68 protein-coding genes and 1 pseudogene are annotated in these 92,619 nt (G+C 37.8%); 37 read left to right on the top strand and 32 right to left on the bottom strand.

The features are described from left to right. Nucleotides 1–60: 60 nt before the first annotated feature. The 7 genes and pseudogenes from RYK20_RS02245 (at nucleotide 61) to RYK20_RS02215 (ending at nucleotide 5,249) form a co-directional block, all read left to right on the top strand. On the top strand, nucleotides 61–597 hold the full coding sequence (locus tag RYK20_RS02245; RefSeq protein WP_314894264.1) for a DUF4303 domain-containing protein: 537 nt from the start codon (nucleotides 61–63) through the stop codon (nucleotides 595–597). Between the two features lie 27 nt (nucleotides 598–624). Then, nucleotides 625–1,191 carry a Crp/Fnr family transcriptional regulator gene (locus RYK20_RS02240; protein WP_314289536.1) on the top strand — a complete coding sequence of 189 codons (567 nt, stop codon included), beginning with the start codon at nucleotides 625–627 and terminating at the stop codon, nucleotides 1,189–1,191. A 112-nt stretch (nucleotides 1,192–1,303) separates the two neighbouring features. After that, on the top strand, nucleotides 1,304–2,317 hold the full coding sequence (locus RYK20_RS02235) for an SDR family oxidoreductase (protein ID WP_314894263.1): 1,014 nt from the start codon (nucleotides 1,304–1,306) through the stop codon (nucleotides 2,315–2,317). An 18-nt stretch (nucleotides 2,318–2,335) separates the two neighbouring features. After that, the gene (locus RYK20_RS02230; RefSeq protein ID WP_297978137.1) at nucleotides 2,336–3,106 is read left to right on the top strand and encodes a type 1 glutamine amidotransferase domain-containing protein; all 771 of its coding nucleotides are present in this window, start codon (nucleotides 2,336–2,338) and stop codon (nucleotides 3,104–3,106) included. Between the two features lie 57 nt (nucleotides 3,107–3,163). After that, nucleotides 3,164–3,454 (top strand): annotated as a pseudogene (locus RYK20_RS02225) (nuclear transport factor 2 family protein); the annotation flags it as partial. A 118-nt stretch (nucleotides 3,455–3,572) separates the two neighbouring features. Next, nucleotides 3,573–4,550, top strand: a complete 978-nt coding sequence (locus tag RYK20_RS02220; RefSeq protein WP_314894262.1) for an alpha/beta hydrolase-fold protein — start codon at nucleotides 3,573–3,575, stop codon at nucleotides 4,548–4,550. A 60-nt stretch (nucleotides 4,551–4,610) separates the two neighbouring features. Further along, on the top strand, nucleotides 4,611–5,249 hold the full coding sequence (locus tag RYK20_RS02215) for an NAD(P)H-binding protein (protein ID WP_314894261.1): 639 nt from the start codon (nucleotides 4,611–4,613) through the stop codon (nucleotides 5,247–5,249). A gap of 6 nt (nucleotides 5,250–5,255) precedes the next feature. Here RYK20_RS02215 and RYK20_RS02210 read toward each other — a convergent pair whose 3' ends face one another. Further along, nucleotides 5,256–6,188 (bottom strand): cation diffusion facilitator family transporter, encoded by a 933-nt coding sequence (locus RYK20_RS02210; RefSeq protein WP_314894260.1) that lies wholly within the window; start codon nucleotides 6,186–6,188, stop codon nucleotides 5,256–5,258. A 9-nt stretch (nucleotides 6,189–6,197) separates the two neighbouring features. Then, nucleotides 6,198–6,905: a UMP kinase gene (pyrH, locus tag RYK20_RS02205; RefSeq protein ID WP_297978141.1), complete on the bottom strand. Its 708-nt coding sequence runs from the start codon at nucleotides 6,903–6,905 to the stop codon at nucleotides 6,198–6,200. Between the two features lie 181 nt (nucleotides 6,906–7,086). Between pyrH and bioA the strand changes: the two genes are divergently transcribed. The 10 genes from bioA (at nucleotide 7,087) to RYK20_RS02155 (ending at nucleotide 15,955) form a co-directional block, all read left to right on the top strand. After that, complete coding sequence (gene bioA / locus RYK20_RS02200; protein WP_314894259.1) at nucleotides 7,087–8,376, top strand: adenosylmethionine--8-amino-7-oxononanoate transaminase; 1,290 nt, start codon at nucleotides 7,087–7,089, stop codon at nucleotides 8,374–8,376. A gap of 3 nt (nucleotides 8,377–8,379) precedes the next feature. After that, nucleotides 8,380–9,102 carry an SMUG2 DNA glycosylase family protein gene (locus tag RYK20_RS02195; RefSeq protein WP_314894258.1) on the top strand — a complete coding sequence of 241 codons (723 nt, stop codon included), beginning with the start codon at nucleotides 8,380–8,382 and terminating at the stop codon, nucleotides 9,100–9,102. Further along, the gene (locus RYK20_RS02190; RefSeq protein ID WP_314894257.1) at nucleotides 9,103–10,323 is read left to right on the top strand and encodes a DUF2157 domain-containing protein; all 1,221 of its coding nucleotides are present in this window, start codon (nucleotides 9,103–9,105) and stop codon (nucleotides 10,321–10,323) included. Continuing rightward, nucleotides 10,316–10,867: a GDYXXLXY domain-containing protein gene (locus RYK20_RS02185; protein ID WP_311456138.1), complete on the top strand. Its 552-nt coding sequence runs from the start codon at nucleotides 10,316–10,318 to the stop codon at nucleotides 10,865–10,867. The genes RYK20_RS02190 and RYK20_RS02185 overlap by 8 nt, the downstream gene beginning before the upstream one ends. Nucleotide 10,868: 1 nt before the next feature. Continuing rightward, a complete protein-coding gene (gene pyrF, locus RYK20_RS02180) occupies nucleotides 10,869–11,702 on the top strand; it encodes an orotidine-5'-phosphate decarboxylase (protein ID WP_314894256.1) in 834 nt (277 codons plus the stop codon). Between the two features lie 2 nt (nucleotides 11,703–11,704). Continuing rightward, nucleotides 11,705–12,361: a metal-dependent transcriptional regulator gene (locus RYK20_RS02175; RefSeq protein WP_297978147.1), complete on the top strand. Its 657-nt coding sequence runs from the start codon at nucleotides 11,705–11,707 to the stop codon at nucleotides 12,359–12,361. 63 nt (nucleotides 12,362–12,424) lie between these two features. Beyond that, nucleotides 12,425–13,195 carry a DUF3298 and DUF4163 domain-containing protein gene (locus tag RYK20_RS02170; RefSeq protein ID WP_297978148.1) on the top strand — a complete coding sequence of 257 codons (771 nt, stop codon included), beginning with the start codon at nucleotides 12,425–12,427 and terminating at the stop codon, nucleotides 13,193–13,195. Beyond that, nucleotides 13,192–13,548, top strand: coding sequence for an arsenate reductase family protein (locus tag RYK20_RS02165; RefSeq protein WP_297978149.1), 357 nt, complete (start codon nucleotides 13,192–13,194; stop codon nucleotides 13,546–13,548). The genes RYK20_RS02170 and RYK20_RS02165 overlap by 4 nt, the downstream gene beginning before the upstream one ends. Nucleotides 13,549–13,587: 39 nt before the next feature. Further along, nucleotides 13,588–14,907: an NAD(P)/FAD-dependent oxidoreductase gene (locus RYK20_RS02160; protein WP_314894255.1), complete on the top strand. Its 1,320-nt coding sequence runs from the start codon at nucleotides 13,588–13,590 to the stop codon at nucleotides 14,905–14,907. Between the two features lie 148 nt (nucleotides 14,908–15,055). Continuing rightward, nucleotides 15,056–15,955, top strand: coding sequence for a DUF3078 domain-containing protein (locus tag RYK20_RS02155; protein WP_314602823.1), 900 nt, complete (start codon nucleotides 15,056–15,058; stop codon nucleotides 15,953–15,955). Nucleotides 15,956–16,015: 60 nt separating this feature from the next. Here RYK20_RS02155 and RYK20_RS02150 read toward each other — a convergent pair whose 3' ends face one another. The 3 genes from RYK20_RS02150 to rsfS form a co-directional block, all read right to left on the bottom strand. Further along, on the bottom strand, nucleotides 16,016–16,528 hold the full coding sequence (locus tag RYK20_RS02150; protein WP_314894254.1) for a hypothetical protein: 513 nt from the start codon (nucleotides 16,526–16,528) through the stop codon (nucleotides 16,016–16,018). Between the two features lie 119 nt (nucleotides 16,529–16,647). Then, a complete protein-coding gene (ftsH, locus tag RYK20_RS02145; RefSeq protein ID WP_314894253.1) occupies nucleotides 16,648–18,567 on the bottom strand; it encodes an ATP-dependent zinc metalloprotease FtsH in 1,920 nt (639 codons plus the stop codon). A 2-nt stretch (nucleotides 18,568–18,569) separates the two neighbouring features. Next, the gene (rsfS, locus tag RYK20_RS02140; RefSeq protein WP_297978154.1) at nucleotides 18,570–18,929 is read right to left on the bottom strand and encodes a ribosome silencing factor; all 360 of its coding nucleotides are present in this window, start codon (nucleotides 18,927–18,929) and stop codon (nucleotides 18,570–18,572) included. Nucleotides 18,930–18,976: 47 nt separating this feature from the next. On the opposite strand from rsfS, the gene RYK20_RS02135 reads away from it, so the two are divergent. The 3 genes from RYK20_RS02135 to RYK20_RS02125 all read left to right on the top strand — a co-directional run bounded on the left by RYK20_RS02135 (nucleotide 18,977) and on the right by RYK20_RS02125 (nucleotide 22,091). Then, on the top strand, nucleotides 18,977–19,708 hold the full coding sequence (locus tag RYK20_RS02135; RefSeq protein WP_311456148.1) for a biotin--[acetyl-CoA-carboxylase] ligase: 732 nt from the start codon (nucleotides 18,977–18,979) through the stop codon (nucleotides 19,706–19,708). 10 nt (nucleotides 19,709–19,718) lie between these two features. Next, nucleotides 19,719–20,948 carry a WG repeat-containing protein gene (locus tag RYK20_RS02130; RefSeq protein ID WP_314894252.1) on the top strand — a complete coding sequence of 410 codons (1,230 nt, stop codon included), beginning with the start codon at nucleotides 19,719–19,721 and terminating at the stop codon, nucleotides 20,946–20,948. Nucleotides 20,949–21,038: 90 nt separating this feature from the next. After that, entirely contained in the window at nucleotides 21,039–22,091 is a 1,053-nt protein-coding gene (locus RYK20_RS02125; RefSeq protein ID WP_314894251.1) for an NAD(P)/FAD-dependent oxidoreductase, read from the top strand. Between the two features lie 38 nt (nucleotides 22,092–22,129). On the opposite strand, the gene hisS is transcribed toward RYK20_RS02125, so the two are convergent. From hisS to RYK20_RS02100, 5 genes are all read right to left on the bottom strand, one after another. Then, nucleotides 22,130–23,500: a histidine--tRNA ligase gene (gene hisS / locus RYK20_RS02120; RefSeq protein ID WP_314894250.1), complete on the bottom strand. Its 1,371-nt coding sequence runs from the start codon at nucleotides 23,498–23,500 to the stop codon at nucleotides 22,130–22,132. Nucleotides 23,501–23,511: 11 nt separating this feature from the next. Further along, nucleotides 23,512–25,437: a cell division protein FtsZ gene (gene ftsZ / locus RYK20_RS02115; RefSeq protein WP_314894249.1), complete on the bottom strand. Its 1,926-nt coding sequence runs from the start codon at nucleotides 25,435–25,437 to the stop codon at nucleotides 23,512–23,514. Between the two features lie 535 nt (nucleotides 25,438–25,972). After that, a complete protein-coding gene (locus RYK20_RS02110; RefSeq protein WP_314894248.1) occupies nucleotides 25,973–39,589 on the bottom strand; it encodes a T9SS type B sorting domain-containing protein in 13,617 nt (4,538 codons plus the stop codon). 456 nt (nucleotides 39,590–40,045) lie between these two features. Continuing rightward, a complete protein-coding gene (locus tag RYK20_RS02105) occupies nucleotides 40,046–41,404 on the bottom strand; it encodes a PorP/SprF family type IX secretion system membrane protein (RefSeq protein WP_314894247.1) in 1,359 nt (452 codons plus the stop codon). Between the two features lie 11 nt (nucleotides 41,405–41,415). Then, nucleotides 41,416–43,797: a gliding motility-associated C-terminal domain-containing protein gene (locus RYK20_RS02100; RefSeq protein ID WP_314894246.1), complete on the bottom strand. Its 2,382-nt coding sequence runs from the start codon at nucleotides 43,795–43,797 to the stop codon at nucleotides 41,416–41,418. A 758-nt stretch (nucleotides 43,798–44,555) separates the two neighbouring features. On the opposite strand from RYK20_RS02100, the gene pbpC reads away from it, so the two are divergent. Then, entirely contained in the window at nucleotides 44,556–46,934 is a 2,379-nt protein-coding gene (gene pbpC, locus RYK20_RS02095; protein ID WP_314894245.1) for a penicillin-binding protein 1C, read from the top strand. Between the two features lies 1 nt (nucleotide 46,935). On the opposite strand, the gene RYK20_RS02090 is transcribed toward pbpC, so the two are convergent. After that, on the bottom strand, nucleotides 46,936–47,901 hold the full coding sequence (locus tag RYK20_RS02090; protein ID WP_314894244.1) for a KpsF/GutQ family sugar-phosphate isomerase: 966 nt from the start codon (nucleotides 47,899–47,901) through the stop codon (nucleotides 46,936–46,938). An 86-nt stretch (nucleotides 47,902–47,987) separates the two neighbouring features. Here RYK20_RS02090 and recQ point away from each other — a divergent pair, with 86 nt between their 5' ends. Both recQ and murI read left to right on the top strand, forming a co-directional pair. Further along, entirely contained in the window at nucleotides 47,988–50,180 is a 2,193-nt protein-coding gene (recQ, locus tag RYK20_RS02085; protein ID WP_311456161.1) for a DNA helicase RecQ, read from the top strand. A gap of 89 nt (nucleotides 50,181–50,269) precedes the next feature. Next, nucleotides 50,270–51,049: a glutamate racemase gene (murI, locus tag RYK20_RS02080; RefSeq protein ID WP_314894243.1), complete on the top strand. Its 780-nt coding sequence runs from the start codon at nucleotides 50,270–50,272 to the stop codon at nucleotides 51,047–51,049. A gap of 59 nt (nucleotides 51,050–51,108) precedes the next feature. Here murI and RYK20_RS02075 read toward each other — a convergent pair whose 3' ends face one another. Then, a complete protein-coding gene (locus RYK20_RS02075) occupies nucleotides 51,109–52,023 on the bottom strand; it encodes an SPFH domain-containing protein (protein WP_297980648.1) in 915 nt (304 codons plus the stop codon). Between the two features lie 141 nt (nucleotides 52,024–52,164). Here RYK20_RS02075 and RYK20_RS02070 point away from each other — a divergent pair, with 141 nt between their 5' ends. Genes RYK20_RS02070 through RYK20_RS02055 form a run of 4 tightly spaced genes read left to right on the top strand, consistent with a single transcriptional unit; the run spans nucleotide 52,165 to nucleotide 55,029 of the window. Beyond that, entirely contained in the window at nucleotides 52,165–52,731 is a 567-nt protein-coding gene (locus RYK20_RS02070; protein WP_311456165.1) for a bifunctional nuclease domain-containing protein, read from the top strand. A gap of 10 nt (nucleotides 52,732–52,741) precedes the next feature. Continuing rightward, on the top strand, nucleotides 52,742–54,130 hold the full coding sequence (locus tag RYK20_RS02065; RefSeq protein ID WP_314894242.1) for a nucleoside transporter C-terminal domain-containing protein: 1,389 nt from the start codon (nucleotides 52,742–52,744) through the stop codon (nucleotides 54,128–54,130). A gap of 8 nt (nucleotides 54,131–54,138) precedes the next feature. Continuing rightward, nucleotides 54,139–54,519, top strand: a complete 381-nt coding sequence (gene crcB, locus RYK20_RS02060; protein ID WP_314894241.1) for a fluoride efflux transporter CrcB — start codon at nucleotides 54,139–54,141, stop codon at nucleotides 54,517–54,519. A 33-nt stretch (nucleotides 54,520–54,552) separates the two neighbouring features. Beyond that, entirely contained in the window at nucleotides 54,553–55,029 is a 477-nt protein-coding gene (locus RYK20_RS02055) for an S-ribosylhomocysteine lyase (RefSeq protein ID WP_314894240.1), read from the top strand. 29 nt (nucleotides 55,030–55,058) lie between these two features. Here the strand turns inward: RYK20_RS02055 and RYK20_RS02050 are convergent, their stop codons facing one another. The 14 genes from RYK20_RS02050 to RYK20_RS01985 all read right to left on the bottom strand — a co-directional run bounded on the left by RYK20_RS02050 (nucleotide 55,059) and on the right by RYK20_RS01985 (nucleotide 75,778). Continuing rightward, complete coding sequence (locus RYK20_RS02050) at nucleotides 55,059–57,701, bottom strand: WG repeat-containing protein (RefSeq protein WP_314894239.1); 2,643 nt, start codon at nucleotides 57,699–57,701, stop codon at nucleotides 55,059–55,061. A gap of 16 nt (nucleotides 57,702–57,717) precedes the next feature. After that, nucleotides 57,718–58,374 carry a phospholipase D-like domain-containing protein gene (locus RYK20_RS02045; protein ID WP_314894238.1) on the bottom strand — a complete coding sequence of 219 codons (657 nt, stop codon included), beginning with the start codon at nucleotides 58,372–58,374 and terminating at the stop codon, nucleotides 57,718–57,720. Then, nucleotides 58,308–59,153: a protein phosphatase 2C domain-containing protein gene (locus RYK20_RS02040; protein WP_314894237.1), complete on the bottom strand. Its 846-nt coding sequence runs from the start codon at nucleotides 59,151–59,153 to the stop codon at nucleotides 58,308–58,310. The genes RYK20_RS02045 and RYK20_RS02040 overlap by 67 nt, the downstream gene beginning before the upstream one ends. 26 nt (nucleotides 59,154–59,179) lie before the next feature. Next, complete coding sequence (locus tag RYK20_RS02035) at nucleotides 59,180–60,145, bottom strand: hypothetical protein (protein WP_314894236.1); 966 nt, start codon at nucleotides 60,143–60,145, stop codon at nucleotides 59,180–59,182. A gap of 233 nt (nucleotides 60,146–60,378) precedes the next feature. Continuing rightward, nucleotides 60,379–60,918 (bottom strand): hypothetical protein, encoded by a 540-nt coding sequence (locus RYK20_RS02030; RefSeq protein WP_314894235.1) that lies wholly within the window; start codon nucleotides 60,916–60,918, stop codon nucleotides 60,379–60,381. A 4-nt stretch (nucleotides 60,919–60,922) separates the two neighbouring features. Next, on the bottom strand, nucleotides 60,923–62,224 hold the full coding sequence (locus RYK20_RS02025; RefSeq protein WP_314894234.1) for an AAA family ATPase: 1,302 nt from the start codon (nucleotides 62,222–62,224) through the stop codon (nucleotides 60,923–60,925). A gap of 58 nt (nucleotides 62,225–62,282) precedes the next feature. Continuing rightward, nucleotides 62,283–64,007, bottom strand: coding sequence for a hypothetical protein (locus RYK20_RS02020; protein ID WP_314894233.1), 1,725 nt, complete (start codon nucleotides 64,005–64,007; stop codon nucleotides 62,283–62,285). Continuing rightward, nucleotides 63,976–66,435 carry a hypothetical protein gene (locus tag RYK20_RS02015; RefSeq protein ID WP_314894232.1) on the bottom strand — a complete coding sequence of 820 codons (2,460 nt, stop codon included), beginning with the start codon at nucleotides 66,433–66,435 and terminating at the stop codon, nucleotides 63,976–63,978. The genes RYK20_RS02020 and RYK20_RS02015 overlap by 32 nt, the downstream gene beginning before the upstream one ends. Before the next feature lie 18 nt (nucleotides 66,436–66,453). Next, nucleotides 66,454–67,059 carry a hypothetical protein gene (locus RYK20_RS02010; RefSeq protein ID WP_314894231.1) on the bottom strand — a complete coding sequence of 202 codons (606 nt, stop codon included), beginning with the start codon at nucleotides 67,057–67,059 and terminating at the stop codon, nucleotides 66,454–66,456. Between the two features lie 2 nt (nucleotides 67,060–67,061). Beyond that, nucleotides 67,062–70,541, bottom strand: coding sequence for a hypothetical protein (locus RYK20_RS02005; protein ID WP_314894230.1), 3,480 nt, complete (start codon nucleotides 70,539–70,541; stop codon nucleotides 67,062–67,064). Nucleotides 70,542–70,639: 98 nt separating this feature from the next. Then, entirely contained in the window at nucleotides 70,640–72,328 is a 1,689-nt protein-coding gene (locus RYK20_RS02000; RefSeq protein WP_314894229.1) for a C1 family peptidase, read from the bottom strand. A gap of 135 nt (nucleotides 72,329–72,463) precedes the next feature. Continuing rightward, nucleotides 72,464–73,210 (bottom strand): ABC transporter ATP-binding protein, encoded by a 747-nt coding sequence (locus tag RYK20_RS01995; RefSeq protein WP_311456276.1) that lies wholly within the window; start codon nucleotides 73,208–73,210, stop codon nucleotides 72,464–72,466. Between the two features lie 16 nt (nucleotides 73,211–73,226). Beyond that, on the bottom strand, nucleotides 73,227–74,450 hold the full coding sequence (locus tag RYK20_RS01990) for an efflux RND transporter periplasmic adaptor subunit (protein WP_314894228.1): 1,224 nt from the start codon (nucleotides 74,448–74,450) through the stop codon (nucleotides 73,227–73,229). Nucleotides 74,451–74,473: 23 nt separating this feature from the next. Beyond that, nucleotides 74,474–75,778, bottom strand: a complete 1,305-nt coding sequence (locus tag RYK20_RS01985; RefSeq protein ID WP_314894265.1) for a TolC family protein — start codon at nucleotides 75,776–75,778, stop codon at nucleotides 74,474–74,476. Between the two features lie 189 nt (nucleotides 75,779–75,967). Between RYK20_RS01985 and rplS the strand changes: the two genes are divergently transcribed. The 6 genes from rplS (at nucleotide 75,968) to rsmA (ending at nucleotide 80,596) form a co-directional block, all read left to right on the top strand. Then, the gene (rplS, locus tag RYK20_RS01980) at nucleotides 75,968–76,318 is read left to right on the top strand and encodes a 50S ribosomal protein L19 (protein ID WP_297977953.1); all 351 of its coding nucleotides are present in this window, start codon (nucleotides 75,968–75,970) and stop codon (nucleotides 76,316–76,318) included. Between the two features lie 80 nt (nucleotides 76,319–76,398). Further along, nucleotides 76,399–77,472 carry a beta-ketoacyl synthase chain length factor gene (locus RYK20_RS01975; protein ID WP_314894227.1) on the top strand — a complete coding sequence of 358 codons (1,074 nt, stop codon included), beginning with the start codon at nucleotides 76,399–76,401 and terminating at the stop codon, nucleotides 77,470–77,472. Nucleotides 77,473–77,536: 64 nt separating this feature from the next. Further along, nucleotides 77,537–78,142: a superoxide dismutase gene (locus tag RYK20_RS01970; RefSeq protein WP_314602850.1), complete on the top strand. Its 606-nt coding sequence runs from the start codon at nucleotides 77,537–77,539 to the stop codon at nucleotides 78,140–78,142. A 195-nt stretch (nucleotides 78,143–78,337) separates the two neighbouring features. Next, the gene (locus RYK20_RS01965) at nucleotides 78,338–79,096 is read left to right on the top strand and encodes an energy transducer TonB (RefSeq protein ID WP_314894226.1); all 759 of its coding nucleotides are present in this window, start codon (nucleotides 78,338–78,340) and stop codon (nucleotides 79,094–79,096) included. A 142-nt stretch (nucleotides 79,097–79,238) separates the two neighbouring features. Beyond that, nucleotides 79,239–79,823: an SCO family protein gene (locus tag RYK20_RS01960; RefSeq protein ID WP_311456313.1), complete on the top strand. Its 585-nt coding sequence runs from the start codon at nucleotides 79,239–79,241 to the stop codon at nucleotides 79,821–79,823. Further along, nucleotides 79,820–80,596: a 16S rRNA (adenine(1518)-N(6)/adenine(1519)-N(6))-dimethyltransferase RsmA gene (gene rsmA, locus RYK20_RS01955; protein WP_314894225.1), complete on the top strand. Its 777-nt coding sequence runs from the start codon at nucleotides 79,820–79,822 to the stop codon at nucleotides 80,594–80,596. Before RYK20_RS01960 ends, rsmA begins: the two co-directional genes overlap by 4 nt. 5 nt (nucleotides 80,597–80,601) lie before the next feature. Here rsmA and fabG read toward each other — a convergent pair whose 3' ends face one another. The 3 genes from fabG to frr all read right to left on the bottom strand — a co-directional run bounded on the left by fabG (nucleotide 80,602) and on the right by frr (nucleotide 84,522). After that, a complete protein-coding gene (fabG, locus tag RYK20_RS01950) occupies nucleotides 80,602–81,336 on the bottom strand; it encodes a 3-oxoacyl-ACP reductase FabG (protein WP_314894224.1) in 735 nt (244 codons plus the stop codon). Between the two features lie 66 nt (nucleotides 81,337–81,402). Continuing rightward, nucleotides 81,403–83,814, bottom strand: a complete 2,412-nt coding sequence (locus RYK20_RS01945) for a thiamine pyrophosphate-dependent enzyme (protein WP_314894223.1) — start codon at nucleotides 83,812–83,814, stop codon at nucleotides 81,403–81,405. Nucleotides 83,815–83,967: 153 nt separating this feature from the next. Then, the gene (gene frr, locus RYK20_RS01940; protein ID WP_297977960.1) at nucleotides 83,968–84,522 is read right to left on the bottom strand and encodes a ribosome recycling factor; all 555 of its coding nucleotides are present in this window, start codon (nucleotides 84,520–84,522) and stop codon (nucleotides 83,968–83,970) included. A 358-nt stretch (nucleotides 84,523–84,880) separates the two neighbouring features. Here frr and RYK20_RS01935 point away from each other — a divergent pair, with 358 nt between their 5' ends. The 4 genes from RYK20_RS01935 (at nucleotide 84,881) to RYK20_RS01920 (ending at nucleotide 90,324) form a co-directional block, all read left to right on the top strand. Beyond that, entirely contained in the window at nucleotides 84,881–87,091 is a 2,211-nt protein-coding gene (locus RYK20_RS01935; RefSeq protein ID WP_314894222.1) for a GH32 C-terminal domain-containing protein, read from the top strand. A gap of 65 nt (nucleotides 87,092–87,156) precedes the next feature. Then, nucleotides 87,157–88,035, top strand: coding sequence for a carbohydrate kinase (locus tag RYK20_RS01930; RefSeq protein WP_314894221.1), 879 nt, complete (start codon nucleotides 87,157–87,159; stop codon nucleotides 88,033–88,035). A gap of 202 nt (nucleotides 88,036–88,237) precedes the next feature. After that, nucleotides 88,238–88,570: a PadR family transcriptional regulator gene (locus tag RYK20_RS01925; protein ID WP_297978791.1), complete on the top strand. Its 333-nt coding sequence runs from the start codon at nucleotides 88,238–88,240 to the stop codon at nucleotides 88,568–88,570. A gap of 2 nt (nucleotides 88,571–88,572) precedes the next feature. Beyond that, nucleotides 88,573–90,324 (top strand): PspC domain-containing protein, encoded by a 1,752-nt coding sequence (locus RYK20_RS01920; RefSeq protein WP_314894220.1) that lies wholly within the window; start codon nucleotides 88,573–88,575, stop codon nucleotides 90,322–90,324. A gap of 111 nt (nucleotides 90,325–90,435) precedes the next feature. Here RYK20_RS01920 and idi read toward each other — a convergent pair whose 3' ends face one another. The 3 genes from idi to menA form a co-directional block, all read right to left on the bottom strand. Then, nucleotides 90,436–90,954 (bottom strand): isopentenyl-diphosphate Delta-isomerase, encoded by a 519-nt coding sequence (idi, locus tag RYK20_RS01915; RefSeq protein ID WP_314894219.1) that lies wholly within the window; start codon nucleotides 90,952–90,954, stop codon nucleotides 90,436–90,438. Further along, complete coding sequence (locus tag RYK20_RS01910; protein WP_314801962.1) at nucleotides 90,954–91,496, bottom strand: DUF192 domain-containing protein; 543 nt, start codon at nucleotides 91,494–91,496, stop codon at nucleotides 90,954–90,956. Before RYK20_RS01910 ends, idi begins: the two co-directional genes overlap by 1 nt. An 84-nt stretch (nucleotides 91,497–91,580) precedes the next feature. Next, nucleotides 91,581–92,480: a 1,4-dihydroxy-2-naphthoate octaprenyltransferase gene (gene menA / locus RYK20_RS01905; RefSeq protein ID WP_314894218.1), complete on the bottom strand. Its 900-nt coding sequence runs from the start codon at nucleotides 92,478–92,480 to the stop codon at nucleotides 91,581–91,583. Nucleotides 92,481–92,619 lie beyond the last annotated feature (139 nt).

The raw sequence follows: 92,619 nt of genomic DNA, 5'->3' as shown, positions 1-92,619 counted from the left end.
TTTCAAAAGTGAATTAGATGATTTAATAGAAGAAGTAGAAGATTTTTTTAACTAAACAAAATGTCCCCTGAACTACAACCATTAGGCGATGCTATTTTTGAGGCTGCCAAAAAAGCATTCTTAAAACTCTTTGAAAACGGAGAGCATTATTACTATTGTGTGTTACTCACTACGGGGGAGGCACTTCCTCCTTGTATTGCAGCGTGGTCGGTGGAAGCTTTAGAGCGATTTGTAAAGGAAGAATCTATCCCCCAAGAGGAAATGCCATACTACAAATACTCATTTGCTGATAGCCCCTATTACGCTTTTGGTTATGAGGAATATTTTCGGCAGGTAAAACAGTTGTTTGAGCAGCGCGACTCGCTTGTGGATTACAACAATGAGGCGCAATGGAACGAGGAATACGACTTACGACTTGCTGCTATGGTATATGCAATGAAAAAACTCGACGAGATAGGTATTTTTGCCCTCAACCAACCACGAGAACAAGTGTATATCAACATAGAACTAATGCCCCCCGACGATACCGATATAGAAAGAGCTTTGTCGCTTAACAATCCTGATAATATTGGGGAATGGCTTTCTATATTCAGCTGATTATCATCATTAAATATTGAACATTTTATGAATATTCATTTATTGCGTTCTCATATAGAGAAAATAGTTCCTTTAAGCGATGAAGAATTTGCGCTTGTCGCCTCTTACTTTGTAGAGCGTTCCCTGAAAAAACACCAGTTTTTGGTACAGGAGAGCGCACAGATACCTTATGAATATTGGGTAGTGAGTGGACTGCTAAAAGTCTCTCAAATAGACTCCAGTGGGAAGGAGCATATTCTGCAATTTGCTATGGAAGACTGGTGGGTAAGCGATTATCAGGCTTTTTTTCTCCACAAAGAAGCTACGCTGAATATCACTTGTTTGGAGAACTGCCAACTGCTGGCTATTTCTTATGACAACAAGGAAAAGCTATGCGATGAGCTTCCTAAAATCAATACCTTTGTACGCAAGAAAAGTCATATGGGCTATATAGCACTACAAAAGCGCATTCTCTCGCTCCTGAGCAATGATGCCCGCACCCGCTATGAACAGTTTTTAGAACTCTATCCTTCTCTTTTACAACGCCTCCCGAAAAGTCTTATAGCCTCTTATTTAGGCGTTTCGCGCGAGACCCTCAGTAGGTTGTATTCATAATCTTCTGTGACATACCTCACACCAAAAAAGTGATGTACCTCATTGGTAGCAGATGCTCACTTGCCGTACTTTTGCCCCCGAAAATAAACAATCCTAAATCATTATTAACACTATGATAAAACACGCATTTGTAACAGGTGCTACAGGGTTATTGGGTGGACAAATCGTTCGCGCTTTGGTAGCACGTAATATTGAAGTATCGGCATTGGTACGCAGTCGGGAGAAGGCTGCTAAAATGTTTGGTAACTTAAAAATTAATTTTGTAGAAGGTGATATTTTACAACCTGAAAGCTACCGTGCAGGCTTGAAGGGGTGTGATGCCTTGTTTCATACGGCGGCATTCTTCCGTGATGCTCTCAAGGGAGGTAAGCATTGGCAAACCTTATACGACACCAATGTCGTCGGCACAAAAAATCTATTACAAGTAGCTTATGAGCAAGGAGTTCGCCGAGTGGTACACACCTCGAGTATCGGTGTACTCGAAGGCAAGCGAGGGCAAGTGATAGATGAGACGATGTTGCGCAGTTCTAACACGAGCAATGATTACTATCGCAGTAAAATCCTAAGTGATGAAGCTGTTTTGTCTTTTTTGGACACACACCCCGATATGTTTGCTTGTTTCGTGCTACCAGGATGGATGTTTGCCCCTGCCGATATGGGACCTACATCTTCAGGACAATTCATTTTAGACTTCTTACAGAAAAAATTACCAGGGGTAATGAAAGCAAGTTTTAGTCCGGTAGATGCAAGAGATGTGGCAGAACATCAAATTTTAGCAATGGAAAAAGGAAGGCGAGGCGAGCGTTATTTAGCTGCAGGGCGACATATGGAAATGCGAGAGATAATGGCAGCGCTTGCCCAAGTGAGTGGCGTTCCGATGCCTACACGAAAAATTCCTAACGCCTTGCTATGGACGATTGCTTACCTAAATGAGTTCTATCACTTTCTCACTAAAAAGCCTATTTTACTGAGCCGAGCCAGTGTAAAAGGCATTGAAGATGAATACGATTGCACGCGGTTTAGTCACGAAAAAAGTGCGCGTGAATTAGGAGCGAGTTTCCGTCCTTTCGCTGAAACCTTAAAAGATACTATAGCTTGGTATCGAGAAAACAATTGGATAAAGTAAATTAAAAATAAATCATCGATGAAAAGAATCTTTTTATTGCTTGCCTTGATCTCTTGTGGGGTAGGGCTGGCGCAAACTAAAAAAACAACGAAAAAAATGAACAAAAAAGTACTCTTTGTGGTAACAAGCCACACACAATTAGGCAATACGGGGCAAAAAACAGGTTATTACTCTGGTGAGGTAACCCACCCCTTGGAAGAAATTGAAAAAGCAGGTTATACGGTAGACTTTGTCAGTCCGTTGGGTGGTGCTACAGAAGCCTATGGCATCAATATGAACGACCCTGTCGATAAAAAGTATTGGGAAAACGCTGATTTTAAAAAGAAGCTTGCTCATACCAAAAAGCCATCGGAAGTAAAAGCAAAGGATTATGTGGCTATTTTCTATGCAGGCGGACACGGCACGATGTGGGACTTTGCCGACAATAAGGCACTTGCCCAACTCGCTGCTCAGATTTACGAACAAAATGGTGTGGTAGCTGCTGTATGCCACGGGCCAGCAGGCTTGGTAAATATCAAGCTCTCTAATGACAAATACTTGGTAGAAGGCAAAAAAGTAAGTGCCTTTACCAACGAGGAAGAACAAGCAGTAAAGTTGGACAAAGTAGTGCCTTTCTCTTTGGAAGACCAACTAAAAGAACGCGGTGCCCTCATTGAAAAATCTGGTATGTGGCAGGACAAAATAAGTGTAGACAATCGTCTTATCACAGGGCAAAACCCACAATCGGCAAAGAGTGTAGGTGAAGCAATCGTCAAAGAACTAAGTACTTTGCAAGACGGTAAAAAATGAACAGTACTCGATGATTATTTTTATCTATCGGATACTGCTGGAAATAATACTGACGATTTCAACAAGTTGATAGCTTTATTTTCAGAAGATATTACTATGCTAAGCGCTGATGGCTCCCAAATAAAAGGAAAAGAGGCTGTTATCACCTTTTTCAATCAATTTTTTGACAAGAATAGGGAGACCAAACACCTTTGGGAGACCACCCAAACCGCTAAAAACATCCTTGAAACGCATTGGGCAGTAGCAGGCAGGCGAAAGGAAGGCTCTTTCTTTGCTTTTAAAGGTAAAGATACCGCCACCATAAACCCCGAAGGTAAAATCAGTTACCTAAAAGTAGAGTTTTTGTAGTTAGTATTTTAGAAATTAGTTGTTAGTAGTTAGTCGTTAGATTGCGATAACTGCTAACGACTATTTTTTTGTATCTTTGCACCAACAAATAGCAATCTAATTTAAAAAACAGTATTTTATGAAAAAGATAAATAAGTTAGGCATAGGTCTTACCCTTGCCCTTATAGGGTGCAATACTCAAAAACAACCCTCCTCCCCTACCTTACCTGAGGTAAGTCGTTGGACGGGTGAGTATGGAGGAATTGATAAGAGTTATGACGACCAACTTTTCTCTTTGCGAGAAGAAATAGCCCCTAAGTTTAAACAATTGTCTTTTACCGATACCCTTACTGGGCGAACTATGGAATATAACCTGTTTACTCCTGAGAATTACGACCCTAACAAGCAATACCCTTTAGTGCTTTTTATGGCAGATGCAAGTACCGTAGGCAAAGGAGTAATCGCTCCCCTCAAACAAGGTTATGGTGGAATTATTTGGGCTACTGATGAAACTCAAAAAGAGCACCCTTGTTTTGTATTAGTACCTTCGTACAGTGGTAAAGAAGCTGCTACCAATGATGCCTACGAGGTAAGCGATGAAGTACCTACTACTTATCATCTTCTGCAACAAATTCTTAGTACTTATGCTATTGACCGTAGTAGGGTATATACTACCGGACAATCTATGGGAGGGATGATTTCTTTCTATCTGAATGTACATTACCCCAACTTGTTTGCAGCTTCTTTGTATGCAGGTACACATTGGGATTTTCAGCAACTCAAAGAAGTTTTACCCAAGCAAAAGTTCTTCTATATAGCTTCTGAATTAGACAAAGCGGCTCCTATTATGCAACAAATGGAGACTTTCTTTACTCAGGAGAACATCCCTTATGCAACCACAAAATTTGCTGCCAATCTTCCTGAAAAGCAGAAAGAAGAAGCTATTAAGAAGTTGCTTAAGAAAGGAGCTGATAAAAATATAGTACAATTCATCAAAGGAACCATATTGCCTAACGGATTTACCAAAAGAGCGGAAGCAGGCGAACACATGTACGCTTTTGACTATGCTTTCCAACTTAAAGCTGTACGAGATTGGTTGCTAAGCCAACACAAGTAGAAAATAATTCTTTTACCAGCGCGAGCTTGTAGCTCGCGCTTCTTTTAACTCTTACTAAAAATGAAAACTCTCATTATTGGCGCTACGGGCGCCACCGGAAAAGACTTATTGTTACAACTTTTAGCTGACGACACTTATAGCGAGGTGCATTGCTTCGTGCGCAAACCTTTAGCCCTCTCCCACCCCAAGCTACACACTCACGTGGTCAATTTCGATATCCCAGAGGTGTGGGCTGATTTGCTTCAGGGTGATGTAGCTTTCTCGTGCTTGGGTACCACCTTAGCCGTGGCAGGTAGCAAAGAAGCACAATGGCGTGTGGATTACGACTATCAGTACGCCTTTGCACAGCAGTGCAAAGCCAATGGAGTACCTACCTTTGTGCTTGTCTCGGCTGCAGGAGCTAAGGCACAGTCCAAGCTATTCTATAATCGTATGAAAGGACAGTTAGAAGATGCTATCAAGGCGCTTGGTTTCGCAAGCCTGCTTATTTTCCAACCCTCTATACTCGTCCGCTCTAATAGTGATAGAGGAGGTGAGAACTTCACTGTGAAAGTGATTAATTTCCTTAACAAATTAGGACTTTTCAAGCGTTACCGCCCTATGCCTACTGAAATATTAGCCGAAAAAATGCTATCAGCTGTATACAACTCCCCTAAAGGAACTTTTACTTTCACATTAGATAAAATTTTTGACCTATAACAAGCCTTATTTATGCTGACATTGGCAAGAAGTATCATCACAGGTCACTGATAGGCAATCTATTTCCAATGTAGCGTGTTGGATTCCTTGATGAAAAAGCTCGTGTTTAAGCTCTTTTTTTATGTACATAAAAGCTTCTAAAGAAACATCTTCCTTGAGTACCAAATGAGCTGTAAGCGCATTCTCTGAACTGCTTAAAGCCCATATATGCAAATGATGAACAGAGGCTATATCAGGGTGATTTTCTAAAAGGCTCTGTATTTTTTCATTAGAAATTTGTTGTGGAACACCATCTAAGATGAGCTTTACACTTTCTTTCAAAAGAGACCAAGTAGAAAAAAGTATTACAAAAGCAATTATAAAACTAATAATTGGGTCTATTATATTCCATCCTGTGAAAGAAATAATAATTCCTGAGACAATCACCCCAAAAGATACCAAAGCATCTACCAACAAATGTAAGAAAGCCCCTTTAATATTAATATCATCCTTCTGACCTTTATAGAATAGAAAAGCTGAGAGTCCATTAATAAAAACACCTATCAGAGCCGTAATCATAATCATACTGCCGAGCATCTGTGGAGGGTTAGAGAATCTTTCTATACTCTCTATGCCTATTTTAATGACAATCAGGCATAAGATAACAGCATTGACAAATGAGGCTAATATAGAGGCTTTCTTATACCCATAGGTATATAATGAGGTAGCTCCTTTCTGGGCTAACTTCATCCCTAATAAGGAGATAATCAAAGTAGCAACATCACTCAGGTTATGACTTGCATCGGAGATAAGAGCCAAGGAATTGATACGAATTCCTACTACAAATTCTATAAGTGTATACAGAGCATTGGCTCCTATTCCTACATAAAAAGCTTGATTGATACGCTTCAGATCAGGTACGTGATGATGGTGATGACTATGGTCGTGATGATGTTCCATTGGTTTGGGTTAATCATTAACAATGGTTCCTACGGCTTCCCCAGCCACTATTTTTGCTAGATTTCCTTTTTTATTCATATCAAAGACTATAATAGGGAGGTGATTTTCTTGGCTAAGAGTAAAGGCTGTCATATCCATTACTTTAAGTCCTTTATCTATCGCTTCAGTAAAAGTAATATGCTCGTACTTAGTTGCTTGCGAATCTTTCTCTGGGTCTGCGGTATAGATACCATCTACACGGGTTCCTTTGAGAATTACATCGGCATTGATTTCTATAGCACGAAGTACTGCTGCCGAATCCGTTGTAAAATAAGGGTTCCCTGTTCCTGCCCCAAAAATAACTACACGCCCTTTCTCCAAATGGCGAACTGCTCTACGACGAATAAAAGGCTCTGCTATTGCCTCCATTGTAATGGCTGTTTGTAAGCGAGTAAGCACCCCTTCGTCTTCTAAGGCACTTTGCAAAGCCAACGAATTAATAACTGTAGCAAGCATTCCCATATAATCCCCCTGTACTCTATCCATCCCGTTGCTAGCTCCAGCCACCCCTCGGAAGATGTTCCCGCCACCAATGACTACAGCTACTTCAGCTCCTTGAGCCACTACCTGTTTTATCTCTACAGCATATTCCTTAAGTCGTGCTGGATCAATGCCGTGTTGGCGACTTCCCATAAGGGCTTCTCCGCTTAATTTGAGCAGAATTCTCTTGTATTTCATTTAGATGTTTTTTATTGTGCAAAAATAAGGATTTTTCGTGATTTTTCCATTACTTTTGAGCAAAAATATTTCAACTAAAAAATTAGTCTTGCACAAAAATAATTTGTCAAAATTATTTTTTATTACTAATAATTCCTTATCTTTGCCTAAAAATAATCTTTCTTTAAACGCAAATATATCAATGACTCTTACAGAAAAAGATCAAAAATATCTTTGGCACGCCTATACCCAGCACAAAACAAGTGATGCTCCCATTGCTATTACCAAAGGGAAAGATGCTCTCCTATGGGATGAAAAAGGAAATACCTACATAGATGCCATTGCCTCTTGGTGGGTGAATCCGTACGGACATAGTAACGAACGCTTAGCAAAAAAAGCATACGAACAACTTACCTCCTTGGAGCACGTTCTCTTTGGAGGTTTTACCCATCAGCCAGCTTGTGATTTAGCAGAAACTCTCCTAAAGATACTTCCCAAGAACCAAAGCAAGATTTTCTTCTCGGATAATGGTTCTACTGCAGTGGAAGTAGCCGTGAAAATTGCCCTCCAATATTACTACAATCAAGGAGAAAAACGTACCACTTTTATTGCTTTTGAAGAGGCTTTCCACGGAGATACTTTTGCTGCAATGGCAGTTTCTGGTATTTCTCTTTATACAACTGCTTTTCAAGGACAACTCTTGGATGTAGTGCGTATTCCCATTCCCGAAAAAGGCAAAGAAAAGGAATGTAAAGAGCGATTAGAGGAAGTACTCTCCCAATATAATTGTGCAGGTTTTATATTTGAACCTTTGGTACTAGGCGCAGCGGGAATGCGTATGTATGCTCCTGAGGTGTTGGATGAACTTATTCAGATATGTAGAAAACATAAAGTCCTTACCTTAGCCGATGAAGTAATGACAGGTTTTGGAAAAACAGGGAAAAACTTTGCCTGTGATTACCTTAAGGAAATGCCCGATATGATTTGCCTTTCCAAGGCACTCACGGGAGGAACTATTCCTCTTTCTGTTACAAGTACTACTGAGGCAATTTATGATGCTTTCTATAGTGATGACATCAGCAAAGCTCTCTTTCATGGACATACCTTTATGGCAAATCCTACAGGTTGTGCTATTGCCTTAGAAAGCCTTAAGATATTACAAGAAGCTCCAATGCAAGCCAATCTTAAGCGTATTCACGCCAAGCATCAGGCCTTTGCTTCCAAAATGGATAAGCATCCTAAGGTTGCCCGTACGCGTACTTTAGGAGTTATCTTTGCTCTAGACTTAGAAGTTCCTAATAGAGGCGAATATTATGGTTCTATTCGCAATGAACTTTATAAGTATTATATCTCTCACGGAGTCATTCTACGCCCTGTATATCATACTATCTATGTATTGCCTCCCTACATTATAACAGACGAACAATTAGATAAAGTATATCATATTATTGAAGAAAGTATAGAACACCTAACCAATAAAGGACTGTTATAATTTATGGCTCAGAGAAAAAAAACCACCTCCTCCCCTACTATCGGGGAACGCATCATTACCTTCAACAAAGAGTTACAATATACAGGTTCTCTTCCTGAAGGTTTTGCTGTACTAAATCCTTATTTGGATAACCCTGAGACTATTGGAGTGATGAGTGCTTTCTATCAAACTTTCTATGATGATCATAATCCCCGTAAGTTCATCATCGGGATTAATCCCAGTAGGCACGGGGCTGGAGTAACAGGAGTTCCTTTTACTGATACCAAGCGTTTGGAAAATGACTGTGGTATCCCGATGCACTCAGCACATACTCACGAAGTCTCTTCTGTATTTGTATATGATATGATTTCACAATATGGAGGCGTAAAGGATTTTTACAAGGATTATTATATTAACTCTCCCTTCCCCTTGGCTATTGTAAGAAAAACGGCTCAAGGCACTTGGCTTAATGCCAATTATTATGATGACAATGAACTCTTTAGAATGACCAAGGACTATATGATAGAAACCCTTAAGAAGCATATTGCCTTAGGATTGGACACCTCTGAAGTATATGTTTTGGGAAAGAAAAATGCTTCTTTCCTAGAAAAGCTCAACAAAGAAGCCTCTTTGTTCAAGAAAATGGTCGTACTAGAACACCCCCGCTATATACAACAATATAAGTCCAAAGAAAAACAATTATACATAGATAAATTCATCACTTTATTAAAACCTAAATCTCTATAAATGAAAATTTTAAAAGAATTAGACGAACTCACTGCTGCCAAGGTTATCTCTCCTGAAGTAGCCGAACGCATTCGCCTCTATGCTCAAGAACAGAAGCAGGCTTCTTCTTCCCATAGGCTCTTGACAGTTTTTGGAGCATTAGGAGCTATTCTTATTGCTTTAGGAATTATCGTTATTTTAGCCCACAACTGGGACGAACTCCCTCGTTGGACAAAAACTATTATTTCCTTTCTCCCCCTACTAGCAGGACAGGCTGGTTGTGGATATATACTTTTCAAAAAAGGACTCCAATCTTGGTGGGGAGAGGCTGTAGCAGCCTTTACTAGTCTTTCCATAGGAGCGACTATTGCGATGGTACATCAGGTATATAATCTTCCTGAGAGTTCCTTTGCCAACTTCCTCTCCTTGTGGCTACTCTTAGCTCTACCCACCCTCTACCTGATGCGTTCGAGGGCTACCGCTGTGCTCTATTATATAGGAGTAGGAGCACTTTGTATATTAGGTGAAAGAAAAGAATGGACGACTTACTATACTTCTTTGGTGGCTTTTGGCTTAATATTGCCTTTTTACATTTGGCACATTAAGTATAAGGCAAGTAGTGCTATTACCTATGCATTTCACTGGTTCACAGTACTTTTTATCGGCATTGCTTTACTTATTTTCCATATAAATATAGGAGAAGATGATTTCGGTATTTGGTTTGTCTTACTCTCTGCTATTTACCTGATGATAGGAAAGTATCTACAAACGAGTATCTATTACAATGCTTATAAGGTGTTTGCTCTTATTTGTATTCCTTTTTGCCTTTTTACAGTCCACTTTTTTTCTTGGAATAACAATGAGATGATATACATAGCTATTTTTTTAGTACTTATCTATCTTTTGTTAGTCATAAAGTATTATTATATAGATAAAAGAGAAAAAACATTGGATCTTATACTAGTTTATCCTTTGGTTTATATATTTTCAGGGTTTTTGTGGTATTATTATTTGTATGATTTGGCTATTTTATTGCTTGGAGCTTACTATATTTGGAAAGGTTTCAAGAGTGAACGTAGTTTATTAGTCAATTATGGTCTTGCTGTTATTTCTATAGAGATAGCCTTCCGATTTTTTGATTCTTCTTTCTCCTTTCTCGTTAAAGGAATCGTCTTTATCCTCTTAGGAATAGGCTTTTTTGTAACCAATTACCTCATCATTAAACAAAAGAAAAATGCGTAAGAAATACCTCATCATAGCCTTTGCCTGTACGGTATTGGTACAGTTAGCTTTTCCCTTAAAAATGATTTTTGATAGGGAACTCATCTTACTAAAGGGAGAAACTTTCCTTATGGAAATTGCTCCTCTTGACCCTTATGATGCCTTTCGGGGTCGATATGTAACCATCAGTTATGAGAATTATAGTACTCCCCTTCCAAAAAAATTCGAGTATATAAGAGACCTCAAAGAACTTTACATAACAGTGAAAAAAGACGAACAAGGAAAGCTCATCTATGACCAAGTAACCCAATATCCGCCAACTCATACCAATTCCTATATTAAGGAAGAAGCCGAGTCTTATGGATTTTCCTATACAGAAGGGGAAATATGGATAGACCTTCCCAATCGTTACTATATGAATGAAAATAAGGCTCCCTTAGCCGAAAAACTCATTGAACGCGCTCAGGCAGAGATTGTTATCTACAAAGGAAAGGCTGTCCTAAAGGGTATTCGTATAGATGGAATGCCTATAGAAACTTATATCAAGAAAACAAACTTAAAATAATATGAAGAATTTTTCCTTAGAAACACTCAAAAGAGAAATATTTGCTAAAAAATCCTTCCTTTGCGTTGGTCTGGATGTGGATTTGAGTAAAATTCCTCCTTTCCTTCTGAAAGAGGAAGACCCTATTTTTGCCTTTAACAAGGCGATTATTGATGCTACTCATCCCTATACCATTGCTTACAAGCCTAATATTGCTTTTTATGAAGCTTATGGCGAAAAAGGTTGGCAATCACTAAGGAAGACCATTAATTACCTAAACGAGCAACACCCTCATATCTTTACCATTGCTGATGCCAAGAGAGGCGATATAGGCAATACAGCGACTATGTATGCCAAAGCCTTCTTCGAGGATTTACAGTTTGATAGTGTAACCGTAGCTCCCTATATGGGGCAGGACTCTGTGGAACCTTTCCTCGCTTTTGAAAATAAAGTTACCATTCTATTGGCACTGACTTCTAACAAAGGAGCCTTTGATTTCCAAACGCTTACCACAGAAAAAATTCCCCTCTATGAGCAAGTACTCATTCGCTCCCAAAAGTGGCATAATGCACAAAACTTAATGTATGTAGTAGGAGCTACTAAGGCTGAGTATTTAGCCAATATTCGTCGTATTATACCTAATGCTTTTCTTTTGGTTCCTGGGGTAGGAGCTCAAGGAGGAGACCTTAAGGAAGTCTGCCAATATGGGCTAAATGACTCTGTAGGACTTATTATTAATGCTTCCCGAGCTGTTATCTATGCTTCTCAAGGAGAGGATTTTGCCGAAAAAGCGGGAGAAGTTGCCCAAAATTTACAAAAAGAAATGGCTACTATACTCGACACAAAATTCCAATAAATATGACTTTTTCTGAAGAAAATTACCTAAAAATTATTTATCATCTCAGTTATGAGGAAAATACAGAAGTAACCACCAATGCCATTGCTGAAGCAATGCAAACAAAGGCTTCTTCTGTAACCGATATGCTCAAAAAACTCCATGAAAAAGGCTGGGTTACTCACAAAAAATACCAGGGAGTCTCCCTTACTGATGAAGGGCGGAGAAATGCACTTCTGGTGATACGTAAGCACCGGCTCTGGGAAGTATTCCTAGTAGAAAAATTGCATTTCTCTTGGGACGAAATCCACGAAGTAGCTGAACAGCTAGAACATATTCAATCCGATAAGCTAGTAGAGGAATTAGACAAATTTCTCTTATATCCAGAAAAAGACCCTCATGGAGATCCTATCCCTGATAGAGAGGGAAATATGCCCATTATGAAGAATGAACTACTAAGCCTCCTTAAGAAAGGAGAAAGCGGACAGTGTGTAGGGGTAAAAAATACCTCCAAGGAATTTCTTCAATATTTGAATAAAATGGAGATTTCCATTGGAAAAAAAATCTCTGTAATCGACATCCAACCTTTTGACAACTCTATTGAAATTCAACTAGATAACAAAACAATTTACATATCTTCCATTGTAGCAGGTAACATTTATGTTAAAAAAAACAAATAAAACCGAAATAACTTTTTTGTTTCTCAAAAATAAACTACTTTTGCCTCTCATTTTATAAGAAAAATGGCACGAAAAAAATTATATTTTCTTATCATTGTCCTCCTCTTCTGTATTGCTGTAGGAGGATATTTTTGGGTTTCTTCTTGGGGAAAGTATGAGTTTAAGAATCAGGAAGTACTCTTAAGCGATTGTGATGGTGATGACTGCGCAGAAGTATGCATTAACTACTTGGTTTGCAAGCGTCCTGATAGCTTTGCTAAAGCTTTCAATGATTCTATTCAAAGGCAAATCATCCAAAAACTCCTAGCCAAGGATACCTTAATAAGTGTAGAGGAGGCTGGAAAGCTCTTCCTATCACAGTACAAAACAGATAAATTACAGTTTGAAGGGATTGCTCCTTATCAAATTCAAATAACTGATACCATTACTTTCCAGAATGATGACTTAGTATCTCTTCAGCGTACAGGTTCTGAGTACTTAGGAGGGGCACATTCTATAGAATGGAAATCTCTCTTGAATTTCAAGCCTAATGGTACTCCTTATACTCTGGAAGAGCTCTTTTCTGACAATGAAAAGGTGGTAGAACTAGCCGAAAAATATTTTAGAGAGACCTATAATATTGCCCAAGAACAAGGATTAAAAGAAGAAGGATTCTTGTTCGAAAATGATATTTTTACACTTCCTAAGAACATAGGATTTAGTGAGAAGTTCCTTATTCTTATATACAATCCCTATGAGATAGCTCCCTATAGTACAGGAACATTGGAAGTGAAAATTCCTCTATCTGAAGTAACTCCCTGGCTTTCTTTCAATATAAATAAACCAAAAAAATGAATCCTACTAGAAAAATATACTACCTAAGTCACTGTGATACCTGCCTGCGTATTCTGCATGAATTACGCTCGCTAGATGAATTCGTTTTCCAAGATATAAAAGAAGATCCTATTACAGAGGAAGAACTAGAAACCCTCAAGCAATCTACAGGCAAATACGAACTTCTTTTCAACAAAAGAGCCAAACTCTACAAAGAACGTAACCTAAATAAGCAATCCCTTACTGAAGAGGATTTCAAAAAACTTATTTTAGAGCATTATACCTTCCTAAAACGCCCTATTGTAGTAATTGGAGAACGTGTTATATCAGGAAATGCCACTAAAATCATCAAAGATGCACGAAAATTATTATAGTTTTTCACTATATCTCTTATTTAATCATTAGTTATTACTATGAATCCCATCTCTCAGCTAAATATTCCTACCTCAAACTTACCTCGTATTGTGATTATTGGGGCAGGTTTCGGAGGTATTAATATCGTAAAAAAACTAAATTTTTCAAAAACACAGGTAGTTCTTATCAATAAGACCAACTACCATACCTTTCAGCCCTTATTATATCAGGTAGCTACTGCTGGATTAGAACCCGATTCTATTGCTTACTCAGTGCGTTCTATTTTTAAAAAAGAGCCTAATTTTTATTTCCGAATTACTGAAGTAAAGCACATCTATCCTGATAAAAAATCTATCCTTACAGATTTAGGAGAGCTTTCCTATGATTACTTAGTTATTGCTACAGGTTCTCAAACCAATTTTTATGGTAATAGTAATATCCAAAAATATGCTATGCCTATGAAAACAGTTCCTGAAGCATTAGATATGCGTAGCTTAATTATCCAGAACCTGGAAGCAGCAATTCTTACTAATAATCTAGAGGAACGTAATAGCCTAATGAACTTTGTTATCGTAGGAGGAGGTCCCACAGGAGTAGAACTTGCAGGAGCTTTTGCTGAACTAAAAAGCCACATCCTTCCTACCGATTACCCCGACTTAGATATACGAAAAATGAATGTACACCTTATCCAAGCAGATTCACGCTTACTGGTAGGGATGTCTGAAAAATCAAGTAATAAGGCAAAGGAATATCTTGAGAAAATGGGTGTATCCATTTGGTTCAATACTTTTGTAAAGGATTATGATGGGGTTAATGTAGTTACTAATACTCATAACTTCCAGACCTATACACTTATCTGGACTGCTGGGGTAAAAGGAAGCCTTATAGAAGGACTCTCTGAAGGATCTATACAAGGAGGGCGCTATCTAGTAGATGAATATAATCAGGTAAAAGGCTATAAGGACATCTTTGCTATAGGTGATATCGCTTGTATGGCTAGCGAAAAACAGCCTAAAGGACACCCTATGGTTGCTCAACCAGCTATCCAACAAGGGAAACTACTGGCTAAAAACCTTCAAAGAATCTTCCAGAACAAGCCTCTGATTCCTTTTAGCTACTTTGACAAAGGCTCTATGGCTACTGTAGGGCGTAATAAAGCCGTTGTAGAACTTAATGGAATGCGATTCTCTGGATGGTTCGCTTGGATTCTTTGGATTACTGTTCACCTAGCTTTCCTAGTAGGATTCCGTAACAAAATGGTTACTCTATCCAATTGGATTGTTCAGTATTTCCAATATAATAAAGGGGTACGCTTGATTATTCGCCCCTTCAAAACAGCCTATACCTTAGAAGAGGAAAAAAGAAAAAAAGCAGAATAATATTAATTTATAAAAGAGCTAAATAATAGCTCTTTTTTTATTTTAACCCGTATTTTTTTATTGCTTTTTCAAAAAATATAAGTATCTTTGCCCCGCGTTTTTTTAACGCAAAAATCTTAATTACATCATTAATTTAATTGTTTTTACGATGAAGAAAATTATGCTTTCTGTATGCGCCCTTGGGTGGCTTACAGCTTTTGCTCAAGAGCAAACGAGTAATGAGGCTCCTGTAGTTGAGCAGGCTCCTCAGGTAGAGAGTCCTTGGAAAAGATCTGGTACCATCTCCCTATTATTCAACCAAGCTGCTTTCAACCACGATTGGACTGGAGGAGGAACCAATAACTATGGAGGAAACCTTAACCTTTCCTATGATGCCAACTATAAAAAAGATGTATGGGCATGGGATAATAAGCTCGTTGTGGATTATGGTCTCACCCGAGTAGATGGTGATGATTTTAGCAAAAAGACCAATGACCGATTTGTTATCAACTCTCTTCTAGGAAGACAGCTTTCTGAAACTTGGTATTTCTCTTTCTTTGCTAATTTCCAAACTCAATTGGACAAAGGATACACTTATGGAACGGATAACCAAGGAAGACAAACCCGTACAGAGACCACTCATTTCTTAGCTCCAGGGTACTTTTCTTTCGGTCCTGGTATGCTTTGGAAAAAGAGTGACAACTTAAAAGTGAATATTGCTCCTGCTACTTCAAGGCTTATTTTCACTGATAAGAAATTTACTGAAACAGCTGCTCACTTTGGGGTAGAAAAAGGGAAAACCTCTCGTTTTGAGTTCGGTGCTGCTGTAAATGGGTATGCTAAATTTGATGTTCTTCCTAACATCACTGTAGAAAACACCTTAAACTTATACAGCAACTACCTTGATAAACCTGCAAATGTAGATATTGATTATACTCTGAATCTTTTGATGAAAGTGAATAACTATATTTCTGCTAACTTTATATTCCAAGCTATCTATGATGATGATGCAGCTAAAGCTTTCCAGATCAGAGAAGCTTTTGGAGCAGGACTTACTTACAAATTTTAATTCTTTTCTTTATAAAGAAAGAGGCTTCCCTAAGGGAAGCCTCTTTGATTTTTAGTTGGTTTAGAACTGATAAGTAACTCCTAATTTTAGCCCTCCTGCAGTTCCTACGTTATTCTCAATGAAAAGCTCTCCGTTAGCCGCAAAATTATCTGTAAAGAAATATCTTGCTCCAGTCTGTACACGTACAGCAAGTCCTGAATCATACTCGGAAGTAAAGCGATATCTGTTATCAAAATCATTATCCCAGCTGTAGTATCCTAAGCTAAGCCCTGCATATACATCCAACTGAGAAGGTAATGGAAATACTTTATGAAAATGGAAATTTCCGTTGGCAAGTACTCCAAAGTTGGTATAGTTCACTCCTCCTACTTTCTCTCCACGATAGAATACTTCTCCTCCTACAGTTACTTGATCTGCTACACCAACATCTACTCCTGCATAGATAGGAATTCCCCAAGCAGTAAATCCAAAACCTCCGTTAAGCTGTACGCCTCCTTTGTCTAGAGCCGATTTCTGTGCCGAAGCACTTCCAATAGCTAGAAAAATACTAGCTAATACTAATAATTTCTTCATCTTTTTTCTTTTAAATTTAGGCAAAGGTAGTTCTTTTTTTTAGAACTACCTCTTTTTTACTTATTTTTTAACATATATATTTATCTAAAAGAAACCCTTCTTAAAGATATTATCATTTTTTAATAATTTTCTTTTTCTTCGTGAGGTCTTTTTCCAAAGATAGCTTCCAAATCTTCCTTAAAGATAACCTCTCTCTCAAGGAGCAATTCGGCTAATGTACTTAGCTTACTCTGATGAGTAGTAAGGATTTCAAGAGCCCTTTGATATTGTTTCTGAATAATTCTACTGATTTCCTCATCAATTACCTGAGCTGTTTTTTCGCTATAAGGCTTAGTAAAGCCATATTCTTCGCCTGTGGGATCATAATAGGTAAGGTTTCCTATTTTATCATTAAGCCCATAGATGGTGACCATTGCACGAGCTTGCTTAGTTACTTTTTCCAAATCACTAAGTGCCCCTGTAGAGATTTTACCAAAAGTTAGCTGCTCTGCAGCACGTCCTCCTAGGGCTGCACACATCTCATCTTCAATCTGGTCTGTACGAACAATCTGTCTTTCCTCTGGCAAATACCAAGCGGCTCCTAAGGAACGTCCTCTAGGTACAATAGTTACTTTTACCAGTGGAGCAGCGTGTTCCAAAAGCCAACTTACAGTAGCGTGTCCTGCCTCGTGATAAGCAATAGCTCTCTTCTCTTCAGGAGTAATAATTTTATTTTTCTTTTCTAATCCTCCTATAATCCTATCCACAGCATCTAAGAAGTCTTGTTTATCTACCGATGTTTTCCCTTTTCGAGCTGCTATAAGAGCAGCTTCGTTACATACATTGGCAATATCAGCTCCTGAGAACCCTGGGGTCTGCTTGGCTAAAAATTCTACATCTAAGTTTTCTGTAATCTTGATAGGTCTGAGATGTACTTTGAATATTTCTTTTCTTTCATTCAAATCTGGCAAATCTACATAAATTTGTCGGTCAAAGCGCCCTGCTCTCAGGAGAGCCTTATCTAGAACATCGGCACGGTTGGTAGCTGCCAGAACAATGACATTGGTATTGGTTCCAAAACCATCCATTTCAGTAAGGAGCTGATTAAGGGTATTTTCTCTTTCATCATTGGCATTGGTCAGGTTATTTTTCCCACGGGCACGCCCAATAGCATCTATTTCATCAATAAAAATGATAGATGGAGATTTCTCCTTTGCCTGCCTGAACAAATCACGTACGCGAGAAGCCCCTACTCCTACAAACATTTCTACAAAATCAGAACCTGAAAGGGAGAAGAAAGGCACTTTTGCTTCTCCTGCTACCGCTTTGGCAAGCAATGTTTTCCCTGTCCCAGGAGGACCTACCAAAAGAGCTCCTTTAGGAATTTTTCCTCCAAGAGAAGTATATTTTTCAGGATTCTTAAGGAATTCTACAATTTCTTGTACTTCTTCTTTGGCTCCCTCCAAACCTGCCACATCTTGGAAAGTGATTTTTTTATCCTTCTCTCCATCAAATAATCTAGCTCGAGACCTTCCTATATTGAAGAGTTGTCCGCCTCCCATACCTCCTCCTGCGCGACGCATAAGGAATATCCACAAGCCTACAAAAAGTACTACTGGTAATATCACTGTAATGAGGATATCCCCAAAGAAATTCTGTTCTGTTTTATAAATAAGTTGTGTATGAGAAAGTTCCTTTTCAGCAACTATTTTATTGAATCGGTTTTCAAAATTTTCTAGAACTCCCACTTCTAACTTATACTGAGGAATATCAGAATCCGGGGTTGATTTGAAAAGCGGGTTTTCCACTTTTACATCCTTATGACTAGGCTTTTCAAGAGCTTGAGAAGAGAGGTAGATACGTGCTTGATGCTTATTAACAACTACCACCTTGGCTATATCTCCTTCTTGTAGATATTTTTCAAACTGTGTTTGTGAAATCTCCTTAGGTTGCTTCCAGAGTCCTGTACTAGAGATGGGATTCAGTACCAAGAAAAGAATCAGGGCTAATCCTGCATAGAACCAGAAAGCAGAAAATCGAGAAGGTTTATTTTCATTCATAACTATTCATCTGTTTTAATATGGGTTATTCGGGCATCTCCCCACAAGCCCTCTATATCATAATATTCGCGTATGGGTCGCTGGAAGATATGCACTACAATATCCACATAATCAAGTAATATCCATTCTGCATTCTGCTCCCCCTCTATATGCCAAGGCTTCTGAGGAGTCTGCCTCTGTACAGCTCCAGAGATAGCTCCTACTTGTGTATTAGAGTTCCCTGTACAGATTACAAAATAGCTACATACAGCGTTTTCTATTTCTCTGAGGTCTAGGATAGTAATATCTTGACCTTTTACTTTCTGTATCCCTTCCAGAATGGAAGAAAGTATTTCCTGCGTATTATTTTTTTCGTTCGACATTCAATTTTTTTAATTACTTTTGCAAAGCGACAAAGGTATAACATTTTATGGAAATTATCAAACTTAATGCCACAAATTCTACCAACACTTATTTGAAAGAACTCATCAAGAAGGAAGAAGTCGCTGACCTCACGTGTGTGTGGGCTCTCTCACAGCCAGAAGGCAGAGGACAACAAGGAGCAAAATGGATTTCAGAACCTTATAAAAATCTCACTTTTAGTATATTAAAGAAGTTTGACGTACTTCCTTCTGAATATCATTTTTTGCTGAATATAAGCGTTTCATTGGCTATTTTTAATGCTCTAAAAAAATTATATATCCCTGACCTTGCTGTAAAATGGGCTAATGACATTCTGTCAGCTAAAAAGAAAATCTGTGGCATACTTATTGAAAATATTCTTAATAAAGAACTTATTACCAATAGTATTATTGGAATTGGACTGAATGTGAATCAACTTTTTTTTGAAGGACTTCCTAATGTATCTTCTCTCCAGAAGATTACAGGACGGACTTTTCCTTTAGAAGAAGTTTTACAAATGATTCTCAAAGAGATAGCTTTTAATTTATCTAATCTTTGTCCTGAAAATTTTGAAGCACTTTTGGAAGAGTATCATCAACATCTATTCCGCAAAGATAAACCTTCCACCTTTGAGTTTCCTAACGGAGAACGTTTTATAGGATATATCAGAGGCGTTAGCCAAAATGGGGAACTTCAAGTAGAACAAGAAGATGCTGTGATAAGCTCTTTCCGACTCAAAGAACTTAAATTACTTTACTAAAACTTATCCTATGAAATGGTTTTTCAGCAGCCTTATGCTCCTTACTCTTAGCCTTAGTGGTTGTCAATCTCACAAGTCAGCTATAGAGGCTCTCTCAGGAGATACTTTCTATGCCTATTCGCAAGGTAATAAGAAATATCAGGAAAGTCCTTTTCCTCTCCTACCAAAAGATGCTCAAGAGCATGCATACAAATACCTAAATTTCCAGCTACAACCTAAGGGCAACCGCCTGTATGTAACCTACGACAAGGTAGAGAATGGACAGCTCACTACCCATACCAAGCGTTTCCGAGGTCGTTGGCGAAAACAGGACTTTAGATATCAGTCTCGCTTTCTTATCTTTCCCTTATTTCCTATTCTCTTGGGTTGGGATATCAAACGCTCCTATCTCAAGGCTGATGAGCAACAAAATATTGTTACTGATGAGAAAGGGAGCTCTTGGTACTTCTTTATGGGCTATGGTTATGTGTATGAGCCTTATTTTGGTGGTTATCTTTTTAAAAAGATAGAAAACATAGATCAAAGTATGGTCTATTTTGATAAAGGACATTATGGCCTTAGAACAAATAAAGATACCCTAACCGCTCCTATTTATAACGAATTGGACTGGTTTAAGAATGGAGTAGCACGTGCGCGAAAAGAGCATTCTTGGGGAGTGATTGATAGCTTTGGCAAGGAGGTCATCCCTCCTATATATGATTATATTAGCTATGAAGAATCGGAAAAACTGCCTTTTTTCTTAGTTCAAAAGGACAGCCTCAAAGGAATTTTTTCTCTCAAGGGAAAGCAGATTACTCCTGTAGAATACAAATTTCTGAAATATGAATGGCCTCTTGGTCTGCTCTTAACTCAAAAAGACAGTCTATGGGGCTTTATTGGAGGAGATGGGAAGGAAAAACTGCCTATCGTCTATGATAGTATTCAGAAGAATAATTATCCTTCTGGATATATCCTCACCAAAGGAGATAAAGTAGGTTTTTTCAAATATGGAGATAGCCATGCCCGATTTGTTCCTGCTGTATATACGCGAATAGTATCATCTACTGTCTACGAGGAGTATATGGCAGTCTATCGTGGAGAAAATCTCCTTTTTGTGGATAAAAAAGAAAACGAATATGACGCACTCCCCGTTAAAATTAGGAAGATAAACGAAATCTTAGGCAATCTTGACGATGCAATAGAGGTAGAAGGGAGCTATTACAAGCCTGACCTAAAAAGCAAACGAGCTATTAGTCCGTAATGAATACAGCTTGTAGAAATCTCATTTATTACTTTTTAAAGCATTGGTCATTTGTCATTAATTTTGTAACTTTGCAAAAAATATTCCTCAATGAAAGAAACAGATATTATCATCATAGGGGCAGGGCCTACGGGACTCTTTGCCGTATTTGAAGCAGGTCTTTTGCGCCTTAAGTGTCACCTAATAGACACCCTACCACAGCCAGGGGGGCAGCTTACAGAACTTTATCCAAAGAAGCCTATCTTTGATATTCCTGGCTACCCTAGTGTAGGGGCTGGAGAACTGATAGACAACCTTATGGAGCAGATCAAACAGTTCCAACCTGAGTTTACCCTATCGGAGACAGCTGTAACTTTGGAAAAACAAGCCGATAATACCTTTATTGTCACCACCGACAAGGGTACCCAAGTGAAAGGTAAAGCGGTGGCTATCGCAGGAGGCTTAGGAACCTTCGAGCCACGCAAGCCCGAGATCAGCAATCTGGCTGATTATGAGGATAAGGGAGTAGAATATTTTGTAAAGAATCCTGAACGCTTTGCGGGTAAGCGAGTAGTGATTGCTGGAGGAGGAGATTCTGCCCTTGACTGGAGTATCTACCTATCCAACATCGCACAGTCGGTGACCTTAGTACATCGCCGCAATGAGTTCCGTGCAGCCTTGGATTCGGTAGAAAAAGTAAAAGAGCTCAAAAATCAAGGTAAAATCAATCTCGTTACCCCTTGTGAGGTTATCGACCTAAAAGGCGAAAATAACCTTACTTCTGTTATCCTACAGAAAGAAAATGGTCAAGAAGAACTTGCTACAGATTACTTTATTCCTCTATTTGGACTTACTCCTAAGCTAGGACCTATAGCAGATTGGGGATTGGAGATAGAAAGAAATGCCATCAAGGTAAATAATGCCCTTGATTACCAAACCAATATAGAAGGAGTATATGCCATAGGAGATGTGAATACCTACCCAGGAAAGCTCAAACTTATTCTTTGTGGTTTTCATGAGGCTACTCTTATGTGTCAAGGAGTTTATAACCGACTATATCCAAATAAGAAATATGTCTTAAAATACACTACTGTAGCTGGTGTAGATGGCTTTGACGGTAGCCGAAAAGAAGCTGAAAAAGCAGTTATCCAATCTATCGAATAATAAACTAGGCTCCTTCGAAGGAGCCTAGTTTATTTAATTTATAAAGAAATCATTTCTTGAACTTGCCCAATGGGATAAGTTTCCTGTACCCCTGTTTGCATATTCTTTAGAACTGCTTTTCCTTGAGAGAGTTCCTCTTCTCCTATAAGAATCACATACTTCACTTGCCTACTATCAGCATAAGCCAATTGCTTCTTAAGCTTAGTACTTTCTGGATAGAGTTCTGCTTTATAGCCTTTAGCCCGCAGTTGCTGTACCAGCTTAAAAGCCTCTAGAGCCTCCTGATTTCCAAAATTCACACAGAGAATCTCCAATCCTCCTTCAAGAAACTGAGGAAACAAATCCATCTGGCTCATCACCAAATAAATACGATCCAATCCAAAAGAGATTCCTATTCCACTCATTCCTCTAAGTCCAAATATCTCGGTAAGCTCATCATAGCGCCCTCCTCCTCCTATAGAACCTAAAGCTACTTCCTTAGGTGGAGCTACCTCAAAAATAGTTCCTGTATAATAATTCAACCCTCGAGCAAGAGTTACATCCAGTTCCAAAGTAGCTGTATGTAAGCCTAATTCCTGTACTGTCTGATAGATAAATTCCAAATCTGCGACACCTTCTAAGCCTATTGGAGAATTAGAAAGTAATTCCTTAAGTTGGATAATTTTCTCCTGAAAAGAACCCTTCAAGGCAAAGACAGGTTGTATTTTAGCTATGGCTTCTGCAGATATTCCCCGCTGGAGCATCTCCTCTTCTACTTTTTCCTTACCTATTTTATCCAGCTTATCCAGTGCTACTGTAAAATCCACCAATTTCTCAGGTGCTTCTATCATTTGAGCAAATCCTGAAAGTATTTTCCTATGGTTCATCTTAACAGTCACTCCCTTAAGAGATAGGGAAGAAAAAACGGTATCATAGAGTTGCACAAATTCCACTTCCTGCCAGAGACCATTGGCACCTACTACATCGGCATCACACTGGTAGAACTCACGATAGCGTCCCTTTTGTGGGCGGTCTGCACGCCATACAGGCTGTATTTGATAACGCTTGAAAGGAAAAGTAATCTCATTCTGATGTTGCACCACATACCGTGCAAAAGGTACTGTAAGGTCATAGCGGAGTGCCTTCCCACTAATGTAAGAAACCATCTTCTGGCTATTTTGTTCTTGGAATATCTCCTGAGGTACTTCCTTAAGAAAGTCCCCCGCATCAAGGATTCTAAAAATGAGCCTATCGCCTTCTTCTCCATATTTTCCCATAAGGGTTTCCGTTCTCTCAAAACTAGGCGTTTCAATAGGCTGAAATCCATATCGCTGGAAAGCTTCCTGTATCTTCTGAACAATATAATTTCGCTTCCTTACTTCTTCAGGGGAGAAATCACGTGTTCCTTTAGGTATGCTAGGTTTTTGCATTATTTCTATAATTAATCTACTCTATCGTGTAGATAAGCATTATTTTCTCTTATTTGAGGTGTATTATTCGAATCTAAGCTCAGTGTACTACGTGAGGGAAGCACAGCTGTAGAGGCAGTACTAATATCTACATTTTGCCTAAGATAAGCAGGTGTATTCTCTAGCTCATCAATCTTAGAGATATTCTGGCTACTGAATTGATGACTTGCTGTCTTGAATACTTTCTTTCTGTGATCAGCTCCTGCTAGGAGTGCCCCTATAAGTGGATTGGGATTTTCCTCCTGTCTGGTAGGAGCAGAAGGTTGTGTAGGCAATTGTTTCAGTTGCATTTCTGTAGCAAAAGGATCCTCTTCTACCTGAGAAGCCTGTGCTTGAATAAGGTGTTGCTCTACCTCAGCATAATCTTCTAGGTTATAGACAATTTTATCCTCATGCTGTACGCCTTTCAGAGGAGCCATTTCAGCGACAGCTCCTGCGAGAACAGGCTCTTGTACAGTCACCAATTCCCTTACAGGCTCTTGCCGCTTAGGTTGCTGAGCAATGGGAGCCGTTTTTTTTTCTTGATAGATGATAAACTCTTCCTGCTGAGGAAGCGCTATTCTTTCAACAATCTCAAAATGGACTGGCATCTTATACACTTCCTTATCAAAGGCATATTTTACAGCCTTTGTTTCTTTTTTATCTACTGGTGAATGCAAAGTAATCCCCATATGGCTCTTAGAAGTCTCCGTTTCCATCTCTAAAGTTGCCTTTGGTGATCTCTCAATAGCCTCTTCTACTATAAAAGTAGTGTTTTTCCCTTTTAACTTCATTGAATTCTCAAAAGAAGTATTGGTAAAAGTAGAAGTAGTATCCAATTCCTTGACAAATTGAGCATCATCATCTAGAGAATGAATAATTTTTTGAGGTTCCATATCCATAATCTCATGCTGTTGCTCAGTGGAAAACCCTGTAGCAATTACCGTAACCATTACTTTATCACCTAGAGCTTCCTCCTGTCCTACTCCCATAATGATATTGGTCTTGAAATCCTCAGCTGTAGTTCTTCCATTGTTGGCTTCTCTCTGGATATACTCATTAATCTGAGCTACTTCGTCCATTGTGATTTCATCTTTTCCATAACGAATAGAAAGAAGAACATTCTTAGCCCCAATAATTTTATTATCATTAAGCAAAGGCGAATATAGAGCCCCTTGAACAGCTTCCAATGCACGGTTCTCACCCTCTCCCGTTCCAGTTCCCATAATAGCTGTTCCACTATTAGAGAGTACCGTACGTGCATCGCGTAAGTCGATATTCATTTCGAATTCCTTAGTAATCACCTCTGCAATCCCTTTGGCAGCAATGGTGAGTACTTCATCAGCTTTAGCGAAACTTGTCTTAACTCCTAAATTTCCATACACATCACGTAAGTTGTTATTATTGATAACAATAAGTGAATCCAAGTGCTTACGTAAGTTTTCTATTCCTTTTTGAGCTTGTGCTAAACGAATTTCTCCTTCAAATTTGAAAGGACTAGTAACAATGCCCACAGTAAGGATTCCCATATCGTGACATACCTTAGCAATAATAGGTGCAGCGCCTGTTCCTGTTCCTCCTCCCATTCCTGCGGTAATAAAAACCATTTCGGTATGCTCCCCTATGATAGCTTTTATTTCATCTATACTCTCCATAGCTGACTGCTCGCCTACTTCAGGATTAGAACCCGCTCCTAAGCCTCCTGTAAGGGTAGGTCCTAGGTGAATCTTATGAAGAATAGGGCTCTTATCCAACACTTGACGGTCAGTATTACAGATGATATAATCCACCCCTTCTATGTTCTGCTTATACATATAATTGGCAGCGTTTCCGCCACCTCCTCCTACTCCAATTACCTTAATAAGTCCTTCTTGTACTTTAGGAAGGTCAAATGTTTCATTATCAAAATCTATTGCCATAATTTAATTTTTTTGGTTTCTATTCATTTAATTACCTAGTAGTATTTTTTAATAAAAAAAAACATACAACTGATTTCCAAGTAGTTTCACCTTTTTCTTTATTGAGAATATTCGATAAGAAACACCTCCTTGAAAAGGGATTTATCTTTGGAGGTGTTTCGGTGCAAAGGTATATATTTTTTTTTACTTATCAACAAAAAAAGCTCTTATGTTCATAACTTTTATCCTCTAAAAAATCCTCGTTAAGATTCTACTAAAGAAAGATTTATTTTTACGAGTTTTTAATTTTTTGTAGATTTCTATTCAAGTTACTCCTCATTTTATTATTAATTTATTAAACACCTTTATCTAGAATAGAATAAATTAAAATATTCTCGCTTATTTTCTTAAAATCTAATTCCCTTACTAGTGCAATCTTAGAGTTTGTACTTAATAAAGGAGAAGCTTATAGCTCAAAGGAAATTACCTGTATTACAAATACAAATAAGGCGACCCTTAACGGTCGCCTTATTCTATTTATTTGTTATATCCCTAACTAACGATATAGGGTAAAGTGTCCTTTGAAGGTACGGTTATCATCTGGCTCATTCAGCTGGAGGATATACCAATAGTCACCTGTTGGTAGGGCTTCTCCGCCGTAAGTACCATCCCACTCTTGACGGTTATTCAAGGTAGCGATATGTCTTCCGTAACGGTCATAGATACGAGTTTCGGCGTGTGGATAACTTGCCAAGTTCATTGGCGCCCAAGTATCATACTGTCCATCTCCGTTTGGAGAGAAGAAGTTCGGAATCACAACATCTTCGAACTCTTTGTAGATAAATACCGAGTGACCACAACCTTTGGCATCTTCCACATAGATACGTACTTTTTTCTCTATGTTACCTGTAGCAGGGTTTTCTTCCTCATAATCGGTTTTCTGTACATAGTAAGTTACTTCGTCACCATCCTGTACATCAGGCTCACGTTGTACATAGTTCGCTTTGATTTCGTCCTGTGTATGGTACTGAGCTGAACCGAAGTACAAGGTATATTTCTGCTTACCTCCTGTTACTTTCACCTTGATAAGGTTCAAGTCATTAGCGATACTTTGGTTGGTAATAGTAATCGGATCGTGATATTCAATAGTAAATTCTCTTTCCGCAGTACACAATGGTTGTTCGCTCAAGGAAGGGTTATCATTTGCATAATAGTATACCCACATCTTATACGTCTTAGTTCCGTTGGTAGCATCTTCTCTGATAGGTGTGATGCTAGAGAGCTGTCCGTTAAGGGTAGTATGAGAAATACGATATAAGTTATGCGTATTATCTGTACCCTGCTTAGTTCCTTCAAACTGATGACGGTCTGCTGTAGCAGTTCCAGTGAATCCGTATCTGAGTCGGTTAGCTACACTATTAGCCGTTAGGCTTGGGTCTAGTACCAAGTAAGGTGTAGTTACTGAGACATACAAGTCATAAGTTACGGCTGCTGAAGTATCGCTTGCTCCTACTGTAAGTACTGTGTTATTTTCATTTACATTGGTATTACAGTAATAGAGTTGCTCTACAGAACCTGTAAGATCTACTCCCTCAATTATCTCAAAGTGCTTACGTTGCTCACAGTTATTAGAATCGGTTACGATGATGGTGTACTTACCTGCAAGAAGTTGCGTATAAGTAACTGTTCCACCTGAATGTACGCCTGATCCAGAAGCTGTTCTGTAAAGCATACCAGCTTCAGTAATAATCTGCCAGCTGTAAGGACCTTTACCTCCAGAGAGTCCGTAGGTAACGGCTCCATTATCCTCTCCTTTACAACCTACATGCTTAAGGTTCTGTTGATCTATCTGGATCTTCGTTTCTTCCTCTACTTGGATATTAGTACGTTCTGCAATACAGTTGTGATCCATATCACGTACAGCAGCGGTATAAGAACCTACTTCTAATCCTGCGAAGCGTGTCTCGGCTTGCCATCTGTAAGTACCATCAGCTTGCTTGATACCAAACTGATATCTTCCAGAACCTCCAGAAGCTCTTAGGGTAAAGGCTCCTGTATTACCTCCTTGACATTTCACTTTTTCTACGTTATCTAGGTCGATAGCCACTTGTGTCTGAGGTTGTACAGTAATAGGTACATCTCGCTTACATACACCGTGACCTGGTACCTTATGAAGCATACTAATCACATAGTTCTTAGCCACAGCTCCTGAAGTAGCTCTATCTACCTCAAGCTCAAAACGTGTATTATCGTGTGCCACTCCATCCAACTGATATGTTACATTCAATTGTTCGGAAGCAGGGGTTACGGACATATCCACAATATACTTAAGGACTCCATCCACACACTGATAACCTACTTCAGTTTTCACAGGCTGTACCTGAGAACCTGGTTCTATGGTTACCTGTGCCGTTTCGGCAGTACATTCATTTGCATCTCTCACCTGTACTACATAGGTTCCAGCTGCTAATCCTGTAATTCCTGTAGCTCGATCATAACGTGTCCAAGCAGTCGTTACACCATCTATCTTATATTCATAGTAATCATCCGTATTAACCGCTGGTGTTCCATTATCATAGATAGTACCTCCATTGATACGCACTTTCACAACTCCATCAGCAGCTCCATAGCAACTTTCATGAACAGTTTCATCTGTAAGGATAGCTACTGCTAGCTTTTGAGGCTCTGTGATGGTGAATTCAAAGATATCACCTTCTGAGGTAGTTGTACCCGGTGTCAATACGTCTGGACGACAACCATTCTCATCTTGCATAATCACATAGTACTTACCAGGAGCTAAGTTCTCGAACTTACCACCATTATCAAGGAACTGATCCAAGCGAGGTGTAATCGCGTAAGTGAATCTTCTTGGTGAACCATCTAGCTTCTGAGAAGTTCGGATATCTTTGACTTCAAATACTCCATTTGCTTCTCCTTGACACTTCACTTGAGTAATCTCATAAGTAGCGGTGTACTTAGGCTCTTCAGTGATTGTCTTGGTAGCAGGATTAGAAGTTGTCGCTGGAGTACATCCTCCTGTTGCCTGAGACACAGTTACAGAGTACACTCCTGCAGGCAATCCATCAAAGATACCTGTTGCATTGGTTGTCACATATCCTGAAGGTAGTGGTCCTCCTGATACTAGGTTCAAGGTGTAAGAGTAAGGCTCATCATTCTTACCTCCTGTAGCATTCGCTATAAGCTTACCATAAGTAGATCCGTAGCAAGCCAAGTGAGTTGTTAGACCTGTGGTAGCGAACTCTACCTTGAGATTCTCTACAGGTTCTAGAATTAGCGTATTGGTTACCGCTTCACATCCTGCTGTTCCTCCGTTATCCATTATCTCTACCCTATACTTGGTTTGTGCTGTAGGGCGAGGAATACCCGTAAAGAGCACTGTATGAGCAGAAGTTCCTGTAGCTGTCTGAGTAGTACCCAACTGTGATCCTGGAGCTCCCGAAGTGATATCATAGAGCTTAAGAGTATAGTTTGCACGGGTATTTCTCATATATGGACGTGCTTCCATTTCCACAGTAATCTGTCCTCCTCCCACACAACCAGGGTAGGTAGAAAGGGTCGCATTAGCTACGATAGAACCTGGATCATTGATTACAATCGGGTTAGTATCTACGCTATCTTCCGCACAAAGGATAGATGAACCAATACGGATAAAGTACTTACCAGCTCCTATACCAGTAAAGGTTACTTTTCCTGTATGTCCTGTATCATCTCCTTTGATAATTCCTAGAGATGCCTGAGTCTCTGCATCAAATAATTCGTAGCTATATACAGGGTTGGTTACAGGCTGTGCCCCTCCGGTTACCCCTGTAAGAACAATCTCTCCATCAGCTTCTCCTGTACAAGTAGGGTTCAGTGTAGTTACTGTACCTGCTACTATAGGTAGAGAAGTACTGTTATAGCTTAAGAACGTATAAGAAGTTCCTGCCTTGATACATCCCTTATTATCTTTTACTTCTATAAAGTAAGTACCTGGAGTCAGTCTTTCATAACGTGTCTGTTGGCTCCAATCTTCATTTCTTACACTATTACGTACAAGGCGCGTTTGGTAAGGACCTCCCCAACCTCCTGTAATAGCACTTGTAATAGCTATGGCTGCATCATCATTAGAATCACCATCACAATAAGTCATTGGAGATGCTAAGGCATCTGTAAAGACTATTGGCTGAGGAATACCTACAGTAGCTTGTGCTGTTGCAGTACATCCTGTACCTGTTACAGTAAGAGTTACCTCATAGGTAAATGTATTTGGTACTGTTGGTGCAGTAATTCCTGTAGCTCTATACTCTACTGTAGCAGCACTATCAGGCTGTGCAGCAGGGGTAATATTCACTCCTGTTGTTACATTCTTAATTTCATAGTTGTATCCTGAAGCATAGTCTCCATCCTCTACGTGTATCTTAAAGGTAAGATCATAGAGTCCTGATCCATTGTTACAAGCTCCCTCAGTCACTTCTAAGTTTACAGTAGGTTTCGGTGTTTTAGTTACACGATATGTATCAGGAACAGCAAACTCACAGCCTGTATCCTTATCTACTATTATAAACTCATATTCACTTACATCAGAGGCTACATGTGGTAGGGTAATAGTACCCTGTATGCCAGAGCCTGCAACAGGAGAAAGTGATTGAGTAGTAGTTGTTCCTACTACAGGGCTTACCTGTTTCACTTTAACATCATAACCAAGAGTATTACCAGTGGCACGAGTAAGCGTAAGCTTCACTACTTCATTAGACGCAGGGTTACAGTTCATCTGAGTTACACGCTCAGCAGTTACTGCAGTAACCTTTACTAGTGGTTTCACTACTATAATTCCTGAAGTGGTTGCTGGAGAACCAAAAGGTGTATTATAGTCTATCGTACAACCACGAGCATCGGTAATCTCCCAGAGCACTTGGTAAGCCGCAGGGCGTAGTGCCAATTCAAAGTCTTGTGCCGATGCCGCATTCACAGTACGAGTCTCAATTACAACTCCAGAACCTGCCTCTTTTAGGGTAAAGGTATAAGGAAGTATACCACCTGTAGCGTGTAACCTAAGTTTTGCTACTTGTTCTGACTGAGTAAGAGTACCACAAGTGGCTCCTGCACAACCTGCATCTAAGTAACAAGCTATAGCTCCACCTGTTAGGTTTCCTTGGAACGGATCGGTATCTTTTACCTCTACACGCGCTAAGGTAAGTTCTATCTCACAAGTAGGAGTTCCTGCACTAGAAGTATTGCTAGGTGATTGCATTACTTTAATGCTATACCATCCTGGTTTTACTGTCGCTTTATAAGCCAATCGGTTAGGATTGACAGGATTTTCCGCTACGATATTGCTTACATCTACATCATATTCTTCCACAGGAGCACCTCCTGAAGCATTGGCATATCTGAGGAGCTTATAGGTATAGGTACCTTCGCGTCCTGAAGTAATATTACGGAAGAATGTAATAGTACCAGTCTGAGATCCTGGAGTACATCCTAAAGCATCAGTAGTACCAATCCAACCGTGACGAGCGGTATAAGCCGCATCATCTTCTGTTTTCTTCAAGGTTAGACTTCCTGAAATTGCCTGATCTCCTGCACAGTAATTTAGTGGTGCAGCTAAGGCAGCGATACCTCCATCCTTCACAGTTACAGTATATGTTTTATCTACTGTAGGAGCCGTCGTAAGAATTACAGGTGCTTCTACATAGTACTTAGTCGTAGTTCCTCCCACGATATGTGGTGTAGTTATATTTCCTGAAGCTCCGGCTACTGGTGTACCTCCTTCTAAGATTTGGTACTGGTAGTTCGGTGTAGCTCCTAATGGTGAATTAGCAAAACCTGTAGAACCACGGGTTACTTCTATACGGATATATCCTCGGTATTGTCCTGCTCCGATACACTCGAAGTCAGAGTTGGCTATCTTAGAGATACTTGCCTGTAACTTAGGATAAGTAATTCTTGTATTAGGTGCTGCTGGCAATCCTGTAGTGGTATTGGTAGCATCACACTTGGTGGTTGCGTTACGTACTTTGAGCTTAGTATAGTCAAAGTTCTCAGGTACCTTCAAGGTCATTGGAGTCCCTGTAACTGCTGTATAGGTAGCTCCTCCATCTATAGATACTTCATAGTTAGTAGCAAGTATCGTTCCTGAGTTACCTGTATAATTCACCAAGGTAAGATCTAAGTCATATTCCACCTCACCATTAGCATTTACAGTACCACAGTTGCTAGTATTTGGTAAAGCAATGGTGTAAGTAGCTGCATAACGTGTATCTATAAGGTTACTGATACTTCCTCCGGCCACAGGTAAAGACACTTCACATCCTGTACCTTCATCAGTTACCTCAATGGTCACCACTCCAATACCTGGGCTAGGGAATTGAGTATCATCCAAATCCGTTGCACGGAAGTTGAAAACAGGTACCTCTGTTAAAGAACTTGTTCTCACTACAATATCTCTTCTTAAGAAAGCGTTTGCAGTTTTACGGATACGGTAGGTAAAAGGACCTACACCTCCTGAGAGTTCTGTAGCTATATTTCCTAAGGTAATGCTACCATTGGTATTCTCACAGCTTACAGCTACATTATTGGTAGCAGTAAAGTTAGTTCCTGTCGCTTGAAGTGGTGTAGCAGTCGCTCTTACCATAAAGTTCTGTGAGTAAGAGGTACAACTATTACCATCGGTTACAGCAATTGCATAACGCTTACCAGTAGCTGGAATAGTAGCTGTGAAAGCAGGCACAGAGACCTCTCCTACAGTTGTAGCAGTTCCTGTAGCTACAGAAGTTCCCATAGAACCATTCGCATTCACCTCATACACGTGCCAAGTAAATGATGGCACCCCACTATCAATCCTAAATTTAATTCTAAGTGGCCCTGGAGTACCTGGCAAGCTACAAGTGTTGCTCACAATGTTGCTTGTAGTCAAGTTTGGTCTCGCTGCTGTACTACCTGATGAGGTATAATCTACTGAATTATTCGCTCTACATATAGTTGGGTTACCTGTTACTTTATAATGTACATATACAGTATAGCTACGACCTTTCTGCAATCCTGCGAAAGTATAGGTAGGTTTCGCACCAGAGGCTACAAATGGTCCTAGTACAGGGCTGGCTGCTTCGGCAGGTGCTCCATCATTATTGAGGAAGAATTCTACTTGGTCATAGTTTCCTGCAGTGTATTCTACCTTAAGGTCAAAAGTATTACAGTTAGGGGTTCCTCCCGCATCAGCAGGAGTTAAGTCTACCCCACGAGCATCACTAAGGGTGAACTCAGGAAGCTCTTTCGCACATAAGATCGTAGTGGTTCCACGCTTACGTACAGCTACAGCTACGATATAGCGTTTACCTATATTCTGTCCTGTAAAAGTACGCTGAGTGGTAGCACCGGCTGTAGGAGCTGGTGTGTCTCCCAATACAAAGGTAGATCCTGTTGGCACTCCATCTACAGAAACAATTCGGTAGAGTACTTCATAGTCAGCAGAAGGTAATATTGTACTACTTCCTTTGACAATAAAGCTCATCGTAGTGGCTCCACAGGTAGCCGTTTGAGGCTCTACACTACCTGTTATATTCATATCGGTAATGGTAAAGTTGTAAGTGCTACCGTTAAATAGCTGACAGCTACCATTTCCTTCGTCAAAAATCTTCAGGCTATAATTACCTGGGGTAAGGTTCGGAATCTCATAGTTACTTACATCCCCTGTCTGGTTGATATGAGACACCTGAGCAGGATTACTACCTTCAGTAAGTTCTATCTTATAAGGTCCTTGTCCTACAATACTTACTATTTTCAATTTTCCTGTACTTCCAGTACATTCGCTACTTTGTACAATGATATTAGTACTATTATTAGCAATAGAAGAGGCTTTAGGTCCCTTCACTACTACATTGGTAGCAAGTACGCCACAGGTTACAGGGTTAGCATTGGTATCACGAATCCACACATCCCAAGTCTCAGAGGTTACCCCTGTAGGAGGAGTAGGCACACTGAAGGTATTGGAAGCTGTATAGTCAGCATCCGCAGGGGTTGTGGTAGGTACTGCTGGTGCAGTACGTTTCTTATACGCATACTCATAAGTAGCTGTAGAAGGTGCTCCTGTTACAGAAGTAACGGTGATGCTACCATTGGTTACAGTACCATTACATTGTGTATGGTGCGTTACCGTAGTTGTAGCCGAAGTGATTGGTGTATTGATAGCTACTTCTGTTTGTGCTGCACAGCTATAATCATCATATACACTTACTTCATAATTACCTACTGCCCAAGAGGTTATGTTGAACACATTGCTGGTAGCAGGAGTGTTATCTGTCCAAGTAGTAGTTCCTACAGGGCGATAACGATACTTAAGAGCTACACCATTGGCATTGGTAGTACCATCTGCATACTGTGCTGTTACAGTCATTTGCTTAGTAGTACCACAACCGGTCATGGCTACGGTAGGAGTTTGTATCCTTACACGTGGTGTTACAGTATAGGTTTTAGTCTGAAGATTACAGTTATTTTGGTCTGTAATTTTTATTGTATAGACTGCATTCCCTACAATATAACTATACTTATTATTTACAAGAGGAATTCTCTCTTCTGTAGAAGAAGGCAAGTTGCTCTTGATAGTTATTACATAAGTCTGTGGAGTGGTGGCAAAACCTCCTGTTATTTGGAAAACAGAAGTAGTTGCTGTCGGGTTCGCAGGATCAAAGAGTACTACCTCTCTCTGACCTTCTCCACAGTTCAAATAGGTCTGTTGAATATTCTGAGTTACTGTAAGGACAGGGCGCGAATCAATAGTGAAAGGAGCCGTTACCTCACAAGCGGTATCATTACTATAACGTTGCTGATGCTGTGACTTGATCACTAGGTTATAAGTTCCTGGTGCAAGCCCTGTTGCTTGTAGGTTAGCACTAGTACTTGTATTCCATCCTGAGCTAGGCTGTACATTGGTACCCGCTCCATTGGTTATTTTCCATTGGTAAGAACCTGTTCCGAAGTTCTCTATTACAGTAGATACCTTTCCATCATTCACTCCTGCACAAGTTTGCGCTACAGTTCTCAGTTCAGGGTTTCCTGAACCATCTCTCTTAAAGCGGAACTTCTTATCATCAGAGATATTTACATTTACATCTACATAATCAGTCAAACAAGCTTTAGGCTCTTGATATACATAGATATCATCGATAGCAGGGTCATTTCCTCCTCCTCCTATGGCTAGGAGATAGAACTCAATACGTAATTCTGTATTATTACCTGGATCAAGCTCTCCTGAGAATTCTCTCCAGTCAGTATTACTTCTATTATATGGAATTCTTCCAGAATCTTGTCGTGAAATAACAGTTCCATCTGTTTTTACCAAACGGATAGATACATTAGGATCAACTTGACACAAACCATCACAAAGATTGTATAGGAACATTCTATACTTTATAGGTTGATTAGGTTCTATATTTCTTACCGATTTAACATAGAATAATCGATCTCCGTTGGCATCCCCATTGAAAGCAATATAACGTCCTTCACTACTTGGATTATAAGCCCCTGTTTCCATATAAGTCGTATGGTCATAAGGATAACGCCAAGCTCCCCATTCTCTGAATGATGTATAAGGAGTGATTGTATAGCCATCGTGACCTATAGCTCCTCCTGTTCTACCACAATTCCATCCAGGAGGGATTCCTTCTGTAGCACATCCTTGTTTTCCTGTACCAAAATCTTCTTTAATTAAGATATTAGGATCTGGAGGAGTTGTTTCTCTATAGAATACACGTACCGTTTTGTTTCCGGTAGTTCCTGCTGGGAAAGTAGCGGAAGGTACGTTGGTAGCAGTATAGCCTGTATTTGGTGCAGTAGTAGGCAAGGTAGTCGCATTAGAGGTATAGTAGCTATAACCTGCCTTATTGGTAGTCATATTTACCCGTGCAATTCCATCACAGTCATATACTGTAGTAGCGGTAAGTGTAGGAGGGGTAAGCGGTTGTTTTACATTCACTACCTTACTCCAAGTACAAGGGGTAGTTCCAGCAGGAACACCTGCGTTGCGTACCTCTACAGTATGGTTTCCTGGGGCAACGTTTGCAAAGTCGTGCCCTGTAGGAGTACCTCCAGGTACCCATGCACCTCCATCTATACGGTATTCATAGGTAGTACTTCTACCACCAGATACATTGGCAATACGTATTGCAGCAGAGTTGGTAGGAGTAGTACAAGCCAGCTGGATTACTCCTGCAAAGGCTTTGATAGGTCCGTTACCAGCCGCTATATTCACAATTACGTCTTGGAAATCCGCTCCTGAAGGTGTTGTTACAAGTCCTGTAGCAGGATCGGTATAAGTATAGGTTTCTTGAGGATAGTAACAAGTTTTTGTTCCTTTCCTATAATATACTCTTACTTTATATTGTCCTTCGGAGAGGTTGGCAAAGGTCTTGTTACTAATACCTGATTGGTTTTGCCAACCCTGCCAAGCACCATTTACTTCCTTACTGATTTGGTAACCTACCTCATCATAGCCCTGACCTGTAAGGTTGGCTGGGGTTGTTACATTAATGGTAATTGAACCACTGGTAGTGCTACAGTCCGCATCCTCCTTAGTGGTAGTAAATACTGGCTTAGGAGGCAGGGTATAAGTAACCTGCTTAGTTATCTTACAGCCGTTAGCATCGGTAAGCTCAAGGTTATAAGTCTTATTGCCTGAAGTAAATCCTCCATCAGTAATTACTATATTAGAGGTTGTAGCATTCCCCAAGTTATGAGATGCCGTAGTAAATCCTGTAGCTGTTATCTTTAAGCTATAAGGAGGTGTTCCTCCAGTATAGCCTACAGTAATACTCTTATCACGTCCGCAGGTAAGGGATTCCTGAGCCACAGTTCCCCACGCCAATTGCGGACGCTGGGTGATCTCTATCTCCGCAGAAGTAACTGTACAGCTTGTACCATAGCGAGGGGTAAGGGTTACTTTATATTTCCCTGCAGGGAGCTGGCTGAGCTGTGCTACTCCTGCATTATTGGAATCACGTTTGTTATCATTATCTACTCTATAAGTAGCCACCTGCGAACCTCCAACTTTGTTCACCGTAACGGTTACATAGTCAGTTGTATTAAGGGTAACTGCAGTGTTTAGCTGGATACGTAACTTTCCTGTAGAGGCTCCATAACACTTAATATCTTCTTTGGTAAGGTTAAAGAGGGTCTCTGCGTTAGGCACAGCTACCACATCTATATATTTTTCGAACTTACATACATTGTCCTGGAAAGCGGCAGAACCTCCTGCGAGCTTAGGACGCACGGTTACTGTATATCTTCCCGCTACAGTTACTGTATGTGAGAAGCCTGTATTAGGTACTGCTGTCCAGCCCACGGCATTAGAGCTTCCTGTTACCTTATATTCATAGTTGGTGTTAGGAAGTCCTGAGATGAGTAGGGCTCCTTGAGCTCCTGCTGTACAAGGTAGAATATTCTGCTTATCCAGCTGATAAGCGTTCAGCTCACTCTTATAAGCACGGAAGTAGTAGGTACGTGGACAACCATCATATTCTACGAATATGGCAAAGTGGGTCGCATCACCTGTAATCCAGCTTCTATTAAAAGTAATCGTTTTCCCTGTAGTGTTCAAGGACTGCCAGTTAGAAGAGGTAGTAATATTATTCTCCCCTGGAGGACAAGTATCTTCAGAAGTAGCTCCTGTACCTGTATACTTGTACCACTTCACCTTAGCATCCGCTATACTAATGCCTTGAGTAGTTAAGGTAATGGTAGGATCACATACCGCTATCTGTAGGTAGTCGGAACCATCTTGGTTACATACTGCCTTTTGGGTAACGTGTGAATCATTACGTAGAGGGTGCTCTGCATCCCCTCCTGTACGACGGGTAATATTATAGGTAATAGTGGTAATATTGTTACAATTAGGCTGTCCTCCGATACGAGTACGAGTAAGAACATACTTACCAGCATTATCTATATTGAGACGACGATCACGAGAAATTACAGTGGTCTCTCCTGCACGACGCCACTCATAAGTAAAGCCTTCTCCCCCATCCAGCTGGAGAGCCGAACAGTAAGGTTGTGTATTATTGGCTTCATTGGCACAAGGGGCATCATCTATAAAGAAAGTTGTGGGTGCTGGTTTACAATAATTATCCACATAACTCAATTGCTCCAATCCATTTTCAACAGGCCCGTGAACATTATAAATAAGTTTAGGTTGCATTTCTAACTTATTAGAACAAGCATCACGCAAAGCTTCACAATCTTCAGTAGTTTTTACTTTGATAATAATTGGTGCTGATTGAGAAGTCATTGTTACAGGCAAGTTTGCTTGTGGAATAGAAAATCTTAAACGTGTCTTCCCACTTACTTGTTGAGGATACCCCGAAACAATTGTTGCTCCTAATGGAAGAGATCCCTCTATTCCATCATAAGTAAGGTTTGCAGGAATATCTGCTTCTAAAATTAGAGGAGCAGTAGCTAATCCCAATCCTTTATTTATCAATCGGATTTCATACTTAGCATTAGTTCCTTTAGCTATTCGCTGACCTTGTATATCAGTTCCTGATGAATTAATAATTTTTGTTTGCACCTCATAAACTGGACGGTCTGTAGCAACCGCTACTGCGTGCATTATATTAATAAAAGCATCATAACCATTCCCATCAGTTGCGCTATATTCCATATTAAAGGAGGTTTCTCCTGGTACTGTAGAACGAGTCGCAAAATATGACACATCCCAACCAGGAGTAATACTACGTCCCGCATTATCTCCTATTGTTGAGGTACCATTAAAATAATTATTAGCGGCTCTTCCATAACTAGCAAGAGAAGAACCCTTTACCTTATATGAATCTCCTACTTGGCTATCTTCTCCTCCTAAAGAGACTTGTCCTTGTAGTTCCCAATAGTTTCCTCCTTGAGGAGTGACAATACCACTAACTGTTCTAGTTCGAGAAGTAGCTCCTCCTGCCCCTACACGTTCAAAGCCATCCTCAACCTTAACCATTCTAAATTGGTCTGATCTAGGATCTTCAAAAACGACAATAAGAGCCCAACCTGCATTAATATGCCAAGCTGTTCTTCCTGTTCCAGGATTATTATATATACCATCTACCTTATATTCTCCTGAAAAATTCCCTGCTGTTACTAAGTCCTGCATTTCCTGAGTTACATCTGCATAAGCATAGTAATAACTATCATCATTGACTGCTGGGTTTTTGCGCTCATTGATAATCAATTTTGTAGGATCTACAGCATTACTATTCCCTAGATATTCTTGTCCTCCTCCTGCAACTGTTGATTTTATCCAAAGAACTCGTCCATCTGATGGATCATATTGGAATTCTCCAAAGTTGTACATAGGACTACAAGCACCTACTTTCACCTTAGGTCCTGTTTGTAATGGGAACTCAGCCTCTCCTATTTTTTGAGCTCCTCCTACAGGTATCCAGTTAAAGGGACCACTTCCATATTCATTATATGAACTAGGATCCGTCTGCATTGCTCCTTTATAGGCTTCTACCTTAATCTTCATTGCTCCATTGTTATAAGAGCCATACCAACCTGCACTGAAATCCATCTTAACAACCTTAGAAGTATAAGCCGGATTTTCTCTAATTTTCTTAACATTAATCAAGATAGACTCTAACCCTGTACCTGTATTATCCCCACTCCACATTGCATCGTAAATATTCGGATTAGCTCCAGGGTTCCCTCTAAGAGTTGGTAAAGGATATCCTGCTCCTTGCTGACAATAACCAGCTCGAGCCTCAAAAGGGGCTTTAATATTTACCCTGATATCCAAATCTCTTCCGTTAGAAGAATCAAAATAAAACCGATAGATTAAGAAATCAGCCTGATCCCATCTTATTGGTTCATTCTCACTTCTTCCTCCTTGTTTTGTAAAGGCTTTTCGATTCCCATCGGGAGTAGTAAGGTATACCCTATTTGGATTTCCTGGTCCCTCATGTCCTGCCCAATAAAGCCTTGCCCACTTCACTTGAAGAGGACAATTGGGGTCAATTGACAACGTACCATCCATTCTATGTCCCTTATCAGAGATATCCCCCGTAAGCTGAAAGGTACCTCCTCTTATGGGTTTTCCACCATTATCATATGCAGTAGAAAATGCCTGCCCCCAGAGTGGTACAGAAAGCACCATCAGGGCACAAGCTAGGGCATACTGAAAAAGTTGTCTTAGTTTCATAACTTTTGGTATTGCATCCATAATTGTTTGGTTTTTTACTTTTATATTCCATTTAGGGTAATTCAACCCCATCTTCTATTGCTTTTATTTTATCTTTTCTTGATATTCACTTATCAAACCTCTCCTATACTAATACCGAAAAATAGAGAGAAGGCATTACAAAATAATAAAATCACAGAAAAAAAAGAAAACTTTTTATCTTTCTTAAGTTAGCTATCTCTAAGCTATCTCTTTGTCATACAATTTGTTAGCCTTGCCAACCCATAGGAATCCTCCTAGAGGTTAGCAATAGGCAAATATATACATTTTTTTTAGAAATTCTTTTATTTATTTTCTTAAAGTTGAAGTTTATAATTATTTAACTAATTTTATGTTTTTTTATAATTTTTCAACCTTAACCTTAGGGTGAGCTATGAGCTCACCCTAGCATAAAGCCTTTATATTAACTATTTGTCATTATTTTACTTCCAGCACCCAGATACCGCTATAGAAATCCGGTTTTAGGGCGTTCTGCATCATTACCTTCTGAGCTTCCTCTAGGCTCATTGCCCCTGCTCCCAAGTATACATAGGTATAACTATTCTGAGGCTTCACGAAGCTTCCTATAGTATAGCGTTTGCTCATTCGTTGCTTGAAGTCAAAAGCATTCTTAGGGTTGGCATATACCCCGATAATCACATAGTGTCCTTTCACTACCCCATCTATCTTCTCTATCTTTTTATCCACTGGACGATTTGGAATCGTATTATCCTTCTGAAGATCCTCGTCGGTCTTAGGCGGAGGGGGTGGAGGTAATGGCTTGGACTTAGGCAAGGTATCCACTGGCACAGGAATAGGCTTAGGACGTGGGGGCTTAGGCGTGGGCGGAGGTGTTCGCTTCTGTCGTTCCCCTCCAAACTGCATATTAAGGTATACCCCGAAAGTATTGCCTAACTGAGGTACTTTAACCCCTATTGGGTTTTCATACTCTATTCCTATACTCCACTGTTGGCGGATATTTACCCCTACGGCAGCAAGGAGTCCATTGCGCTGAGTATAACCTAAGTTTACCCAGCCTAGTGCAGGCAAGTCCAAGAGGGCACCCCCTCCGAAGTTAAGCCCGTCATACTCCTTGGTTCCCTTGAGCATCACTGACCAATAACCATTCTCCAAAAGATCATTACGGCTATCCAAGGGCTCACGGTACATTAGGTGAGCTGTGAAAGTCTTATCACGGAAGCCCGTCATCGCCTTTTTCGCTCCTAAAGAATAATCTATCAAATTCTCTGCGGTTCCTCCAAAATGAAAGTTGCCTAGAGCAATATTCACCCCTGGCTGTATATTGATACCAAAGGAATTCCCTACATTAAGTAAAGGGTCATTAGGGTCTGCTACACGGATACGCCCCTTATCCAGCCCGCTAAAGGTAGGAATGACGTTCAACCCCATATGAATCTTGAATTGGTCAGAAATCTCTACCAAGTGCCCATAACCCAGTACCACCCCATAGTTGGTCATTATAGAAGCATTTTGCTTATAGAGGAAGGCATTTACCGTATTGATTTCCTTCCAGTTATAACCATAAGAAAGCCCCATTAGGGAGAAATTGCTATCGGTATAGCCTGTCCATTGGCTACGGTAATAGAGTCCTACATTATGCTCTTGATAATTGACAATCAAGGGAAAAGCAGGATTGGCAACAAAGGTATTAAATCGCACAAAAGCGTGCGTAGGCATCTGGTAAGGTAAGTAAAAGCCCGATTGCTCCTGTGCCTGTAGGCAAGAAGCAAGGAGGGTAAAGAACAATATCCTTATCGGTGTAAATAATCTCTTCATTAATAGTTCTTTTAGTGTAATACAGTCAGTACGCCTCTTTGGGTTTTCCCATCTTTTTCTAGAATGTAGAAGAAGTAAATAGCTGCGCCGCGCTTACTAGCTTGTGCTTCGAAGCTAGGGAAATCATTCTGGTACTGCTGTGCTTGGTAGATGACCTCTCCCGTCTGCTTATAGATGGTCACCTTGGCGCCTGCCCACTCGGCAGGGAGAATCCACTTGCGGTTGAGCTCTTCTCCGTTAAGGAGTACTAGGTTAGGGATTTCCTTACCTGTATAAGTAAGGGTATAGGTAAGGGTCATATGCCCTTCCGCTTGTCCACAGCTCTGCGCATAAGGTGTGAGGTCTATATCATCTCCTGCGATATTAACGGTAGCTTCTTTGATCCTAACAGCAAATTTGTATTGCCCTACCGCCTGGCGGAACTCATTAGAACCATAAGCCAAAGCAGGAATAGTATATTTTTTATCAGTTTGTGCTGTTACATCGGCTTTCTCTACCCAGTCTTCAGTATCATCTTTGCGGTGGTACCACTTATAGGTAAAGAACTCCTGCTGGAAAGTCCCCTCTAGGGTAGGGATCAGGCTTAGGGCTCTATCAGGCTGTAATTCGGAAAGTCCTGAATCGGTGGTCAGGCGTACTGCTGTAGGGAGCTTGATATCTACAAGCTTGATTTCATTGGAGTTAAATGCTCCATTGACCATCAAGCGATAGGTAGCCAAGGTATTGGAAACCGTAGCTGCTATTTCCTTACCTGTGGTCTGGTTAACCCCATCTTTTTTCCACTGAAGGGTATATTGTCCATAATCACTACTAGGAACAAGTGTTTTCTTCTCAGTGCCATTATGTGTAATACTCGCTTCCAAGCTTACCAACTCAAGGACAGCCTGCCCTGCTGCACAAGGAGAGTTCCCCTGCTTAAAGCCTATGATAGGCTTGTAGCGAGAAGGTTCTTTGATGTGTAGCTTTAGTACCCCTGAGCTTACCTTGGTACCACAAGCATCATATACCTCAGCGATAAAAGTTCCTTCAGAGGTTACCTGATGGGAACGGGTAGTATTCTCCTGTAGGATAGTACCTGGATCATCCTCCTTGAACCACTTTACTGTAAGGGTCTCGGTACTAGGAATATCCAACTCTATCACAGGTCTCCTATAAGGAAAAGAGAACACAACATCTTCATTATTATAGGTAAGCCACTTAATATCCCCTGGATTCACACTAGAACGGTTGCTGACATTGACCACATTGGACTTGATCACACAGCCTGCAGGCTCCGTAAGAGTAATATAGTAGGAAGCCACATCGGTCACAGTATAGGTAAGGGTATTGGCACCAGGTATTTCTGTTCCGTTCTTATACCATTTATAGGTACCAGTAAGGGAAGCATCGGTAAGGGAGGCTGTCAGTGAGAGGGTCTGCCCCGTACACTTCACCTGAGTAGCCTCACCAGCAATCACTAGGAGCCCATTGGTATCACGCTGGGTAAGGGTAGCAGCTACTGAAGTCTTCTCACACCCTTGGTTAGGGGTAGCCTTCACCGTATAGCTCCCTACAGAGGTAGCCCCATAGGTAGCCTGATTTGCCCCTGCTATAGCTGTATTATCCTTATACCATTGGTAGGTAAAGGTAAGCCCTGCCCCATTCTCTATCTCGGACTCTAGGGTAAGGGTCTGCCCCGTACAGATAGGCTTGGTAGCATTCCCCTTTATCTTTACATTCAAGGAATTCGCTCCCCCTGGAAGGGAAGCTGTAATCTCATTAGACCGCATTGCCGAGCCACAAGCCCCAAAGTCAGGCTCTACAGAATATTTTCCTGGTTGGGTAACTGTATAGCTATTCCCTGTAGCTCCTTCTATCACAGCATCATCCTTATACCATTTATATACGGAAGCTGTAGGTCCATCAGTTACTGCAATAGTACGCCCTGCACTCCCTGGACAGATTTCTATATTCTGGAGGTTGTTCAGTTCCAAAGGCTGTCTAGAACCTATGTGATGAGCTTCAAAAGGATCACTGATTGCCTCTATCCCCGCTGGAGAAGTACTCTTGATTTTGATACGATAAGCCCTTCCTGAGGTGCCTCTAGGGAACTCAATAGGAATCTGTAGCAATAAGGCGTTGCTCCCACGAGAAACCAACTCGCCTATCTTCACTGCTCCTGCAAAATCCCCTGTAGGAGAGGATAGCTCTGCCTCAAACTTATTATCTATATTCAAAGGCGTTCCTCGCCAGCGAAACGAAATAACCAAAGAATTGGACATTCTATCACTCGCACAATAACGCTTATCCCTATTGGTAACAATATTATAGATAGCCCGCTCTGTCTGCCCATAAGACAGGTCTGGGAGTAGCAAAGCCAAAAGTAATGAAAGAATATATAGTGTTTTTTTCATAATATTTCTATTTTTTAGTTTGTTAAATTTATTGGTCTCCTTATAATTGTTTTAAACATTCTTTTTCTATTTTTTTAGGATAGAGGCTAACTCGTGGCAAATATATAAAAAAGTTTTTATATGTTGTGAATCTGTTAGCAAAATAATCCTTGTGTAGAATTTTCACAAGAAGTTCCTCAAAGGATTAACGCCTCTATATACCTTATTTTACAGGCATTTCCAAGCTTTCTCCTTTTTTTAGAATTCCTTAAAAAAAAGTTATTAACATTTTTTTGTTTTATACACAATCTTCCTTAGAAGAATTTATTCGGAGGATATATTCTTTTTTTATTCACCTTTTATATTCTTCTTTTTTATTAATAAAAATATAATTTTAGCTATTTATTTTTTAGAATTATAAATATGTTCTATATAAAAATGAGTAGTTATTATTAATAATTTGTACGAACCTCTTCCCCCACATATTCGACCATCATGGACTTCCTACAAAAGGGAGAATTAGATGGTTGAGGCAGTAAAAATTCTTTATTTAAATCTGATTTTTTTATAATCAATATACCTTGAATTATCCTCTCCACTAGCGCAACGATGACACAGGCTTACAGTTCGCACCTATTTAAATTAATAAACAACAACAAATAATTAACAATTAATTATCGCATTCCAATCTCTCTTCTACTTGCTTTTTTAGCCAAAATAATGTATCTTTGCACTCAATAACACAACCCTCTATACAGAACCTATTGAGGTAGTTTCCAATGAAAATATCCTTCAGGAGCACACTGCAATTTTTTCAGAATAAGCTATTTAGCTATATCAAACAACACAAAATCCGTTCTTTACTTCTGGCAAGTGCTTTGCTATATTATATCTTTTGCTTACCCAAGAATCTTTTTGAGGAAAACTATGCAACCATTATAGAAAGCCGAGAAGGAAAGCTCCTAGGAGGAAAAATTGCCCCTGATGGGCAATGGCGATTTCCTGAGCGAACAAAAGTCCCTGAGAAGCTCCGCGAAGCAATTCTCACCTACGAAGATGCTCATTTCTATTACCATTGGGGGGTAAATCCCATATCGACCCTCAAAGCACTGGGGCGCAATCTGCAACGAGGACGCACTGTGCGCGGGGGAAGCACTATCACTCAGCAAGTAATTCGGTTGGCTCGTAAGAACCCCGCTCGTTCTTACACAGAAAAATGTATTGAGGCTATCTGGGCAACACGATTGGAATTCCGATATTCCAAAGAGCACATTCTCGCCCTATATGCTTCTCACGCACCCTACGGAGGCAATGTTGTAGGGGTAGATATGGCTTCGTGGCGTTATTTTGGGGTACCTCCCGAACAACTCTCTTGGGCGGAAGCCTGTACCCTGGCAGTATTACCCAATGCCCCTGGACTTATCTACCCTGGTCGTAATTCAACTTCTCTAGAGAAAAAAAGAAATTTTCTCCTCAAAAAGCTCCTAGAAAATAAAACGATTGACGCCACTACCTATGAGCTCTCCCTTACAGAACCTCTCCCTGAAAGACCTCATGAGCTCCCTAATATTGCACCTCATTTGGTAGGGAGGGTGGCACAAAAGCAAGCGGGTAAGCGCGTAAAGACGTCTATAGATTACTACCTACAAGAACGTATCAATCAGATTGTTAGTAAGTATTATCGACATTATAAGCAGTTTGAGGTGCATAATATGTGTGTGCTGGTAGCCAATATCCAAACACGTCAAGTACTGGCTTATATAGGTAACACCCCTACCGATGCTGCCCACCAGAAGGATGTGAATATCATCCATCGCCCTCGTAGTACAGGAAGCGTCCTCAAGCCTTTCTTATATGCCGCAATGCTTGATAGTGGTGAGCTACTCCCACAAGAACTCGTTGCGGATGTACCTACCCATATTGCAGGTTATTCTCCCGAAAATTTTGAAAATAGCTATGAGGGAGCTGTTCCTGCAGATCAGGCTCTTGCCAAATCTCTCAATATCCCTTTTGTATTGCTCCTCAGGCAATATGGTATCAGTAGGTTCTATCAACAGCTCCAGAAGCTACAGCTTTCCTCTATTAATCGCTCTCCTGACCATTATGGGCTATCCTTAGTACTTGGAGGAGCCGAAAGCACTCTCTGGGAACTCTGTAGCGCATATGCTTCTATGGGATTTGATTTGCAACATTTCTGTGAAAAAGGTACTTATAGCTCAGGTGCCTATCAGCCCTTGAGCTACCACCTCTCCCCTCTTGATTATGGAAAGGAACAAAAGGACAAAAGCCATTTCAGCGCTGGAGCCCTCTATAAGACTTTCCAAGCACTCACTCAAGTAAACCGCCCTTCCTTCGATTCCGCCTGGCGCTATTATGCGTCCTCTCGCAAAATCTCTTGGAAAACAGGTACGAGTTTCGGAAATCGGGATGCTTGGTCTATTGGCTTAACCGACCAATATATCGTAGGGGTATGGGTAGGCAATGCCTCTGGAGAAGGTCGCCCTGAGCTTACAGGGGTGGGGACTGCCTCCCCCGTTATGCTTGAAATCTTCCAACTCCTTCCCAAGGGAAAATGGTTTGACACTCCTTGGGAAGCACTCACCCCTATTGAGGTATGTGCCGAAAGTGGAATGCTCGCCAGTGATATCTGCCCCAAGAAAACCACCTATGTCCCTAATGGCAAGCTACAAACTTCCCAATGCAAATATCATAAGTGGGTACATCTGTCCCTTGACAGGCAATGGCAAGTCAATACTGATTGTGAAGAACTCTCTCATATCCATTCCGAAAGCAGATTTGTCCTCCCGCCACTGATGGAATGGTTCTATAAGAAGCAACATACTTCCTACACCACCCTCCCTCCTATGCGCAAGGATTGCCTTAAGGGAGACAAGCAGAATGTACTGGACTTTATCTATCCCAAACACGGTGCTATCCTACACCTAGCCAAAGGATTCGGAGGAGAAACGCAACCTATTATTGCACGAGCTGCCTATACCCTCCCTGATAAGCTCTTCTGGTACTTGGATGAAGACTACTTAGGAGAAACCTTTCACTTCCACGATATGAAGCTATTTCTCTCCCCTGGGGAGCATTCCCTTAAGTGTATAGACCCTCAAGGGAATGAAAAAACAATCCTTATTTATATGCAGGAATAGGCTATATAATCCCCTCCTGAATAAGATTATGTAAGTGAATTACCCCTACATATTTCCCTGCTTTGGTAACCAGTAACTGAGTAATTTTGTGATTCTGCATAAAGTCCAATGCATCTGTAGCAAGGGTATGTGCCTCTACCGTCTTCGGATGGAGTGACATAATATCTCTTGCCATAAGCCCCTTAATATCCTCATATTTGTTAAGCATCCTACGAATATCTCCATCGGTGATAATTCCTACGGCAGTATCCCCTTCTACTACGGCTGTAACCCCTAGCATCTTCTGGGAAATCTCCACAATAGCTTGCTTGATATCAGTTGTAGGAAGTACAGAAGGCACCTCATTCTTAGCAATCACATCTCCTACAGTCAGGTAGAGCTTTTTGCCCAAAGCCCCGCCTGGATGATATTTTGCAAAATCCTCACTGCCAAACTGCTTCATTCGCATCAGTGCTACCGAAAGAGCATCACCTATCACCAGCTGAGCAGTGGTAGAGGTTGTAGGCGCTAAGTTATTAGGACAAGCCTCCTGATGGGTATAAGCACAGAGGATATAATCAGCTTGGAGACCTAAGAAGGATTCCTTATTGGCTGTAATAGCTATCAAGGGGTTACCTTCTCGCTTGAGCAACGGAACAAGCACTTTGATTTCAGGCGTATTACCACTCTTGGAAATGCAGATCACCACATCTTCCTTCTGGATAATCCCCAAATCCCCGTGTATGGCATCGGCAGCGTGCATAAAAATAGCTGGTGTCCCTGTGGAATTCATCGTGGCAACAATCTTTTGAGCAATAATCGCACTCTTACCTATCCCCGTAAGGATAACCCGACCCTTGGAATGGAGGATGACCTCGACGGCTTTTACAAAGTCTTGATCTAAGAACTCTGTTAATTTTCTTAACGAAAAAAGCTCAATTTCAATAGTTTCCCGTGCAAAATCAAGCACCTTATTAAATTTTTCCAAAATATTTATTTTTTAATTTGCTACTTAAAAAAAATGTCGTAATTTTATCCTGCAAAAGTAAAAAAAAAATACTACATATTATCATTATGAGTGTAACAAATGTTGAATTACAAAAGGCGTTAAAGAGTATTTTTGGCTTCAATGCTTTCAAAGGAAAGCAAGAACAAATCATCAGTAGCATTATGGATAACCACGATACCTTCGTGATTATGCCTACCGGTGGCGGAAAATCCCTTTGCTACCAGCTTCCCGCTCTTCTGAAGGAGGGAACAGCCATCGTTATTTCACCTCTTATCGCTCTTATGAAAAATCAGGTAGATGTGATCCGTGGTATATCTGGAACCGACAAAATTGCTCACGTACTGAACTCCTCTCTTACCAAAGGAGAAATCCGCACCGTGATGGAAGATATTCGCTCTGGAGATACCAAGCTCCTTTATGTGGCTCCTGAGTCTCTCACCAAAGACGAGTATATAGCTTTTTTCAAAACCATCAAAATATCTTTCGTTGCGGTAGATGAAGCACACTGTATATCCGAATGGGGACACGACTTCCGTCCTGAATACCGAAATATCAAGACTATTATTGACCGCTTAGGCGAGGATATCCCTATCATAGCCCTTACAGCAACAGCAACTACCAAAGTACAAGAGGATATCCTCAAAAACTTGGGGATAGCTCAAGCAAATGTGTTCAAATCGTCCTTTAACCGTCCAAACCTATATTATGAAGTACGCCCCAAAACCAAAAATATCAATAGTGATATCATCCGGTTCATTAAGCAATATGAACGAAAATCAGGAATTATCTATTGCTTAAGCCGTAAAAGTGTGGAGGAGCTCGCCCAGACCCTACAGGTGAATGGAATTACAGCAATCCCTTATCACGCAGGGTTAGACGCCAAAACACGAGCTAAGCATCAGGATATGTTCCTAATGGAAGAAGTAGAGGTTGTGGTTGCTACCATCGCTTTTGGAATGGGGATTGATAAGCCTGATGTTCGCTTTGTTATCCACTATGATATTCCTAAAAGTATCGAAAGTTATTACCAAGAGACCGGACGCGCTGGGCGTGATGGAGGGGAAGGATATTGCCTTGCTTTCTACTGTTATAAAGATATAGAAAAATTAGAAAAATTTATGGTCGGAAAGCCCATAGCCGAACAGGAAATAGGACAAGCTCTCTTGCAGGATATGGTCGCTTATGCCGAAACTTCTAGCTCTAGAAGAAAATTTATCTTACACTACTTCGGAGAAGAGTTTGACGAAATCAATGGCGAAGGAGCAAATATGGATGATAATATGCGCTACCCTAAAGCTAAGAAAGAAGCCCAAGAGGAAGTAAAACTCCTACTGGAAATCATTGAAAAAACACGACAAAAACTTAAAGCTAAAGACCTTGTAAATGTCCTTACAGGAAAATATTCCTCTATGATAAAATCCAACCGATTCGACGAACAGGACTTCTTCGGAGCAGGTAAGGACTTTGATAGCAGGTATTGGATGGCTCTAATTCGGCAAGTGATGGTCAATGGTTATATCCGTAAGGATATTGAAACCTATGGTATTATGTTCCTCACCGATAAAGGACTGGACTTCCTCAAAAATCCTCATTCCTTTATGATGACCGAAGACCATAACTTCGAGGAAGAAGCCATTGAGGAACCTGCTAAACAAAATGTCTCTATCCTTGATGAGACTTTACTAAATCTCCTACGTGACCTCAGAAAAAAAGTAGCTAAGCAGTTTGGAGTCCCTCCCTTTGTGGTCTTTCAGGATGCTTCGCTAGAGGATATGTCTATGAAATATCCTATTAATATTACTGAGCTGACCAATGTATTCGGAGTAGGAGAAGGAAAAGCTAAGAAATATGGAAAAGAATTTGTTGAACTCATCAGTAGATATGTGGAGGAGAATGACATCTTCCGCCCTGAAGACCTTATTGTAAAAACTACGGGAGCTAACTCCGCTATAAAGCTTTTTATCATACAAAATATTGACAAAAAACTCCCTTTGCCTGATATTGCTAAAGCAAAAGGACTCTCTATGGATGAGCTCCTCAAGGAAATGGAACAAATCGTTTATAGTGGTACTAAGCTCAATATCAACTATTGGATAGATGAAATCCTTGATGAAGAACAACAAGAGGAACTCCACGACTATTTCTTAGAAGCTGAAACGGATAAAATAGCTGTCGCATCCAAGGAATTCGGAGGAGATTATGAAGATGATGAATTGCGACTCTATCGTATTAAGTTCATTAGTGAAGTTGGGAATTAAATGTTGCTATATTTTTATAGGGAGAGCTATCCTTGTATAGCTTTCCTTTACAAAAAATATCGTACCTTTGCTCCTAAAATTTGTCAGCTATGAACCATCCTATTGGCTTATTTGATTCCGGTGTGGGAGGAACTACTATCTGGCGTGCTTTGGTGCGAGTACTCCCTTACGAATCTACTCTTTTCCTAGCAGATAGCTTAAATGCTCCCTATGGAGAGAAGACCACAGAAGAGATTATTGCCCTCTGTGAGAAAAATACAGAATACTTACTCAACCACAATAGTAAGCTCATTATTGTAGCTTGTAACACCGCCACTACCAATGCCATTGGACACCTACGTAATAAATACAAAGTTCCCTTCATAGGTATAGAACCAGCTATAAAGCCCGCAGGGCTTTACACACAAACAAAAGTAGTTGGTGTTCTCGCTACTCAGAGAACTCTACGTAGTGACTTCTTTGCCAAAACAAAAGAACAATTTCTAGAAAAGGATATCACCTTAATTACTCAAGAAGGATTGGGGCTAGTGCCTTTAATCGAAGAGGGGAAAATAGAAACCCCTGAGATGTATCAGCTCCTAGAGAAATATCTCCAACCAATGGTAGCCCAAGGAATGGATTACCTAGTATTGGGTTGCACACATTATCCCTACCTTACTCCTATTATTTCTGAGATTCTGCCTCAGCATATCCGTATTATAGATTCCGCTGATGCTGTAGCCAAACAAACAGAACGTATTCTCAAGCAAAACAACCTATCTGCTACTGATAAAACAGTTCCTGAACACCTGTGGCTAACAAATAAGAATGTGGAAATATTACAATCTTTTGCATCTAAAGAAATAAAGGTTCATTATGAGTCTTTCTAAGAAAAAAAGAGGCAATTTCTTATCGATAAGCCTCTTTTCTATAGTTTCTTAAGGGATGGTTAATCTTTCTTTTCCTGACGAATCATCTCTCCTATCTGGTTGGAAGCCGCAAAAGAAGCAATCATATTATTGAGCATATCAGTTCCTACCTGTGGGGAGTTAGGCAGAAGGATAAGGTTACTCTTAGTATCTTGTCCTACAGATTGAAGCGTATCATAGTGCTGAGTAACTACAATAAGAGCTGATGCCTCCTGAGAGCTGATGCCTACCTTATTGAGTACATCTACACTTTCTACGAGCCCACGAGCAATTTCTCTTCGCTGATCTGCAATTCCTTGCCCTTGTAATCGCTTGCTTTCAGCTTCTGCTTTGGCTTTCTCAACAATAAGAATACGTTGTGCATCTCCTTCATACTGAGCAGCTACTTTCTCACGCTCTGCCGCATTGATTCGGTTCATTGCTGCCTTTACCTGAGCATCAGGATCAATGTCTGTAACCAAAGTCTTGATAATATCATATCCATAAGTCTCCATTGATTCCTGTACTTCTCGCTTAACAGCAATGGCAATATCATCTTTTTTCACAAAAACATCATCTAACTTCATCTTAGGCACTTCAGCTCGTACCACATCGAAAACATAACTTGTAATCTGGTCGTGTGGATATTCCAGCTTATAGATAGCATCATATACCTTGTCCTTGATAACAACAAACTGTACAGAGACCTTAATTTTAACAAAAACATCATCTAAGGTTTTGGTCTCCACTACCACGTCTAACTGCTGAATTTTAAGGCTAATACGAGCAGCTATTTTATCTATCACAGGAATTTTGAGTTGTAATCCTGAGTGACGAATACTCTGAAATTTACCAAAACGTTCAATAGATACTGCCGTCTGTTGCCTTACTGTAAAAAACAAAGAAAACAGGATAGAAACAGCAAATAAAACAAAAATAATAAATGTGTAATTCATAACTTTTTTCTGCAAAGATAAGCATTCCTCCGCAGAAAAACAAGAATCCTAATTAATTTTTTAGCAAAATCATCTGGACAAAAAGTTGTGAGAATGAATAAAATTCTCTATTTTTGCATCCTAAAAATCTTCTTATAAATTATGGAGTGGATACAGGTATATGTAAAATCATTAGGGAGTGTCACTGCCGATAGCTTTGTATTGCTCCTAAAGGAAAGCCACGGTGAGCGACAAATTCCTATTTCTATAGGGCAATCAGAAGCTTTCGCTATCCAACAAGCGGTTACGGTTACTTCTATCAACCCACCCTTGATACACGATGTGCTAAGGAATATCCTAGAAATCAATGAAACTCGTATTATCCAAACTCAGATTACGCATTTTAGAGAAGGAATTTTCTATGCTCAGCTTGTTTCTAAAAAAGATGATAATACCTTATTATTTCCCATTCGAGTAGGAGATGCCATTACCCTAGCCCTCCGTGGAAGATATCCCTTATTCATTGATGCTGTATTACTTGAAAAATATGGTACCGCTCCACAACCTTCTTCACAAAAGAAGAAAACCAAAGAAAATGAGCCTAAAAACGAACTCCGAACCTATCTTGACCGAGAACTAGAAGCACTAATGAGTAAAGCCATTGAGGAGGAAAACTATGAGTTTGCCGCCAAAATCCAAAAAGAACTTGACCGAAGAAAGAAAATATAATTCATTGTAAATGAAAAACATATATACATTTATTGCTTTATTAACCTGTTTATCAGGATATTCCCAATCCACCTCTGCTCTTATCCCTAACCAAGGAATGACCCTAGAGAGTGTCTCCAGAGGGGCATTAGGAATGTGTGTGCTTATTCTAATAGCCTTTCTCTTCAGCCATAACCGCAGAGCAATCGCTTGGAAGACCGTTGGGATAGGACTATTAATTCAACTACTCTTGGCTTTTGGTGTACTCCGTGTGGAATGGGTACGAGAAGTCTTCGAGTTTGCAGGAAAATTCTTTCTTCTTATCTTGGATTTTACTAAAGCAGGAAGCTATTTTCTTTTTAGGGACCTAATGGATACTGATAGAATAGGGTATATCTTTGTTTTCCAAATACTTCCTACAATTATTTTTTTCTCCGCCCTAACCTCCATTCTGTTCTATTATGGTATCATTCAGGTTTTCACACGGGGTCTAGCTTGGGTGCTTAGCAAGTCTTTGAAAATTTCTGGAGCAGAGAGCCTTTCTGTAACTGGAAATATCTTCTTAGGGCAAACCGAAGCTCCCCTGATGATCAAGTCCTATATAGAAAAAATGACCAAAAGTGAAATCCTACTTGTGATGGTGGGAGGAATGGCTACCGTGGCTGGAGGTGTGCTTGCTGCCTATATTAACTTCCTAGGAGGAAATGATGATATGATGCGGTTAGAATTTGCCAAGCACTTACTTGCGGCTTCTGTAATGGCGGCTCCCGGGGCTGTAGTCATCTCAAAGATATTATATCCACAAGAGGAAGCCATTCCTACACAATACAATACTACCAATGAAAAATATGGAAGTAACCTCCTAGATGTTATCAGTACAGGAACAAGCGAAGGGCTCAAGCTCGCTGCCAATGTAGGTGCTATGCTCTTAGTATTTGTAGCTCTGATTGCTATGCTCAATTATTTCCTTGGATGGGTAGGTGAAAAAACCTTTCTAAATTCTCTCATTGCAGAGAGTACAGTACTCCCTTATGACAAGCTTTCTTTGGAAATGATTCTAGGCTCTATCTTCTCCCCTATTATGTGGCTTATAGGTATTGCTAAGGAAGATATGATGCTTGTAGGACAGCTTTTAGGATTAAAACTTGCAGCTTCTGAGTTTGTAGGATATACACAATTGGCAACCCTAAAAGACCCTACCGCTCCTGTACACCTAATGTATAATAAGTCCGTAATTATGGCTACTTACTTGCTCTGCGGATTTGCCAACTTTGCCTCTATTGGAATCCAGATAGGAGGAATTGGCTCTCTTGCTCCTGGACAACGTAAAACCCTCTCCGAGTTCGGGCTCAAGGCAGTGTTAGGAGGAACACTCGCTTCACTGATGTCTGCTACTATTGCAGGAATGATTTTAGGATAATCCCTGTGATGTCTGTTCAGAAAATACTCGTTGTTTTTGTAGGAGGTGGTTTAGGATGTGTCCTCCGATACCTAATTTCCTTGGGAATTGGACAATGTATAGGGACAAAAAACTTTCCGTGGGCTACATTTGCTATTAACATCATAGGTTGTGTCCTTATAGGATTAGGAATTACCTTAAGCAAAGAAAATTCGCTGATAAAGTATTTGTTTATTACAGGATTTTGCGGTGGGTTCACCACTTTTTCTACTTTTTCAGCTGAGAATTTTCAATTGTGGCATAATGAACAGTATTTATTATTATTCCTATACGTATTTTTAAGTATTTTAATAGGATTTTTATCTGTTATTGGAGGCATTTGGATAGGAAAATTATTTTTTATAGAATAAATTTATTAATTTCAAAATAAATCGACAAAAAAAATGGAAAGAATAGCTAGTTTTTGTGTAGATCACCTCAAATTACAAAGAGGAATCTATCTTTCTCGTAGAGATGTAGTAGGTACCGAAGTGATTACCTCCTTTGATATTCGTATGAAAGCTCCCTATCGTGAACCTGTATTGGGAAGTGCAGAGATCCATACCATAGAACACCTTGCTGCTACGTGGCTCCGCAATAGTGATTGGAAAGATAAGATTATTTATTGGGGTCCTATGGGCTGTATGACAGGAAATTACCTGATTCTTGCAGGCGATTATACCTCTAAGGACATTGCTCCATTCATCACTCAGCTTTTTGAATATATGGCACATTTTGAAGGCGATATCCCTGGTGCTTCCGCTATAGAATGTGGAAATTACTATAATAATAACCTCCCTATGGCAAAATACGAAGCTAAAAAATATTTAGAAGAAGTACTCTATCACCTCACAGAAGAAAACCTAAATTATCCAGAGTAGTATTAAAAAACTAGGAGGCTTTTTGCCTCCTAGTTTGACTTTTGCTCATTTAACCACACTATAAGATTTTGCTTGGGTATCCATATTTGGGTTGTACTATTTATTCTTTTTTCTTTAAGTTTAGGATTAAGTTTTAGAAGCTCGTATTTAGAAATTTTAAATTTATTTTCAATACTTTTAAAATCTTCTTTTTCTTCACACTGATATAATACTAACTCAACATTTTCACAGTAGTGTATACATCTGCCTTTTCCATCCATATAAACTTCTTCTCCATTTATATATCCTACTATCTGATTCTCACTATTTATTCTTATATCTTCATATTTGAGAGGAATCACTTCCTTACCTTGGCTATTTATGACCCCATCTTTTCCATTTATACTAACTACACCAAATCCTTTAAAAAAACTACGTGCATAATCATACATAAAGGGAACTACCTCTTTACCTTTTCCATCTATAAATCCATATTTACTATTCAATGTAACACAAGCTAAACCTCCTGAAAAATCTCGGACTTCATCATAAATTAAAGAAATAGCCTCCTTTCCTTTTTTATCTATAAAACCCCATTTATTATTCAACTTTACTCTTGCTAAACCTTCTGAAAAGTCCCAAACATCATCATATTTTGAAAGAGTTACAACTTCTTCTTTTCCTACAAGGACTTTATATTCTTTCCCATTGATTTTTACTGTTACTATATAACCTGTTATCTGAGAAGTTAAAGGAACTAAAATTTCACCTGTTCTATAGACTAACCCTTCTTTCTTTCCCAATCTTACCTTAACTATTCCATCCTTAGAAAAAGTTCCTATTTCATCATAGAAAGGAGTCAATTCTTCCCCGAACTTATTTATAAAGGCTTTTTTTCCATCTATTTGTACAATAGTAACCCCATCTAAAAATTCTCCTGTTGCATCATATTTTAAAGGAATCACTTCTTTCCCTGTAGTATCTATAAATCCATATTTATGATCTTGATATACTTTTGCCATTCCATTCTTAAAAGGAGATACCCATTCATATTTGAGAGGGGTAATTTCTTTTCCTTTTTCATCTATAAAACCATAGTGATAATATCCATTATCTCGTTTAGCTGTCCTCACCCAAGCAAATCCTTCTCTAAAATCTCCTTGATCACCATATTTTACATTCTCTTCTTCTATCTTGTCTAAAATATTATCTTTAAGTTTAGTTATTGTCATCTGGAGTACTGTATCTATAGAAGGAGAAACGATAGGTGGTATTATAGGATTAAGTTTCTCCACTGGGTAGAGTTCTTCCTCTATATGAACTATCTCTTTTTGTGTGGTCATATCCTCTTCAGAGTTTCCTTTTATTAACCAAAATCCTATCCCTATAACGATAGCAAGTATTCCTGCAATCCATAGATTCTTTCTCTTTAAGTTCTGTGGTTGTGTCTTTTCTATAAGAGACGAAGATTCTTTTTTCTGTGAAGAAATCTCTCTGGAATTATTATCACTTTTTTCTTGAGTTTTTTCTTTTTCCTTTTCTGGAGAAGCTTGTTTGTATAAAGGATGTTCTTCTAATGGAATTATTGTTCCTTTTGTATCTATCCAGCTTTTCGAGCCTCCTGCTAATGTCACTATAGCCCAGCCATTTGTATAATCAGTTATATATTCATATATCGTAGGTACGATTTCTCTCCCTTTCCTATCTATCACTCCATACTTATTGTCAAGTATCACTATAGCTAAGTCTTCTGAATAATCACTTATATAATCATACTTTATCCGAGGAATATATTCATAAAAAGGAATAAGGTTGGTATAGAGTTCTGTTTCTATATAGCGCACCAAAATCTCTGTCAATTCCCGAACCTCAGCAGACAGTTCCATAAGCTTTTTATAGGTAGAATTTTCTCTAAATGGCAGATTAAAATCCGCTTGGGTAAATATAAGTCCATTCCCTCCAATTCCTTCCCAAAGAGAAGGTTTTTCGGCTATTGCCAGCAAAGAAAGATAAATTACCAATTCTGAAAAATAATCTACCTTTTCGGTTTGTTTATTAGAAGAATCGTTTATTCGCGAATTATGTTGGTAGCCTTCTTTTCCTTTTATTACTTCATTTTTTCCTGCAAATTCTGGGATATACATAGAATCATAATCCACCAGCTTCAGGGGACCATCCACTCCAATGATTATATTTCCTTCTTGCAAATCCCCGTGAGCAATGCCTCTTTGGTGGAAGCACTTTATCATTTTCAAGAATTCAGAAGCGATTCTTTTTAATTCTTGAGGGTCTGATTTATGAGCTTCTATATAATGATCCAAGGTCTGCCCTTCTACCCATTCCATTAGGATAGCATCCTTATATTCCCCGTCTTCTAGTTCTATACCTCGGCCTATATAGGAAAAATCTACAAAATAAGGAAGCGGATTATACTTAATATAATTAGCGATTGCATTCAAGTCTTCAGATGAGATTTCACCTCCTCCTGTGGGTATTCTCAAGGCATAATATTTCCCATCTTTCTTAATCTTGAAAATAATATTGTACCGTCCTGTCCTATAGGCTACAATTTGAATACCTCTGTGGGATTCCCTTTCTATTGTAGCTCCTTCTATTGGATTCGGAGTTATATTCTTATTAATACATATATCAAAATAGCTAGCAAACAAATCTATTATATCTCTTGAATCCATTTATAGAACCTTTTTCTTATTTAAACAATTTTTCAGTAACCGAAGAAGCCTTTTCCCTCATTTCTTCTGTAGTATTTGCTACTTCTTTTTTATTAAACAGCTTTTTCATTATATCATTAATCATTTTTTGGTATTCTTCAGATATAAATTCTCCTTTTTGTAGTGGAATAGCATATTTCTTTATCTTAAAGAACTGTATTTTGAATTTTTCAGCAACTTCAGGACTTTCTATCACAACAATATTCTCAAAATTATAATTAGCTGCCTGATAAGACCAGTTAAAGGAACCTGTAATCACTATTTTATTGTCAATTATACAATATTTGTTATGCATATCTTGTGATTTTCCTTTACGAATGATATTAATATTGATATTTTCTTCTATAAAATTATCCGTTATGGGTTTAGAGCCCTTTTTTTCACTCTCCTTTTCTTTATCTACATAAGTTACATTAATTTCTATTTCCTTAACCCGCTTTTTGGCTTCCAAAATAGCATCTCTATAATCTTCGTGCCGTATCCAAGCCATACAGATATAGATACTTTCTTTAGCATTCTTTATTTGACGAATCATCTCCTTATGGATATCTCTATCAAAAAAGACCTTTACTTTTGCATCATCAACACTCTTTGTTGGATTATGATTATTTTTGGTTTTGGTAACTTGTTCCATATTTTTCTTAGTTTTTTTATTCTTTTTCTGAGAAATTTAATTATCTTTGTTGAACGGCTAATATTCTTTTCTATTGTAATAATTAGCAAAGTGGTGTCATCATCTTGCAATCTTTGCTGGTTTCTTTCTCTTTCAACCAAGTCCTGAAATGCTTTTTCACTGGAGAGAGCTTCCAATAAAGGCAATCTGTCATCTATTTCTTGAAGAAGCCAGCTAGCCAAAGCGTCCGTCATCAAGTAAAAAGTACCTGTCTCCAAGTCCTGATCCTTAAGCTCTTCCATCTCTCCCTTGTGATTGCCATCGCTGACTAAGTAATTAGGTGTATTACCAAAATGGAAAGTAGCATCCTTTTCTATTTTAGGCAAGGATATGATTTCTTTCCCTCTACGTATGAAAAACAAGAAGCTATCTCCTATGGCTTGTGCAGTCCATTTTTTGCTAGGCAAAGAAAGTTCCAACCCTACAAAAGTGGCTGAGGCTATATCACCCATATGATATCGATTTAGAGCATAAATATCCTTAGATTCTTCTACAAACTTCTCTACAAAAGACAGCCATTCTTTCTTTGATTTCTCAACAAAAGAACCTCTACCTCTGGAGTCATTAACAAAGTTATTTGTCAATTCTTTAGCCCAAATCCTTGAAAAAAATGACATTGTAGCCCCATCAGCAATGGCAAACCGCTCCCTATTCTTACTTATCGCATAATGATCTTCACAATATTGGAACGGTTCACTCATTTTCTGTACTATAAAGGCTCTTACCTGTACTCTATACATATTTGATTTTCTGAATATTTCTTAAATTATTTAGTCCCAAAAACAATAAATTTATGAAATTGTTTAGAATCGGCATTGGAAATAAAACCACGGGGTTTAGGTTCATCCACTAATAAGTTAGGAAAGTCTTCATCCAAGCCTACACCTATTGCATTTTCTCGGTAACGCTTAGGCAAAAAGCTTGAAATATCAAATAGGAATTGGATACACGCATCGTTAAGAGACTTTATTTTATTCTCATCCCCTTCAAAGCCCACAGGTGTTCCTTCGCCTATGTGAATATTGAATACCTGAGTTACTCCATCTGGTGTTTGTTTTTTTCGTATTTCTTTTACTACTTCTACAACTTCCTGTTGATAATCTTTCTGGTTCTTGCCATTTACCTCAGGGAAACCATCAGAAATATTGATAATAAGTGGAGCTGGTGCGTTATGACATTTTTCTATAAAATTATCAATAATTCCTTTGGCTACTTCAAAGGCTTCTTTCATTGGAGTAATTCCTTCAGCACGAGGAGTCACAAACTGTTTAGATCCTGCAATTTTGATTATTTTATCTCCTTTTTTAATCTCTTTCTCTCTGATAGGAAATTGAGTGCTCAAGGCTAGGTCTTCCACATTTCCCGCAAGCAATGTCTGAACACCTGTTACAGGGTCATTCCCTCCATAACCAATTACTACAAAGTGAACCCTATTTCGGAAAGTTTCACTCGGTTTGTTTTTAATTATAAACTCATTAATTTGATCAGAAACTATATCTGCTGCATACTGAGCTTTTGACTTTCCTGTACTTCTGTAGAGTTCGGCCATTGAAGCTGACTGGTCCAACAGGAAGATAATTAATCCTGGATTATTAGAACTCCACAGCTGAGTATAACGGGAGTTAAATGATTTTTCTTCTTTAGAAGGTTGATTTTTCTTCTCACTTCCTCCTTGAGCAGATTGTGCCTTTGCTATCGCTCTTGCATCTAAAGATTCATTATTGCTATTCATAATTATATTATATTAGATTAATTTGAAAAATATACGTTTTTTAATATTTATAATTTTTATATTATTTGATATTTTTTAATCTATTTTTCTATACTAAAAAATAAAAATATCTAACTTATAAAAGAAAGAATATAAAGCAGTTTTCTCTCTTTCAAAACTATTTTGTTACAAAGGTACTATAATCAGGTATGATATGGTTTGAAATTTTCATATAACTGAAAAACAATATATTATCAATTCAAAAAACTATATATAGAGTTTTCTAAATCTATTTTTTCTATTGCTTCTTTAAAGTATTCATATCGTTGTTTTATACGAAAATCTCCTTCCGACTCATAGTCTCTTTGAGGATCATCCATTCCTTGTATTGTCCAAAATTGTATCTGCTCAAGTAGTATAATCTCATAAAGCCTAAGTACTTGGAAAGACCAGAGTTCCGAAAGCGTCTTCTTTACCTGCTTTTCACCATTATCTACAATGATATAGAGCTCTTTTTTCTTATCCTCGCGTAGTTCAAAATAATAACTACAAGAAAAACTAGCACAGACTAACCTATAGAGTAAGTCCCAATCAAAATCTTCCTCAAGATCCTCTGGAACAGCACAAGTAAATGGCAAGGTAAACTTCGAGAAATATTCCTTATAAAACTGAGTATCGGTAACATCCTTGCCTTCTAGAGAACCATATATATGCTCATAAGCCTCTATTGCGCCTACTGTGTCTGGTTTTTCTCTCAATTCTTTTACAAATTCTTTAAAATCAAAATAATACATATAACTATTGTTTTTGGGTTATTTTTAGGGTGTCTTTTACATATTCCTTGGTTATTACCAAATGATTTGTAAGGGCTTCTGTACCTACCTTATTCATTAGGTCAGCGAAAAGAGCAAAAAGGATATTCTTAAGTCCTCTTACTCCTAAGGTTGTTTTCTCAGCAGAAAGAGCTATCAACATCAAGGCTTCTGGAGTTATCTCCAATTGAATTTGATTGACTTGGAAGTAATTATAGTATTCTTTCAGAGGAGAGCCTTCACTATGAGCTAGAATTTCATAGATATGTTTTGCAGATATTTGTTTTACATAGGCATAGTTCCTGATACGCCCCAACAGCTCTTTTCGTTGGATAATTTTCTCAAAATCAGAGATTTTTACATTATTATAGAAATCACCTTCGTCCTCGTCCCTGAGAGAAGAAAAACCTACTGCCTTATTTTTCTTTTGGAGGTTTTCTAATTGTGCAAATACTCCCGTAAATATGAAGAGATTATTACGTGTTGAGAAGAAATAAGGTACTTTATCAACGGTAAAAGTAGCTGTTCCGTTATCATCTATAATATTAAGAAGTTCATTCAGTACTCGGTCATTATAATAGCCTGAATAGAAAAGCTTATCAAACTCATCATATAGTATAATAGCCTGTTCTACAGAGCTAATATTATTGTTATTTTTTTTATAAATATGAGAGAAAGCATCTGTAAGAGTCTGTCCTACAATTCCTTCTTGTACTACTGAATTACAATTAACCGTCCCAAAATTGATTCCTAGTAAGTCGGTAAGTACTTGTACTGCATAAGTTTTTCCACTTCCTGTAGGTCCATATACTAGTAAATTGGTTTTGGGAAAATCAAGTGTTGGGTGGATAATCCTTAAGTAATGTTCATAAATACTTAAGGAAAGCTTTTGTACATAACTATCCTGCCCCTTTACATACTGTTTTGTATAAGTTTCTAAGGACTGAGGGGTTATATAATCCCTAGCAATATGATACAATTTCAAATATGTCTGCTTAGCCATCTGGGAGACTTCCTGCAAAGAGATTTCACCAAAAGTCTGCTGCCATTCTCTCAAGCGCTGGGTGGCTTTCAGGCAATAATTGTCATATTCGGGAGTAGAAAGAGCCTCTTTTACTTTCTTGCCAAAGAGCTGAATATGCCCTTCTAACTTTGTCTGTAATGCTCTCTTATCACTCTCTGGCTTTGAGCTAAGTGTATCAATAATTTGCTTAACATACTTAAACTCCAAAGAAGGATCTGAGAATAAGAGTTTCTTAATCTGTTCATCGGTATTTATTGGTTCCATTGCACTTGGTTTTACGAGTGCAATTTACAAAGGTTGTGTATGAAATTGTTTGATAATTTTATCTTGTAAAATTTTGGTTATCAAATTTTTCTATATATTTTTTATAAACATATGGATAGTTTTGCCTAAAAAATACTCTTTCTTCATAAGTAAGAAGAATATCTTGAAATCTCTTTAAGTCTTTTGTATTTGAGGAAAGGGACAAAGCCTGACTGGTAATTCTATTGTTAGTATGACTTTCTATTTCTTTCAACAAAAAAGGATTCACTAAAAAACAATTTACATAAGATGTTATTTTATCTGTTATACTTGCTTCTTCTTCAAACCAATAATACAGATATATCGCCAATCGCCTAATTATTAGTTTAGGCACAAAATTAGAGGCATCTACATTCTTTTCCTCTCTATATTTTAATTTTTCTAATTGTTTTTTAAACTTTTCTATTTCCTCATCTACTTTCAAGTTCTTTGAACCTATTAATTCCGTTACTTTTTCACTTATTTCAATAAAACTATCAATTATTTTTTTACTTTCTTTATCTATTTCACGATTATTCCCTTTTATATTGATAACTTCTTTATATATTTTGAACCAACTATCATCTTTAAAAGCATTTATTCGTATTCTTTCCGTTGCTTGAGCAATCCAATATTGTATTTTTTGAATAAAATTTGCTTGTTGTTGCTCATTAGAAAGTACTAATTCCTTATCTTCGGGGACAATAAGAATATGAGAAAGACTAGAGAGCTTCAATCGGAACATACTAGGAAGGTTCGAAAAAGAAACAAAGATACAATAATGCCCTAACTTAGCAACTTCTTCTATAAATCGGTAACCCTGTGGTTCTGTCATAGTAAGCTCGGAAGGAGGAACATTGGGATTATCCCAGATACGAAAATCCACAATCGCCACCTTATAAGCATTGGTTACATCTTGTTCTATTCTCTTCAGAGCCTCAGAAGTTTTTGTACATAGAGTTAGTAATAAGCCTTTGTCCTGACCTTCTTTAATAAGATTCTCCAACCTGCTTGGGTCGTCATCTAGGATAAGTACCTTATGAGGTTCCTCTGTTAAGGAAATAGGATAATCAATAGTAAATAATTCCTCTGCTTTAGTACAAAGTATTCCTATAGTCTGGGAAGAGCTCTTCTTTACCTGACTGAGAAGTTCTTCCTTTTGCTTACTATCTGGAGCTGTCTGTATGATTTGAGTAAGCCATTCTCTATAATAATCGGAGTGCTTCCCATCCTTTACATCGTGCCTGATAATGGAAAGCATCCCCTGCATATGAGCGTACTGATACCCATCTTCCTTCTCCAATGGAGATATTCTTTGCATACTGTTAAAAGCACGCCTTTCATCTGAGGAAGACACTGGTAATTGAATAAAATGATATCCTAAGGCATAGAGCGAAATAATTTGCTTATAAGGGTATCTCCTAAGGATTTCAGCTCTGGAACAGAATGAGATAAATAGTACAGGAGTATCTATCTCTCTATCCAGTGCGATTTCTTTCTGTACCAGATTAATCCCCCAGAAATCCGTATAAGAATGTGATTTCCCTTGTTCGTCCCAAATAAGCTCACAGAGAACTATCAAGGCATCATAACCATTATTTCGTACTAAGGGAAGTTTTTCCTTAAATGAATCTAAATCATAGACAAAGTCATAAGTTCTATTGATTTTACTTTTTCCTAAAAACTTTCTTTCAAAGAATTTTTGTATCTTTTCTTGAGAATTACGATAGGATTCATTGAGGCATAGGAGTAATTTCTGTATCATTATTCTTTGGTTTGAGTCTATCTTCCTCTTCATAGAAGCATAAATCATGATTTTTCAGGAAAAGAAATAATCCTTTTATGAATGAATGAAGGTCTTTTTTATTGCAATCCAGCTGATGTGTGGCTATATTTCTTCTATTGGTAATTATACCTATATAACTTAACAACGTATCTATAATAGAAATATCTGGATCTTGTTGTTTTTTGGGGGCTATTTTGGGAGTTATTTCTTCCATCCATTTCTTTATTTCATCCATTTGAATATCTCGTGTATTGGTTAAGTATAGCAATCTATTATACATACTGATATCCGATTCCCTAATCTTATAAATAGATTCAAGAATATTAAAAAGATATACCACAATAATAGCATTATTCTTCTTTTTCACTGAAATAATATCATCCTTAGCGCTGTTTTCCAGCTGAAAATCATCATATAGGATTTTCTCCGAAACAAATCCAAGATAAAGTTCCCAAGATTCTCTGAAATTTCTGAGAATTTCTTTTTTAGAAACCCCATAAGTTCGCTCTTCTTGAGTTTCTCTCTTAAAATAAGACTTATGAAGAATTTCTTTCGTTTTTCCTGAATTTGCAGTTATTTCATCATTTTCTATCTCTATTTTCTTACTTTTATTTATCGTCTTTTCTGCATTTCTCCAGAAAGCAGTTTCCCACCAATAGATTTCTTTATTCTCTCCCAGTTCTCTTATCATAGAGAAAAAATCATTATAAAGAAATGCTATGGTTTTATCCTTACAGAGTACATAAATCAATTTTAGGAAACTAAAATAGTTTTCCAATAAGGATTTCGTATCATTTTGTTCGTCTAATCCTTTTTTCTGCCAATAGGCAAGTGCCCCAAGCCTATTGATTTCCTTATATGATTTCCATTTGTTGGAAGCTGTAGTAATAAGAATAGGGCAAGAGAATTTCTCTTTTTTTAATTCTTTCAAGACCTTTATACCTGAAATATCTTCTATAGGGAGTTCTCCTTTTTCTTGCTTGAGCCGCAAGTCCAAAATCAGTAAAACAATTTGATTTGTATTCTCCTTAAGCCTTTTCTCTTCATTTGATATACGCTGAACAATCTGATTTGTATTCTCCTTAAGCCTTTTTTCTTCGTTTAATATACGCTGAACAATCTCCTTTTCATCTTCTTCCTTCTGGGGTACTATAACTGCAAAATTATCACTCTCTCCTCCATAAATCATTCTTTGGAATATCTTAGCCCAACCCTCTTGCGCTTGGTCATCCACATAAATAATCTTAGGGGGTACTTCTTGAAAACTCTTTCGTATATCTGAAATTATATCCGAAATACTTTTTTTACTTCGTTGTATATTGCATCCTTCTATATTTTCTTTTATTTCCCTTATAATTTCTTCTATGAATGCATCTAATTTATTTTTTTCTTCAATTAGTTCTTTATTTTTGTTTATTTGATCATCTTTAGATTTAATTTCTTCTATTTTTTTATTGATTTCTAATATTAGTCTCTCTGTTGCTGTAAGAAATTTGCCATTTATTCTTCCCAATACTGCTTCCTTGAGGTTATAATAGTATTCATCTAAAATATTCTTGTATTCAATTTGTATATCTAGGTCATAAATGGTTTTATTTCCTAATTCCTCTAAGAAATTTTTCAGTTTTTCTCTTATTTCTCCTAACTCAATTAGTTCTTCTTCGGTTATAGAACTTTCTGAATCGATTTCCTGTAGGAGTTTATCTCTATTTTTCTCTAATTTATGAAATTCCTGAAGTTCAAAAAGGATATCTTTCTTATCTATAGGATTCAGATACTGAGCTATCTGCCCCCTTAATGTATTCATTTCTTCCCAAATTTTCTTCATTCCAGAAAAGAAATCCCTATCTGTTTCTGTCACAAGAGATGAATTTTCTCCTTCAGAGAGATAAATACTTTCGATAGCCTTATGCAACTGCCACAAACAATAAACACCCCACCAGTTTGCGAAAAAATGGCGATTATCAGGAAGCATATTTTCTGCTTTAAAATAAGCACTAAGGTCCAAAGGAGCCTCAACTGGAGCTTCCAATATACTAAAATCTTCCGTAAGGAAGTCAAAAGGAAGTTGCTTATAGGTTATTCCTGCTGAATAAAGCACCAAATGACAAGGATTCTGTAGAACAAAATCTTCCCTTGAAAGAAAAGAAAAAACAACACAATGCTGTCGGTAATGCTTTAACCGTAAGCGCTTAAGCACCTCTATTCCGTGATGATTTGTACGCAAGCCAACCGCCTTTCCTTCCTCTTGAGGAATATAATCCAGATAGATTAGGAAAAGGTCTTCAGGATTCACCTTAGTATTCTCTATTTGTTCTATAATAGCCTGTGGCGTATCCTTAAGATGAATAACACACTGATTTTTAGATAGAAAATTATAATCAGAAATAAGAAATATACGACTCATTAGAATATATTTTTAGTTTTATTTCTTAAGAAACTCATCTCTTTTTTGAGTGAGTAATTGTAAGGCTTGTTCCCTTTCTTCTTGATTGGGTATATCCAGTACTTCTAGAAAGTCCTTATGTAGCTCCTGAAGTTTTTTTTCTGATTCATTTTGAAAAATAACACTTATAATCTCAGAAACTTGTGCTTGATTATAACTATCCTCCTTTAGCACATAGCTACCAAATAAAGAATAAGTGTTATTTCCTGTAGTGTGTTCTCCTATTTTTATCTTTACATAGTCAGGAATATCTTTAAATATTCCTTTGTCATTAAATCTCTGTATTTCGTTTTCATCCTTATTCAAATGATAAAGAATATATACCTCTGTAGATTTTAATGCTTCTATAAAACCTCTAAAAGTTCCAAAAACTCCAAAATCTGAGGGTGTTATCTGGTCATACAAAAGAAACACACTATCTTTCTGAGGATCAATGTTTGAACTCAGAGTATTTTTCTCTTTGATAGACATTATTTTATCCTTTTCCAGTTCTCCTATATTGGAAAATTCTATATTTTCATCTCCTATTTCAGGCATTATATCTGACAAACTACCCTGACTCGTAAAAACAATTAACTTTTTCATCACTATTTTCTTGCTTGGTTTAAAATATAATTCATTGAATATTTATTCCTATTATCTATAAAAGCTGTTCGTAAAGCCGAGAAATTAAGATAAGTTACCGCCTGAGGCAAATCCCTTAGTGAATATTTTCCTCGCCCTGTAGTTATCACTACTCTGGTTTGCTTCGCCCAGTCTTCAAGTTTTTTATTTATTTGGGTGTAGTCGCTTCCGTACATTCGCTCTAATATTCCATAATGGATTACCAAAAAAGAAGCTGAAGTTATATGAGTTTGAATATATGTTTCGACCTTTTTCTTCTCCTGAGAAATATTTCTATTAGCTAAATTAATGGCTTCTGATGCTATTTTATCAGGAATTAAAACATTGATATGCTTGAAAATATCCTTCTCTGGCACTCCCTTATAAGTTGCTGTTTCTGCAAAGTCCTGAATACGCTCATCAATTACAATGATTTTATTAAAATAAGCCTCTATAATTTTCTGAATAGTAGGAACTTGCTTGGCTATTTGCCCTACATAGTCTTTTAAACTTACCCCTGATGTCCAGTTAGGAAGTTTTCTCTGAGCTGCACTGGAGAGAGGTTCTACCTTAATGAGATCTATATTTATATTTTCTATAGCTTCTTCCCAAGAGTCTACAGAATTCAAATGATTATGGAGAACAACTTGCCTACAACTTGAATAATTATTATATTCATTATCTTCTTTTTTGCCATTAATTGCTATTACCTGATATATATTATATTTTTTTTCAGATTCTTTTCCCAGCTTTTCTCCTTCCCATTGTTTCCATATATTTTTTTCAAAAGTTTCTATATCAGATTTTTCAACCATTTCATCTATCAAGCCATCTTTAATAAGCATAAGCCTTTCAGGTAATAAAGATAATATGGGTATTCTGCTCAACTTATGCTTTCTTTTCTCTGGGTTATTTGAATAAAAATGCTCACTTAACCCCTTTAAAGCTCCTTCTTTTTCCGATAATTCTTTTAGATTCTCCTTTGCACTCTCACACAAGAAAACAAATTCGTGATTAAAAACCCTTTGCGCTTTCAAATCTTTCAAAAAATCTTCTTGAGACACTATTTGAACACCTTTTAGGCTCAATTTTTCTAATTTTTCTCCGAAAGAACATTTTTTATCTTCATTGATTATAATAAGGTATTTTTCCGTTTTCTTTAGATAAAATGAATATCCTAAATGTTTTTCTTTCTCTTTGCTAATAATTTGTCGTTGATCTTCATCATAGGTTAGCCCTGTCTCAAAAGCCTTTAGAAAAGGTAAGCACTCTCCTGTAGTCAGTTCTTCATTGGTTTCCAACTGCGTTATATCTTTCTGGCGCAGAAAAGCTGCTGCTGCTTTCATTTCTAACTGCCCTAGCCCATAAGAACGCAATCTATATTCATCTTTCTCAAACTCAGGGTCGGAAATCATCGTATTTAGGTCTTGTTCCTTATTTTTAGATAAAACCACAGAATCAAAAATCTCTACTTTATAATATATTCTTGAATATTCAGAGAATTTTATAATGAAATGGACGCATTCATTTGCTTTTTGTATAGAATTATGCTTAGCTGTATTACGAATAATATTCTCTATAATATTATAAAAAGCCTGTTGTCCAAGAGTATCTCCTGGCAACATCACAGAAAAATCATTCGTGCTTGTTAAGGATTCATATTGTTTTACGCCTTCTTTTTCAATTTCTCTAACAAAGTGTAATTTATAGTTAAAGTGTTCAATCCCAGAGATATGATTCAAGAGAATACGATTTTCATCCAATTCTCTAAAGAGTTCTTCATAAACCTTCTTCTCTCCCACAGTATTGGTAACTCCATAGACAGATTCATTCAAATAGAAACATCTATTAGAAAGGTATTTCAAGAAGCAAGCCAACTGTTCCTGTGAATCCTGCAAACTAATGTTTCTATTTTGTTGCTTCCAAGGAAGGTCAAAACTCGCCTGATAGGCATTGGCTCGTTCTATATGAGTAGGTAACTTCTGCTCTGAAAGTTCCTCTCCCTTAAGCAAATGAATCAGTACGTGAGAAATGATATTATGAGACATATTACGAATAAACACCTGCGAATACGCCGATTTTCTCGCTTGTTTTTCTAGCAGATTTATTTTTTCTTCTAGTTCTATGTTTGCTTTTTCTATTTCATTATTTCTAATAGAAAAAATATCCACAACTTCTTGTGTAGAATATACAGTAATAAAATCCTCTATCAGCCTTTTTATTGTTAGAATAATACCTATGGGAATATGATAATGAAATAATAAAATAATAGAAAAGCTCAGTCTATCATCTCCTTTAAGCATTCTAACACGTCTCCACATAAGAGTTTGTCCATATTTTTCATTATTAAAATGTTTAGCTAACTTCTCAAAAGTTCCCGTACCAGGACCTCCTGTTTTTACTACTTTATATTCTTTTTTTCTTAATTCCAAGGGTTGTTCTATTATGTATTCAGTACTAAATACACCATCAGGAAGTATTGTTACCCCATATGTGTTTTCACTTTCTGGAGAAAATAATATATCATTCCATTCCTTAAAAAAATCTTGCAAGAGATCCTCATATTTTCCTCTAGAATAACACTCTCTTTTAAAGTTATCCTTTTCATAAATATCTATATAACAAGAAAAATCTATAGCTAGTATAGCCTTTTCCGCATCATAAGTACTTTTACCCTTGCTTATACATTGAACAATAGCCTTTTTTAGGCTTTCCAAATTTGGTTTTTCTTGTTTTGTAGGTTTTATCTCTTTTAGGCTAACTCTTTCCTTAGGAAATATTGATAATTTATCGAAATCAGTGAAAATAGACACTTCAGATATCATATAATTTCCTTGTTCGAACATTTTTTCCCAAAAAGAGTGCAATAATAACCTATATTCTCCTTGATTTTTATTTGTATGTTCCAAAAAATTATATATCATTAGTAAGCTACTCAAAGTTGCCTTTCCTCCTGGTAGTCCTATAAATAAATATGAAAGATTTATCATCGTTTGATTCTGAGAAGTAGCACTTTCTGTTCTTATAGAATAATCGTTAGCAGGATTCGTTTCTAAATTTTTCTTAGAATCTATTGTGACAGCTATATTTTGCAGATATTTTCCCTTACATATTAAATCATTCTTATGATTTATTCTCAATCTAGAAAAATTCTGAGAGATTAATTTTTGTATTCCATCTCCTCCAGTAGTTACAATTTTAAGATTATCTATCTTATCTGAGTTGAGAAAAGCTTGAAATATATAATTTACTAAATCCACTATATACTTCTGAGTAATAGGAGCCTCTTTTCCATCTTTTTCATCAAAAATAGTATCACTATTACTTCCTAAAAAACATATTGAATAAGATGAATTTTCTTCTTTTTTAAATACATCTACAATAGATTCTAAGACTTTCATATCTTCTGTTATATTTATGCGATTATCTCCTGCCAAAGATACGTTTTTATTTATATTTTTCATAGCTTTATTTATATTTTTTACAATTTTTATTTTACCAAATAAGTGCCTAACAATCCTATGTTAGGCACTTATAAAACTTATTTTAATAAAACCTATTTTTAGTTCTTAGTAATCCTAATAGCACAGTAATTCCTTTCATTTGTTCCTCCATCGGCTATAGTTAAAAGGTATATCCTTAAGCCTTGATAATCTACCTGTGATTTATTTACAGTGATGGTTTGGGTTATCTCATTAGCTCCCGAGTAATAATACTTTCCTGCTCTATCTACAGGCATTGCACAGAATTCTCTTAGCTTAACATAAAGTCGACCACCTCTCCTGAAAGAGCTATTATCTGTTTTACGTAGTATTAATGTTATCCTAAGCCTATTTCCATCTTCTTCTACTATTGAAGTTGATGCTTCTATCTTACCTTGAATGGTCTCATTAGGGATTCCACAAGTACCTGTTGGTAAGTAAGATACATATTCTGCTTGTACTTGGTAGTATTCTCTTCTTTCTTTTCCATAACCAGAAAGTGATATCCTTTTTTCATCATTAGAAGAACTGATAATCAATGTTCCTGAAAGCCTTCCTTCTTGTGTAGGAGCAAATATAATTGGTAGCTCAAAACTTTCTCCTTGGGAAAGATTCCTCGAATATTCCTGCAATCGGAAACCATAGCCTTCTATACGAAATCTTAGGTAAGCTTCTCTATTACCTTCATTTCTAATAGAGAGGTATTCTGTACTTTGTTGATTAACTTCAAGTTCACTGAAATTGAGATAATTAGAATTTACACTTATTCGTTCTTCCCGAGGTTCTGGAGTTGGAGCTGGCTGAGGTTCTGGGATATAGGGCTTTGGCTGAGGTGTTGGAGTATAGGGCTGAGGAATCGTTGGGATATTTTCATCTCCATAAAGAATAAATAGAGATTCTACTCCATAATATCTTTGAAGAGCCTCTTCCAGAGTATCATAAGTCACATAAACTAATCCATTGTGAACTCCTTGCCTATCATAAGTCCCCCAAGAGTTGTAAAGATAAAAATATTCTTGGTCATAACCTACTATAACCGTAGCGTGTGCATAGGATTCTTGATTATCATTACGATTCCATATACGTCTATTTTGAGTATCTACAAAAGGTTCCCTAAAAGTTCCCTCAGCTCCTCCAGAGAGGTAAAAAGCTACTATAACAGGGATTCCCTTACTTATTTTTTCCTTTATCTGAGAAAAGCTTATCCTTTCATAATTTCTGATACGATTCTTCTTTGCTTGTTCTCTTTGGTAATCATTAGGTCTTATATCATATTCATTAGAAGGTTTTTGAGCTATTGTACAAATGCCCTCAGCCTTTAACATATCGAAAGTAGGAATATAGTCACTTATCTCATTTCCGTACTCATCAAATTTTCTCAGTTGGGAGAACAAATAAGAGGGACTCATTATGGTTTCATCTGTATAAGGTGTATTATTTTTCTTATGTTGAAGATAGGAAACCACACTGCTAGCAGCCCAAGAAAGACAAGCCCCATTATATCCTTGTCCTACAGGGTGCATTGGAGGCATCTGAGAGGTTAGATCAAACGAAAGAGGAATATTCTGATTTCCCGCTCCATTAGATACATTAGAAGCTTTCCTAACTTTCCTTAAATCTTCCTTGGAGAACACTCCACGATATTTATGAGTATCAAAATAGGAATTTTCTTTCTGTAAGAGTATTTCACTCTCTTTTTCCTTCTGGCAAGCTGTAAAAGTCAATACTAAAACAACTACAAACGTTACAAATTTGACAAACTTTTTCATAATACCTACAATTTAGAATTAAACATAAAACTGATTTTTACTTATGCAAAGGTAGCTTGCCTAGGTGTGAAAGTGTATGAAAAAAAGCTGTCTGAAAAAATATCCAAACAGCTTATATATCAATAATTTAAAAGATTATATAGAGGAGGTAGCTCTTATCTTCCTGAGCTCTTCTTTTGCATCAAAGCGATTTTCTATTAGTTTATCTGCTATAATGTTTCCATCTTTGAGAATAACTGTTCGCTTACTGAAGTGTGCAATATCATCCTCGTGAGTCACAAAACCTATTGTACTTCCCTTATCATTAAGCTCTTGGAAAAGTTCCATTACTTCATATGAAGTACGAGTATCCAAGTTTCCTGTAGCTTCATCTGCCAGTAGAATAACGGGGTCATTCACTAGGGAACGAGCTATGGCTACACGTTGTTGTTGCCCTCCTGAAAGCTCACTTGGCATATGATGCAAACGGGATTCTAGTCCTACTTTTTTTAAGGCTTCTATAGCCCGTTCTCGGCGTTCTTTGGCAGAGATTTTAGGGTTATACATTAAGGGAAGTTCCACATTCTCTATCGCTGAAGTACGAGCCAAAAGATTATAGGACTGAAAAATAAAACCTATCTTAGTATTCCTTACATTCGCAAGTTCATTTTTAGACATATTTTTTACAGAAATTCCATCCAGAATATAATCTCCTGAAGTAGGCCTATCCAAGCAACCTAAGATATTCAAAAGTGTCGATTTTCCAGAACCACTAGGTCCCATTATAGTTACAAATTCTCCTTCATAGATATTCAGATTGATTCCTTTGAGAACTCTCAGGGTCTCTCCTCCCATCTTGAATTCTCTCTTCATATCTTTTATTTCTATAATTGTTTTTTTCATAATTATCCCTTAGTCCCTATTTTGATTTACTATTCCGTCTTTTATGAGGTTGTGGCATAAAAGGGCTTCCTCCATTTGAGTTCCCTGTAGGCTTTGCTGAAGGAGTTATAGTACTAAGAGAAGTGATAACCTCTTCCCCTTCTGAGATACCTTTTATCACTTCTACATTAATCCCATCATTACTTCCTATAACAATGGCTTTCTGAGAAAGACTACCATCAGGGTTCTCTACCCATACGTGTTTGTTTTTCCCTTTACTGAGTTCTATAGTTGGAATTTGGGCATTGATGCCTTTTTGTAGATAATATTCCGAAAGAAGAGAAGTATCAGGAGTGAAATTAATCGCTTTATTATTAACAATTGTTACTCCTTTTAGTTCATTAGTATAAATGACAATAGTAGCTGTAAGTCCTGGTTTTAGCTTTTCTTCTGAATTATCAGCCTCAATAATCACGGTATAAGTAACCACATTGGAGGTTGTTGTAGGAGAAAGACGCACTTGAGATACCTTTCCTTGAAATTCTTCCAATGGATAAGCATCTACAGTGAAAGTTACCCGTTGTCCTAACTTAACCTGACCTATATCAGCCTCATCTACATTGGCTTCTACTTGCATTTTCTTAATATCCTTAGCTATTTTAAAAAGAGTAGGAGCACTGATAGAAGCTGCGACGGTCTGCCCTACTTCTACTTCTTTACTGAGGATAATTCCGTCAATAGGAGCATAGATATTAGCGTAACCAAGATTAGTTTTGGCTTGGTTTAACATTGTTAAGCGTTGTGTTACTGCCGCTTTGGCATTATGCAATTGATAGTATGCCTGTTCAAAATCAGCCTTGCTAATTATCTGATTTTCATACATACTTTTCTTTCTATCATAATTCTGTTGGTAGTAAGTAACCTCATTCAGGGAGGCATTGTAATTGGCTTGAGCGTTGATAACATTTTCCTGTAAGTTAGTTTTGTCCAGCTCTGCTATAAGCTCCCCCTTTTTTACTTGACTATTATAATCAACATATATCTTACTAACCAATCCAGAAACTTGAGTACCCACCTCTATCTCATCTACAGGCTGTACACTCCCTGTAGCTGTTACTTCTGTGGTTACATCTCCTTTTTCTACTTTCTGCTTCTGTATCACTATGATAGCTGGTTTTTCCCTGAAGAAAAAATGATACACTCCATAGCCTACCGCTATAAGCAGAAGGAGAAAAATACTATTTCTTATTATCTTTTTCATTCTTTTGTTTGGTATTTGTTTTTTTATAAATTTATTTGTTTTCCTTGATAAAAATTCAATAATTGCTGATAAAGAACTACCATATATTTATTTTGCAGATAGATCTGTTCTGCATTAAGGTAAGTATTTCTACTCACTAGAAGTTCTGTATTGGTAAGGTTTCCAAATTCGTGTTTTTTCTGAGCTAATTCATATGCTAGCTTAGCATTATCTCTTGCTGTCTTGGAGGCTACCTCTTGTGCCTGACGAGTGGTTGCATTATGCCAAGCAGTTTCTATTTTAGTATAAAGGTCTTTCTCTGCCTGCTTTTTGTCTAATTCAGCTTGAGATTCTGAAATTTTCGCCAGAGCAACATTATTTCTGTTCTGATAATGAGAGAAAATAGGAATATTGAGCGAAAGCCCTATTGTTTGACCAAAATTATTATCCAATTGAGTTCTATAGGATTCATTAGCCCGATTCGAATAACCTGTATTAAGCCCAGCACTTAATGAAAGAGTAGGAAGATAGCCCGATTTAGCTATTTGTATATCCTTCTGTGCGATTTCTTTTTGCTTATCATATATTTTGGCATTGGGAAGCTGTTCAAGAGCTTTTCGGAAAATAACTTCTTTATCCTCAATTGGTTCGCTTACTTCTTCCTTATGGAGAATTTGAATCTTGAAATCAGTTCCTATAGGCAGTTCCAAGAGTTGTTTTAGGGTAAGTACTTGTGTTTCGTACTGATTCTGTGCTTGTATGATATTATACTGATTATTAGCGTTTTGTGTTTCTATCTCTATCAGGTCTATTTTTGCAATAGCCCCACTGGCAAAGCGTTTTTTAGCCTGAGCCAACTCCTCTTCTGAGGAGCGGGCAGTATTCTTCGCTACAGCGATATTCTCATACTGATAAAGAGCCTGCAAGTAAGCCTCAAGCACACTAAGAGTTATATTATTCTTGGCTTCTTTCACATATAATTCATTCTGTTCTAGGGTTAGCCCTGTACGTTGTATTTGTAGGTTTAATTTATTTCCTTGATAAAGAGGAAGCGAGGCGTTTACCCCAAGACTATTGGTCAGTATAGTCTGATTCACCCTATCGTTGGTAATTTGATTGATTGCTGATCCATTATTAACATTCAAGGAAGCATTTCCACTGACACTAGGTAGGCGGTTACTTTTGGCTTGATGATAATTAACTGTGGCTGTTTGCTGATTCAGTTCTGTTTTCTTAACAGAAATATTATTAGCCACAGCATATTCTATACAGTCGGTAAGCGACCACATTTTCTCTTGTGACCACAAAGGGAAAGACAAAAATGCGAGAAAGATAGTATTGTATTTCATCATTTTTTGATAATTCATTTTTTGAGCTACAAAAATACTTATTTTTTTTAATTGAGAGAAATATATCCATAAAAATATTTTTATTTTTTGTATAAGGATAAAAAAAAAATACTATCTTTGCACCCGCTAAGCAACCTCTGGCGAAGGACGTGTATGTTACTTAGAATTAATTTTAATTTTTATATTTTTATGGAGTCTTTAGTAAAGTACGTACAAGACAGCTTAATTACCAAAAAAGATTTTCCTGAATTCTCAACAGGAGACACTATTACAGTGTATTATGAGATTAAAGAAGGTGAAAAATCTCGTGTTCAGTTCTTCAAAGGAGTAGTTATCCAACGTAGAGGAACAGGAGCTACAGAAACTTTCACTATTCGTAAAATGTCAGGTGATGTAGGAGTAGAACGTATCTTCCCTATCAATATGCCTGCTATTCAGAAAATAGAACTTAACAAACGCGGAAAAGTACGCCGTGCTCGTATCTTCTATTATCGTGAATTACGTGGTAAAAAAGCCCGTATCAAAGAAATACGAAAATAATTTTCTATTTTTAAACATAATTAAAAAGGTTGTCATTGGACAGCCTTTTTTTATAAATTCTCAGCTTTTATTCTTCGTCTATGAGTCGTACCTTTATTAATGGTTTGTCCTGTATCTCTTGCCAGCCTACTTTCACAAGCACTTTTCCTTTTTCTTTTCTAGAAAAACAAGGAGACAATATACTTATCGCTCTAGAACCTGATTACAAGCCTTTCATTTCTCCTGCTGCAAGCCGCCGAATGGCAAAAGGGGTAAAAATGGGCGTAGCAACTGCTACAGAAGCTCTGAAACAGGCTCAAATAGCTATGCCTGAAGCTATTCTTGTGGGTACAGGAATGGGATGCTTACAGGATTCCGAGAAATTCCTCAAGGGTATATTGGATAATCAAGAACAGTACCTAACCCCTACAGCCTTCATACAATCTACCCATAATACTGTAGCAGGACAGATAGCCCTAAATATGCAATGCAAAGGAATGAATTTCACCTATGTAAATGGAAATTTTTCTTTTGAAAGTGCCTTATTAGAAGCCAAGATGCAAATGGAGCAGAGCCTTCTAAAGGAAATCCTCATTGGAGGTGTAGAAGAACAGGCTCCTCACACTCTTTATCTGTATGAATTAGCAGGGATTCTCAAGAAGAAAGAAGAACTCTCTGAGGATTTGCTCTCATCAGAGACTTCTGGAATTTGTTTAGGAGAAGGGGCTTCTTTTTTTGCTTTATCTGATAAAAAGAATGAAAATTCTTTTGCCGAAGTAATTAATATTTCTTTATGTAATCAATTAGAACCTGACGAAATAGCCGAATTTGTCAAAAATTTCCTTTCCAGAGAAGGAATCACTTTCTCTGATATAGAAATGGTCATTTCTGGAAGAAATGGGAATATAGCAGACACTCCCTATTTTTCACATTTTGAACATCTTTTTCCCTCTGTACCCATCTTATGTTACAAGCACTTATGTGGAGAGTTCTTTACAGCCTCTAGTTTCGGACTATGGGCTGCCTGCCACATTCTCAAAACAGGTATTATTCCTCCTGAAATGAAACTTTATCCTGAAAAAGAAGGCAAACAAAACCCAACAAGTTACCTACTATTGTATAATCAATCCTTAGGAAAAGAACATAGTCTCATATTGTTAAAAAAAGCTCTATAATAATATTTGTATAATATCAATTTTTTTTATATATTTGCGCTTTATTATTAAAAAATAAAATTTTATGTCATTTCAATTACCTCAACTTCCTTATGCGTATGATGCCTTAGAGCCTTATATAGATGCGCGTACAATGGAAATTCACTACTCCAAGCACCACAAAGCCTATACAGACAACCTAAATAACGCTATTAAAGGAACTCCTTTAGAAGGAAAATCTATTGAAGATATTCTCTTCAACTTAGATGTTGAGAACAAAGCTGTTCGTAACAATGGTGGTGGATATTACAACCATTGTTTATTCTGGGAAATTCTCTCTCCTAACAAAGGACAAACTCCAAAAGGTGAGCTTCTTGAGGCTATCAATGTAAATTTTGGTTCCTTTGAAGCTTTTAAGGAGGCTTTCTCAAAGGCTGCAACTACTCAATTTGGTTCTGGTTGGGCTTGGCTTTGCGCTCATAAAGGAGGAAAACTAAGTATCTGTGCGACAGCTAATCAGGATAATCCACTAATGCCTCATTGCCAATGTGGAACTCCTATCCTTGGATTAGATGTTTGGGAACACGCTTATTACCTACATTATCAAAATCGCCGTGTTGAATATATTGAGGCTTTCTTCAATGTTATCAACTGGGATAAGGTAAGTGAATTATACCTTAAGAACAGATAATTAATTCTTTTTTCATAAATAATTCATTTAATCAAATCTCAGAAAACCAATCAAAAAAAAGAAGCTATTCCCAAAAGAATGGCTTCTTTGTTTAACTTTTTTCCGAAAAAATAAAAAATGGCATAATTATTGATTAATCAAATTTATTATTTCTCTATTTTTTCCCTTAATTATGAATTTAAAAAACCGTTTAATATGAAGCCTAAAAAAAATCCAAATGCAGATCTAAAAAAACGTACAGGGCTTTTCTTCTCCATAGGATTAGCAGTAGCTACTTTTGCTAGTCTATATGCTATTAACTACAAAACATCTGAAGAACCTGGAAAACGAGTAGATGAAAAAGAAGTTTTTGATGTCACCGAAGATGTAACTGATTTCAGACTAGAAGACAATTCTCCTCCTCCACAACAAGAACCTGAACCTCCTAAGGAAGTAGAAGCTCCTGATGTTATCAAAGAGGTGGATAATAAAGAAAAGGTAAATACAGATCTCAAACCTCAAGAATCTTCTCAGGAGGATAATGCCAATAAAGGACCTAATCTTAATAGTACAGGAACTGGTACAGGAACCGGTACAGGAGGTGGTGAGGAGGAAATTCCTGATGAAGTTCCTTTCAATGTACTAGAGGAAAAACCTATGTTCCCTCAATGTAAAGATGTACCTAAGCCAGAACAGGAAAATTGCTTTAAAAAGGCACTAGATGCCCACGTAAGGAAAACATTAGAGTATCCTCAACCTGCTATAGATATGGGATTACAAGGAAGAATTATCGTACAATTCCGTATCAAAAAAGATGGTAATGTAGAGGTAACCAATGTTCAGGGTAAAGAAAAAATATTAGAAAAAGAAGCTCGTCGCGTAATAGAAAAGCTTCCTAAACTAATCCCTGGCAAACAACGTGATAGACCCGTGGCTGTAATCTACTCCTACCCTATTGTATTCAGATTAAACTAAACATAACAATTGTCAAAGTGAATAGCTAAAAATAACCTTATTTTTCAACTATTCACTTTTGTTTTGAATCTTCCTTAGACTACTTATGATAGTTACAAAATTAAAGAGTTTTTTCTTGGCTCTTAGTACAGTTTGTATCCTTATGGGGATTACTTGGGGAATAGATCATTGGCGAAGGAAAGCCCCTGATGAGTTTGTTATCCTAGGTAAAGTCCCTAATTTTTGCCTCACAGACCAACATAATCAATCCATTTGTAATAAAGATTTTAAAGGAAAAATATGGGTAGTTGATTTCTTTTTTACCTCCTGCCCCACTATTTGTCCTGTTATGACAGCAAATATGGTGGCTGTACAGAATGCTTTCCCTGATAATTCTATAGGAATTGCTTCTTTCTCCATTGATCCTGAAGAAGACACTCCTGAAAAACTACAAGAATATGCCAAAGAAAAAGGCATTACTTCCCCTCATTGGCATCTGCTTACGGGTGATGAAGAAACTATTTATGAATTGGCTAATAAAGGGTTCAATATCTATGCGAAATCTGGTAATACACCTGCAGAGTTCGAGCATTCTGGACTATTCGCTCTTATAGATACACAGGGAAATATTATCTCTCGAAAAAGAAAGGATGGCAATCCTATTTTCTTTTACAAAGGCACTGAAAAAGAGGGAATTACTATGCTTATAGAAGATATCAAAAAACTAAAAAAACAATCTTTACTTTGAAAAAATCACCTGTTTCACCTAAAAAACATCTAGGACAACATTTCCTAACAGATTTTAGTATTGCTAGGCGCATTGCAGACACTTTGTCCCTCAAGAATTATCAAAAAATTCTAGAGATAGGACCTGGTACAGGAGTTCTCACTCAGTTCCTTCTAGAAAAAGAAATTGAGACTTTTGTCATAGAAATAGATACCGAATCGGTGAATTACTTACAAGAGAATTTTAGTCTGTTAAAAAATCATATCATTGCAGAGGATTTTCTAAAGTTTGATATTACCACTTTTTTTTCTAAAACACCTTTTGCTATCATAGGAAATTTCCCTTATAATATCTCTTCTCAAATCGTTTTTAAGCTTATAGAAATCAGAGCTTTTGTTCCTGAATTTGCAGGAATGTTTCAGAGAGAAGTAGCAGAACGTATCTGTGAAACTCCAGGTTCAAAAGCCTATGGCATCCTTTCTGTACTTACACAAGCTTTTTATAAGGCTGAGTATCTCTTCACTGTGAATGAGAATGTATTCAACCCTCCTCCAAAAGTGAAAAGTGGTGTAATTAGGCTTACTCGTAAAGAGAATTATACTCTTCCTTGTGATGAAAAACTCTTTTTCTCTATTGTAAAAACAGCCTTTGGACAACGTAGAAAAACCTTGCGAAATAGTCTAAAATCATTCCTTGACTCCAAAGGTGCCTTAAAAGAAAATGTCATCTTTGACAAACGTCCTGAAGCTCTTTCTGTAGGAGAGTTCATCAGCCTTACTCAAATGCTTAGTTAGAGCATCTATGAATAGATCCCTCCATTAATATTTATCACTTCACCTGTAATATACCCTGCCCTACTAGAAGCAAGAAAAGCTACAAGATCAGCAACTTCTTCTGCTTTCCCGAACCGTCCTAAGGGAATCATCTTGGTGAGTTCCTCTTCATTCAGTGAGGCAGTCATATCTGTTTGTATAAAGCCAGGAGCAACTGCATTTACTGTAATATTACGCTTGGCTACTTCTTGAGCTAAAGCCTTAGTTGTAGCTACCAAAGCCCCCTTAGCAGCAGAATAATTTGCCTGTCCTGAAGTCCCTTTTACTCCAGAGACAGAAGCAATATTGATAATTCTTCCATACCGATTTCTCAACATTTTCTGAATAAAAAAATGAGTTACATTATAGAAGCCATCTAGAGTAGTTCTAAGGACTTTATCCCAATCTTCATAAGACATCCACATAAATAATCCATCGCGAGTAATCCCTGCATTATTGATAATAACTTCTACCAGATACTCCTTATGGGCTTCTTGCCATAGAGTTAGGACTTCCTGAGTCTGTTCTTTATCTGTCACATCAAAAGGGAGTAATTCTGCCGTTGCTCCCAATGCCTCTACCTCTTGAAGTGTTTGCTGAGCAGCTTCTTTATTACTCTGATAATTAATTAGTAAGTGATAGTTGGTCTCTGAGGCTAATTTTAAGCAAATAGCCTTACCTATTCCCCGTGAGCCTCCTGTTATTATAGCGCATTTTTTCATTTTTCTTCAGAATTTGAGGTCAGCTGAAACCTCAACTGACCCCTCATTAATATTCTTTTAATTTTCTTAAAATAGTTGAGGATACTTAATTGGATTTATTTCATTCATTATTGCATATACCTTTTCAAACACATCCTCTACATTAGGTTTGGAGAAATAATCTCCATCTGATGCATATGCAGGCCTGTGAGACTGAGCCGTAAGTGTTTGAGGCTTGCTATCCAAATACCTATAAGCATCCTGCTTTTCTACAATTTCACGAAGCAGATAAGCAGAAGCTCCTCCTTCCACATCTTCATCTACAACAAGTAGATTATTGGTTTTTTTGATGCTTTTAAGAGTATCGTGATTTATATCAAAAGGTACTAAGGACTGAGCATCAATAATTTCTACACTAATATCTACTTTTTCTAATTCAATAGCTGCTTGTTCCACAATACGTAAAGTAGATCCATAGGAAACAATTGTAATATCTCGTCCTTGGCGGATAACCTCAACTACTCCAATAGGAGTGGTAAATTCACCTAAATTGCTTGGCATTTTTTCCTTACTACGATAACCATTAAGGCATTCCACTACGAAAGCAGGCTGATTTCCCTGTAATAAAGTATTATAGAACCCTGCTGCCTTAGTCATATTACGAGGCACTAAGAAATAGACTCCTCTGAGGAAATTAATCAATCCTGCCATAGGAGACCCTGAGTGCCAGATCCCTTCCAAGCGATGTCCTCTGGTACGTACAATAAGGGGTGCTTTCTGGAATCCTGCAGTTCGGTAGCTAAGACTAGCTAAGTCATCTGTGAGTACCTGAATAGCATAGGGAGTATAGTCTATATACTGAATTTCAGCTATAGGGCGCAAGCCTCGCATAGCCATTCCTATCCCTTGCCCTATAATGGTAGATTCTCGTATGCCTGTATCGGCTACACGTATCTGACCGTATTTGTCTTGTAAGCCTTCTAATCCTTGATTTACATCCCCTATCTTGCCTGTATCTTCTCCAAAGGTTAGTAGGTTAGGATAAGTGGCAAAAAGTTTATCAAAATTATCCCGAAGAATAACTCGTCCATCTACCATAGGAGCTTCTTGGTCGTACTGAGGAAGAATTTCTTTTACAAAAATAGGATTATGTTGGTCTTCACTATATAAGTGGGAACTATATTTGTCTTGAAGTTCTTCCTGCAGAGACTTAAGCCAAGATTTCAGATGTACTACAGCAGGAGTTTCTTCAAAGGCAAGAAAACGTAAGGCTTTACGCGCAGTACTTATCACATCACGATAAAGGGGCACATCTATATCTGCTATGGCATCTTTCAGATGAGAAATTTCAAGGCTATTGAAGCTTTCCTTTTCCACCTCATAGAGGTGATTTATAAGTTCTCTTTTAGCGTTTTTTATAGGATTTTGGTATTCTTGCCAAGCCTTATCACGACTTTCTTTTACATTTTTTTTAGCTTCTTCTTCTATAGAGAGGAGTTCTGATTCTGTAGCAATATTATTTTGGAGAATCCACTTACGCATCTGCACATTACAATCATATTCCTTTTCCCAATCAAGCCTTTCGGTCGATTTATATCTTTCGTGAGAACCTGAAGTAGAATGCCCTTGAGGCTGAGTAAGTTCTGTTACGTGAATAAGTGAAGGAACGTGCTCTGTGCGAGCTAGTTGCCCTGCCTTAGCATAGGTTTCCATTAGCCAAGAATAATCCCAGCCCTTAACGGTATAAATTTCAAATCCTTTATGGCTGAAATTTCGTTGAAATCCTTTAAGAACTTCAGAAATACTTTCTTTGACTGTATGATAAGAAGCCGGAACTGAAATTCCATAATCATCATCCCAAACACTCAGTACCACAGGCACTTGTAGCACTCCAATAGCATTGAACGCTTCAAAGAAAAGTCCTTCACTTGTACTAGCATTCCCAATAGTTCCCCAAGCTACTTCATTCCCATTATTTGAAAAATTTTCACTATTAGGCAAGGAAAGAGAACGATATATTTTAGAGGCTTGTGCCAATCCTACCAAGCGAGGAATTTGACCTGCTGTACAGGAAACATCACTTGCTGTATTATACTGTTCTGTGAGCTTCACCCAATTTCCATCCGCATCAAGGCTATGTGTAGCAAAATGGCCTCCCATTTGCCTCCCTCCACTATGAGGCTCGTGTTCTATATTATTATCTGCATAAATTCCCGCAAAGAATTGCTTAGGAGTAAGCTCTCCAATAGCAAGCATAAAGGTCTGATCTCGATAATAACCACTACGGAAATCTCCTCTTTGGAAAGCACGAGCCATCGCTAATTGAGGTACTTCTTTTCCATCTCCAAAAATACCAAACTTAGCTTTTCCTGTGAGCACTTCTCTTCGTCCTGCTAAGCTACACTCCCTGCTGAGTACAGCAATCTGGTAATCCTCCAGAACTTGTTTCTTTAATTCCTCAAAGGGCATACTTTGTAAAAAAGAGGTAGTTGTATCCATAAAAATTGATTTTCTGAAATAAAGCCCAAAAGTACATAAAAAATAATTATTTGCCAAGAAAATCCCTATTTTTTGATGAGCTTTTCCTATTTATATAGCAAAAGCTACCCTTACTCATACAAGTGGATAGCTTTATTATATTTTTTTAAAAGATCAGACTTTTAGAATTTCAGCTTCTTTTTTAGCCAAAACTTCATCTATCTGCTTGATATACTTATCAGTAAGCTTCTGTACACTTTCTTCTGCATCCTTCTTCACATCATCTGAAACTTCTGTTTTTTTAATTTCTTTATTAGCTTCTTGTCGAGCATTACGTACGCCTATTTTAGCCTCTTCACTTTCTCCTTTGGCTTGCTTTACAAGTTCTTTTCTTCGTTCCTCTGTCAAAGGTGGAACTGTAATAATAATTAGCTCTCCATTATTCATTGGGTTGAAACCAAGGTTAGCCACCATAATTGCTTTTTCTATCGTAGATAACATTTTCTTTTCCCAAGGTTGTATGGTGATTGTACGAGAATCTGGTGTATTCACATTAGCTACTTGGCTCAGTGGTGTTTGAGAACCATAGTAATCCACAAATACACTTCCAAGCATCTGAGGAGAAGCTTTTCCTGCACGAATATTGAGTAATGATTTTTCCAAGTGGGCTACTGATCCTTGCATTGCTTCACTAGTACTCTCTAGAATAATATCAATTTCTTCATTCATAAGTAGATGTTTTTTCTTCTGTTAAGAATATTTCTTTCAGTTGGCAAAGATACAATAATTTAAATAAAAATAGATATTTTATTTTTGCTTTTTTCTATTCTTTATGAATCTATAAGGTTTTTACAGGTTCTTGTTTTTCTGGATAGGAACAGTTTGCTAATATTTTAGAAATAGTTCATTTTATTCTATTTATCAAGTATTTATAAAAACTTAAAATAAAAAGATTTTCCTTACGAAAAAATTTGTTTAATTAAAAAAAAGGTGTATTTTTGGCAGAAAAATAAAAGACCTCTCCTTATAATAAAAACTCTTTTTCTACTTGGGAAAGGCAGAATGTTCCTAATAAAAACTATTGCTTATGAGAAAATTTTTATTCTATTATTTCCTTTCTTTATTAGTTCTTTCTTCCTGTCATAGTGAGGAAGATCTTATGATAGAAGACTTTGAATCAGGCTCTTTTGAGAATTGGACTACCGAAGGTGAGGCTTTTGGTCAAGCCCCTGCTCAAGGAAGCCTTGCAGGCGAACAAGAAGTTGTTGGTTTTGCAGGGAAATACCTTGCCAACAGCTTTCATAACGGAGATGACTCTCGTGGAACCCTCACCAGCAAGCCTTTCCGTATAGAACGTGACTTTATCAACTTCCTTATTGGTGGAGGTACTTCCTCTGATACTTACATAGAGCTCCTTATTGGTGAGCAAAGTATCTACAAAACCCACAGCCCTGTGGAGAGTGAGACCTTACAGCTGATGAGCTGGGATGTAAAAGCCTACAGAAATCAACAAGCTGTACTACGCATTGCAGATAACCAACGAGGCAGTTGGGGACATATCCTTATAGATGCGATTGAACAAAGTAACCAATACAAAAGTAATCTAATGGAAAACTATACTCTTACCTATGATATTTCCCAAAAATATCTTCTTTTACCTATCGAAGACAATGCACCTGAAACAAAAGTGCAACTTTTGGTAGATGGAAAACAAGTGGGTGTCCCTATGGACATTCGGCTTGCTAAAACACACATACAATATTGGCTTCCTATTCCTGTAGCTCATTATCAAGGAAAAAAGGTTTCTCTTATTTTCTCTCAGGCTAAGAAAGGAGATATCGGAATCAGCCAAATAAAAACCTCAGACGTTTTCGATTATACCTATAACGAGACCTATCGCCCTTCTTTTCATTTTTCTCCCGAATATGGCTGGATGAATGACCCTAATGGTATGGTATATCATAACGGTGAATATCATCTTTTCTACCAATACAATCCTTTTGGAGCTCGCTGGGGGAATATGCATTGGGGGCACGCTATCAGTGAGGATTTAGTGCATTGGAATCATCTACCTGTAGCAATTTCGCCTGATGGATTAGGGGCTATCTTTTCAGGAAGTGCAGTAGTAGATAAGGAAAATACTGCAGGATTTGGAAAAAATGCTATAATCGCTTTTTATACATCTGCTGGGGAACAACAAGCCCAATCCATTGCTTACAGTTTGGATAATGGGCGTACTTTTACCAAATACACTCATAATCCTGTTATTGCGAATCCTAACATTCAGGATTTTAGAGACCCTAAAGTATTCTGGTATGCTCCTGAAAAAAAATGGATTATGTCCTTAGCCACTTCACAGACAATTACTTTTTATGCCTCTAAGAATCTTAAGCAATGGGAAAAACTTAGTGAATTTGGCGAAAATATAGGAGCACATACAGGCGTGTGGGAATGTCCTGATCTTTTTCCTTTAAGTTATAAAGGGGAAACTAAATGGATACTTTTTGTAAGTATCAACCCAGGAGGTCCTAATGGAGGAAATGCAACTCAGTATTTTATAGGAAATTTTGATGGAACTACCTTCACTCCTGATCCTCTTCCCTACCCTCTTTGGATAGACTACGGGCGAGATAACTATGCAGGAGTAACCTGGAGTAATATCCCTGAAAGTGACGGACGTAGGATATTCTTAGGATGGATGAATAATTGGGATTATGGAAATATGGTGCCTACCCAGAATTTCAGAAGTGCAATGACACTCCCCAGAGAATTAAGGCTTGCTGATAATGGAGAACACTTAGTCGTAGCGAGCTTTCCTATAAAAGAAATAGGCGAGGAAAAAGATTATAAAGCTATTATTATGAATAAGCTCTCTTCGGATACCTTTCCTATCAGTGCAGATTTTTATAATAATGGATATGTGATAAGTTTTACTGTAAAGCTCGATGGTTTAAAGGGATTCCGCTTTGCTCTACAAAATGGCAAAGGAGAAAAAATTATGTATCATTTTGATACCGAAGAGAAAACTTTTATAGTGGATAGAAGCAAAAGTGGGCTTACGGACTTCAGTAGTAACTTTGCTGAACCTCTCATTAAAGCTCCCTTAACCCCCAAAGACCACTACACCATCCACTTATGGGTAGATAAGGCTTCTACTGAGGCTTTCATCAATGGAGGTGAGGTTGTTCAGACCAATATTGTTTTCCCTACAGAGCCTTATAACCAGTTATGGTTTGACTTAAGAGGAAATGCAACGGTCAGTGTAGAGAATATTACCCTTTACAAAATAAAAAATTAAGTTGAAGAGCAGGGTAGGATATATTCTTTCCCTGCTTTTTATAAATAATCTTAAAAATCATTCAGATGAAAAATATTATTGTAGGCTTGGGAGAAATCCTTTGGGATGTATTCCCCGAGAGGAAAATATTAGGAGGAGCTCCTGCTAATTTTGCTTATCATATCTCCCAATTTGGATTTAATGGTTATACTGTCAGTGCTATTGGCGACGATCTCTTAGGAAAAGAAATCCTAGATAATTTAGAAGAAAAGCAACTCAATTACTTAATAGAAAAAACAGACTTTCCTACAGGAATGGTAAAAGTAAATGTAGATTCGTGGGGAATCCCTCAGTACGAAATCTGTGAAGGAGTCGCTTGGGATAATATTCCCTTCACACCTCGTATAGCCAATCTTGCTAAGGAAACACAGGTGGTTTGTTTTGGTTCTTTGGCGCAGCGCAATGAAGTTTCACGAAAAACCATCAGTGCTTTTCTGGATAGTATGCCAAAGGACAGCATAAAAATATTCGATATTAACCTAAGATTAAATTACTATAATCAAGAAATAATCGAAGATTCATTAAAAAGAGCCAACATTCTAAAAATCAATGATGAGGAAGTTATCAAAGTAGCTCATCTATTCAAGTGGGAACTTTCAGAGAAAGAAGTATGTAAGTACTTATTAAGCATCTATAATCTTGATATTCTTATCCTTACCAAGGGTACTGAAGGAAGCTGGGTATTCACTCCGAAGGAAGAATCTTTCCTACCTACCCCAAAAATAACTATAGCTGATACGGTAGGAGCTGGAGACTCTTTTACAGCTGCTTTTATCGCCTCGCATCTGCACGGGAGATGCCTTGTTGCTTCGCATCAATTAGCAGTGGAGGTATCTGCCTATGTATGCCAACAACACGGAGCTATGCCTAAGCTTGCCGATGCTCATCTAGAGTTATTTAAGTAATTTTATTCCTTTCATTTTTTATTTATAAATAGTGTGCTTAGCGTGAGTTCAATGTATCGAACTCACGCTAGCTTTTTAGAACTAATTACCTGATAAATTTTATACCAAATATTTTTTTATCAAATGTACCTTAAAAAAAAAGCTACTTTGTTTTGCAAGGTACATATTTTTTTGTAATTTTGCATCATCAAAAGAAATCCTTATGGAAACAATTAATTTAGAGAAAATGAAAACTCAAATGCGAAAAGGAGTTCTGGAGATGTGTATTCTTTCTATTATCCATAAGAAAGGAGAAGTATATGCATCGGATATTATAGAAGCTCTTAAGGAAGCGGATATGATTGTGGTGGAGGGCACGCTCTACCCTTTGATGACGCGACTGAAGAATGCCACTTTGCTCAACTATTCTTGGCGAGAGTCCTCGGCAGGTCCTCCCAGAAAGTATTACACCCTTACTGAAAAAGGACAAACGTTTCTTAAAGAAGCCCTTGCCTCTTGGAATGAATTACAAACAATGATAACCAAACTTATTTAATAATGGACAAAACACATAACATCAGCTTAGGTGGTTTTTCTTTTGTAATAGAGAATAATGCCGCCGACCATCTTTCCTCCTACTTGACTAAAGTACGTCAGTCCTTAGGAGATTCGTCAGACACAGAAGAAATTCTCTTCGATGTAGAACAACGTATGGCTGAGCTTCTCAAAGCCCGCATACAGAATACTGAAGTGGTTACCCCTGCCGATATTACTTACTTAATAGAGGTAATGGGACAACCTGAACAATATATAGAAACAGACGGAGATACTCCCTCTCCAAAATTCTCCCCTAAAAGGAAACTCTATCGTGATATTGACCGAAAGAATATAGGAGGCGTACTCTCGGGGTTGAGTTACTATTTCCGAATAGATGTTACCCTATTACGGATTATTTACATATTGTCTATTATATTGAATCTAAGCTTTTTACAGTTTCATTTCAATGGAACAATACTTTCTTTTAGTTCTTTCTGTATATTACTTTATGTGATACTTTGGATAATTGTTCCTCCCGCAAAGACAACTGCTGAAAAGCTCGAAATGCAAGGCATAGATGTGAATATAGATACACTATCCTCATATAAAACAATAAATAGCTTTCCAAAAGAAAAACAATGGTTTAGAAGCTCTTCTAACAAGATAGTTGCAGGAGTATTAGGAGGCTTAGCAAAATATCTTTCCATAGAAGCAACTTGGCTTAGGATCGGTTTTGTATTCTTTGTTTTGCTTGCACTTATCTCTACACAGGGGCGTTTCTTTCATCCTATTCTGCTTTATGGTATATTGGCTTTTGCCTTAAAGAAAGACAACACAAATTCTTTAGAAGAGAATACCTCTGAGGATAAGGAGGATAAAAAGGATAAAAAAGAAGAGACTTTCTCCCAACTAAAACATTCAAGATCTATTCTTGGTGATTTATTTCATTTACTTTTCAAAGGAGCTGGCTATTTTCTGGTAATGATATTCCTTTTTGTAGTTTTCATCTTGATTTTGGTTGCTTTCTCGGCTATTTTAAGTCTGGGAATCTTCAGTGGTGTTTCTTTTGCCTTGATATATAGCTATATAGATTTTTTCCTTGTAAGTTGGCAACAATATCTATTCTTCTTATTATCAGGTTTGTTTGTAATATTATTCTTTTCCCTCTTTACCCTTCTTGCAATAAAAGTTTTCTCTAGGAAGGGATATCATACGCCACGCTGGTGGTTTATGGGAAATATTCTGATTGCTCTTTGTACTTTTTTAGGTGTTTTTTCGTTGGTAACTTCCTTATCCAAAGATTTTGTATCCTATAATATAATAGAAAAGGAATATCCTATAAATACCTCTTCTGATACACTTTTTATACAAGAGAAAAGGATAGCTTTTTGGCAGAGCAAATTTGTAGTTGATAAAAAAGGAAATGCAGAAAGTGGAGATACAGAATTCCTAAAAATTGTTCCTACTCAAAGGGATACTCCTTACCTGATAGTAAAAATTTCTTCTAATGGAAAAGATTCAGATGATGCTATAGAGAAAGCTCAAGAAATAGAATATCCTATTGAGATTGATGGAAATACTATAAAAATCCCCAATGGTTATCGCTTAAAGAAAGGACATTTGTTCCGTTTCCAGAAAGTATATGTTCAGCTATTTGTTCCCTCTGGGAAAAAGATTATTTTCCAAACAATTCCACTAAATGTAAGAAAATGGGAAGAAATGCTTCCTTATGGAATATTTGAGGTTGAGAATGACGAAGTAAAAAGTCTATAATTAAGTTTCATAACTCTTGTAAAGTAGGAAAAAGAGCCTTAAAAAAAAGGCTCTTTTCCATTAAATAAATAGGATTTTTAGTTTTGATTACAAATAGATAATTTTTTTAGATTATTTATCTTGAAGGTGGTAATAGAATTCTTCAAAGATAATCTTAAACCAAGCCGTATATTGCTCAGGAGCCTGAAGGATATCCTCCTTGACAGCTTCCAAAGAGAGCCATTTCCAAGAGGCAACCTCTTCTGGATTTATTTGAGGGAGGGCATCACTATAACCTACTAGGACATAATCATATTCGTACTCAATGAGTCCGTTATCAAAAGGAGCCTTATATACAAAAGAAAATACTTCTTTGAGAGGAACCTTCAAGCCCATTTCTTCCTCAAGCCTACGTTCTCCTGCTTGCTGGTTAGTTTCCCCTATTCTAGGATGGCTACAGCAGGTATTTGTCCAAAGATTAGGAGAATGATATTTTGAAGCTGCTCGCTGTTGCAAAAGTAATTCTCCTTGTGAATTAAATATAAAAACTGAAAAAGCCCGATGCAAAAGTCCTTTTTCGTGCGCTTCCATTTTTCCCATAAGCCCTATAGGCTCATCTTTCTCATTAACTAAGATTACTTGTTCTTCCATTAGTCAATTAAGGATTCATAGGTCATATAGTCCCCTTTCATAAGCCCTAGCTTATCCGAGAGCCCTCCATTAATTTCTAACACATACATTGCCTCTCCTTCTGAGGGACGAGAAGTCTCCGAAAGAGGCTCTGCATTCTTAGCAATACTCACAATTTGTTTATCTTTATTTAAATAAATAATATCCAAAGGAATATAAGTATTCTTCATCCAGAAAGAACGTGGTTTTTCGTCGTGGAAAACAAAAAGCATCCCCTCATTTTCGTTCATTGACTTTCGATACATCAGCCCTAACTCTGTCTCGCGCTCAGTACGAGCAAACTCTATCGAAAAAGTCTTAATTAAAGTGCTGTCTTTTCTATAAAAAGAAAGATTTCCTTCGTGTTCGAAAGGAGGTATATATTCTTTTATCTCATTAGAAACTGCTACCTGCTGTGGCAATGATTCGTCATTGGAAAAAAAGCGTGGTAATACACTTGCCAAAGTTACCAATATCAATATTCCTACAAGAATATTGATAAAATGTTTTCTAAAAAAATCCATCAAATTATTTTATTAATAAATTGGTGCAAAAATACAAAAAAATAATGGTTATGACCCTTGATTATTTTATTATTTTTTCTCTATTCATAAAAGCTCTCCTATAAAAAATAAAATATTCATCAGAAAAGTAGAAAGAGCTACTACTTTCAACTGAGAATCAAAATCCTTAGGATTTTTTACACCTTTCACATAAAACAAATGAAAGACCAGAGGTATAAAAGCTATGATATAGAGGGCTTTATAGCCAAAACTAAAAGTAAGTATCGTATAGAGCATCATCAAGAACATAGGTAGGATAACCAATAGATAATGGTAATATTTGGCTAAAGAAAAACCTATCTTCACAGGGATTGTATACTTACCCATTTGTTGATCATTCTCAATATCTCTCATATTATTAAGGTTCAGAACTGCCATACTAAGCAAGCCACAAGCCGAAGCTGGAAGCAACACCAAAGGTTCTAGTACTTTACTATAAAGCATATAAGAACCTAACACACTTACCCAACCGAAGAACATAAAAACAAATAAATCACCTAATCCCTTGTACCCATAAGCAGATTTGCCCACTGTATAGCGAATAGCTGCAAAAATAGCTGCTCCTCCAAGTATTGTAAATATAATAGCCAAAATCCATTGCTCTTTGAGAGAAATTCCTATAAGTACCAATGCTGAAATCGCTGAAAGAATAGCCGTAATTACAACTACTTTTTTCATTTCAGTAAGAGTCATAGTTCCCGATTGTATAGCTCTTTTAGGACCCAAACGTCGTTCATTATCTGTTCCTTTTTGAGCATCTCCATAATCATTGGCATAGTCAGAAAGCACCTGAAATAGAATAGTCGTGAGAAGAGCCCACAAAAAAATATCCCACTGAAAATACCCCTGACTATAAGCAATAGCACTCCCTAATATAATTCCTGACATAGAAAGAGGGAGAGATCTAAGACGAGCGGATTGGTATAAACTACGAAAAGTGATCACTATATAATTTTTAAAGCTATAAAATATAAAGAGGATACCCCGAGTTACTTTTTGAGTCTCTCGGGGTATATAATAGTTCTATTTCCTTATCTTTCAGTACAGTTACAACCTCCGATACCTTGGAACATATCTATTCCCA

This window comes from uncultured Capnocytophaga sp. (assembly GCF_963525585.1).
In the GTDB taxonomy this organism is placed as follows: Bacteria; Bacteroidota; Bacteroidia; order Flavobacteriales; family Flavobacteriaceae; genus Capnocytophaga.
This window is presented reverse-complemented; position numbering and strand designations above follow the sequence as displayed.

What these genes read in the sequence shown, in the direction of transcription:
- RYK20_RS02245 (WP_314894264.1), top strand. Translation starts at nt 61, where the DNA reads ATGTCCCCTGAACTACAACCATTAGGCGATGCTATTTTTGAGGCTGCC.
- RYK20_RS02240 (WP_314289536.1), top strand. Translation starts at nt 625, where the DNA reads ATGAATATTCATTTATTGCGTTCTCATATAGAGAAAATAGTTCCTTTA.
- RYK20_RS02235 (WP_314894263.1), top strand. Translation starts at nt 1,304, where the DNA reads ATGATAAAACACGCATTTGTAACAGGTGCTACAGGGTTATTGGGTGGA.
- RYK20_RS02230 (WP_297978137.1), top strand. Translation starts at nt 2,336, where the DNA reads ATGAAAAGAATCTTTTTATTGCTTGCCTTGATCTCTTGTGGGGTAGGG.
- RYK20_RS02220 (WP_314894262.1), top strand. Translation starts at nt 3,573, where the DNA reads ATGAAAAAGATAAATAAGTTAGGCATAGGTCTTACCCTTGCCCTTATA.
- RYK20_RS02215 (WP_314894261.1), top strand. Translation starts at nt 4,611, where the DNA reads ATGAAAACTCTCATTATTGGCGCTACGGGCGCCACCGGAAAAGACTTA.
- RYK20_RS02210 (WP_314894260.1), bottom strand. Translation starts at nt 6,188, where the DNA reads ATGGAACATCATCACGACCATAGTCATCACCATCATCACGTACCTGAT.
- pyrH (WP_297978141.1), bottom strand. Translation starts at nt 6,905, where the DNA reads ATGAAATACAAGAGAATTCTGCTCAAATTAAGCGGAGAAGCCCTTATG.
- bioA (WP_314894259.1), top strand. Translation starts at nt 7,087, where the DNA reads ATGACTCTTACAGAAAAAGATCAAAAATATCTTTGGCACGCCTATACC.
- RYK20_RS02195 (WP_314894258.1), top strand. Translation starts at nt 8,380, where the DNA reads ATGGCTCAGAGAAAAAAAACCACCTCCTCCCCTACTATCGGGGAACGC.
- RYK20_RS02190 (WP_314894257.1), top strand. Translation starts at nt 9,103, where the DNA reads ATGAAAATTTTAAAAGAATTAGACGAACTCACTGCTGCCAAGGTTATC.
- RYK20_RS02185 (WP_311456138.1), top strand. Translation starts at nt 10,316, where the DNA reads ATGCGTAAGAAATACCTCATCATAGCCTTTGCCTGTACGGTATTGGTA.
- pyrF (WP_314894256.1), top strand. Translation starts at nt 10,869, where the DNA reads ATGAAGAATTTTTCCTTAGAAACACTCAAAAGAGAAATATTTGCTAAA.
- RYK20_RS02175 (WP_297978147.1), top strand. Translation starts at nt 11,705, where the DNA reads ATGACTTTTTCTGAAGAAAATTACCTAAAAATTATTTATCATCTCAGT.
- RYK20_RS02170 (WP_297978148.1), top strand. Translation starts at nt 12,425, where the DNA reads ATGGCACGAAAAAAATTATATTTTCTTATCATTGTCCTCCTCTTCTGT.
- RYK20_RS02165 (WP_297978149.1), top strand. Translation starts at nt 13,192, where the DNA reads ATGAATCCTACTAGAAAAATATACTACCTAAGTCACTGTGATACCTGC.
- RYK20_RS02160 (WP_314894255.1), top strand. Translation starts at nt 13,588, where the DNA reads ATGAATCCCATCTCTCAGCTAAATATTCCTACCTCAAACTTACCTCGT.
- RYK20_RS02155 (WP_314602823.1), top strand. Translation starts at nt 15,056, where the DNA reads ATGAAGAAAATTATGCTTTCTGTATGCGCCCTTGGGTGGCTTACAGCT.
- RYK20_RS02150 (WP_314894254.1), bottom strand. Translation starts at nt 16,528, where the DNA reads ATGAAGAAATTATTAGTATTAGCTAGTATTTTTCTAGCTATTGGAAGT.
- ftsH (WP_314894253.1), bottom strand. Translation starts at nt 18,567, where the DNA reads ATGAATGAAAATAAACCTTCTCGATTTTCTGCTTTCTGGTTCTATGCA.
- rsfS (WP_297978154.1), bottom strand. Translation starts at nt 18,929, where the DNA reads ATGTCGAACGAAAAAAATAATACGCAGGAAATACTTTCTTCCATTCTG.
- RYK20_RS02135 (WP_311456148.1), top strand. Translation starts at nt 18,977, where the DNA reads ATGGAAATTATCAAACTTAATGCCACAAATTCTACCAACACTTATTTG.
- RYK20_RS02130 (WP_314894252.1), top strand. Translation starts at nt 19,719, where the DNA reads ATGAAATGGTTTTTCAGCAGCCTTATGCTCCTTACTCTTAGCCTTAGT.
- RYK20_RS02125 (WP_314894251.1), top strand. Translation starts at nt 21,039, where the DNA reads ATGAAAGAAACAGATATTATCATCATAGGGGCAGGGCCTACGGGACTC.
- hisS (WP_314894250.1), bottom strand. Translation starts at nt 23,500, where the DNA reads ATGCAAAAACCTAGCATACCTAAAGGAACACGTGATTTCTCCCCTGAA.
- ftsZ (WP_314894249.1), bottom strand. Translation starts at nt 25,437, where the DNA reads ATGGCAATAGATTTTGATAATGAAACATTTGACCTTCCTAAAGTACAA.
- RYK20_RS02110 (WP_314894248.1), bottom strand. Translation starts at nt 39,589, where the DNA reads ATGAAACTAAGACAACTTTTTCAGTATGCCCTAGCTTGTGCCCTGATG.
- RYK20_RS02105 (WP_314894247.1), bottom strand. Translation starts at nt 41,404, where the DNA reads ATGAAGAGATTATTTACACCGATAAGGATATTGTTCTTTACCCTCCTT.
- RYK20_RS02100 (WP_314894246.1), bottom strand. Translation starts at nt 43,797, where the DNA reads ATGAAAAAAACACTATATATTCTTTCATTACTTTTGGCTTTGCTACTC.
- pbpC (WP_314894245.1), top strand. Translation starts at nt 44,556, where the DNA reads ATGAAAATATCCTTCAGGAGCACACTGCAATTTTTTCAGAATAAGCTA.
- recQ (WP_311456161.1), top strand. Translation starts at nt 47,988, where the DNA reads ATGAGTGTAACAAATGTTGAATTACAAAAGGCGTTAAAGAGTATTTTT.
- murI (WP_314894243.1), top strand. Translation starts at nt 50,270, where the DNA reads ATGAACCATCCTATTGGCTTATTTGATTCCGGTGTGGGAGGAACTACT.
- RYK20_RS02075 (WP_297980648.1), bottom strand. Translation starts at nt 52,023, where the DNA reads ATGAATTACACATTTATTATTTTTGTTTTATTTGCTGTTTCTATCCTG.
- RYK20_RS02070 (WP_311456165.1), top strand. Translation starts at nt 52,165, where the DNA reads ATGGAGTGGATACAGGTATATGTAAAATCATTAGGGAGTGTCACTGCC.
- RYK20_RS02065 (WP_314894242.1), top strand. Translation starts at nt 52,742, where the DNA reads ATGAAAAACATATATACATTTATTGCTTTATTAACCTGTTTATCAGGA.
- crcB (WP_314894241.1), top strand. Translation starts at nt 54,139, where the DNA reads ATGTCTGTTCAGAAAATACTCGTTGTTTTTGTAGGAGGTGGTTTAGGA.
- RYK20_RS02055 (WP_314894240.1), top strand. Translation starts at nt 54,553, where the DNA reads ATGGAAAGAATAGCTAGTTTTTGTGTAGATCACCTCAAATTACAAAGA.
- RYK20_RS02050 (WP_314894239.1), bottom strand. Translation starts at nt 57,701, where the DNA reads ATGGATTCAAGAGATATAATAGATTTGTTTGCTAGCTATTTTGATATA.
- RYK20_RS02045 (WP_314894238.1), bottom strand. Translation starts at nt 58,374, where the DNA reads ATGGAACAAGTTACCAAAACCAAAAATAATCATAATCCAACAAAGAGT.
- RYK20_RS02040 (WP_314894237.1), bottom strand. Translation starts at nt 59,153, where the DNA reads ATGTATAGAGTACAGGTAAGAGCCTTTATAGTACAGAAAATGAGTGAA.
- RYK20_RS02035 (WP_314894236.1), bottom strand. Translation starts at nt 60,145, where the DNA reads ATGAATAGCAATAATGAATCTTTAGATGCAAGAGCGATAGCAAAGGCA.
- RYK20_RS02030 (WP_314894235.1), bottom strand. Translation starts at nt 60,918, where the DNA reads ATGTATTATTTTGATTTTAAAGAATTTGTAAAAGAATTGAGAGAAAAA.
- RYK20_RS02025 (WP_314894234.1), bottom strand. Translation starts at nt 62,224, where the DNA reads ATGGAACCAATAAATACCGATGAACAGATTAAGAAACTCTTATTCTCA.
- RYK20_RS02020 (WP_314894233.1), bottom strand. Translation starts at nt 64,007, where the DNA reads ATGATACAGAAATTACTCCTATGCCTCAATGAATCCTATCGTAATTCT.
- RYK20_RS02015 (WP_314894232.1), bottom strand. Translation starts at nt 66,435, where the DNA reads ATGAGTCGTATATTTCTTATTTCTGATTATAATTTTCTATCTAAAAAT.
- RYK20_RS02010 (WP_314894231.1), bottom strand. Translation starts at nt 67,059, where the DNA reads ATGAAAAAGTTAATTGTTTTTACGAGTCAGGGTAGTTTGTCAGATATA.
- RYK20_RS02005 (WP_314894230.1), bottom strand. Translation starts at nt 70,541, where the DNA reads ATGAAAAATATAAATAAAAACGTATCTTTGGCAGGAGATAATCGCATA.
- RYK20_RS02000 (WP_314894229.1), bottom strand. Translation starts at nt 72,328, where the DNA reads ATGAAAAAGTTTGTCAAATTTGTAACGTTTGTAGTTGTTTTAGTATTG.
- RYK20_RS01995 (WP_311456276.1), bottom strand. Translation starts at nt 73,210, where the DNA reads ATGAAAAAAACAATTATAGAAATAAAAGATATGAAGAGAGAATTCAAG.
- RYK20_RS01990 (WP_314894228.1), bottom strand. Translation starts at nt 74,450, where the DNA reads ATGAAAAAGATAATAAGAAATAGTATTTTTCTCCTTCTGCTTATAGCG.
- RYK20_RS01985 (WP_314894265.1), bottom strand. Translation starts at nt 75,778, where the DNA reads ATGAAATACAATACTATCTTTCTCGCATTTTTGTCTTTCCCTTTGTGG.
- rplS (WP_297977953.1), top strand. Translation starts at nt 75,968, where the DNA reads ATGGAGTCTTTAGTAAAGTACGTACAAGACAGCTTAATTACCAAAAAA.
- RYK20_RS01975 (WP_314894227.1), top strand. Translation starts at nt 76,399, where the DNA reads ATGAGTCGTACCTTTATTAATGGTTTGTCCTGTATCTCTTGCCAGCCT.
- RYK20_RS01970 (WP_314602850.1), top strand. Translation starts at nt 77,537, where the DNA reads ATGTCATTTCAATTACCTCAACTTCCTTATGCGTATGATGCCTTAGAG.
- RYK20_RS01965 (WP_314894226.1), top strand. Translation starts at nt 78,338, where the DNA reads ATGAAGCCTAAAAAAAATCCAAATGCAGATCTAAAAAAACGTACAGGG.
- RYK20_RS01960 (WP_311456313.1), top strand. Translation starts at nt 79,239, where the DNA reads ATGGGGATTACTTGGGGAATAGATCATTGGCGAAGGAAAGCCCCTGAT.
- fabG (WP_314894224.1), bottom strand. Translation starts at nt 81,336, where the DNA reads ATGAAAAAATGCGCTATAATAACAGGAGGCTCACGGGGAATAGGTAAG.
- RYK20_RS01945 (WP_314894223.1), bottom strand. Translation starts at nt 83,814, where the DNA reads ATGGATACAACTACCTCTTTTTTACAAAGTATGCCCTTTGAGGAATTA.
- frr (WP_297977960.1), bottom strand. Translation starts at nt 84,522, where the DNA reads ATGAATGAAGAAATTGATATTATTCTAGAGAGTACTAGTGAAGCAATG.
- RYK20_RS01935 (WP_314894222.1), top strand. Translation starts at nt 84,881, where the DNA reads ATGAGAAAATTTTTATTCTATTATTTCCTTTCTTTATTAGTTCTTTCT.
- RYK20_RS01930 (WP_314894221.1), top strand. Translation starts at nt 87,157, where the DNA reads ATGAAAAATATTATTGTAGGCTTGGGAGAAATCCTTTGGGATGTATTC.
- RYK20_RS01925 (WP_297978791.1), top strand. Translation starts at nt 88,238, where the DNA reads ATGGAAACAATTAATTTAGAGAAAATGAAAACTCAAATGCGAAAAGGA.
- RYK20_RS01920 (WP_314894220.1), top strand. Translation starts at nt 88,573, where the DNA reads ATGGACAAAACACATAACATCAGCTTAGGTGGTTTTTCTTTTGTAATA.
- idi (WP_314894219.1), bottom strand. Translation starts at nt 90,954, where the DNA reads ATGGAAGAACAAGTAATCTTAGTTAATGAGAAAGATGAGCCTATAGGG.
- RYK20_RS01910 (WP_314801962.1), bottom strand. Translation starts at nt 91,496, where the DNA reads ATGGATTTTTTTAGAAAACATTTTATCAATATTCTTGTAGGAATATTG.